Here is a 112,870-nt window from a genome sequence, read left to right on the forward strand (position 1 = left end):
TGACCACTGTCCCAATCTCCCTCCTCGCGGAGCGCTCACAGGGTTCCCAGGGACTAACGTCCCTGGGCGGGTGGGGTCCGGGGAGGGCAGGGCCCTTCCCGGAGCGCCCGGCCCGATCACTCGAAAGCCCCGCCACCGGCGGAGTAGGCGCGGCCTTTCCAGGCGGCGCGGTGGCCGAGGGCGGAGCGGACCAGGGCGGTCCACTGGATCGCCAGGGCCACCAGCACGGTGGCGGGGTGGAGGGGGATGGTCCAGGAGGGCTCGCGGGACAGCCAGGTGATCAGGCCGCGCAGGGCGTAGCCCAGCAGCAGGGCCAGCCCGGCCAAGGGGGCGGGCAGGAGCAGCCAGGGCAGGACATGGCCGCCGAACAGCACCACCGTCCAGACCGGCAGGCCGAGCGGCGTCGCCATGCCTTCGCGGGCATTCTTGAGGAAGCCGTTCCAGCTTTCGCGGAAGCCCCGGTACATGCGGCAGGTGGCGAGAGACGCACCCGCCACCACTTCCGTCCGGTGGCCGGCGGCGCGCAGGCGGCGGGCGAGGGCGAGGCCGTCATGCAGCACGCCGCGCAGCGCGGCATGGCCGCCGCTGGCGCGATAGGCGCCGGCCTCCACCAGGATGAGCTGCCCGCAGGCGGCGGCGAGCGCCGGGTGGCGGGTGAAGGCACGCCCGGCGCCGGGCAGGTAGCCCAGCATCAGCAGGTTGATCGCCGGAACGGTCAGCGCTTCGCCCAGCGTGCCGATCTCCTGCCGGGGCACGCCGCTCGCCAGGGCCAGCCGGTGCCGGCGCAGATGGGCGGCCAGGGCGGCGGCGGCCTGGGGAGCGAGGCGCACATCGGCGTCGATGAAGAGCAGGTGCCCGCCGCGCGCGGCCTCGGCGAGGCGGGCGCAGGCATGGACCTTGCCGGTCCAGCCCGGCGGCAGGGGCGGGGCGCGCAGCAGGCGCAGGCGCGGGTCGCGCGTTGCCAGCGTTTCCACGATGGCGGCGGTGCCGTCGCGGGAACCGTCGTCCATCACCAGCACCTCCACTGCCACGCCGGTGGAGGCCAGGGCGGCCTCGACGCAGGCGGCGATATGGGCGGCCTCGTCGCGGGCGGGGATCAGGATGGAGACCAGGTCGCCCGCCGGTTCCCTGCCCCGGTCCGGCGCCTCCGGGCGCGGCAGCAGGACGGCGTTGAGCAGGGCCATGCCCACCGGGAAAAGCACCAGCGCCAGGGCCGCGCCCTGCAGGAACAGCGACAGGCTCATCGGGCGTGCCGCGCGTCGAAATGGCGCCCGCCGGCCAGGGCGCGCAGGCGGCGCCAGAGGTCGTAGGCGCCGCCCATGCCTTCGCGCCCCTGCAACAGGGTGGTGAAGCGGTCGGCGTCGCGCGCGACGGCATCCCCGGCCAGCCGGTCCATGGTGGCGGTCAGCGCCGCGCGCAGCCGCTCCGCGCGTTCGTCGCGGGTCATCGCCGCCAGCTCGGCGCCGGGGATGGGGGGGCCGAAACCGGCGAGCATCTCGGGCTTACGCTCCGTCCAGAAAGGGTATTCCAGCGCCAGCGGCAGGAAGCGCGCGGCGGGGGCGAGTTCCGGCAGGCGCAGCAGGCCGGGCACGATGGTGACAGGCCGTTCCCGCACATCCTGGAAGCGGCCGGGCGCGTTGATCCACAGGGCATGGCCCGGCACGGACAGCACCCTCCGCGCCGTGCGCAGGAAGGCCGCCGCGCCGCGCGGCGTGCCGCTTTCCACGCCGAAGACGCCGAGCCGCCGCATGAAGCGGTAGCGGGAGAGGGCCTCCGCCTCCATCGGGATGAAGATGCGCTGGCCGGGGAAGAGGGCGGTGGAGAGCAGCATGAAGGCCACCCCGTCCCACCAGGAGGGGTGGTTGGCGAAGACCACCAGCACCGTGCCGGGCGGGCCGGGATCGGGCTGCCCCCAGCGGGCGAGGCGCAGCGCCCGCATGTGGCGGCGGCCGAAGCGGGTGAAGGCCCGGCGGAAGAAGCCGTGCCAGCGCGCGTCGTAGAGCGCGAGCGGGTCCTCCGCCATGGCGGCTACTCGGCCGCCTGGGGCATGTCGGCCTCCCGCAATCCCGCCCGTTCCGCCGCCTCGCCCATGCCGCGTCCGCCGAGGTCGCGGTCCAGCGCATCCGCCGCGATCCAGCCGGACATCATCACCATGGGCATGCCGGGTCCCGGATGCGCCGCGCCGCCGGCGAGGTAGAGGCCCTTCACGGCGCGCGAACGGTTGCCCGGCTTGAAGGCGCCGAGGAAGGTGCCGTGCGAGGCGAGGCCGTAGATGGCGCCGTTCAGCACCTTGTATCGGTCGTGGATGTCCTGCGGCGTCAGGGCGCGCTCCACCACGATGCGCTCCTCGATATCCTCCATCCCGGCGCTGCGCTTCAGCTTGCCGAGGATGGTTTGCCGGTAGGCGGGCAGCATCTTCGACCAGTCGTGATGCGGGCGCAGATAAGGCGTGTGGACGAGGACGTAGAGCGCCTCGCCGCCTTCCGGCGCCACGGAAGGGTCGCTGGCGGAGGGCGCGGCGAGATAGGCGGTCGGGTCCGGCGCCGGCTCGCCCTTGCGGTAGATGCTGTCGAACTCTTCCTCCGCGTCGCGGGAGAAGACGAAGTCGTGGTGGGCGAGGTGTTCGTAGCGCTTCCGCAGCCCGAGATAGAGCACCACGCCGGAGCAGGCGGGCTCGTAGCCCTTGCGCGCGTATTTCCGGCCGGTCTCGCCGCCGACGAGTTCCCGGTAGGTACGGATGGCATCCATGTTGGAGATGACGGCATCGCAGGCGATGCGCTTGCCGCCCGCGACGACGCCCTTCACACTTTTTCCCCCTGGACCGTCCTGGATGTCGAAGCCGGTGACCTCCACGCCCGGGCGCAGGTCGGCGCCGAGGCCGGCCGCCAGCTTCGCCAGCCCTTCCGCCACGGCGCGCGTGCCGCCGACGGGATACCAGACGCCTTCGCTCGCCTGCATGTCGCCGATCGAGCAGAGCACCGCCGGGGCCTTGTAGGGGTTGGAGCCGACATACTGGCAGTAGTGGTCCAGCATCTGCGCCAGGCGCTCGTCCGGCACGTGGTGGCGGATGACCTTCGCCACGTTCTGTCCCATGCGCAGGCTCAGCACGTCCTTCATCGTGCCGGGCTGCATGTTGCTCTTCCAGTCGATCGTGTCGAAGAGATCCTCGACCGGCTTCCAGAAGAAGAACTTCTCCGACACGCCATGCAGGTGCCGGGCCAGCTTCTGGAACTTCTCGTAGCCTGGGCCGAGATTCCGGCCCGGCGCGAAATCCTCCATGGCACGGGCCATGGCGGGCACGTCCTCCCGCAGGTCGATGCGCGTGCCATCCTCGAAGAAGCAGCGCCATTGCGGGTCGAGGCGGATCAGCGGCAGTTCCGCCTGCTGGTCACGCCCGGCCTCGGCGAAGATCCGCCGCAGCACGCGCGGCACGGTCAGGATGGTCGGCCCCATGTCGAAGCGGAAGCGGCCGGTGCCGTCCGGCGCCTCCAGTTCCAGCACCGCCGCCTTGCCGCCGAGCCAGGGGTTCTTGTCGAAGAGCGTCACCTGATGCCCGCGCGCCTGCGCCACCGCCGCCGCGGCGAGGCCGCCCAGGCCGGAGCCGATCACCACCACCCGTGCCATCGTCCCTCCCTCCTCAGGCTTCCGCCGGCGTGGCGGCCATCGCGCCGTGCAGCCGCGTGTCCACGCCGTGCAGGCCCAGGTCGCGCAGGCAGAGATCGGCGCTGATGCGCGCCCCTTCGTAGATCACCGGCAGGCCGGAGCCCGGATGCGTGCCGCCGCCGACGAGGTATACACCCTGCACGTCATGGAAGCGGTTGCCGGGTCGGAAGGCCAGCATCTGCCGCAGGTCGTGCGCGAGGTTGAAGGTCGCGCCGAAGCCCACCGAGAACTCGTCCCGCCAGTCCATGGGCGTCACCATGCGTTCGTAGCGGATGCGGGGCCGCAGGTCGCCGATGCCGAGCTTCCGCACGCGGTCCAGCGCCAGTTCCCGGTAGTGGCCGGCCGCCTGGTTCCAGTCCAGGCCACGGGCATCGCCCTCCCGCAGGTTGGGCACGGGGACGAGGAGGTAGAGCGCGCTGTGGCCGGGCGGGGCCATGCCGTCCTCCGTGGCGCCGGCATGTTGCAGATAGACCGAAGGAGTCTGCGGCAGCGTGCCCTCGCCGACCTCGCGCAGGTTCCGCTCGTAATCCTCGGCCAGCAGGATGCTGTGGTGCGCGAGCTGCGGGAAGGTCCCCTCCACACCGAGATAGAGCATGAAGGTGGAGCAGGAATAGCGCGCCGTCGCGATCTTGCGGTCCGGCCAGCGGCGGCGGAGATGGTCGGGGATCAGGCGCGGCGCGGCATGGGCGAAATCCGCGTTCATCACCACCGCGTCTGCGTCGAAGCGGCGCCCACCGCTCTCCACGCCGCGCGCGCGGCGGCCCTCGAAGCGGATGTGGTCCACCGGGCTGTCGAGGCGGATCTCCGCGCCCAGGCGCTCCGCCACGCGCGCCATCGCCAGCGCCACCGCGCCGCAGCCGCCGCGCGGGTGGAAGACGCCGTGCTCGTATTCCAGGAAGCTCAGGATGGTGAAGAGGCTCGGGCAGCGATAGGGGCTCATCCCGAGATACTTGGTCTGGAAGGAGAAGGCGAGGCGCGTGCGCGGGTCTCGGAAAAAGCGCCGCATGTCGCCATCCACGGATTTCGCCGGGCGCAGATGCGGCAGGGCGCGCAACAGCTCCGGCGCCATCATGTCGCTGGCGCGGGTGAAGGCCCGTTCCAGCACCGGGCGGAAGCTCTTCAGCTTGGCGCGGTTGTCGGCCAGGAAGCGGCGCAGGTTGCCCGCGTCGCGCGGGTCGAGCTTCGCGATCTCCGCCTCCATCCGCGGCAGGTCGGAGGTCGCGTCCAGCGTGACGCCGCCATCGCCCTGTTCGAACAGCAGCCGGTATTGCGGATCGAGGCGCAGGAGCTCCACCTCGTCGCGCAGTTCGGCGCCGCAGTCGCGGAAGATCTCCTCCAGGATGCGCGGATAGAGGAAGAAGGTCGGCCCCAGGTCGAAGCGGTAGCCGCCCGGCGTCTCCAGGCGCCGGTTGCGCCCGCCGATCACGCCGTCCTTCTCCAGCACGGTGACGCGGACCCCCCGCGCGGCCAGGAGCATCGCGGCGGCGAGGCCGCCCGGCCCGGCGCCGATGACCACGGCCTGTGGACGGTCGGCCCGGATCGAGGGAGTGTAGAGGGGAGCGTTCATCGTGTGGCGCTGGATCCGGACGGGCGAGGGGAACGGGTGGTGAACCGTCCATGTTCGTGCGAACCGGCGGCCCGCAAGACCCGCATCGCCTTGGGACGGGCCATGCTCCGGTTTTCGTGACCCGGTCCGGCGCTCAGCCGGTGGGGAGGAGGTGCGGCGGCAGCTCGGCCTGCCCGGCCACCCAGGCGGCGAGGGCGGGGAAGTGTTCCGGCCCGGCGGCCGCGGCGGCCAGGGCGTCGCCCAGCACCGGGCCGAACTTGAAGCCATGGCCGGAGGTACCGCAGAGGGCGAGGCAATGCTCCCCCGGGCGGGCCAGGGTGATGCGTTCCTCCGGCGAGACCTCATAGTAGCAGGCCCGGGCGCCCAGCACCCGGTAGCCCGCGGCATCGCGCAGGCGCGGGCGGGCGAGGGCGAGGATTTCCTCCGCCTCGGCCGCGCTGGCCTCGCGCGGGTCCTCCGGATCGCCGCGCATCGAGAAGCGGTGGTCGCCGATCTTCAGCGGCGTGCCGGCCACCGGCGGCACGGCATAGAAGCCGCCGCTGGGCGAGAGGTCCAGTAGCATCGGCGCGGCCTCCCAGGCGGCACGGTGTGCGGCGGGCGGCTCCAGGAAGACCACGATCTGGCGCGAGGGCGTGGCGCGCGGAGCGAGTTCCGGCAGCAGGGCGGCGGTCCAGGGGCCGGCCGCCAGGACCAGGAGGTCGGCGCCCGCCACCGTGCCGTTCGCGAGCCGTACCTGCCCCCGGGCGGGGTCCACCGCCTCCACCCGCGCCCGGCGCAGCGTGACGCCGGAGGCCCCCAGGTACCGCGCCAGCCCGGCCACGATGCGCTCCGCCAGCAGCACCCCGCCGCTGGGCAGGAAGGCCGCCTCGGCGAGCCCGGCCGGGTCGAGCATGGGGAAGCGGGCGGTGAGGCCGGCGGGCGGGATTTCCTCCAGCCGGTGCCCCGCCGGGGCCAGGGCGGCGCGGCTGGCGGCCAGCCAGCTGTCCTGCGCATCCGCCAGCATCAGCGTGCCAGTGGGGATGTAGGGCGCCTCCCCGATGGCGGCGAAGAGGCGGTCCCAGGCCCGGTGGGCGCGGTCCACCATGCGCATGTAGACGGCCTCCGCCCCATAGGCGTGGCGGATCAGCCGGTGATGGTCCACCGAGGAGCCGCGCGGGTTGGGGCAGCCATCCTGCTCCAGCAGTTCCACCGCCCAGCCCGCCCGGTGCAGTGTCCAGGCGGAGCAGAGCCCCATGATGCCGCCGCCGACCACCAGCGCCTTTCCGATCCCTGCCATGCCACGCTGCTCCCCCTGCCGGTGACGCCGTCCCGCCCGGTGCGAATCAGCGCCGGGCGCGGAAGGCTGGACCAGGACGGCGGCGTGCGGAAGCCGTGGGGTGCGTGCCCTCAGGGATGCAGCAGGCCGCGGAGCAGGAAGGCCACGGCACCCACCGTCAGCACGCCGCAGAGCCAGAGCAGCACGAACCAGCCGAGGCGCCGCCAGCGCCCGCCGGGCGGCGTTCCCCCGGGGCCGCGCCCGTCAGTGATAACCGGCACCGGCCCGGACCTTGCCACGGAACAGCCAGTACACATAGCCCGTGTAGCCCAGCACGATCGGCAGCATGACCAGGGCCCCGACCAGCAGGAAGATCTGCGAGGAGGCCGGCGCCGCCGCCTGCCAGATGGTGACCGAGGGCGGCACGATATGCGGGTACATGCTGATGCCGAAGCCGATATAGGTGACCAGGAAGATCACCAGCGCCAGCACGAAGGGCTTCGCATCCGCCCAGAGCCCATGCTGGTCCGCATCCCGCACCGCGCGGAAATACAGCCAGGCCAGGACCAGCACGATCACCGGCACCGGGGCGGCGAGGATGATGTTCGGGAAGCTCAGCCAGCGCGCCGCGAAGGCGGGTTGCAGGAAGGGCATGGTGACCGACACCACGAGGATGAAGAACAGCACCACCGCCATCATGCTGCCCGCCTGGTGCCGGGCGCGGTCATGCAGCGCGCCCTCCGTCTTCCACAGCAGCCAGCAGGCGCCGAGCGCGCCGTAGCCGGTGACGAGCGCCAGGCCGGTGAGCACGGAGAAGGGCGTCAGCCAGTCCCACCAGCCGCCGGCATAGGCGTTGTTCTCGACATGGATGCCCTGCACGAAGGCGCCGAGGGCGATGCCCTGGCAGAAGGTGGCGACGTAGGAGCCCCAGCAGAAGGCGCGGTCCCACCATCTCTGCTGCGTCTCGTTGGCGGCGCGGAAGCGCATCTCGAAGGAGACGCCGCGGAAGACCAGGGCCAGCAGCATCAGGATGACCGGCAGGTAGAGCGCCGGCAGGATGATGGAGAAGGCGAGCGGGAAGGCCGGCATCAGCCCGACACCGCCCAGCACCAGCCAGGTCTCGTTGCCGTCCCAGACCGGGGCGATGCTGTTCACCGCCACGTCCCGGTCCTCCTTGCGCGGCATGACCGGGAAGAGGATGCCGACGCCGAGGTCGAAGCCGTCGAGGCAGACATAGACGAAGACCGCGACGGCGATGAGGAAGGCCCAGATGAAGGCCAGGACATGGGGGTCGAGCATCTCGCCTCACTCCGCCGGCTGGATCTGGGGACGCGGATCGGCACCGTGCTGGGCCGAGGGGGCGGGGGTGGTACCCGCCGAGCGGATCGGCTTGTCGGTGGGCGGCCCTTCCTCCTGCGCCTGCGGCGTCTGCGAGAAGAGGCGGAAGAGGAACCAGATCCCGGCGCCGAAGACGACGAAATAGACGATGGCGAAGGCCACGAGCGATGTGGCCACGGCCGGCGCCCCGACCGGCGCGACGCTGTGGGCCGTCGTCAGGTGGCCATAGACGGTGAAGGGCTGCCGCCCGGCCTCCGTCACGATCCAGCCCGCCGTCACGGCGAGCAGCCCGGCGGGGCCCATGGCGATGGCAGCGCGCAGCAGCCAGGGCGTGTCGTAGAGCCGCCCGCGCAGGCGCAGCACGAGGCTGCTGAGCCCCAGCGCGATCATCAGCAGGCCGAGCGCCACCATGACGCGGAAGGCGAAGAAGACCAGCGGGATGTTGGTCGGCCAGTGGTCGCGCGGCAGGTCCTTCAGCCCGCGCACCTCGCCGGTCCAGCTATGGGTGAGGTAGAGGCTGGCGAGGTTCGGGATGCCGATCTGCAACCGCGTCCGCTCCTCCTCCGCCGAGGGAATGCCGAAGAGGATGGCGGGGGCGCCGCGCTCCGTCTCGAAATGCCCCTCCATGGCGGCGAGCTTGGCGGGCTGGTGGTGGAAGGTGTTGCCACCATGCAGGTCGCCCAGCACCGCCTGGATGGGCGCCACGATGGTGAGCATCCACATCGCCATGGAGAACATCACCCGGGCACGCGGATTGGCCTCCCGCGTGCCGAGCGTGTCGTTGCGCCGCTCCCGCAGCACATGGAAGGCGCCGACCGCGCCGACGATCAGCGCGGTGGTGAGATAGGCGCCCGTGACGGTGTGCAGGAAGCGGTAGGGGAAGGAAGGGTTGAAGATGATCGCCCACCAGTCCTCCGGATGGAAGCTGCCATCGGGCGCGAGGCTGAAGCCCTGCGGCGTCTGCATCCAGGAATTGGCGGAGAGGATCCAGAAGGCGGAGAAGCAGGTGCCGAGCGCCACGAGGCAGGTGGCGGTGAAGTGCAGCCCCTTGCCCACGCGCTCCAGCCCGAAGAGCATCACGCCGAGGAAGCCGGCCTCCAGGAAGAAGGCGGTCAGCACCTCATAGCCCAGCAGCGGCCCGAGGATCGGCCCCGCCAGGCGCGACAGCTCCGACCAGTTGGTGCCGAACTGGTAGGACATGACGATGCCCGAGACCACGCCCATGGCGAAGGCGACGGCGAAGATCTTCAGCCAGTAGCGGAAGGTGTCGAGATAGACGGCATTCCCCGTCCAGAGCCAGCGTGCCTCCAGCACCGCGAGGTAGGAGGCGAGGCCGATGGTGAAGGCGGGAAAGAGGAAGTGCCAGACCACGACGAAGGCGAACTGGAAGCGGGCGAGGTCCAGCGCGCTGGGCAGCAGGGACTCGATCATGGGCGGGGGCTCCACGGATTCGGGCATCGCGCGCCGGCAGTTGAGCGCGGTGGGCGGTGCGGGATGGGTCACAAACGCGAGGGCTGGCGCATCAGCCCTCTTTTCCGGGAATGGCTCCCCCGGCTTCCCCAGGGCCGGGCGCGATGGAGACCGCCCTGTCCTTCGCATCGGGCCGGCGGATGGCGAGCGCGTCGCGCAGCCTGTCATGCTCCGCCCCCGACTCCCTGAAAGAGGGCATCATGGAGAGAGAGATGGCCCAGAACATCTATGACGACCCGGAATTCTTCCGTGGCTACAGTCGCCTGGACCGTTCCGTCCACGGGCTGGACGGCGCGCCCGAACGGCCCGCCATCCAGGCGATGCTGCCGGATCTGCGCGGGCGGCGCGTCGTCGATCTCGGCTGCGGCTTCGGCTGGTTCGCCCGCTGGGCGGCGGAACAGGGAGCGGCGCAGCCCGCCCTGGCGGAGGAGATGGACCGGCCGATGATGGCCCTCCTCGCCGCGCAGCGGTGAGGGGGAAGCGGCCCCCCTCGCGTCAGCCCATCCAGCCCGCCGGTCCCCAGAGCAGGGCGGTCAGCACGAGGCCGGTCACGGAAACGATGGTCTGCAGCACCGACCAGGCCCAGACGGTCTGGCCGAGGCGCAGGCCGAAGAATTCCCGGATCATCCAGAAGCCCGCATCGTTGACGTGGCAGAAGAAGACCGAGCCCGAGCCGATCGCCAGCACCAGCAGGGAGGTCTGCGCCGGGGTCAGGCCGAAGCCGCCGACCAGCGGGGCCATCAGTCCGGCCACCGCCGTGGTCGCCACCGTGGCGGAGCCGGTTGCCTGGCGCAGGCAGACGGCGATCAGCCAGGCCAGCAGCACCAGCGGCATGCCGGTGTCCTGCGCGATCTTGCCGAGCGTGCCGGTGATGCCGGCCTCCACCAGCACCTGCTTGAAGCCGCCACCCGCGCCGATGGTCAGCAGCAGGATGGCGATGGGCGGCAGGGCGGCGCTCATCACCTTGCCCACCTCTGTGCGCGTGGTGCCGCGCGCCCAGCCCAGGGCGATGGCGGCGAAAACCACGCTGGTCGCCAGGGCCACGATCGGGGCGCCGACGGCCTCCAGCAGGGTCCGCGCCGCGCCGGGCGCCAGTGCCACCTGCGCCACGGTGCGACAAAGCATCAGAGCGACCGGTAGCAGCAGCACCACCAGCGACAGGGTGAAGGAGGGGCGGGAGCCCGGCGTGACCCAGCTCTCGCCATGCTGCTCCTCCTTCCGTTGCGTCGCGGCCTGCCCGGCCTCCCGCATCGAGGGGATGCGCACGATCACATGGCTGTAGAGCGGCCCGGCCAGGGCCACCGCCGGCAGCGCGACCAGCAGGCCGAAGCCCAGGGTCAGGCCGAGATCCGCATGGAGCTGCGCGATGCCGATCAGCGGCCCGGGATGAGGTGGCACTAGCGCGTGCAATGTCGTCATGCCGGCCAAAGCGGGGATGGCGACCTGCATCACCGGCAGCTTCGTCTTCTGCGCCATGGCGAAGATGATCGGGATCATGATCACCAGCCCGACCTCGAAGAAGAGCGGCAGGCCGATCAGCATGGCGACCAGGGCCAGCAGCCAGGGCAGGCTGCGCGCCGTGGCGTGCCGCAGCACGCCGTCCACGATGCGGTCGGCCGCGCCACCGGCGGTGAGCAGCCCGCCCAACATGGCCCCGAGCGCGATCACCACGCCGATATCGCCCAGCACGCCGCCCGCGCCGTGTTCGAAGGCGGGGGTGAGCCTCTCGATCGGCAGGCCGGTGATCGCGGCGAAGACGCCGGCGCCGAGCATGATGGCGAGGAAGGCAGCGATCCGGCCCCAGGCGATCAGCAGCACGATCGCGCCCAGCGCGACGGCGACGGCGATGAGAAGAAGCGTGTCGCCGCTGTTCCAGGCCGTTGTCATGGGCATCTCTCCACCAGTCCGGGTGGAAGCTCCCGCAGCCTGGAATCCGTGTCAAAGCAGGGCAGCCATGTGACCGCCCGCGAGACGATCCAGGGGCCGGGGCAGGGGGTGGTGCCCCGCCCCGGCGCGCGGCCCCTACTCCGCGGCGGGACGGTAGATCTGGCTGCCGCCGTCGCGGAAGCGTTCCGCCATCTCGGCCATGCCTTCCTCGGCGGCGGCGCGGATGGCCTCGTCGCGGATGTCCTGGCTGATCTTCATGGAGCAGAACTTGGGCCCGCACATGGAGCAGAAATGCGTGACCTTGTGCGCCTCCTTGGGCAGGGTCTCGTCGTGATAGGCGCGCGCCGTTTCCGGATCGAGGCCGAGGTTGAACTGGTCCTCCCAGCGGAACTCGAAGCGCGCGCGGCTCAGCGCGTCGTCCCAGGCCCGCGCCGTGGGGTGGCCCTTGGCGAGGTCGGCGGCATGGGCGGCGATCTTGTAGGCGATCACGCCGGCCTTCACGTCGTCGCGGTCCGGCAGGCCCAGATGCTCCTTCGGCGTGACGTAGCAGAGCATCGCCGTGCCGAACCAGCCGATCATCGCCGCGCCGATGGCGGAGGTGATGTGGTCGTAGCCCGGCGCCACATCGGTCGTGAGCGGGCCGAGAGTGTAGAAGGGCGCCTCGCCGCAGACCGCGAGCTGCTTGTCCATGTTGGCCTTGATCTTGTGCATCGGCACATGGCCGGGGCCCTCGATCATCACCTGGCAGTCGTGCTTCCACGCCACCTGGGTCAGCTCGCCCAGCGTTTCCAGCTCGGCGAACTGCGCCGCGTCGTTGGCATCGGCGATAGAGCCCGGGCGCAGCCCGTCGCCCAGCGAGAAGGCGACGTCATAGGCCCGCATGATCTCGCAGATCTCCTCGAAGCGGGTGTAGAGGAAGCTCTCCTTGTGATGCGCTAGGCACCACTTCGCCATGATCGAACCGCCGCGCGAAACGATGCCGGTGACACGCCGCGCGGTGAGCGGCACATGGGCGAGGCGCACGCCCGCATGGATGGTGAAATAGTCCACGCCCTGTTCCGCCTGCTCGATCAGCGTGTCGCGGAACACCTCCCAGGAAAGGTCCTCGGCCACGCCGCCGACCTTCTCCAGCGCCTGGTACAGCGGCACGGTGCCGACGGGCACGGGGGAGTTGCGCAGGATCCATTCGCGCGTGTCGTGGATGTTGCGGCCGGTGGAGAGGTCCATGATCGTGTCGGCGCCCCAGCGGATCGCCCAGACCATCTTGTCCACCTCCTCCGCCACCGAGGAGCTGATCGCCGAGTTGCCGATATTGGCGTTGATCTTCACCAGGAAGTTCCGGCCGATCGCCATCGGCTCGGATTCCGGATGGTTCACGTTGTTCGGGATGATGGCGCGGCCACGGGCGATCTCGTCGCGCACGAATTCCGCGGTCACCACGTCCGGGATGCTGGCGCCGAAATCCTCGCCGTCGCGGATGATCTGCCGCAGCATCTCGCGCCGCATGTTCTCGCGGATCGCGACGAACTCCATCTCCGGCGTGACGATGCCGCGGCGGGCATAGGCCATCTGCGTCACCGCCGCACCGGCCCTGGCCCGCAGCGGGCGGATGCGGCCCGGAAACTGCGGCACCCGGTGGCTGTCGGAGACATTGCCATTGTCCTCCGGCCGGATGGCGCGGCCCTCGGTCTCCTCCACATCGCCCCGGGCGCGGACCCAGGCGTCGCGGATGCGGGGGAGGCCGCCCGCGATGTCCACCTTCGCCTCGGGGTCGGTATAGGGGCCGGAGGCGTCGTAGAGCGTGACCGGAGGTTCGTTGGCGGAGGGGTGCACCGCGATCTCGCGGAAGGGCACGCGGAAGCCGCGCGCGGGGCATTCCACATAGACGCGGCGCGAACCCGGGATGGGGCCGGTCACGACCTCACCGATCGGGGCGGGGGATTTCGGGGGGAGGCTGTCTGGCATGGTCGGATCTCCTGAACCTGCGTGTGGTCGGAGACCCGGGTTCAAGAATCTGACGTCGGGTGGGGCGCCTACGGATGATTCCCGGCCGTGGCGGCCCGTTCCTGTCCCTTCGCCGGCATGACCCGGATCAGGTTCGAAGGGTCAGCGCGGCGGGCGGAAGCCCCAGCGCTATCTCAGCCCCTGAACCGGGACCCCCCTTGGAACATGCGCGCATCAGGGCCACGCGGCGCGATGGCTGTCAACGGGCGAGGCCGGTCTCGCGGCTTCGTGTGCCTTACCGCGACAGCGCCGTGTGGGGCGCGCTCAGGCGGCGACGGCGAGGACGGCCGGGCCGCGCTCCGCGTCGCCCTGCTCGACCTGGAGGTCCAGCACGCCGACGAGGCGGGCGAGGTCGCCGCGCACGAGGTTCACCATCTCCGCCGGCATGGCCTTCATGCCGAAGGAGAGGCGCAGCGTGCCGCCCTCGCGATGCGAGGCGAAATGGTCGGGCACGAGGTCGCGCTTGGCGAAGGGCTGCATGGCGCGTGGCAGCAGGCCGGGAGAGGGTTCGGCGAGCAGGCTGAAGCGGGCGGCGACGGCAAGGGAAAGGAACTCGGACATGGCTCTGAGGGCCTCCGGAAAAGCACGGCGAAGAGGGGTGACGGATCAGTGTCCCGGCCGCTCTTCGCCCGCCTCGGAGGGGAAAACCCTCGGGCGGCGCTCAGGCGACCGGGCGGATAATTCGCCGCGTGGAGGTCCAGACCGTCATGCCGGGAAGCCTAGGCCGGCCTCCGGGCCGCTGTACAGGCGGTGCGCGCAAATCCGGCGCGGAGCTGGCCTGCGCCGGGAGCATGGCCAGCTTCAGGCACTCGCGCCCGCCGCATGCATCTGGTCCTCCTCCTGGACCGTCTTGCGCCAGGGGGAGGGGATGACGATGCCCAGCTCCTCGAACCTCGCCTGGATGCGCCGGTTCAGTTCCCGCGCCACCGGGGCGCGTTGCGAGGGCTCGGTCTTCAGCCGGGCGCGCAGCACCACGCCGGTCTCCAGCAGCCGCTCCACGCCCATGACGTCCATGTCGTCGCGGATCGCCGTGCTCCAGCGCGCCTCGCCCCGCATCTCCTTCGCGATCTGGCGCAGCACCTCGGCCACGCGGTCCGTGTCCTCGCCGTAGGAGAGCGAGAATTCCAGCATGGCGAAGGCGAAGTCGCGGGTCATGTTGGTGACGGAGGTGACGGAGGAGAAGGGGATGATGTGCACCGATCCGTCCACCGCGCGCAGGCGGATGGAGCGGATCGAGAGCCGCTCCACCACCCCGGTCTGCGGCGGCGTGCCGAGGGTGACGCTGTCGCCCACCGCCACCGCATCCTCCAGCAGCAGGAAGAGGCCGGTCACCACGTCCTTCACCAGCGTCTGCGAGCCGAAGCCGATGGCGACGCCGACGACCGAGGCGCCGGCGATCAGCGGCGCCACGTTGACGCCGATCTCGCTCAGCACGTTCAGCACCAGGAAGATCAGGATCACGATCATCAGCGCCGTGCGCATCATCGGCAGCAGGGTGCGCACGCGGGCGGAGCGGGCCGCCTGGCCTTCGCGGGAGGCCCGGGTGAGCTGGCGCGCGATGGCGCTGTTCGCCACCTCCCAGACCAGGATGGCCACCGCCGTGCTGACGCCGATGGAGCCGAGCGCGGACAGGATGCGCGAGCCCAGCCGCCCCTGGGTGAACCAGGCGAAGGCGCTGATGCCCCAGGCCTCCATCAGCAGCAGCAGGGCCGCCACGGTCAGCACCGTGCTCACCAGCCGCCGCAGCAGGGGCGCGTAGCGGTTGGCGCGCAGCTCCAGCCCGGGATAGCGGGCGGCGAAGCCGGCCGGCAGCGCCATGGTGCGGTCGAGAAGCTGGCGCAGGCCGACATCGAGCCCCTTCGCCGCGCCGAGGATCAGCAGCGTCGCCCCGGTGCCGCGCAGCAGGCGCGAGAAGCCGTCCGGCACATCCAGCGCCCAGACGCCCCACAGGGCGATGAGCCAGAGGATCACCACGATGTGCCAGATCTCGGCCAGCCGGTCGCGCAGCGTGCGCAGCGCGGCGCGGGAGCCGGTGGGCTCCTCGCCGGGCGCCAGCTCCGGGGCGCGCAGCAGCCCGGCCACGACGTGGCGCTTCTGCACCACAACGACAATCAGCATCAACGAGACCAGCAGCATGATCAGCCGGATGATGCCGTCATGCACCGCCCAGGGAACGCCGAACTGCAGGCTGGCCTCGGCCAGGGCATAGCCGAAGACCGAGAGCCCCACGATGCGCCGCAGCCAGCGGGTGAAATAGGCCGCCGTCTCGTCCGGCATGCGGATCAGCCGCAGATGCGCCGAGGCGGGCGAGAGCAGCATGCGGGAGGCCATCATGACGGCCCGGCACAGCACATAGGCGTTGTTGACGGTGAGCAGCACCAGCTCCGTGGTGGGCAGGGGATGCACCGCATCCACCATCGGATAGGCGACCAGCGCGAAGCCCAGAACCGGCAGCAGGTCCAGCATCAGGCGCCCGGCCACGATGGGCACGCGGCGCAGCCAGTTCCAGCGGTCGCCCGGCGCCGGGGCCATGGCGTCCAGCCTCCGGCGTGGCACGCGCAGCAGGTGATAGACCACGATCTCCGCCAGCACGCCGAGGCCGAAGGTCAGCAGCATCTTCCAGGCGGCATCGGTGATGCGCACCCGCGCCACCGGGTCGCGCGCCACGCCGGAAGCCCAGGAGGCCACGGCCGGCAGGTCGGCGAGCACCCGGGCCCCTGCCACGACCTGCCCCAGCATGTGGCGCAGGCGCTCGGCCGCGCCGCTGGCGATCTGGCCGACCAGGTTGTTCGGCACCACCACGGAGCTGGCCGAGGAACTGGCAGGAGAACTGGCCGGGACCTCCGCGGCAGGGGCGGCCTCGGCCGGCGCGGGCACGGCCGTTCCTTCCGCGGGCGGGGCGGCGGAGGCGGGGGCGGCGCAACCTGGCCGGACGCCTCGGCTGGGGCGGGTGCGCCACCCTCGCGCCTGGCCCGCTCGGCGGCGCCCAGCGTTTCCAGGCTGCGGATCAGCTCGTTGCGGCGGGTTTCGTCGCGCAGCACACCGAGCATGCGCTCGGCCTCGCCTGGGGGCAGGCTGGCGGCGCGGCCCGGGCCGGCGGTCTGGCCGCTGCCATGGGCGGGTGCCGGGGCGGGTGCCGGGGCGGGGCGCGGTGCCGGGGGAGCCTCGGCGGGCCGGGCCTGAGAAGGAGCCGGGGCGGGTGCCGGGGCGGGGGGCACCGGCTGGGCCGGCGGCAGGGGCTCGGCCGGCACCATCTGGGCCAGTGCCTGCGATCCGGTCAGGGGCAGGGTCAGCGACAGGCTGGCCAGGAGCAGCAGGGCCAGAAGTCTGGCAAGGGGGCGGCGGGGCATGGTGGCGCCTTGGACCGCGCCGCGCCGCGCCGGTCAATCGGGTCTCGACCAATCGGGGTCTCGGCCGGATGCCGCCGGGGACACCCGCGCCGACTCTATGCGCATGGGGTCAGGGGGCGTTGCGCTCCGGCCGTTCCGGCACAACTCTGATCGCATGATCACGCTCCTCACCATCCTGACGGCGATCGCCATGCTGGCCACGCTCGGTGTCCTCTTCGCCGGCATGATCGGCATGGTGGGCGGGGGTGGGAATGGGGAACGGTCCAACCGGCTGATGCGCTGGCGCGTGGCGCTCCAGGCCCTGGCGCTGGGGCTCTTCGCCCTGCTCCTCCTGCTGACGCGCCACTAGGGGCGCGGGACCCCGGCGGGCCACCCCTGGCAGGCCACCGGGGCGGGCGCGGCGCCTTGCCAGCCTGTAACCCCCCGCCCTATGGTCCGCGGCACCTGGCCCGCCGATGCGCGGGCCGATCCTCCGGCGGGCACTGGCCCCGTCATCGTCTTCGGGAAACGGCTGGACACACGATGAAGCTGCTTGTGCCCGTGAAGCGGGTGGTGGACTACAACGTCAAGGTGCGGGTGAAGTCGGACGGGACGGGCGTCGAGACGGCGAACGTCAAGATGTCGATGAACCCGTTCGACGAGATCGCGGTCGAGGAGGCGGTGCGGCTGAAGGAACGGGGCATCGCGACGGAGATCGTGGCGATCTCGGTCGGCCCCGCCCAGGCGCAGGAGCAGATCCGCACGGCGCTGGCCATGGGGGCCGATCGCGGCATCCTGGTGGAGCAGGAGGGCGTGGTCGAGCCGCTGGCGGTGGCCAAGATCCTCAAGGCACTGGCGGAGCGCGAGCAGCCGGGGCTGATCGTGATGGGCAAGCAGGCCATCGACGACGACATGAACGCCACCGGGCAGATGCTGGCGGCGCTGCTGGGCTGGGGCCAGGGCACCTTCGCCTCGAAGGTCGAGGTCGCGGACGGCGTGGCCAGGGTGACGCGCGAGATCGATGGCGGGCTGGAGACGGTGTCGCTGAAGCTGCCGGCGGTGGTGACGACCGACCTGCGGCTGAACGAGCCGCGCTATGCCTCGCTGCCCAACATCATGAAGGCGCGCAAGAAGCCGATCGAGACGGTCAAGCCCGCCGATCTGGGCGTGGATGCGAGCCCGCGGCTGAGCGTGCTGAAGGTGGAGGAGCCGCCGAAGCGCAAGGCGGGGGTGAAGGTGGGCTCCGTGGCCGAACTGGTCGACAAGCTGCGCAACGAAGCAAAAGTCATTTGAGCGGGGGTGATCTGAGATGAGCGTCCTGGTTCTGGCCGATCACGACGGCACCCATGTCAACCAGCCGACCCGCTCCGCCATCGCCGCGGCCCAGAAGTTGGCCAAGGGGGGGAACGGCGAGGTGCACCTGCTGGTCTCCGGCCCCGCCGCCGTGGCGCAGGCCGCCGCTTCCATCCCGGGCATCGCCAGGGTGCTGCATGCCGAGGGCGACGGGCACATGCTGGCCGAGCCGCTGGCGGCGCTGCTGGTGGCGCTGGCGCCCGGCTATTCGCACCTGCTGGCGCCCGCGACGGCGGTGGGCAAGAACGTGATGCCGCGCGCCGCCGCGCTGCTGGACGTGCAGCCGGTGAGCGACATCTCCGGCGTGGTGGATGCCGACACCTTCGTGAGGCCGATCTATGCGGGCAATGCGCTGGCGACCGTGAAGTCGGCGGATGCGAAGAAGGTGCTGACGGTGCGCGCCGCCTCCTTCGACCCGGTGCCGGCCGAGGGCGGCTCGGCCCCGGTGGAGAGCGCGGCGGCGGTGGCCGATCCGGGCGTGTCCTCCTTCCTGGGGGCCGAGATCGCGAAGTCCGAGCGTCCGGAGCTGACGGCGGCGCGGGTGGTGATCTCGGGCGGCCGGGCCATGGGGTCGGCGGAGAACTTCGCGATCCTGGACAAGCTGGCCGACCGGCTGGGGGCCGCGGTCGGCGCCTCCCGCGCGGCGGTGGATGCGGGCTATGCCCCCAACGACCACCAGGTGGGCCAGACCGGCAAGATCGTGGCGCCGGAACTCTACATGGCCTTCGGCATCTCCGGTGCGATCCAGCATCTCGCCGGCATGAAGGACAGCAAGGTGATCGTGGCCGTCAACAAGGACGAGGAGGCGCCGATCTTCCAGGTCGCCGACTACGGCCTCGTCGGCGACCTCTTCACCGTCGTCCCCGAACTCACCGCCGCCCTCGACAAGGCCTGAGTGGGGGACCACGACTGCGGAACCCGGGGCGGGGATCGTCCCCCGCGCCCCGGGTTCGGCCACGACACCATCTGAGGGAGAATGAGGCTGTGGAGATCGCTTCCGTCGGCGTGATCGGTGCCGGGCAGATGGGCAACGGCATCGCGCAGGTCTGCGCCGTGTCCGGCCTCTCCGTGACCCTGGTGGATGTCAGCGAGGCGGCGCTGGAGAAGGCGCGCGCCACCATGGCGAAGAACCTGGACCGGCAGGTCGCCAAGGGCACGATCCAGGCCGCCGACAAGGAGGCGGCGCTGGGCCGCATCGCCGCAGGCACCGACATAGCGGCGCTGGGCGGCTGCGACATCGTGATCGAGGCTGCGACCGAGCGCGAGGAGCTGAAGCGGAAGATCTTCGAGGGCCTCTGCCCGAAGCTGAAGCCGGAGGCGATCCTCGCCAGCAACACCAGCAGCATCTCCATCACCCGGCTCGCCACCGCGACGGACCGGCCGGGGCGCTTCATCGGCATGCACTTCTTCAACCCGGTGCCGGTGATGAAGCTGGTGGAGGTGATCCGCGGCATCGCCACGGAGGAGGCCACCGCGCAGGCGGTGGAGGCCTTGGCGAAGCGCCTCGGAAAGACCACCGCCATGGCGGAGGATTATCCGGGCTTCATCGTCAACCGCATCCTGATGCCGATGATCAACGAGGCCATCACCGCGCTGCAGGAAGGGGTGGGCGACGTGGTCTCCATCGACACGGCCATGAAGCTCGGCACCAACCAGCCGATGGGGCCGCTGGAACTGGCCGATTTCATCGGTCTGGACACCTGCCTCTCGATCATGCGGGTGCTGCATGAGGGGCTGGGCGACAGCAAGTACCGGCCCGCGCCCCTGCTGGTGAAGTATGTCGATGCCGGCTGGCTGGGCCGGAAGACGGGCAAGGGCTTCTACGACCATTCGGGCGAAGCGCCGAAGCCTTCGCGGTGAGGCGCCCCGCGCCGCCTGTCAGGCGAAGCTGACCTTCGCGTTCTCGCCATCCTGGGGCGGCCTGCCCGTGGCCATGGCCTTCACATAGCCGAAGGCGTGCAGCATCTTCGAGGACGGCGCGTCCCAGTATTCGGCGCCCGCCACCTCCACCGCGATCAGCACCAGCGAGGGGTCCTCCGGCCCTTCCGGGAACCAGGCGCGCATCCCCTCGCTCCAGAGCGCCTTCTGCTTCGCGGGGTCGGTGAGGCTCCTCGCCTCCCCGGACAGGCTGGCATAGTCCTGCTTGTCCGGCGCGGCATAGGCGAGCAGCACCCGCGCATCCGCGGCGATCTCCCGCACCACGGGGGAATCCTTGCGGGCGAAGAACCACAGGGTGGTGTCGAAGCTCTCCTGCTGCGCCCACATCGGCCGCCCCCGGAAATGGCCCTGGGCATCCAGCGTCACCATGGTCGCCACCTTGATGGACCGGATCATCTCCCAGACCTTGTTCCGGGCATCCTGGTCACTGCGTGTCTCGGCCATGCGCGCTCTCCTTGGAAAACCGGATATGCGCGCTAACGCCAGCCCCGGGGCGCGGGTTCCCCCTCCGCTACGGGGTCGCGGTCACCAGGGCGAGGCGCACCCGCCGCCCGCGCGTGTAGTTATAGCCCTCCACGCTTCCGACCTCCTGTGCCCGCAGCCCGGCCGCGGCCATGGTGGCCTGGAAGGCCAGGGCTTCGCGCGATTCCACCGCCACGACCCGCGTTTCCCCCGCATTCCGCCCGGCCGCCAGGAAGGCCACCGCCGCCTGCCCGTTCTCCAGCAGCGCGACATGCGTGCCGAGCGAGAAGATGGCGGAGGGCTCGTGGAAGCCGAGCAGCCCCACGCGCTCCGGCGGCAGGCCGCCGGGGATGCCGCGCCCCGCCTCGGCCACCGCCCGGGCCAGATGCGGCGCCACCCAGGGGGCCTCCAGCCGGGGCAGGGTGGCCTGCATCACCACCCATTGCAGCGGGATCGACCAGAGCACGGCGGCCATGGCGGCGCGCGGCCAGCCTTGGGCCCAACCCTGGTTCCATCCCTGGGGCCGGGCCACGCCATCCGGTCGTGAGGCCGGCCGTTCGGGGCGCGGCGGCTGACCGTTCCCGCGCCCGGGCACCGGGGCGCCGGTGAAGGAGGGGGTGCCGGCGAAGGAGCCGGCGGCGGTCGCGAGGCTGGTGGCATTTCCGGCGGGCGCATGGTCCTCCGCGCCGGCCGTCCCGCCCCGTGCCCCTCCACGGGCATGGTGCAGCACGCGCCAGACCAGCACCGCCGCCGCCGGGATGGCGAGCAGGGCGAAGGGGTCCACGCGCCGGTCGGAAAGCCAGAACACCACCGAGGGCGCCACCGCCAGCCCGGCGGCCACCACCACCAGGGCGACCCAGCCCAGCCCGGCCAGCCAGCGCGGCGCAGGGCGGCGCAGGGGGTCCATCGCCCAGGCCCCGGCCAGCAGCATCAGCGCCGGAAAGGCCGGCAGGACGTAGTGCGGCAGCTTGGTCGAGACAGCCTCGAAGACGATCCAGGTCGGCGCTGCCCAGGCGAGCAGGAAGCGCGTGCCCGGTTGCAGCCGCGCGGCCCAGGCCCCCGCCAGGGCGCGCAGCACCAGGAAGGCGCCGGGGAAGGCGGTCAGGCCGAAGATCAGCAGATAGGTGCCGGGCGGCGCGCCATGCGCCTCCTCGCCCGAGCCGACCTTGGCCAGCATGTCGTTGCCCACGGCCTCGGAGAAGAAGCGGCCCTGGGTCGCCACGCCGATCGCCACCAGCCAGGGCAGGCAGAGCAGCAGCATCAGCGGCACGCCCCAGGCGGGGCGCAGCGCCCGCAGCCAGGGCGCACGGCGGTCGGCCACGGCCAGGGTGATGCCGGCCAGCAGCGGCACCATCGGCCCGATCGGCCCCTTGAGCAGGATGCCCGCCCCCAGCGCCAGCCAGAAGCCGGCGGCCTGCCGGGGCGTGAAGGTGCCGGGGGAGAGATAGGCCCGCCCCATCAGCCCCATCGAGGCCGCCACCGTGGCGAGCAGCGCCGCGTCGGTCTTGGCGATATGCACCTCGACGCAGAGCAGGATGCTGGAGGCCAGCAGCGCCGCGCCGAGGAAGGCCGCGCGCCGCCCGACCAGCGCCCGGCCGAACTGGAAGGTGGCCAGCACCGCCAGCCAGGCCCCCAGGGCGGAGGGGATGCGATAGGCCCAGATCTTCCCCTGGGCCGGGATGCCCACGGCCTCCAGCGCCGTGACCACGCCGGCCTGGGCCCAGTAGATGCCGACAGGCTTCTTGTTGCGCTCCTCGTCCTGTACGCGGATGCGCACCCAGTCGCCGCTTTCCACCATCTGGCGGGAGGCCTGGGCGAAGCGGCTTTCGTCCCGGTCGCCGGGCGGCAGGGTGAAGAAGCCGGGAAGCCAGAGGAGCAGGCAGAGGAGGCTCAGCAACAGCCGGGGCCTCCGCGTGTCCGGCAGCCTGTCGAGGAGATGCTGCACCAGTCGATCGATCCCTTGGGGCGGCGGGCTGCCGGAGGCCAGGGCCCGTCCAACGAGGCGAGGTTCTTCCGCGTTCCTGCCCGGGACCGTGCGCGGCGCCGGGACAGGGACGGGCGCGGGGAAAAACGTCCCGCGGCCCTGCCGCCTCTAGCATGCGCGGCACGGCGGGGACATACGGAGCGTGACATGCCTTCCAATCCGACCCGAAACACCGCAGCGACGCTGCTGACCGCCGTGCTGGAGCGCCACCGCCCGCTGGAGGAGGCGCTGGACGCGCTGCCACCGCTGGAGCCACGCGACCGGGCCGCCGCGCACCGCCTCGCCTCCCATGTGCTGCGCCGGCTGGGCACGATCGACGCGCTGCTGGAGCCCTGGCTGCGGCGGGAGCCGCCGGCCCCCGCCTGGCTGGCGCTGCGCATCGGCACGGCGGACCTGATCCTGCTCGGCACGCCGCCTCATGCCGCCGTCTCCGCCGCGGTGGGGCTGGCGCCGAAGCCGCTGGCGGGGCTGGTGAACGCGGTGCTGCGCCGCGTGGCCGAGGCCGGGCCGGCGGCGCTGGAAGGGCTGGATTCCGAGCGCCTGGACACGCCGGGCTGGCTCTGGACCTCCTGGCACGCCGCCTATGGTCCGGCGGTGCGTGCCATCGCCCGTGCGCATCGCGAGCCCGCGCCGCTGGATCTCAGCCTGATGCCCGGCGCCGCCCCGCCGGAGGGCGGCGAGCCGCTGCCCACCGGGACGCTGCGCTTTCCTGCCGGCACCCGCTTCTCGGACCTGCCCGGGGCGGGCGAGGCGCGATTCTGGGCGCAGGATGCCGCCGCCGCCCTGCCGGCGCGCCTGCTGGCGGCGCGGCCGGGCGAGCGCGTGGCCGATCTGGGGGCCGCGCCGGGGGGCAAGACGGCGCAGCTCGCCGCCGCCGGGGCGAGGGTCACGGCGGTGGAGAAGGACGCGAAGCGCGCCGGACGCCTGGGCGAGAACCTGCGCCGCCTGGGGCTGGAGGCCGAGCTGGCCGTCGCCGACGTGCTGGACTGGGCGCCGGCGGAGAAGTTCGATGCCATCCTGCTGGACGCGCCCTGCACCGCCACCGGCACCATGCGCCGGCATCCGGACGTGCCCTTCCTGAAGCGCGCCTCCGATGTCGCGCCGCTGGCCGACCTTCAGCGCCGGATGCTGGCGGCGGCGGCGCGGCAGTTGAAGCCCGGCGGACGGCTGGTCTTCGCCACCTGCTCGCTGCAGCCGGAGGAGGGCGAGGCGCATCTGGCTGCGGCCGCCGCACTGGGGCTGGAGCCTGATCCGGTGCGGCCGGAGGAGGTGCCCGGCCTCGCCGAGGCCGTCACGCGGGACGGCGCGCTGCGGACCCGGCCCGATCTGTGGGCGGAGCGCGGCGGGCTGGACGGGTTCTTCGCCGCCCGCTTCCGGGCGAGGGGCTGAGGCCGGAGCCGGGGTGGGGGCGGCCCGGTCAGCCCAAGGGGGCACCCAAAGTCTTGCGCAGGAAGTAGCGGGAATGGCCGGCCGGATAGTCCTCCAGCGTGCCGAAGACGGTGTAGCCGAGCTTCTCGTAGAAGCCGCGTGCCTGGAAGCTGAAGGTGTCGAGCCAGGCATAGCGGCAGCCGCGCCGCCCCGCCTCCTCCTCCGCCGCCCGCAGGATGCGCCGGCCGAAGCCCTGGCCGCGCGCTTCCTCCGGCAGGTGGAACATCTCCACGAAGAGCCAGTCCCGGGTGGTGCGGCCGATCAGTCCGCCCAGGGGCCGGCCCGTCCCCGGATCGCGCAGGATCACGCCCAGCAGGCGCATCTCCAGCGGCCCGGCCCGTTCCGTGTTGAAGGCGATCAGCCCTTGCAGGACGGTGTCGCGCTCGGCCTCGGCCGGCGAGTCGGTGACGGCGATCTCGGCATCCATGCGCCAGGGTGGCCGTCCCGGGGCCATGGGGCAAGGCTGGCCCCGCCTTCCGGCCATCCCGGGGGCGGAACCCCGGGAACTCCCTCCGGGAACGGCTTGTGGCATGCGGTGCCGATCCCGTACCTCTGCCAGCTGCGGAACAGCGGAACCATTCGCGCGATGACGGGCGAAGCTCAGGCAGGATCATGATTCGCTGGGCCATCCGGATCATGCTGTCGCTGGCGGGCCTGCTGCTCCTGGCGCTGGCCGGCGGCTGGTGGCTGCTGCCGCATCTCGATCTCGGCCCGGTGGCGGGCCGGATCGGCGGCGCGCTGCTGGGCCGGGAGCTGGCCTTCGCCGGGCTGAAGGTGGTGCCCGGCCACTGGACGAGCCTGGAGGTGCGGGGCCTGCGGCTGGCCGGGCCGCCCGGCCTGGACGGGGCGCCCATGCTGGAGATCGCCGACGCGAAGGGCGAGCTGGATCTCCTGTCGCTGTTCCAGGGGCCGCCCGTGCTGCGGCACCTGTCGGTGTCCGGCCTGCGGCTGCGGCTGGAGCGGGCACCGGATGGCACCGGCAACTGGCATTTCCATGGCACCCCAACCGGAGGAACCACGCCCGGACAGAAGCCCCATGGGACGGACCGGGTGCCGGACCAGGGTACGGAGGCCGCCCCCCGGCCGGGCCGGCGGCGAAGGAGGCGGAACCGGATTCCCTGCCGCCCGTCGATCCCTCCGGCCGGGCGGGCTTTCCGGCGCTGCTGGACCTCGTCCTGACCGATGGCGAAGTGGAGATCGCCACGTCGAGCGGCAACAGGCTGCATGTCCGGCTCGACCATGTGGCCCTCGGCGCGGAGGATCTGGACCAGCCGGTGCGCCTGAGTGCCGGGGGGGCCTATAATGGCCTGCCGCTGCGCCTGCAGGCCGATCTCGCCTCCTTCCTGGCGCTGCGCGATACCGGCACGCCCTGTCCGATCACGCTGCGCGTGAGTTCCGGGAACACCAGCCTGGGCTTCGGCGGCACCATGGCCGATCCGTTGAACCTGGACGGGGCGAAAGGGCAACTCGTGCTGGAGGCGGCGACACCCGATGTCCTCCTGACCGTCGCCGGCTCGCCCCCGCCGGAGGCGAAGGCCGGACAGGGCCCGCCGCTCCGCCTCGCGGGGCTGCTGGAACGGTCCGGCGACCACTGGCGGCTGAGCGATGCCAAGGGCGGCCTCGGCGGGGCGGCCATCACCGGGGGGCGGCTGCGGCTCGACGAAGGCGCCCGGGGCGAGCCGGACAGCCTGTCCCTCGACCTGCCCTTCGGCCGCCTGGACCTGAACCGGCTGCTCGGCGGCCCCTCCTCTGGCGCTTCGGGGAGACCGACCTGCCGCTGGCGGTGGACCCCTCGCCGGGCATGCTGGTCTCGGCCCGGCTCAGCGCGGACCAGCTCGACTATGGCGGGCTGCGCCTCACCGGGGCGCGGCTCGCCGCGAGGCTGGAGCCGGGGCGCATCGTCCTGGAGGACCTCTCGGGCGGCTATCTGGGCGGCACGATCAACGGCCAGGGGCAGGTGGAAGGCTCCGCGGACCCCGGCGGGCGGATCTCCGCCCGGCTGGCCGCCACCGGCCTGGATGTCCAGGCCCTGCGGCAGGAGCTCGGCATCGGCCGGATCGACCTCCAGGGCAGGGTGGACGGGCATTTCACGCTCAGCGCCAGCGGCGCGACGCTCAACGGCGCGGCGCGGGAGGCGCATGCCTCGGCCGTGGTGAGCATGGCGGGCGGCAGCATCGCGCGTGAGCTGATCGAACTCGCCTCGCAGGACCTGCGGGGGCTCTTCCGCACCGCCCGGGGGCAGAGCGCCCTGTCCTGCCTGCTGGGAGTGGTGGACCTGCGGAACGGCGTCGCCACGGTCGCGCCCTTCCGCCTGCGGGCCGAGCACGGGACCATCGCCGGCAATGGCCGCTTCGACCTCCGGCGCCGGCAGATGGATCTGACCGTGGGCAGCGCCCGATCGACCACCGGCACCCTGGCGCTGGACATTCCGGTGCGCGTCAGCGGCGCCTTCGCCGCCCCCACGATCCGCCCGGCCCGCTGGTCGCCCGAGGGGCGCGCCCTGCTGGCCGCCGGCAACGTGCTGGACCGCATCCCGCCGGAGCTCCGCGGCTTCGCCCGCCGCAACCCCTGCCTTTCGCCCGGCTGACGATACCCCGGCGAGGGGGGCTACTCGATCCGGGCGCCGGAGGCCCGCACCACCTCCGGCCAGCGCGTGGCCTCGGCGATCACCAGGGCGCGGAAGCGGTCCGGGTCCGTGCCGGTGATCTGGAAGGCCTGGGCCCGGAGCTGCCCCGACACCTCCGGATCGGCGAGGCCGGCGGCGATCTCCCCGGCCAGGCGGCGCAGGATCGGCTCCGGCGTGCCGGCGGGGGCGAGGATGCCCTGCCACGTCACCACCTCGAAGCCGGGGAAGCCGCTCTCGGCCAGGCTCGGCACCTCCGGCAGGTTGGGGTCGCGGCCGGCGGAGGTCACCGCCAGGGCGCGGATGCGTCCGGCCCGGATCTGCTCGATCGCGGCGGGCAGCGTCACCATCAGCGCGTCGATATGCCCGCCGGTGAGGTCGATGACCGCCGGGCCGCCGCCGCGATAGGGCACATGCGTCCAGCTCACGCCCGCCCGCTGTGCCAGCAGCGCGCCGGCGAGGTGGCCGAGGCTGCCATTCCCCTGGGAGGCCATGGAAAGATTCCCCCCGGCCTCCCGCGCCAGGGACAGGAAGGCGCCGATGTCCCGCGCCTCCAGCCCGTCCCGCACCACCAGCACCTGCGGCGCGCGCACGGCCTCGGCCACCGCCGCGAAGTCGCGCACCGGGTCGTAGCCGGAGCGGGGATAGAGCGCCGGGTTGATGGTCAGCACGTCGGAGCCGACCAGCAGCGTATGGCCGTCCGGCCGGGCATGGGCGACGTGCTCGAAGGCGATGTTGCTGCCGCCCCCGGCCATGTTCTCCGCCACCACGGGCTGGCCCAGCGTGGCGGTGAGGCGCTTGGCCAGGATGCGGCCGAGGATGTCCAGACTGCCGCCCGGGGCGACGGGAACGATCAGGCGGATGGGGCGGCCCGGCCAGCCCCCCGCGCCCCGGTCCGGCCCCTGGCCGGGGCCGTCGCCCTGGGCCAGGGCGGTGCGGCCGGAGAGGACCAGGGGCAGCAAGGCGGCGGAGGCGGAAAGCAGGTGGCGGCGCGCAGGGGAGGACATGGGGACCGAAAGGATGCCGGGATTTGGAAATCCTTTCTCCGGCTGTCCCTCCGTTCCGCAAGGGGAAAGGAAACTTTGCTGCAATGATCGTCAGGCGCGATGACTTTCTTCTCTTTCTGCGCCGCAGCACGGCATTGAGGTCCTGCCACCAGTCCGGTCCCCGTGGGAATCGGTGCGCTGCCGGCAGGAAGGCCATGGGCGGTTTCCCGGAATCGTGAGCCTGCATGGGACGGGACTCGTGGCGATCAGCCGCCGCAAACCCATCTCCGGCGGTTGCCCACCGCGGGACCGGCTGGCAAAACGGCCTCGTGTCCAGACCCGTCCGCATCGCCCCCTCCCTCCTGGCCGCCGACTTCGCCCGATTGGGCGAGGAGGTCAGCGCCATCGAAGCCGCCGGCGCCGACTGGCTGCATCTCGACATCATGGACGGCCATTTCGTGCCGAACATCTCCTTCGGCCCGGCCCTGGTGCGTGCCCTGCGCAAGCACTGCACGCTGCCCTTCGACGTGCACCTGATGATCGCGCCGGCCGATCCCTATCTGGCCGCCTTCGCCGAGGCCGGGGCGCATGTCATCTCGCTGCATCCGGAGGCCGGGCCGCACCTGCACCGCTCCCTGCAGACGATCCGCGGCCTGGGCTGCCAGGCCGGCGTCGTGCTCAATCCCGCCACGCCGGTCTCGGTGGTGGAGAATGTGCTGGACCTGCTCGACCTCGTGCTGGTCATGACGGTCAATCCGGGCTTCGGCGGCCAGTCCTTCCTGACCTCGCAACTGCCGAAGATCGAGGCGCTGCGCCGCATGATCGACGCCTCCGGCCGCGACATCGCACTGGAGATCGATGGCGGCGTCACTGACCAGACCGCGCCGCTCTGCCTCGCGGCGGGCGCCGACACGCTGGTGGCCGGCACCGCCGTCTTCGGCAAGCCGGACTATGCCGCGGCCATCGCCGCGCTGCGCCCGAAGGGCACGGAGGGCGGGGGCGGCGAGACGTTGCGGAGACCGGAATGAGCGGCTGGCTGCGCGGCGCCAAGCGCACCCTGGCCGGGCTCAAGCCCCTGCGCGTGCCCGAGGCGCCGGCCCGTGCCTTCCGCGACCTCTGGCCGGGTGATGCGGCGCGCGGCCAGCGGCTGCTGAAGGGCGAGTTCGAGGTGCTCGGCACCACCGGGCTGCTGCTGCCTGCCGAGGCCGCCCGCGCCACGCCCGGCGCGCTGGAGGCGATGAGCGGCGGCAGCCCCTGCTGGCGCGCCGCGCTGCATGGCTTCGCCTGGCTGCGCGACCTGCGGGCGCTGGGCACGGACAATGCCCGGCTGCGGGCACGGGCGCTGACCCAGGACTGGCTGTCCCGCACCGGCAACGAGGCCCTGGCCGATGCGCCGGAGGTGGTGGGGGCGCGGCTCTCCGCCTGGCTGGGGCACTGGGACTTCCTGGCCGCCACGGCGGAGGACGGCTTCCGCAGGGCGCTGATGCAGCGGCTGGCGCAGGATGCGCGCGGGCTGGTCGCCGCCCTGCCGGCGCATTGCGAGCACCGAGGCGCGCTGGTGGCGCTGAAGGGCGCCATGGCGGCCGCCGTGGCGCTGGAGGAGGAGGGCTGGCTCACCCGCTGCCTGAAGCTCCTCCCCGCCGAGCTGGAGCGTCAGTTCCTGCCGGATGGCTGTCATGTGGAACGCTCCCCGGCGGTTCACCTGACCGCGCTGCAGGACCTGATCGAGTTGCGCAACCTGCTGCACGGGGCCGAGCTGGAGGCGCCGCCGCACCTGTCCCTGGCGCTCGACCGCGCCGGGCCGGCGCTGCGCGTCTTCCGCCACGGCGATGGCGGGCTGGCCTGCTTCAACGGCACGCGGGGGGAGGCGGCGCCGCTGCTGGACCTCGTCCTCACCCAGGCCCAGGCGCGCGGCCGGGCGCCGCTGATCCTGCCCGACAGCGGCTTCCAGCGCCTGCTCGCCGGGCGGACGCTGGTGATCGTGGATTGCGGCCCGCCGCCGCCGCATCTGGCCGGCCCCGGGCCGCTGCCGCGCGGCGCCGACCGCTGGCATCATGCGGGCACGCTCAGCTTCGAGATGTCGGTCGGGCGGGACCGGCTGATCGTGAACTGCGGCGCCTCGCCCCTGGCCGAGCCCGCCTGGCGCGACGCGCTGCGCTCCACCGCCGCGCATTCCACCCTGGTCCTGGCCGACACCAACAGCGCCGAACTGCGCGAGGACGGGCTGGGCCGCCGGCCCGAGGTGGTGGAGGCCGAGCGGCAGGAGGCCGAGGGCGCGCAATGGCTGGATGCGACGCATGACGGGTGGAAGAAGCTGCTCGGCGCCGTCCATCGCCGCCGCCTCTGGCTGTCCGAATCCGGCGACGACCTGCGTGGCGAGGATGCGGTGGAGGCCGAGAGCCCGCCCGGCGGCTTCGCGGTGCGCTTTCACCTGCATCCCACGGTGAGGGCCTCGGTGCTGGAGGATGGGCGTGGCGTGCTGCTCCGCCTGCCGTCCGGCACGAGCTGGCGGATGCGGGCCGAGGGCGCCGCCCTGGCGCTGGAGGAAAGCCTCTATGCCGCCGGCGAGCCGCAGCCGACGCGGCAGGTGGTGCTGCAGGCGGAACCGGGAACCCTGAGCGTGCAATGGGCGATCCGCCGCGTGCCGGCCGCCGAGCTGCGCGGCGATGCGGGGGGCAAGGCCGAGGGGACCGCCCCGGCGGGCCAGAAGGGCATCCCGGGCGCGCCGCCCCGGCCGCCCCAAGGGGCGACATCCCAGGGGGGACATCCCAAGGGGCGACATCCCAGGGGGCGACATCCCGGGAGGGGCAGGGACCGGCGCCGGCCCCCGGGGCGAGCGGCCCGCGAGAGGACTGACACGACCACCATGCACCATCCGTCCGGTCCGACCGGCTGCCGGGCAGGGGGCTGCCCGGCGTGAAGGTCCTGTTCGTCGCCAATGTGGATTTCGCCCTGCGCCACTTCGTGCTGCCGCTGATGCGCGCGGCGCGGGAGCGGGGGCATGAAGTGGTAGGCGCCTGCGCCGAGGGGCCGCTCCTCGATATCCCCCGGGCCGAGGGCTTCCGCGTCATCGGCCTGCCCATGGCCCGCTCCCTGTCGCCGCGCGCCAACTGGCGGGCGCTGCGGGCGTTGCGGGCGCTGATCCGGGCGGAGAAGCCCGATCTGGTGCATGGGCATTTCCCGATCAGCGGCCTGCTGGCACGGCTGGCGGCGAAGATGGAGGGCGTGCCGCGCATCGCCTATACGGGGCACGGCTTCCTGTTCAACCAGCCGGGCCGCCCCTGGCGCCGGGCGCTGTCGCTGGGCATGGAATGGCTCGGCGGCCGCGTGACCGATGTCTTCATGACGGTCAGCACGGAGGAAGCGGGCGATGCCCGCCGCCTGGGGATTTCCCGCCATGCCGTGGCCTGCGGCAATGGGCGCGACCCGGCACTGTTCCATCCCGATGCCGCCACCCGGGCCGAGGTCCGGGCCGAGCTGGGCGCCGGACCGGAGGATTGCGTGGTGGCGGTGGTTTCCCGCCTCGTGCGGCACAAGGGCCATCCGGAACTGCTGGAGGCCATGGAATCCGTTCCCGGCGCCACGCTCTGGGTGGTGGGGGAGAGGCTGGCCTCCGACCATGGCGAGGATCTGGGGCCGGCCTTCGCCCGGGCGGAGCGGGAGCTGGGGCCCCGGCTGAAGCGCCTCGGCTACCGCCACGACGTGGCGCGCCTGCTGCGCGGGGCGGATGTCTTCTGCCTGCCCAGCCATTTCGAGGGCCTGCCGATGTCGGTGATCGAGGCCATGCTCACCGGCCTGCCGGTGGTGGCGACCGATATCAGCGGCCCGCGCGAGATGGTGCTGGAAGGCGAGACCGGCTTCCTCGTCCCGCCCATGCAGGCGGCGCCCCTGGCCGTGGCGCTGCGCCGCCTGGCCGAGGACCCCGCCCTGCGCCGGCGCATGGGCGAGGCGGGGCGGGCGCGGGCACTGGACCTCTATGCCGAGGACAAGGTGGTGGCGCGGACCCTGGACCTGCTGGGCCTCTGAGACGACCTCCGGGCCGTTCTCTTCGCGGCTGGCGCTATTCGCCGATGCTGACCAGCGCGCCACTGGCGCGGGCACGGCGGAACTGGTCGAGGAAGACCCAGCCCAGGACCAGGAGCCAGAGCGCGTCGAGTGCGAAGGCGGCGGCAAGGTGACCCCAGGCGATGTGCCCATCCAGCAGGGCGGCGCGCATCCCCTCGAAGACATGGGCGGCGGGCAGGGCCCAGGAGAGGGGCCGCACCCATTCCGGCAGCGCGGCCACCGGATAGAACACCGCCGCGAAGGGGGCGAGGCCGAAGAGCAGCGACCAGGCGAGGCTCTCCGCCCCGGCGCCGTGGCGCAGGATCATCGCCACCACGGCCAGCGAGATGGCCCAGCCCATCAGCATCAGCGCCGCGACGAACAGCACCAGCACCGGCCCCAGGGCGAGCACGTCGAAGCCGTAGAGCAGCCAAGCCAGCACCGAGGCGGGGACCAGGGCCACCAGCGTGCGCAGCAGCGACATGGCCATCAGCGCCGCCAGCATCTCCCGTGGCCGCAGCGGCGAGACGAAGAGATGCCCCAGGTTGCGGGACCAGATCTCCTCCAGGAAGGTCAGCGAGAAACCCATCTGTGCCCGCAGCGCGACCTCCCACAGCAGCACGCCGCCGATCAGCGCCCCGGCGACGAGGGCGCCGGCACCGGCATCCGGCCCCAGCGCGCCGCGTTCCGCCAGCCAGCGGCTGGTGAAGCCCCAGAGCAGGATCTGCAGGACCGGCCAATAGGCCAGTTCCAGCACGCGCGGCCAGGAATGGCGGTAAAGGGCGAGGTGCCGGTACATCAGCCCCCAGACGCGGCGGGCGGCGGGGCGCATCACGCCGCCTCCCGCGCCGTGCCGCGCGCGATGTCCAGGAAGACCTGCTCCAGATCCTCCCGCCCGTAGCGCTGCAGCAACTCCTCCGGCGAGCCCTGGTCCACCAGCCGCCCGCGCCGGAGCATCAGCACATGGGCGCAGAGGCGCTCCACCTCCGCCATGTTGTGGGAGGCCAGCAGGATGGCGCAGCCGCTTTCCGCCCGGTAGCTCTCCAGCCGCGTCCGTACCCAGTCCGCCGTATCGGGGTCCAGGCTCGCCGTCGGCTCGTCGAGCAGGAGCAGCTCGGGGCGGTTGATCAGCGACTTGGCCAGGGCGGCACGGGTCTTCTGCCCGGCCGAGAGCTGCCCCGCTGGCCGGTCCAGGAACTCGCCCAGCGCCAGCTCCTCCGCCAGTTCCGCGATGCGCCGGCCGGCGCGCGGCACGTCGTAGAGATGGGCATAGACCTGCAGGTTCTCCCGCACCGTCAGCCGGTGCGGCAGGGCGACATAGGGGGAGGAGAAATTCATCCGCGCCAGGGCCGCAAAGCGGTCCCCGGCCATGTCGCGGCCCAGCACCCGGACCCGCCCGGCGCTGGGCAGCAGCAGGCCCAGCAGCATGGCGATGGTGGTGCTCTTCCCGGCGCCATTGCCGCCGAGCAGGCCCCAGGTGGCACCGCGCGGCATGGCGAAGCTCAGCGCATCCACCGCCAGGGCCTCCCCATAGCGCTTGGTGAGCTGGTCGGCGGCGATGGCGTGTTCCATGCCCCTGGATATGCGCCTTCCGCCGCCGCCGTCAGCCCCGCCGGTGCTGGATGGCACGGCCCTGGAAGAGCCGGATGCCCATCTTCCAGCCCCAGGCGATGGCCGCGGCGCCGTCGCAGCCCGCCAGCACCAGTTCCGTCCGCCGGTCCTCCAGCACCGGCCGCAGCATCGAGGGGGCGGCGGGCAGTTCCGGCGAGAAGGGGATGCGCAGGGTGGCGATGCCGAGTCGCGCCGGGCGCAGGGCGGCGAGCAGGCCGGGCTCCGGCACCTCCAGCGCCAGGCGGTAGCCACGGGCCAGCAGGAAGCGGCGCAGCAGCGGCACCTCGCCCGGGGCGGCCAGCACCTCCAGCGCCGGGAGGCCGAGGGTCAGCAGGGGCTTCAGCGCCGGGGGGAGGGCCGCGTCCAGGCGCAGGAAGGCCGGGCCGGACAGGGTCGCGAGGGAAAGCGGCAGGTGCAGCGGCCGCGGACTGCCCTGCCAGTCGCGGCGCGACAACAGGGTCGCCAGCAGCCGGGCGGAAAGCAGGTCGTCCAGATGCGCCGCCAAGGCCGGGCTGGCCGAGGCGTCGCGGCCGCCCAGCAGGCGCTCGGAAACGCTGGCTGCGATCGGGCGCACATCCTCGCGCACCGGTTCCAGACGGCCTTCCTCCGGGATCAGGCGGCAGACGGATTGCCGGGCATGCAGCGGCCAGACATCCGCATGGCGCAGCGCCCGTTCCGCCTCCGCCAGCCCCGCCGGGTCCAGCGGCCGGGCCGCGGCGGGCGGGGCGTGGGGCTGGCGCAGGCCCAGGCTTTCCTCCAGCGCGGCGAGGACGCTCACCGCCTCCTGCGGCAGCCGCATGGTGCGCAGGACCTGCCCCAGCATCGCCTCGGGCAGGGCGCCTTCCAGCGCGGAACGGGTGGTCTCGGCGATGCCGGGTCCGGGGCCAGGCGGCGCCACCACCGCGAGGTCGCCGTTCGGCAGGTGGAAGCGGCGGCCGCGCGGGCCCACCGGAGGCGTCGCGGCCTCCCGCAGCAGGCGGCGGTGATGCGGGCGGTCCAGCCCCGGCGGCAGGGTGGACAGGCGCAGCCAGACCACGTCCCGCGCGGAATCGCTGGCCGTACAGTGATGCACCAGCGCGGCGAGGTCGCGGGCGGTGCCGGCCTTGCCACCCTGCGGTACGCCCCGGAGGCCGATGGGTGGGGCGGTTCCGGCGAGGGCGGCCGCCGGTGGAGCGGGGGTGCGCGGTTCCGGCGTGGCGAGGGACAGGCTCACGGCGCTTCCTCCTGCGGGATCAGGCGTTGCGGGGCGGCGCAGCCGGAACGCGCGCGGGGCGACAGGCCGGCGGCACTGGCGGCGCAGGTGGCGGTGCTGCACTCCTGCCGGAAGGCACAGTCCCGGCGCCGCACCACGGCCAGGAGGCGGGCGGGCTGGGCCCCGGTGAAGCGGCCGATGCCGCGGGACAGGCCCCAGGCCAGGGCGGCCTCGTCCTCCACCTCGTCCAGCACCAGCCGTCCGGGATCGAGGGCCGCGATGCTGTCCGCCGGCAGCGCGGCCAGGCCCGGCGTCCAGCGCAGGTGCAGCGCCGCGCCCGGCAGGCTGCCCGCGTCGCAGAGCGCCAGGGAGGCGGCCTCCAGCCCCGAAAGGGCGAAGGGCAGGCCGGGCGGCGGAGCGGCCAGCACGGCCAGGGGCAGGACCGGCAGGAGCGGCAGATCCCCGGCCCAGCCCGGGAGGGCGCCGAGATCGGCGGGCCGCATGTCCAGGTGCAGCGGCACCGTCAGCGGGGCGCCGAGCAGGGCGGCCTGCTGCCCGGGCTCCGACAGGGCCTGGAAGCCGCGCCGCATCGCATCCTCCGCCATATGGGCCAGCAGATGCGGGGGGAGGCCCTGCCCGAGGCGCAGCAACCCGGGGCGGGAGGGCCTGAGGCGCAGCCCGGCGAGTCGCGGCATGCCACCCGGGGCGAGGCCGACGATGGGCAGGCGCTCCAGCACATCCTCCAGAGGGGGCTGCGGCATCTGTTCCGGGGCGGGCATGGCCATGGTGGCGGCCAGCGGGACCGATCCGGGCGGGGCGACGGCCGGAGGCGGCTCGGGGAAGGAGGAGGGCGCCAGCGGGCGGGCCCCCGGCGGGCAGTCCGGCCGGCGGGACAGGCCTTCGGCGCCCAGCACGCGCCAGAGGCCGGGCATCAGCCGGTCGAGCGCGGCGGGCGCCGCGCCGAGGAGCAACTCGCCGCCGGGGAGCTCCCGCAACGATCCGCCTTCCGTGGCGGCCTCGGCCAGCAGCACCCGGCCCAGCCGCCGGTGCAGCGGAGTCCGGGGGTCAGGACAAGCCATTCCGGGGTGGCCGTCGCCCCGCCGGGGCGCATCGCGGAGGGGAGGGGAAAAGGCTGCATCGCCCCCGCAACTTGCGGCCGATGCGCTTAACGCAATCCTTACGCGGCGGGAGCAGCCTTGTGTCGGGCCGTAACCCTGCGCTACCGAGATGCCGCATGAACGGCCACCTGCCGGAATCTCCGGTTCCCCACGACCTCGCGGAGGCCGTGCGTAGTCTCAAGCGCGCTTCGGTCCTCGTGGTGGGCGACGCGATGCTGGACCGCTTCGTCTATGGGCGCGTGGCCCGGGTCTCGCCCGAGGCCCCGATCCCCGTGCTCACCGTCGATCGCGAGGTCGCCATGCCCGGCGGCGCCGGGAATGTGGTGCGCAACCTCACCGCGCTCGGCACGCCCACCGCCTTCCTGTCCGTGGTCGGGGACGATCAGGCCGGTTCCGACCTGACCGCGCTGATCGGCGGGCAGAGCGGGGTGGAGCCCTGGCTGCTGGTGCAGGGGGCGCGCCACCACCACCAAGACCCGCTTCGTGGCACAGGGGCAGCAGCTCCTGCGCGCCGACCACGAGAATCCCGAGCCGATCCAGCCCCGGCTGGCCGAACGGCTGCTGCGGATCGCCCAGGACACCATCGCCGCGACGCGGGTGATGGTGCTCTCCGACTACCGGAAGGGGGTGCTGTCCGGGGATATCCCGCAGCGCCTGATCGCCGCCTCCAAGGCCGCCGGCCGGAAGGTCGTGGTGGACCCCAAGGGGCTGGACTACGGCGTCTATGCCGGGGCGGACCTGGTGACGCCGAATCGCAACGAGCTCCGCCTCGCCACCGGCCGCTCGATCGAGAGCGAGGGCGCGCTGGTGGATGCCGCCCGGTCCCTGCGCCTGCAGCACGGCTTCGGCGCCGTGCTGGTGACCCGGGCCGAGGACGGCATGACGTTGGTGCAGGCGGACGGGGTGCAGCATTTCCCCGCCGAGGCGCCGGAGGTCTACGATGTCTCGGGCGCCGGGGACACGGTGGTGGCGGTGGTGGCCGCCGCCATGGCGGCGGGCCTGCCGCTGGAGGTCGGCGCCCGGCTGGCGAATGTCGCCGCCGGGATCGTGGTCGGCAAGGTCGGCACCGCCGTGGCGCGGGAGGATGACATCCTGGATGCGCTGAAGCCCGAGCGGGGCACGCTGCGCAAGGTGGTCTCGCGCGCCGCCGCGGCCGAGCAGGCGGAGCGCTGGCGCCAGAGGGGGTACCGGGTCGGCTTCACCAATGGCTGCTTCGACCTGCTGCACCCAGGCCATGTCCATCTGCTGGAACAGGCGCGGTCCTGGTGCGACCGGCTGGTGGTGGGGGTGAATTCCGACGCCTCGGTGAGCCGCCTCAAGGGGCCGACGCGCCCGATCCAGGGGGAGGCGGCGCGTGCCGCCGTGCTGGCCTCGCTGGCCACGGTGGACCTCGTCGCGGTCTTCGAGGAGGACACGCCCACCGAGCTGATCCGCCTGGTCCGCCCGGATGTGCTGGTGAAGGGCGCCGACTACACGGTCGATCAGGTGGTGGGCGGCGACCTGGTCCAGGAATGGGGCGGCGAGGTGAAGCTCGCGGAGCTGCTGCCCGGCAATTCCACCACCGCCACGGTGGCGCGCATCAAGGGATGATCCCGGGGCCGCGGAAGCCGGAGCTTTCGCGGCCCGCCCCGCCTCAGCCGATCGCCGGGTCCACGTTCACCCGGCTGCGCCGGCCCAGCATGGTGCGGGCCACGCGGCAGAGATGGGGGAAGTGCCAGTTGGCGCGTTCCTTGAGCTTCTTCATCCGCAGAGCCTTGCGGATGACGTTGCTGGGCGTGTGGTCCGCGGGGCGCCGCGCCCAGGGCGTGAGGCGCGCCGCCTCGTGGTACCAGCTCTTGTAATGGGGCTCCTGCATGTAGAACCAGGGCTTCGAGCTGCCGGTGTAATGGATGATCTTGGGGGCGCGGCGGAGCTCCCGGAACTCCTCCTCGGACAGCCCCATCTCATCCGCAGAGAAATCCGCGAAGTTGGGCTGGAAGTTCCAGCAGGCCGGGACGGATTTGATCCGGTCGCGGAAGACGTTGTTGATCACGTCCTGGTCATGCGCGCTCAGCCGCTCGGCATTCTCCACGGTGAAGTTCAGCAGGGTGGGGAGAACATTGTCCTCTCGCCACTTCCGCACGTTCACCACCAGCACGCCGGAATTGTAGTAGGTGTCGTCCTTGTCGAAGCCGGGGTGATAGGCCTTGTAAGGCTCGGGCACGGCGGCGAGGTAGAAACCGTCCAGAGGGGTTTCCCAGAGCGCCCGGATGTCATCGCGGACGATGATGTCGCTGTCGAGGTAGACGACCTTCTCGATCGCAGGATCAAGGAATTCCGTGACGAAGAGGCGCAGATAGGCGGAGACGGTGATGTGCTTGCTGACCGGCAGGTTGGTCCTCACCTGCTGCAGGTCGAAGCACACGAATTCCACGGTCGCGTTCCGGTAGCCTTCCACGAAGCGCGCGATCTGCTGTTCGCTCGCCGCGTTGCGCTCCGTCGAGCAGACGATCAGGCGGAAGTCATTGTTCGGATTGCTGGACAGCAGCGAGGCCATGGTGGCAGCCATGTAGGGGAAGTACCGCGCATCGGCACAGAACAGGACCGGGATCTTCTCCAAGACATGCGCTCCTATGAGCCAAGGATTTCCAGAAAACTGAACACAATCGGCTTTGTTCTCGTGTTGAAGCACGCTTGGGTAGAGGTCAAGTTCGATGCTGATCCGGAATTTATGCGGAGCTGGTTGCCAGTACCGAGTCCAGGCCCCTTCTAATGTTTGCACCGCACCAAAGCAAACCAAACCGGTGCGAATTCCATAATGATACCACAGCCGAATTCTATGAGGTTGTTAACGAAATTCTATGATCAACTGAGGGTTGTTTCCAGACCATTCGCGATGGGAACGCGCCGTTTCTTCCATCCTGGCCAGGATGCTGTGGCGGCTCGATTTTTCCGCCGATTCCGGCGCCGCCTCTGGCCATCGGCCGGACCGCGCTGCTACTCCCGTCCAGGCGACAAGGAGGTGCCCCTTGCACTGGATCACGCTGCTGGACACGCGACGCCTGGGGCCCGGCAGCACATCGCAGGAAGAACTTTTTCCCGGCGATGACGAGCCGGACGGCAATCCGTTCCAGACGGATGGCGACCGGATCGTCTTCTCCCGGCCCTTCCGGCGCCTCCAGCAGAAGACGCAGGCCCATCCGCTACCCTTCAACGCGCATGTGCGCAACCGCCTGGTCCATACGCTGGAGGTCGCCGCGGTCGGCCGCTCCCTGGGCTATGCGGTCGGCGTCCGGCTGGGGGAACTGCGGGCCGCCGGGCGCTCGGCGGACGACCTGGGCTATCTCGTCCATGCCATCTGCCTAGCCCATGACATCGGCAACCCGCCCTTCGGCCATGCCGGCGAGGAAGTGATCGCCGCCTGGATGAGCCGCTGGCTGCGGGAGGTGGGAGAGGGCAGCGGGTTGGAGCTCGATCCGGACCTTGCCTATTTCGACGGCAATGCCCAGGGCTTCCGGATCCTCACCCGCGCGGACGGGCATCGTGGCGGTGGCGGGCTGCGGCTGACCGTGGCGACGCTGGGCGGCTTCCTGAAATACCCTTGGGAGGCCGGGGACCACCGCGCCGCCCGCGACGGCGTGCCGGGGGTGAAGTTCAACGTCTTCGCCACGGAGCGCGGCATCTTCGAGGAGGTGCGCAACGCCTGCCACCTCTCCGGTCCGCTGCCGCGCCACCCCGCGGTCTGGCTGATGGAGGCGGCGGACGACATCGTCTATACCCTGGCGGACCTGGAGGACGCGCTGGAGCTCGGCATCCTGCGTTTCGCCGACTATGCCGCCATCGTCGCGCCGCTGGCCGAGATCTCCATGTCCCGGCTGGAGCGGGAGGCGGATGAGGGCGGCCGCGTGACCCTGCTGCGCACCCTGGCCACCCGGCGCCTGCTGCGCGCGGTGGCGGAGGTCTTCATGGCGCACCGGCAGACCATCCTGGCCGGGGCGCTGCGGCCCGGGGAGAGCCTGACCCGGCTGATGGGGCCGGTGGCGCCGTCGCTCTTCGACGCGCTGGGCGTCGCCGCGCAGCGGACCGAGGAGGTCATTTACTTCAACGCCCGCAAGGTGGAGTTCGAGATCGGCGCCCATGACGTGCTCGGCAAGGCGCTGAGCGTCTTCCTGCCCGCCTGCCTCGCCTTCGCCCGGGCCAATGGCGACGCGGCGAAGCTGAACCTGCGCGAACGCCAGGCCCTTTCGCTGCTGCTCGACTACCACCCCCGCCCGGGGATGAGCGCCAGCGAGGTGATGCGCTGCGCCGTCGATTTCGTGGCGGGCATGACCGACAGCTACGCCTCCTGGCTGGCGGCCAAGCTGCGGGGGCTCGACACGCGGGTCTGACGTGACGGATCGCGGGTGTGGCTGGGCGGCGACAGCGCCGCTCGTCCCGCCTGCGAAAACGTCGAAAGCCCGGCTGGCCTGCGCTAGGCTGCGCCGCAGGGGGACTTTTGGAGATGGATGGACAGACTGGCCGGCGTGGCTTCCTGCGCTTCGGCCTTTCCATGCTGGCGATGGGGCTCGGGGGGGCCACCATCGCCGGACCGGCGCTGGCGGAGGCCGTGGCCCTGCGCGCGGACGGAAACGGAGCACGGCTCACCCTGCCGCTGGGGCCCACCGAGCGATGGCGCCTGACCGCCACTGCGCGGCCGGCCCGGTTGCGCCTCTATCTGCCCGGTGGGTGGAAGGGCCCCAGCCGGATCGCCGGCGCCGGCCCGGTGCGGGGAGGGCGCTGGGACGCCCGCTCCGGCTCCCTGCTGCTGGACCTGGAGGGGCCGGTGGCGGCACCGGGGGTGGACCGGCGGGGCGGCAGCCTGGCGCTGACGATCCGCCCTGGCAGCAGCGCCGCCTTCGCCCGTCTGGCGCGGAGCCGCACGGTGGCGGAGGGCGGCCCGGCGGCCCCGCGGCGCAGCCTGCCGGTGGTGGTGCTGGACCCGGGCCATGGCGGCAAGGACCCGGGCACGATCGGCGTGTCCGGCACCTATGAGAAGCGGGTGGTGCTGGCGGCGGCGCATGAGCTGCGCAAGCGGCTGGAGGCGAAGGGGCTGTGCCGGGTGGTGATGACCCGCTCGAACGACACCTTCATCCCCCTGGCCGGGCGGGTGGACTTCGCCCGCAAGCGCAATGCCGTGCTTTTCATGTCCCTGCACGCGGACAGCGCGCCGGGGGCGAGGGGTGCCAGTGTCTACACCCTGTCGGACCGGGCCTCGGACGCGCTCTCGGCGGGGCTGGCGAAGCGGGAGAACGCGGCGGACGCGGCCGCCGGCCTGCACCTGCCGCCGGTCTCGCCGGAGGTGGCCCGCATCCTGATGAGCCTCGTTCGGCAGGAGACGCGGCAGGGTTCGGACCAGATGGCGCAGTTCGTGGTCGGCTCGCTGCGCGGCGACGTCCCGCTGCTGCCCAACACCCACCGGCAGGCAGCCTTCGCCGTGCTGAAGGCACCGGACGTGCCTTCGGTGCTGGTGGAGATGGGCTTCCTCAGCAATGCCGCCGACGAGGCGGCGCTGAACCGGCCGGCGCACCGCGCCAAGCTGGCCAGCGCCTTGTCCGACGCCGTGCACCGCTTCATCGCGGACCGGACGGCCTGAGAGATCTCCCCGTCTCGAGAATGGCCCCGGAGCGTATGGGAGGGACCGAGAACTCATAGCTGTGGGAATTATTATCCAACCCAAAGTCGATTTTTGAGATGTTGGTTACCCTTCTGGCACTGGTATCCACTGGCGGCGGGCTTTCCCCGCACCTATCTGCGGATCACTGCTGTGAGAGGTCTGGACATCCGACACCCTGTGGAGGGGATCGGTGCTGTGGCGGAACGTGGGTTCCGGTGCCGACCTTGCCTCGCTTATCAAACGCCCGCATGCGGGATGGGGGCATGAGAGGCCCAAGGAGGTGGCTTCCGGCGAGCCCTGCCCCAGGGGGATGTTTCCGGAAGGCTGTTCCGAGTGGCCGTCCTGCGGGGTGCGCCGCACAGCAATGCGTGATCGGGGGTGTCCCCGGCACAGGATGCGCAACACCGGCGGGGCGTGAGCATGTATTGGGGCGACGATGAGTGATGAGAGCCACCGGGAGCGCGCTCCCCTGAGCAGCGACGCTCCGCAGCAGGACAGCGGGGGCGGGCGCCCCCGATCCGGTCAGGATAGGCGTGCGCGCCGCGACGCGCGGCAGGCCCGGCCCCGCCACCGCTGGCTGCGCCGTATCCTGGGCGGCATCGTGGCGCTGGCCCTGGTCTGCGTCGTGGTGGGCGGCATCGCCGCCTTCGCGCTCTGGGAGACGGCCACCAAGGACTTGCCGGACTACAAGTGGCTGGCGGACTACCAGCCGCCGCAGATGAGCCGGATCTATGCCTCGGACAGCCAGTTGATGGCCGAGCTGGCGCTGGAGCGCCGGGTCTTCGTCCCGATCGAGGCGATCCCGCCGCTGTTGCAGCAGGCCTTCATCTCGGCCGAGGACCAGAATTTCCGCAGCCATGGCGGCGTCGATCTGCTCGCCATCGCCCGGGCCGCCGTCACCAACCTGGAGCAGATCGGCAGTGGCCGGCGGGCCGTGGGCGCCTCGACCATCACCCAGCAGGTCGCCAAGAACATGCTGGTCGGCAACGACCGCACCATGATGCGCAAGGTCCGCGAGGCCATTCTGGCCAACCGGATCGAATCCGCCATGTCCAAGGACCGCGTCCTGGAGATCTACCTGAACGAGATCTTCCTCGGGCAGCAGTCCTATGGCGTGGCCTCCGCCGCTTGGAACTATTTCAACAAGGGCCTGAGCGACCTCAGCATCGCTGAGATGGCCTTCCTGGGCGCGTTGCCCAAGGCGCCGAACAACTACAACCCGGTGCGCTATCCGGAGGCCGCCAAGGCCCGGCGTGACTGGGTGATCGACCGCATGGCCGAGGACGGCGCCATCACCCAGGCCCAGGCCGAGCAGGCCAAGCGGGAGCCGATCCGCCCGCCGAGCCGTGGCCGCCCCGAGGTCCTGGCCGTGGGCCGCTACTTCACCGAGGAGGTGCGGCGGGAGCTGCTGGCCCGCTTCGGCGAGGAGCAGACCACCATGGGCGGGCTCGTGGTCCGCACCTCGCTGGAGCCGAAGCTGCAGCAGGCGACCGAGGATGCGCTGCGCCGGGGACTGCTGGAGTATGACCGGCGCCGGGGCGGGTGGCGCGGCCCGGTCACCCAGATCTCCGCCGCGGCCTCGGAATGGATGCCGGCGCTGGAGGCGCTGCCCCGCCCCGCCGGGCTGCTGCCGGAATGGCGGCAGGCCGTGGTGCTGGACGTGAAGGACCGTGAGGCCCGGATCGCCTGGCTGGAGCGGCCGCCGGGCAGCCAGGCGGCGCAGCCGCGCCAGGCCACGCTGAACTTCTCCGATGTCAGCGGCTGGGCGAGGCCGGTGAACGCCCAGGGGCGCCTCGGCGGTGCGCCGCGCCGCATGGCGGATGTGGTGAAGGCGGGCGACGTGGTGATGGTCGAGCCCTCCGGGAATGGCCGGGCGCAGTTGCGGCAGGTGCCGCAGGTGGAAGGTGCGGCCGTGGCCCTCGACCCGGCGACGGGGCGTGTCCTGGCCATGACCGGCGGCTTCTCCTTCGACAAGTCGGTGTTCAACCGCGCCACCCAGGCGATGCGGCAGCCCGGCTCCTCCTTCAAGCCCTTCGTCTATCTGCCGGCGCTGGAGATGGGCATTCCGCCGAACCAGCAGCTGCTGGACGCGCCGCTGGAGATCATGACGCCGCAGGGCCCCTGGAGGCCGGGCAACTACACCGGCCGGGCCTCGGGCGGCTATGTCACGATGCGGGCGGCGCTGGAGAAATCGCTGAACCTGCCGACCGTGCGCATGGCGCAGGAGATCGGCATGGACAAGGTGGCCGATTCCGCCGCGCGCTTCGGGGTGATCCAGAACATGCCGCGCGTGCTGGCCATGTCGCTGGGTGCCGGCGAGACCACGGTGCTGCGCATGGCCGGCGGCTATGCCTCCTTCGTCAATGGCGGGCGGCAGGTGACGCCGACCCTGATCGACAGCGTGCAGGACCGGCTGGGCCGGGCGGTCTGGCGCAACAACATCCGCTCCTGCGCGGGCTGCGACGCCGACATCTCCGCCGGCCCGCCGGTGCTGAAGGACGAGCGCAAACAGATCACCGACCCGATCGCCGCCTATCAGATGGTGAACATCCTGACCGGTGTGGTCGAGCGCGGCACCGGCGTGGCCGCCGGCAAGGGGCTGGACCGGCCGGTGGGCGGCAAGTCGGGCACCACCAACGACTTCCGCGACAACTGGTTCGTGGGCTTCACCCCGGATATCGTCGTGGCGGTGTGGATGGGCTTCGACGACAGCCGCTCCCTGGGCAATGGCGAGGCCGGTGGCGGCAATGCCGCGCCGATCGTGCATGACATCCTGGCCGCGGCGCTGAAGGACAGCCCGCCGGTGCCCTTCCGCGCCCCCCCGGGCGTGGCGCTGGTGCGGATGACGGATTTCAACGGCGCGCCGATCACCGAGGCCTTCCGCCCCGGCACCGAGAACAGCGCCCGGGCGCCGCTGGGCGGCGGGGGCGGCGATGGCGACCCGCCCACCGCTTCCGCCGTGGACAGCAGCCTGGGCGGGCTCTACTAGACCCGCTTCCGCCCCGTTCCCTTTTCAGGGGGCGGGGCGTGCCTGGATGACCATTTCGTATGAGACGCGGCCCGGACCCCCTTGGGGGAGGAGGGCCGCGCCAGTCGGGGCCCCCCATGCGTGCCGATGCCGAAGCCCTGAAGGGCCAGATCGAAGAATCCGTTTCCCTGCTGCGCCGCCATCTCGACTGGGACGCGGCCAATGCCCGTCTGGCCGAGCTGAACGCCCGCGCCGAGGACCCGACTCTCTGGAACGATGCCGACGAGGCCGGCCGCGTGATGCGCGAGCGCGGGCGGCTGGCCGACCAGATCGAGGGTGTGGCGCGGTTGCAGCAGGATGTCCGTGACGCGCTGGACCTGATCGAGCTGGCCGAGGCCGAGGGCGATGCCGCCACGGCGGATGCGGCGGTGGCCGATCTCAAGGCGCTGGCCGCCGAGGCCAAGCGGCGGGAGATCGAGAGCCTGCTGTCCGGCGAGGCCGATGCCAACGACGCCTTCCTGGAGGTGAATGCGGGCGCGGGCGGCACGGAGGCGCAGGACTGGGCCGAGATGCTGCGGCGCATGTACACGCGCTGGGCGGAGAAGCGCGGCTACAAGGTGACCATCACCGAGGAGAGCGAGGGCGAGCAGGCGGGCATCAAGTCCGCCACGCTGCAGATCTCCGGCCCCAATGCCTATGGCTGGCTGAAGACGGAGAGCGGGGTGCACCGGCTGGTGCGCATCAGCCCCTTCGACGCGGCGGCGCGGCGGCAGACCTCCTTCGCCTCCGTCTATGTGTATCCGGTGATCGACGACCGGATCGAGATCGAGATCAACCCGGCCGACCTGAAGACGGACACATTCCGTGCCTCCGGCGCCGGCGGGCAGCACGTGAACAAGACGGAATCCGGCGTGCGCTTCACCCATATCCCCACCGGGATCGTGGTGGCCTCGACCCAGGACCGTTCGCAGCACCGCAACCGCGCCATCGCCATGGATATGCTGCGCGCCCGGCTCTACGAACTGGAGCTGAGCAAGCGCGAGGCGATCGCGGCGGGCGTCGAGGCGGGCAAGACCGATATCGGCTGGGGCCACCAGATCCGGTCCTACGTCCTCCAGCCCTATCAGATGGTGAAGGACCTGCGGACCAGCGTGGAGAAGGGCAACCCGGCCGCCGTGCTGGATGGCGACCTGGACGAGTTCATGGCCGCCGCCCTGGCCCAGCGCGTCGGCGGCACCCGTTCCGAGGCCAGCGCCTCCGCCATCTGAGGCTTACCCCTCCACGGGGAGGGGAGGCTTCAGCCGGTCCAGTCCGTCACATGCGCCGCCAGATCGGGGCGGCGGGGCGGGCGGGCCTCGCCATCCGGCGTGCCCACGAAGACATAGCCCAGCAGCCGCTCGCCCTCGTTGAGGCCCAGGCGGCGGGCCAGGGCGGGGTCGTAGCCGTTGGCGCCGGTCAGCCAGATCGCGCCGAAGCCCTCGGCATGGAAGGCGTTCAGCAGGTTCATCACCCCGGCCCCGACCGTGAGGATCTGCTCCACCTCCGGGATCTTGCCCTCCCGGAGGCGGGCGGCCACCGCGATGGTGAGCGGTGCGTTCAGGATGCGGCCGCACTGCTTGTCGATCATCGGCTGCGTCACGGAAGGGTCGCGGGCGCGCATCGCCTCCTCGACGGCCGCGGCCCAGCGGGCGCGTGCCTCACCCCGGATCAGCACGAAATGCCAGGGATGCAGCCCGCCATGGTCCGGCGCGCGCAGGGCGGTCTCCAGAATGCGGTGCAGCAGCTCTCCCTCCGGCCCCGGGGCGCGCAGCATCTGCGCCGGCACGGAGTGGCGGGACAACAGGGCCTCCAGCACCGGCGAGGCGGTTCCGGAGGAAAGCGGGGCAAGATCGTTCATCGCGAGGTTCCGGGACGGTGTCGGCGGGCAGGACCGGCCGGGAGTGTTCCGGACCTGTGCGGTCCCCTTTCTCGCGCCTTTCGCGCGGCAACGCAAACGCCGCCTGCAACGAAGCGGACCGGCGGGGCTTTTGCCCCGGGGATATGCCAGAGGGACCGCCATCCGGGGACCATGCCGGGATTTTTCCGCCAGCGCCGCCTGCCGGATTTCCAGCCGCCGGGCACGATCTTCCATCTGGACTGGAAAGCCCGGCAGATCCGGATCGCCTGGCTCTGCCTGCCGGCGGTGGCGCTGACCCTCCTGGCCGGGCTGCTGGGCGGGCACCCGGCGGGTGGGCTGGTGGCGGCCAGCGGCGCCATGTCGGTTGGCTTCGGCGCGCTGCAACGCTTCTCGCGCGGCTGGGCGATGCCGATGCTGGTGGCGATGCTGGGCATGGCGGCCTCGGCGGCGGCCGGTTCCCTGGCGGGGCACTGGCTGCCGCTGCTGCTCCTGCTCAGCGGCCTCTGGGCGGCGGGCTGTGGCCTGCTGACGGCGGTGGGAACCGGGGCCTGGTGGTTGGGGCTGCAATGGAACATCGCCCTGGCCGTGGCCAGCGCCTTTCCGTCCAGCCTGGAGCATGCGCTGGGCCGGGGTGGGCTGATCCTGGTGGGCGGCGCGCTGCAATGGGTGATCCTGGTGGCCTGCCGGCGTGCCCTGCCCGCGCCCCAGGGCTGGCCCTCCGACCTGCAGATCCCGGAACTCCTGGAATCCCTGCGCCTCCTCGTCAGCCGCCGGAACCCGGACCGGGCCTATGCGCTGCGGCTGGCCTGCGCCGCCATGGGGGCCGTGCTGGCCAGCCGGCTGCTGGACCTGCCGAACGGCTACTGGGCGCCGATGACGGCGGTGATGGTGCTGAAGCCGAGGCTGGACGAGACCTATTCCCGGGGCCTGCAAAGGGTGGCCGGCACCCTGCTGGGGGCGGGCGGCGCGACCCTGCTGGCGGCGATGCTCCGTCCCGGCCCCTGGGCCCTGGCCCTGCTGGTCCTGTCCATGGCCTGGGCGAGCTACGCCCTGCAACGGGTGAACTACGCCGCCCTGTCCACGGCCATCAGCGCCTATGTGGTCTTCCTGCTCGCCCTGGTGGCCATGCCGGAGCCCGAGGCCGCGAGCCACCGCATCCTGGCGACGCTGGCCGGCAGCGGCCTGGCCTTCGCGGTGGACCTGCTGGGATGGCTTTGGGCAGGCCGGGAAGGGGGCGGAGGCGAGGCGGGAGGGCCGCATCCTTGACCTTGCAGGTCCGGAATGTGTCGCGTTTCTGAAACAGGTCCGGCAGGCGATCGCGGGCCGCGCCGTTTTGGGGAAGGGCTCCGGCCCTTTTCGCGATTGACCCTGTCGCCATGCCGAACGAACATGGCAGGGTCCGAACCGGAGCGCCTTCGCCCACAAGGCTGGCGACGGCGGCCGACCGCTCCGGCAACCGCCATAGAAATACGGGCTGCAGACCCGAGAATCGAGGAAACAGAATGGCGATCCCGCTGGGAACCACACTGCCCGTCACCGACGCCGCCATGGCCGATGCGGGGGCGGGCGAGGTCAACCGAATCCTGCGCAACCCGACCTTCCAGGAACTGGTCAAGGCCCGTTCCGGCTTCGCCTGGACGCTCTCCATCGTGATGCTGGCGATCTATCTGGGCTTTATCCTGCTCGTGGCCTTCGCCCATGGGCTGATGGCCGCCCCGGTCGCCGGAGGCACGACCTCCATGGGCATCGTCCTGGGCCTTGTGGTCATCGTCTCGGCCTTCGTGCTGACCGGCATCTATGTCGCGCGCGCCAACACGCGCTTCGACGAGATGACGCAGCGCCTGCGCCAGGAGCTGAGCCGCTGATGCGCCTCCTCAAGCTCCTCACCGTCACCGCCGGGACGCTCGCCCTCGGCCTCGGCGGCATGGCCTATGCGGCGGATGCGATCTCCGGGCCGGTGCAGCGCCAGGCGCTGAACTGGGCGGCGATCATCATGTTTGTTGCCTTCGTGGCGATGACGCTGATCATCACCTACCGTGTCGCTTCGCAGAACCGTTCGGCCTCCGACTTCTACGCGGCGGGCGGCGGCATCACCGGTTTCCAGAACGGGCTGGCCATCGCCGGCGACTACATGTCGGCGGCCTCCTTCCTCGGCATCTCCGGCCTGGTCTTCGCCAGCGGTTTCGACGGGCTGATCTACTCGATCGGCTTCCTGGTCGGCTGGCCCATCGTGCTCTTCCTGATCGCGGAGCGGCTGAGGAACCTCGGCAAGTTCACCTTCGCCGATGTCGCCTCCTTCCGCCTCGACCAGACGGCGATCCGCATCCTCTCGGCCAGCGGCACGCTGGTGGTGGTGGCCTTCTACCTGATCGCGCAGATGGTGGGGGCAGGGAAGCTGATCCAGCTTCTCTTCGGGCTGCAATACCTCTACGCGGTGGTGATCGTCGGCCTGCTGATGATCGTCTATGTCGCTTTCGGCGGCATGAAGGCCACGACCTGGGTGCAGATCATCAAGGCCTGCCTGCTGCTGGTCGGCGCCACCTTCATGGCGCTCGCCGTGCTCTGGCATTTCGGCTTCAACCCGGAGCGCATGTTCGCCACCGCCGTGCAGGTGCACCCGGCGGGCGCCAGCATCATGGCGCCGGGCAACATGGTGGCGGACCCCGTCTCGGCGATCTCGCTGGGCCTCGCGCTGATGTTCGGCACGGCCGGCCTGCCACATATCCTGATGCGGTTCTTCACGGTGTCGAACGCCCAGGCGGCGCGCAAGTCGGTCTTCTACGCCACCGGGCTGATCGCCTATTTCTACATCCTCACCTTCATCATCGGCTTCGGCGCCATCACCTTCCTGATGAACGACCCGGCCTACTACACCAACGGCGCCTCGGGCGTTTACAACAAGATCAGCGGCCTTCTGGGCGGCACCAACATGGCGGCGGTGCACCTTGCCAATGCGGTGGGCGGCTCGCTCTTCCTGGGCTTCATCTCCGCCGTGGCCTTCGCCACCATCCTGGCCGTGGTCGCGGGCCTGACGCTCTCGGGCGCCTCGGCGGTCAGCCACGACCTCTATGCCAGCGTGATCGCCCGTGGCCGCGCCACGGAGAAGAAGGAGGTGCGGCTGTCGAAGATCTCCGCCGTGGTGATCGGCCTCGTCGCCATCTATCTCGGCTATATCTTCGAGAACCAGAACGTCGCCTTCATGGTGGGCCTCGCCTTCGCCGTGGCGGCGAGCTGCAACTTCCCCGTGCTGCTGATGTCCACCATGTGGCGCGGGACGACCACCACGGGTGCGCTCTGCGGCGGGCTGCTGGGCCTTGTCGCGGCGGTGGTCATGGTGGTGCTGAGCAAGGCGGTCTGGGTGGACACCTTCCACCATGCCGCGGCGCTCTTCCCCTATGACAATCCGGCGATCTTCTCGATGCCGCTGGCCTTCGTGGGGATCTGGGCTTTCTCGAAGATGGACAACAGCCTGCGGGCGCGGCGCGAGATCGCCTCCTTCGACGCGCAGTATGTGCGCTCGGAGACCGGGATCGGCGCCTCCGGGGCCCACGTCCACTGAGGCCCACCTCCCACTGAGGCGCGTGCCGGGGAGGGCGTCCTCTCCGGCCTTGTTTCCCGGGGTGCGAACGGAAAAGGGGGGATGGCCGCAAGGCCATCCCCCTTCCGCTTTCCCGGGTGGCCGGAGGCTATTTCTCGACGAAGGCCTTCTCGATCACGAACTCGCCGGGCTCGTGCTGGCTGCCCTCGTGGAAGCCGCGCTCCTCCAGGATCTTGCGGCAATCGGCCAGCATCTCCGGGCTGCCGCAGAGCATGACGCGGTCATGCTCGGGCGAGATCGGCGGCAGGCCGAGATCCCCGGTGAGCTTGTCGGAGGCGATCAGGTCGGTCACGCGGCCCTGGTTGCGGAAGGCCTCACGCGTCACGGTCGGATAGTAGAGCAGCTTGTCGCCGATGATCTCGCCGAGGAATTCGTGCTGCTTCAGCTCCTCCTCAATCAGCGCGCGATGGGCCAGCTCGTCCACCTGGCGCACGCCATGGACCACCACGACCCGCTCGTACTGGTCATAGGCCTCGGGCTCGCGGATCAGGCTCAGGAAGGGGGCGAGGCCGGTGCCGGTGGAGAGCAGCCAGAGCGTCTTGCCCGGGCGCAGGTTGCTGAGGATGAGCGTGCCGACCGGCTTGCGCCCGACCAGGATCTTGTCGCCCGGCTGGAGGTGCTGGAGCCGGGAGGTGAGGGGGCCGTCCGGCACCTTGATCGAGAGGAAGTCCAGCTCCTCGTCCCAGGGGGCGGAGGCGATGGAATAGGCGCGCAGCAGCGGCCGCCCCTCCACCATCAGGCCGATCATCACGAACTGCCCGGCCTGGAAGCGCAGGCCCTGGTCGCGCGTCGTGCGGAAGGAGAAGAGCCGGTCGGTCCAGTGATGCACGGACAGGACCGTCTCATGGAAGAAGGCGGCGTTGGGTGCGGGGGCGTTCATGACGGCGGAAGCTATGGGGTGCCGCGCCGCGGAAGGCAACGTGGAATGAACGTTCCTGCCCTGTGGTTTGCGAATATTCGCAATGCCGGCGCGGAGGGCCGGTGGCGGAGATGATGCCGGGCCCAAGGGGCAAGCCAGGGGATCTTAACGCTTTCTCAAGCCCGGCATGCTTGTTTGCACCATGCCGCCGCGCCGGCCAGGGTGGTTTCGGTTCCGGAGCGGGCTCGGGAGACCTTGGCCATGACCAGTATCACCTCCGCCACCGGCACGCAGGGCTACGCGCCATCCTCCGCGAGCAGCACGAGGAGCGGCAGCGCCCAGGCGGCCTCCCCGATAGCTTCCCCGATAGCTTCCCCGGCCGCTTCGTCCTCGGGGAGTGCAGGAGCCAGCCAGGGCGGCAGTGGCAGCACCGATACCTCGGAGCTCAAAGCCGCTCTGGAGGATGCGCAGGCGGAGGAGGTGAGGGCGCGGCAGCAATTGGCCGCCGACCAGCAGGCCCATGCGGATGCGAGCCGGATCGCCGAGGACCAGGCCACGCTGGCCCAGGCGCAGCAGGCCGTGATCCAGGCGCAGACCAAGCTCACCGCCGCTGCCTCGCAGGTCGATATCCTGGTCTGACGCTCGCCTGTCTGCCCCATCGGGCGCCGCGCCGCCCCACTCCAGGGGGCCGGACGGTATCGCGGCGCATTGCCGAAGTTCCGCTTCGGCGCCAGGATCGCGCCCCGATGATCACGCCATCCACCGTTTCACGTCAGGGGCCTCCGCTGGGGCCTGTCGTGGACGACACCCCACGCCCCCTGCCCGCCAGGATTCCGCATCACGGACAGAATGTGGACCTGGAGCCACTGCACCCCCGCCACGCCCCGGACCTGTTCCGGGCCGCGACGAATGCCGAGGATTCCTGGGCCTATCTGGGCTATGGCCCGTTCCGGGACGAGGAGGCGATGCGCCGCCATGTGGCCGGCCTCGCCAGCCAGCACGACCCCATGGCCTGGGCCATCCGGCAGCACCGCACCGGCACGGCGGATGGCTGGCTGACCCTGATGGAGATCTTTCCGGCTGATGCGCATATCGAGCTGGGCAACATCTGGTTCGGCCCCCGGCTGCAGCGGACCCGCGCGGCCACCGAGGCGATGTTCCTGCTGATGCGCCATGCCATGGATGATCTCGGCTATCGCCGGCTGACCTGGAAGTGCCATGCGCTGAACGCCCCCTCCCGCCGGGCGGCGGAGCGTCTGGGCTTCACCTATGAGGGCACGCTGCGCAGCGTGAAGATCGTGAAGGGCCGCTCGCGCGACACCGCCTGGTTCTCGATCCTGGAGGATGAGTGGCCGGCGCGGCGCGAGGTGATCGCCGCCTGGCTGGACGATGCCAACTGGGACCATGCGGGGCGCCCGCGCCAGTCGATGGGGGAGATCGCGGGCACGAATCCCGCGCCCTGATCCGGGCGTGCTTTTCGCCGCGGGATGACGCCTGCGTCATCCCTGTGTCATGAAGCCGTCATCGGGTTGCAGCCTGCGGAGGCTAAGCGCCGCTCCATGAGAACAGGGGCGATTCGCTTGCCGAACTTCCTTCGCGGGACCGTCCGCGCCTCCTTCCGTGCCTTGCTGCTGGGCGGGCTCGTGACCGCTGCCTCGACTGCCACCCTGGCCCTGCCGGGCCGGGCGCAGGCGGCGGAGCAGGGCTTCGAGGCCGTGCTGGCCGGCCATGCCGTCCTTCCGGCCAATACCCTGGCCCAGCCTCCCGGGGATGCACCCGTCGAGACGCGGGTGTCCGGGCGCTTCACCGGCCCGGGCAATCTGCGGACCGATCAGGTCGGCGGCATCCCCGGCACCACCGGCCCGGCGCCCGATGGCCGGCCCACCGGCCTGTCGCTGCCTTTCCAGGGGCAGCCGGTGCAGGGCTTCTCCGGCATCAAGCCGGTGGCCGGGGAGCCCGGCGCCTATTGGGTGCTGACCGACAACGGCTTCGGCACCAAGCGCAACAGCTCCGACGCGCTGCTGGCCTTCCGCAAGATCCGGCCGGATTTCGCGACCGGCGCGGTGCAGGTGGAGCAGACGGTCTTCCTGTCCGATCCCGAGCGGAAGGTACCCTTCCGCATCACCCACGAGGCGACGGAACGCCGTTACCTAACCGGGGCGGATTTCGACCCGGAGAGCATCCAGCCGGTCGCTGACGGCTTCTGGATCGGCGAGGAGTTCGGCCCCTTCCTGATCCATGTGGATCGCGAAGGCCGCGTGCGCCGCGTGGTGGAAACGAAGCTGGACGGGCAGGTGCTGATGTCGCCCGACCATCCCGCGCTGAGCACCGCCGCCACGCCCAACGCCGTGCTGCCCTTCCGCGCGCGCCGCTCGGGCGGCTTCGAAGGCATGGCTTTGACGCCGGATGGCAAGACGCTCTGGGCAATGCTGGAGAAGCCGCTGTTCAAGCCGGGCAGCGACCAAGCGGAGGGGAACTTCCTGCGGGTGTTCGAATTCTCACTCGAGAAGGGTGATTGGACCGGCCGCGTAAAGCGCTTCCGGCTAGCGGAGGGCGCCGTGTCGATCGGCGACTTCAACTTCATCGACGACCGCCGGGCGCTGGTGATCGAGCGTGACGATGGCGAGGGCGATCCCTCCCGCGCCTGCGCCAGTGGGGCGAAGCCGCCGGCCTGCTTCGCTACTCCGGCGCGGGTGAAGCGGGTCACGCTGATCGACATGGAGGCGGAGGAGGGCGAGGGCGAGATCCGGCGGATCGGCGGCATCGACCTGATGGCGATCCGCGACCCGAAGGGGCTGGCGCGGCAGCGCGGCGACACGGGGCTGGAGGCCGGGCGCTTCTCCTTCCCCTTCGTCACGATCGAGAACGTGGCGCGAGTGGACGACACGCACATCATCGTGGCCAACGACAACAACCTGCCTTTCAGTGCTGGCCGGTTCCTGACCCGGGCCGACGACAACGAGTTCATGCTCCTGTCGGTGCCGGAACTGCTCCAGGCACGCTGACCCGGACAGCGCGGCACCCAGGGCGGGGGGGACGCATCGTCCCGGGGCGCCGCGCCTCCCCCCGCCCGGTCCGGAAGGGCCGGGCGGGGGGGACTCTTCCGCGACTGTCCCGAAAGAAAGACACGGCCACGCGGCTGGTATGACTTGTTTCCCGCGCCGCACGCCGACAAGTTCGCCGCGAATATGGAGATCTTGATGCCTATTCGCGACGCGCGACCGACCGACCTGCCGGCGATCACTGCCATCTATGCCCATCACGTGGCCCATGGCACCGGGACCTTCGAGGAGGAGGCGCCGGACGAGATGGAGATGGGGCAACGCCTGGAGCACGTGCAGAAGGCGGGCTGGGCCTGGCTCGTGGCGGAGAACGAAGTGGGCGAGGTCGTCGGCTATGCCTATTACGCGCAGTTCCGCGACCGTTCCGCCTATCGTTTCGCGGCGGAGGATTCGATCTATATCCGTGACGACGTGCGTGGCCAGGGCGTCGGCAAGGCGCTGGTGGCGGAACTGCTGAGCCGCGCCGAGGCGGCGGGCTTCCGGCAGATCTTCGCGGTGATCGGCGATGCCGAGAATGTCGGCTCCATCGGCCTGCACCTGTCGCTGGGCTTCCGCCAGACCGGGGTGCTGCGGGCCGCCGGGCTCAAGTTCGGCCGCTGGCTGGATGTGGTGTTCATGCAGCGCCCACTCGGCGACGGCGACCGCAGCCTGCCAAGCGGGGTCTGAACGGCGGGCGCTCCTCTGTCCTCCGGGGGACAAGGCTCCGCCTTTTCCCCCGGAACCCTCTTATCCGCCAGGACCCTGCGGGCCCTGGACCCCATTCGTTGGCTCTCGCTGTCAGCCGGATCGCGCCGGAGAGCGATGCTCTCCGGCGACTGCGGCCGCCATCTGCGCGGACGCGGTGTTTGTTTTTCTTCGGGAGCCCCGCTGATCCACTCGCGCCCGGGGATCAGCCCATAGGCTGGCGCCCACCACCGGCGCCCACGAAAGCCCTGGGTCCGGGGACCGGCTTCGGTCCGCCATCATGGCCATGGGCGGAGTGGGGGCTCCGGGGGCGAGGCAGAGCCTTGCCCCCGGGGGTGGCCAGCCACGAAGCGCGGCGCTTCTAGCTTTCCTGCGGCCGGGCGCCGTCGCCCAGGCGGGGCTGGGCGGCCGGATGCGGGATGCGCAGGGCCAGCAGGAAGCTCAGCACCGCCAGGGCGAAGACGGTCCAGAAGGCCCAGTGCAGCCCGTGCAGGAGGGCGCTCCGCAACGCCGGTTCGATGGGACCGGCCATGCCGCCCTCGCCCAGGATGTTGCGGATCTTCCCGGCGGAATCGGCGTCACCGGCGGCCCGCAGGGCACTCTGCGCCCCCAGGTTCAGGATGCCGCCCAGCAGTGCCACGCCGAGCGTGCTGCCCAGCAGGCGGGAGAAGACGTTGGAGGCGGTGGCCGCCCCCCGGCGCGACCAGCCGGTGCTGTTCTGGACCAGCAGCACGCAGGTGGTGGTGAACAGGCCCATGCCAAGCCCGACCAGGAAGGAGGCAAGGGCCGCCAGCAGCAGCGACGACCCCGCATCCAGGAAGAGCAGCGGCACGGTGCCCAGCACGAAGAGGCCGGTGCCCAGCCGCGTGGTGTTGCGCATGCCGAGATGCCGGTTGATCCGCCCGGTCTGGCTGGCGGCCAGGGGCCAGCCGAGCGACATGGCGGTGAGGGTGAAGCCGGAGGCGAGCGGTGAGGCGCCGACCACCCCCTGCACATAGACGGGCAGCAGGGCGGACAGCCCGATCAGCCCCATCCCGGCCAGGAGCGTGGCGCCGTTGGCGGACTGGATGATGCGCTCGCGCCAGAGGTCCAGGGCGATCATCGGGGCCGCCACGCGGGATTCCTGCCACAACAGCAGCGGCACGCCCGCCAGAAGCACCATCCCGGCCAGGAGCATGCCGGGGCCGCGCCAGGAGGCATCGCCCCCGGCCAGGGTCAGCAGCATCAGCAGAGCCCCGACGCAGCCGGCGAAGATCAGCGCGCCCGGATAGTCCACGCTGGCGGTGCGGCGCTCCACCGTCTCACGCAAGGCATAGGTGAGGCCGGCGATGGTCAGGAAGCCGATGGGAAGGTTGATCCAGAAGACCCAGGACCAGGAGACCCGTTCCACCAGCACCGCCCCGGCCATGGGGCCGATCACCGCCGAGACCGCCCAGACGCTGGCCAGCAGCCCCTGCACCCGGGCACGTTCCTCGGGCGGGTAGAGGTCGCCGACCACGGTGGTGCCCACCGGCAGGATGGCGCCGGCGCCCAGGCCCTGGAGCAGCCGGAAGAAGATCAGCGAGGGCATCGACCAGGCGAGGCCGCAGAGCAGGGAGCCGGCCAGGAAGACCGCGATCCCGGCGAAGAGCACCGGGCGGCGGCCATGGATGTCGGCGAGGCGGCCATAGATGACCGTGGTGGCCGACTGCGCCATCAGGAAGGCGGAGAAGACCCAGGAATAGAGGGAGAAATCCCCGAGCTGCCGCACGATCCGCGGCATGGCGGTGGCGATGATGGTGGATTCGATCGCCACCATGAACATCGACACCATGATGCAGGCCATCACGAGCCGGCGCCGGGCGGGTATGGGCGGGGTGGTCATGGTGTTTCCTCGGCGTCCCTGGCGGGCCCGCGCTCATGCGTCGCGTGGGCTGTCGCCGGGGCAGATCTGGGCGGGTTTTCGCGAAAGGATAGTGCGTGGGGCCAATCCGGCATGGTCCATCGCCGTCCGGTCAGCCATGCCAGGAGGGCTTGGCCGGCGGTTCAGCCGCCATCGCGGTCCGCGCGGAAGCGGGCCGCGACCACGGCGTCCTGGCGCAGAGCCCCCTCCAGCATGGCGGCAACCTCCGGCGTATCCGCCAGGGCGAGGACCCGGTCGAACCAGGGGCAGACACCGCGCACCCGGTCCAGGAAAAGGCGATCCAGCGCCTGGGCCAGCGGGGAACGGCCGCCGCAGCAGGCACAGGCCACGGCATGGGTGGCGAAGGGCTGGAAGCGGGCCGTGGCCACCGGCCCGTCGAGGTCCGGGGCGGCCTCCGGCAGCAGCAGTGCGGCGGGCGGCCCCGCGCGCAGCGCCTGCCGCAGCCCGGCGGTGTCCGGCAGCGGCAACAGGGGGATGCGGGCGTCGAGGGTCCAGGCCATCTGCTGGACATAAGGATATCTTTATGTCATTGTCCAGCCGTGGATGAACTTCTCGCCCAACTCCGTGCCGCTGCCGAGCCGACGCGCCTGCGCCTCCTGGCGCTCTGCGCCCGGGGTGCCTGGTGCGTGTCCGATCTCTGCGCCCTGCTCGGGCAGTCCCAGCCCCGCCTGTCGCGCCATCTGCGCCTGCTGACCGAGGCCGGGCTGCTGGACCGGATGCCCGAGGGGGCGAATGTCTATTTCCAGGTGCCCGCCGAGGCTGGCCTCGCCCATATGATCGTGGCCCGCCTGCCGGAAGAGGATGCGCAGCTTGCCGCCGACCGGCGCGCCGCCGCGCGGCTGGCGGCGGAGCGGGCGCGCGAGGCCTCCGAGACCTTCCAACGCCAGGGTTCGGACTGGGATGAGATGCGCGCCCTCGGCCTACCAGCTGCGGCCATCGAGGCGGCGCTGCTGGATGCCCTGCCGGAGCATCCCGGGCGCCTGCTGGATATCGGCACCGGCACTGGCCGCCTGCTGGAACTGACCGCCGGCCGGGCCGGGACCGCCCCCGAGATCGCGCTGGGCGTCGATGCCTCCCGCGCCATGCTGGCCCTGGCCCGCGCCCGTCTGTCTGAGCGCGGCCTGGCGCAGCGCTGCGCGGTGCGGCAGGCGGACATGTACCGGCTGCCGATCGCCGATGCCTCCTTCGACACCGTGACGTTGCAGATGGTGCTGCATTATGCCGAGGACCCGGCCGCCGTGCTGGCCGAGGCGGCACGGGTGCTGGCGCCCGGCGGGCGGCTGCTGATCGCCGACCTCGCCCCGCATGAGCGGGGAGCTGATGGCGCGGCAGGCGCATCGTTGGCCCGGCTTCGACGATGCCCAGGTCGCCGGCTGGCTCGGCGCTGCCGGCTGCGCCCCGCTTCCCGCCCGGACCGCGGCCAGGGGGGGAAGGGGCACTGGAAGTGCGCCTCTGGCCCGCCACCCGCCTGCCCGCCGACCATTCCCTTTCCGTGCCCGCCGCAACCGAGGCTCCGTGATGTCCCGTCCCCACCTGCTCGAGGCCCTGCGCGACCGCGTTCTGCTCTGTGATGGCGGCATGGGCTCGCGCGTGCAGGCGCTCACCCTGGATGTCGAGAAGGACTACTGGGGCAAGGAGAACTGCACCGAGGTGCTGAACCTTTCCCGCCCCGATCTCGTGCGCGAGATCCATCGCGGCTACTACGAGGCCGGGTCGGACATGGTGCTGACCAACAGCTTCGGCGGATCGCCCATCACGCTGGAGGAGTTCGAGCTGGGCGCGCGGGCCTTCGAGATCAACAAGCTCTCGGTGGAACTGGCGCGCGAGGCGGCGGAGAGCTTCGCCGACGGGCGGCACCGCTGGGTGATCGGCGATATCGGCCCCGGCACCAAGCTGCCGAGCCTCGGCCATATCGACTACGACACGCTGGAGGCCGCGCTGCTGGAGCAGTGCCGCGGGCTGATCGCCGGCGGTGCAGACGCGCTGCTGACCGAGACCAACCAGGACACGCTGTTCATCAAGGCGGCCGTCAACGCCGCCAAGGCGGCGAAGCGCGAGGCGGGGAGCGACATCCCCATCTTCGTGCAGGTGACGGTGGAGACCACCGGCACGCTGCTGGTCGGCCCCGACATCGCCGCCGCCGCCACGGTGGTCGACGCGCTGGACGTGCCGCTGATCGGCCTCAACTGCGCCACCGGGCCGCAGGAGATGGCGGAGCATGTGCGCTATCTCGCCGGGTCCTGGCGCGGACTGATCTCGGTGCAGCCCAATGCCGGCCTGCCGGAGCTGGTGGACGGCAAGACGCATTACCCGCTGGGTGCGGCGGAGATGGCGAGCTGGATGGAGCGCTTCGTCACCGAGGACGGGGTGAACCTGATCGGCGGCTGCTGCGGCACCTCCACCCCGCATATCCAGGCGCTGGACGCGATGCTGCGCAAGCATGGCGGCGCCGCGCACCGGCCCGCGCCGGTGCCCCGCAGGCCCGTCTGGGTGCCCTCCGTCGCCAGCCTCTACGGCGCCACGGCGCTGCGGCAGGAGAACGCCTATTTCTCCATCGGCGAGCGCTGCAACGCCAATGGCTCCAAGGCCTGGCGCGAGCGGCAGGCGGCGCATGACTGGGACGGCTGCGTCGCCATGGGGCGGGAGCAGGTGGGGGAGGGCTCGAACTCCCTCGACATCTGCACCGCCTTCGTCGGCCGGGATGAGATGGCCGAGATGAACGAGGTCGTCCGCCGCTTCACCGGCAGCGTGAACGCGCCGCTGGTGATCGATTCCACCGAGACGCCGGTGATCGAGGCGGCGCTGAAGCTGCATGGCGGCAAGCCGATCATCAACTCGATCAACTTCGAGGATGGCGAGGGGCATGCGACGGACCGCATGATCCTGGCGAAGAGGTTCGGCACCGCCGTGATCGCGCTGACCATCGACGAGGTCGGCATGGCGAAGACGGCGGAGGACAAGCTCCGCATCGCCGAGCGGCTGGTGGATTTCGCCTGCAACCGGCACGGCTTGCCGCAGTCGGACCTGATGATCGATCCGCTGACCTTCACCATCGCCACGGGCAACGAGGACGACCGCAAGCTCGGCCTCTGGACGCTGGAAGGCATCCGCATGATCCGGGAGAAGTTCCCGGACATCCAGATCATCCTGGGCCTGAGCAACATCTCCTTCGGCCTGAACCCGGCGGCGCGGCATGTGCTGAACTCGGTCTTCCTGGACCATGCGGTGAAGGCGGGGATGACCGGCGCCATCGTGCATGTCAGCAAGATCAAGCCGCTGCACCTGATCCCGCCGGAGGAGGTGAAGGTCGCCGAGGACCTGATCTACGACCGGCGCGCCGAGGGCTACGACCCGCTGCAGAAGCTGCTGGAGATGTTCCAGGGCCGCAAGGCTGCGGAGGTGGGCGCGCGCAAGAAGGCCGAGACGGTCGAGGGGCGGCTGAAGGAGCGGATCGTCGATGGCGACCGCAAGGGGCTGGAGGAGGACCTCGCCGCCGCCATGGCCGCCGGGCACACGCCGCTCGCCATCATCAACGAGCTGCTGCTGGACGGCATGAAGACGGTGGGCGAGCTGTTCGGCGCCGGCAAGATGCAGCTCCCCTTCGTGCTGCAATCCGCCGAGACGATGAAATCCGCGGTCGCCTGGCTGGAGCCGCATATGGAGCGGACCGAGGGCCAGGAGAAAGGCACCATCGTCCTCGCGACCGTGAAGGGCGACGTGCATGACATCGGCAAGAACCTCGTCGACATCATCCTGACCAACAACGGCTACAAAGTCGTCAATCTCGGCATCAAGGTGCCGTTGCAGCAGATGGTGGAGGCGGTGCGGCAGCACCGCGCCAACGCCATCGGCATGTCCGGCCTGCTGGTGAAGTCCACCGTGGTGATGCGCGAGAACCTGGAGGAGATGGCGCGCCAGGGGCTGGAGGTCCCGGTGCTGCTCGGCGGGGCGGCGCTGACGCGGAACTATGTCGAGGATGATTGCGTCCGCGCCTATGCGAAGGACGGGACGACGGGCCGCGTCGCCTATGCCCGGGATGCCTTCGACGGGCTGCACCTGATGGACCGGGTGATGGGCAACGACTTCGACGGCTATCTCGCCGCCTTGCAGGCGCGCCGGGTGGGCAAGTCGAAGAACGAGAAGCGCACGCTCGGCGTCGCGGACCCGCGCGGCTTCGCGCCCGTGGACGTCAACGAGGCCCAGGCGCGCCGGAAGCGGGTGACGGAGGGCGAGGCGGTGCCGGTCCCGCCCTTCTGGGGCGCGCGGGTGGTGGAGGCCCCGCCCAAGGCGATCATCCCCTTCATCAACGAGCGCTCGCTCTACCAGTTCCAGTGGGGCTTCCGGAAGCAGGGCCGCTCGCTGGAGGATTTCCTCGGCTGGGCCAAGCAGGAGCTGCGCCCGGTGCTCAAGCGCATGCTGGCGCTGACGGAGCAGGAGAACATCCTCCATCCGCAGGCCATCTACGGCTACTGGAAATGCGCGGGGCAGGGGAACGACCTGATCCTGTTCGAGGAGGACGGCGTGACCGAGGCCTGGCGCGTCACCCTGCCGCGCCAGCCGAAGCAGGATGGCGAGTGCATCGCGGATTTCGTGCGCGACGTGGAGGAAGGGCCGGAGCACCGCGACGTCATCGGCCTGCAGGTCGTGACGGTGGGGCAGAGGGCCTCCGACGTGGCGCGGGAATGGTTCGAGGGCAACCGCTACCAGGACTATCTCTATCTGCACGGGTTGTCCGTGGAGATGGCCGAGGCGATGGCAGAGTATGTCCACAAGCGCATCCGCGCCGAATGGGGCTATGCCGGGGAGGATGACCGCGACATGGACCGGATGCTGCAACAGGGCTACCGGGGCGGCCGCTATTCCTTCGGCTATCCGGCCTGCCCGCGGCTGGAGGACCAGGAAGGGCTGCTGAAGCTGCTGGGCGCCGAACGGATCGGGGTGAGCCTGTCGGACGAGCATCAGCTTCATCCGGAGCAGTCAACCTCCGCGATCGTGTTGCACCACCCCCGCGCGAAATACTTCTCAGTTTGACCGGGGACGGGCTATGCCCGCCTCATGTCGATCTCGCTGACCGAACGCACCGCCTGGACCAGCCTGGCTGTGGGCCTCTTCGCGTGCTGTCCCTGAAGGGGACGGCCTGGTGGCTCACGGGCAGCACCGCCTTCTTCGCGGAGATGCTGGAGACGGTGGTGAACGTGGCCGCCGCCTCGGCGGCGCTGCTGGCCGTGCGCTATTCGGCCATGCCGGCGGATGACAACCACCCCTACGGCCATGCCAAGGTGGAATACTTCTCCGCCGTGCTGGAGGGGGCGCTGATCGTGGTCGCCGCGACCCTGATCCTGCAGGAGGTCTGGGCCGCCTGGCAGAATCCGCGCGCCCCGGACCAGCCGGTGATCGGCCTCGCCCTTTCCACCGCCGCGGCGGTGGTGAACGTGATCTGGGCGACGATCCTGCGCCGGCGGGGCAAGCAACTGAGCTCACCCGCCCTGGTGGCTGATTCGCACTACCTGATGGCAGATGTCGTCACCTCGGTCGGCGTGGTGATCGGCGTGGCGCTGGTGACGGTGACGGGGCTGCTCTGGCTCGATCCGCTGATGGCGGGGGTGACGGCGGTGATGATCCTCTTTTCCGGCCTGCGCCTGCTGCGGGAAAGCGTGGGCGGCCTGATGGACGAGGCGGCGCCGCCGGAACTGGTGGCGCAGATCCGCGAGCATGTCTCCACCAACGCGACCGGGGCACTGGAGGCGCATGACCTGCGCACCCGCCGGGCCGGGCGCTTCACCTTCATCGACTTCCACCTCGTGGTGCCCGGCGGCATGTCGGTGGACGAGGCGCATGGCATCTGCGACCGGATCGAGGGCACGCTGAAGCAGGAACTCGGCAATGTGGTGATCTCGATCCATGTCGAGCCGGATGGGAAGGCCAAGCACAGCGGCGTCGTGGTGCTGTGAGCCGGGTGTGCTGAGAGGCGCCGGTTCCGCGTTATGAGGGCGCTGCGCCCCCTGCCGGGACGGACCGCCTGGGCGTTGCGTCCGGGGGGACGGCCTCCACGCCGGGCTGCCGGCCGTTCCCCGGCCTGCCTCCCCGCGGACGTCCCCATTTGGGCGCCGCCGCTTTCGCTGCTGCTGCATGGCATCGCGCTGGCGGCGCTGCTGGGGCTGCTGACGCCGGAGGCGGTGCATGAGCCGGTGCGGATGACCGGCATCCCCCTGGTCTGGGTCGGGGAGGGGGAGGGCAGCAGCGCCCCGCGCCTCGCCGAACTGCCACCCCCGGTGGCGGCGGCCCCGCCCGAGGCGCCGGAGACCCCGCCCGTGCCGCCAACCCCAGACGCCGCGCCCGTGCCGCCCCTGGCCCAGGCCGCCCCGGCGCCCGGCATGGAGGCCCCGCCTGCCATGGAGACGGGGAACCTCCCCCTGCCGCCTCCTGATGCGCCGGTGCCCGTGACCTCGCCGGTCCCGGCGGTGGGGACCTCACCGAAGCCCCTGGACGACCTGCCCCTGCCGCCACCGCCGCCCAGCCCGCCGCAGCGCCGTCCCGCGCCGCCGCAACCGCCCGCCCAGGCCGCGCCGTCGCCCGATCCGGGGCAGGCGAAGCTGGCGCTCGATGCCTCTGTGGGCGGCCTGCGGCTCGGCGCCGGCAGCGGGGGCATTCCGGGGAAAGCCGTGGCCCGGCCATGCCCGCTGCGGGCTGCGCCGAAGCCATCGGCCTGCCGCCGGGCGGGGCCGGGCACCACAATGCGGGTTTCGTCGGGCTGCGGCTGCGCCTGTCCGACGATGGCCGGGTGGTGGAGGCCAGGGTAGCAGTGAGCAGCGGCTTCCCCGCGCTGGACGACTGGGCCCGGACGCGGATCAAGCGCTGCCGCTTCACCCCCGCCCTGCGCGATGGCCGCCCGGTCTGGTCGAGCTACAACACCTCCGTCTATTTCGATGAAGCCCACTGATTCTGGGCCCACTGACCCTGGAGAAGCCCTCATGGTGAAGCTCGACGTCATCACCACGCGCGGCGGCGATGGCGGGGAAACCTCGCTGGGCGATGGCACGCGGCTCCGCAAGGATGCGCTGCGGATCGCCGTGATCGGCACGGTGGATGAGCTGAATGCCTGCCTGGGCCTGGTCCGGCTGCACACGGGCAGGCTGCGGGAGGCGGATGCCATGCTGGCCCGCCTGCAGAACGACCTCTTCGATCTGGGCGCCGATCTTGCCGTGCCCGGCGCCGATCCCGGCCGGCTGCGGATCAGCGACCGGCAATGCGCCCGGCTGGAGGCGGAGGTGGCGGCCATGAACGCCGCGATCCCGCCGCTACGCTCCTTCATCCTGCCCGGCGGCACGCCGGGGGCGGCGCAGGCCCATCTGGCGCGCACCGTGGCACGGCGGGCGGAGCGCGAATTCGTGCAGCTCGCCAGCCAGGAGGTTCTGAATCCGGCGGCGCTGCGCTATCTGAACCGGATGTCTGATCACCTCTTCGTTATGGCGCGCCACCTGAATGAGGACGGGGCACGCGATGTCCTGTGGATTCCAGGGCAGAATCATTAACGGACAACGCTCTTTCGTGATGTGTCACGAATTCGCCCAACCCTTGCCAAAACCCCGCGATCTAAGCCGTTAGCAACCCATCCCGCCCCGCCTGTGCCGGGCGGGCCATCTGCCACCATTCGTTGCGGATGGTGGGCCGGGCCATCCCTCCCCTGCGAAGGGCGGGACCCGGCTGACGCGTTCCTGTTTTTTCGGAGGTGCCGGTGCTCCGCCGCGACCTGCTCGCCACGATTCCCGCCGCGTTCGCCCTTGCCGGGGCGGCGCATGACGCCTCGGCCCAGACCTCTTCCGGCGGGGGCCAGCCATCCGATGCCCCGGCGCCCTTCGACGGCAATTCCGTGCGGAGCATGGCGCGGGACCTCGCCGCCAAGCCCTTCCGCGCGCCGGACAGCGACCTGCCGCGCGAACTGGCCGCCCTGACCTACGACAAGTACCGCGACATCCGTTTCAACCCGCAGCGTGCCTGGTGGCGCGATGGCGGGCTGCCTTTCCAGATGCAGCTCTTCCACCGCGGCTTCCTCTACAAGCAGCGGGTGGAGATGTACGAGGTCGCGGAGGGCAGGGCGCAGCGCATCCTCTACAGCCCGGACCTGTTCAGCTTCCAGAACCTGGAGCCGCCCAGGCCCGCCGATCTCGGCTTCGCCGGCTTCCGCCTGCATGCGCCGATCAACCGGCCGGACTATTTCGACGAGGTCTGCGCCTTCCTCGGCGCCTCCTATTTCCGCGCCGTGGCCAAGGACCTGATCTACGGCCTTTCGGCGCGCGGCCTCGCCCTCAAGACGGCGGAGCCCTCGGGCGAGGAATTCCCCTTCTTCCGGGCCTTCTGGGTGGAACGGCCCCGGCCGGGGGTGAACTCGGTCACCGTCTGGGCCCTGCTCGACAGCCAGAGCGCCGCGGCCTCCTACCGCTTCACCATCCGCCCGGGCGCGGACACGGTCTTCGACACGGAGGCCACGATCTTCCCGCGCGTGGACATCGCCGCCGCCGGCATCGCGCCGCTGACCAGCATGTTCTGGTTCGCCGCCAATGACCGGGGCGGCGTCGATGACTACCGCCCCGCCGTGCATGATTCCGACGGGCTGATGATGCTGTCCGGCCGGGGCGAGCAGATCTGGCGGCCGCTGCACAATCCGCGTGACCTGCAGGTGAGCTATTTCGGCGATGTGAACCCGCGCGGCTTCGGGCTGATGCAGCGCAAGCGCGCCTTCACCAATTTCGACGACCTGGAGGCGCGCTACGAGCGCCGCCCGAGCGCCTGGGTGGAGCCGATCGGCGACTGGGGCGAGGGCGCGGTGCAGCTCGTCGAGATCCCGACCAGTTCCGAGATCCACGACAACATCGTCATGGCCTGGCGGCCGAAGGAGCCGCTGAAGGCCAAGGGGGAATACGGCTTCGTCTATCGCCTGCACTGGCTGCCGCAATGGACGGGCCGGCCGGAGCTGGGGCGGGTGACGGACACCCGCGTCGGCGCCGGGATCAACAACCGGAACGCGCGGCTCTTCGTCATCGGCATGGCGGGCGGCAAGCTGGATTCACTGCCCGCCGAGGCGAAGCCGGCGCTGGAGGTCACCTCCGACAAGGGGCAGATCCGCAACCCCGTGGCGCAGCCCAATGGCGAGACCGGGGGCTGGCGTGTCTCCTTCGAGCTGGAGCCGGGCGGCGAGACGCAGGTGGAACTGCGCGCCGTGCTGCGCCTGGGCGACGAGCCGCTGGCGGAAAGCTGGGTGTACCGATGGACGGCGTGACGGCGGACACGCCGCGCCAGCCCCATCCCGCCGACCCCGGCTGGCATGCCCTGCCGTCCGAGGCGCCGCTCGCCATGCCGGTGCAGGACCTGCGCGGCCCCGCGCCGCCGGGCGGGCCGTCCGGTCGTCCCTCCGCCCCCCGCCTCATGGCGCTGCGCCGGCTGCTGGTGATCGGGGGCGCCGTCGCGCTGACGGCGCTCGGTGGGCGGGAGATGTATCTCGTGCTCGACCTCAGCCGGCCGACCACGTTGCAGATCGTGCTTTTCCTGCTCTTCCTCGTGCTCTTCGCCTGGGTGGCGCTCAGCTTCACCTCCGCCCTGGCGGGATTCTTCCGCATGCTGGCCGGTCCGGACCGGCGGCTCGGCATCTCCGCGCGCGACCCGCTGCCGGAGCTGCGCGGCCGTACGGCGCTGCTGATGCCCGTCTATAACGAGGCGCCGGACCGGGTGATGGCGGCCTTGCAGGCGATGCACGAATCCCTGGCGGCGCTGGGGGCGGGCGGGCATTTCGACATCTTCATCCTGAGCGACACCACCGACGCCGATGCCTGGGTGGCGGAGGAAGCGGCCTTCCTGGCACTGCGCGACCGCACCGGGGACCACGAGCGCATCTTCTACCGCCGCCGCCCGAAGAACACCGAGCGCAAGTCGGGAAACATCGCCGAATGGGTAACGCGTTTCGGCGGCGCCTATCCCCAGATGCTGATCCTCGATGCCGACAGCGTCATGGAGGGGGAGACGCTGGTGCGTCTCGCCGCCGCGATGGAGCGGCACGAGGATGTCGGGCTGATCCAGACCCTGCCTGTGATCGTCAACGGCCGCTCGCTCTTCGCGCGGATGCAGCAGTTCGCGGGGCGGGTCTACGGGCCGCTGATCGCCGAGGGCATCGCCTGGTGGCATGGCACCGAGGGTAACTACTGGGGCCACAACGCCATGATCCGCACCCGCGCCTTCGCGGAACAGGCGGGCCTGCCGCAGCTGCGGGGGCGCAAGCCCTTCGGCGGCCATATCCTGAGCCATGACTTCGTCGAGGCGGCGCTGATGCGGCGCGGCGGCTGGGCGATCCACATGGTGCCCTCGCTCCGCGGGTCCTATGAGGAAAGCCCGCCCTCGCTGACCGACCTCGCCATCCGCGACCGGCGCTGGGCGCAGGGGAACCTGCAGCACATGGCGGTGCTGCCGGCGCGGGGCCTGCACTGGGTCAGCCGGCTGCACCTGCTGACGGGCATCGGCTCCTACATCACCGCGCCGCTCTGGTTCCTCTTCCTGGTGGTGGGCATCCTGACCTCACTCCAGGCGCGCTTCATCCGGCCGGAGTATTTCCCCTCCGGTCCCAGCCTTTTTCCCGACTGGCCGGTGGTGGACCCGGTGCGCGCCATGTGGGTCTTCATCGGCACGATGGGACTGCTGCTGGTGCCCAAGCTGCTCGCCTGGATCGCGCTGCTCTTCCGTCCGGCGGAACGGCGCGGCTGCGGCGGGGCCATCCGCGCCTTTGTCAGCATGCTGGTGGAAACAGTGATCGCAGGGCTGCTGGCGCCGGTCACCATGCTCACCCAGTCGGTGGACGTGGCCTCCATCCTGCTCGGCCGGGACAGCGGCTGGAACGCGCAGCAGCGCGAGGATGGCAGCCTGCCCTATCGCGAGGTGCTGCGGCTCTACTGGCGGCATACCGTGTTCGGCCTGCTCTTCGGCGCGGCCGCCTGGCTGGTCTCGCCCTATCTGGCGCTCTGGATGCTGCCGGTGGTCCTCGGCCTCGCCCTGGCGGTGCCGCTGGCGGGCTGGACGGCGCGGCGTGGGGCGGGGAGGCGCTGCGCCGCCTGGGGCTGCTGCTGATCCCCGAGGAGCGGCAGGCCCCCGCCGTGCTGGAGCGTGCCAACGCGCTGTTCCGCGAATGGCGGGACCGGCCCGCCGCGCCCGCCGAGGCTGTCCACCGCCTGGCCGGCGATCCGGTCCTGGCCGAGGCGCATCGCCGGATGCTGCCGCCGCCGCGCCGCCCGCGGCTCGATCCGCTCGATCCCGCGCTGCTGATGGGCATGGCGCGGGTGGAGGAGGCAGAAGGGCTGGAGGATGTGTTGCCGGCCCTGTCCCGGGCGGAGAAGGCTGCCGTGCTCGGCCATGCACGGGGCCTGGACCTGCTGCTGGCCATGGCGGGGCGGTGACGGCCCCGGTCAGCTTGCCGCCAGGACGGGCATCCAGCGCGCGAGCTGGGTCGGATCGCTGGGCTTGCCCAGCAGGAAGCCCTGGCCCTGGGTGCAGCCGGCCTCGCGGAGCTGCTGCAACTGGTCCGGGCGTTCGATCCCCTCCGCCGTGGTGGTCATGCCCAGCGTATGCGCCAGGGCGGCGATTGAGTTGACGATCGCCAGGGAGTCCGGCCGCACCGACATCTCCCGCACGAAGGACTGGTCGATCTTGATCTTGTCGAAGGCGAAGCTGCGCAGGTAGCTGAGCGAGGAATAGCCCGTCCCGAAATCGTCCAGCGCCGTGCTGATGCCGAGGTCGCGGAACTGGCGCAGGATCGCCGTGACGCGCTCGTTGTCCTGCAAAAGCGCGGATTCCGTGATCTCCAGCTCCAGCCGGCGCGGCGGCAGGCTGGAGGTTTCCAGCGCCGTGCGGACGGCCTGCACGATGTCCCCGCGCTGAAACTGGAGGGCCGACAGGTTCACCGCCACCCGGATCGGGTCCGGCCAGCGCATCGCCTCGGCACAGGCGCGGCGCAGCACCCATTCGCCGATGGGCACGATGAGGCCCATCTCCTCCGCCAGGGGGATGAACTGCGCCGGCGAGATCGGGCCGCGCTGCGGGTGGCGCCAGCGCAGCAGGGTTTCGAAGCCATTGAGCTGGCCACTCTCCAGGTCGAAGATCGGCTGGTAGAAGAGGGTCAGCTGCTCCTGCGCCAGGGCCGTGCGCAGGTCGGCCTCCAGCAGGGCGCGCTCATGGATCTCGGCCTCCATCGCATCCTCGAAGATGCGGTAGGTGCCGCGGCCGGATTCCTTGGCGCGATAGAGGGCGAGGTCGGCCTTGCTGAGAAGCTGGTCAGGCGTGATCTGGTTGTTCTGCGCCGCGGCGATGCCGATGCTCACGCCCACCACCACGACCCGCCCGGAAAGGCTATAGGGTGCGCCGATCACCTCGATGACGCGCTGGGCGAGGAGTTCCGCCTGATGCGGCTGGTCGGGCGAGCGGTGCAGCACGGCGAATTCGTCGCCGCTCAGCCGCGCCACGACCTCCGTGGAGCGCAGGCAGCCCTGCAGGCGCTGGCCCACCAGTTCCAGCAGGGCATCGCCGGCCGGATGGCCCAGCGTGTCGTTCACCAGCTTGAACTGGTCGAGGTCGAGGCAGAGCACGGCGATCTCGTCACGTCCGGGCCGCAGGTCCTGGAGCGCCTCCTTCACTTGGCTGCGGAAAAGGTGCCGGTTGGGCAGGCGCGTGAGCATGTCGTGATGCGCCATGAAGCGGATGCTGGCCTCGGTGCGCCGGCGCTCGGTGATGTCGTCATAGGTGGCGATCCAGCCGCCATCCGGCATCGGCTCCTGTGTCACCTCCAGGGCACGGCCCCCTGGAACCTCCACCACCAGCTCGGCGCGCTGCTGCTCTTTCGAGAGGCGGCGGTGCTCGTCCAGGCTGAGCTGTGCCAGATCACGCCCCGAACGCTGATGGCCGGCGAGGCGGAACAGCTCCTCCGCCCCCATGCCTTGCTGCACCGAGGCGGGTGGGATGTCGAAGAGATCAAGGAAGCGGACATTGCAGACGATCAGCCGCTGCGCCGAATCCACCATGCAGAGGCCCTGCGACATGTTGTTCAGCGCGGCATCGAAGCGCGTGTTCTGCATGTGGAGGTCGCGGTCGCGCTGCTGCAGGACCTCGTTCTGCGCCTGCGCCTCCAGCATTGCCTCCTGCACGTTCTCCTTGGCCTCGATCAGCTCCTGCTGGTTGTGGCTGAGGTCGGACACCAGCGCCTGCATCCGCGCATGGGTCTGCCGCAGCAGCCGGTTGTTGCCGAGCAGGAAGCCGACGAGGCCCAGGGAGCACAGGATCAGGCCGAGGAGGACACCCGAGAAGGTCCAGTGCAGCACCGTCAGGTCGCGCAGGTCCTGAGCGTTGCGCTCGGAACTGTCCCCATAGGCCGCCGCCGAGATCTGCAGCAGATCCTGGTTGAGCGGCCCCAGCAGGCGGAGCACCTCCTGCGGGATGCCGGCCTCGCCCAGCCGGGGCAGCAGGCCCTGGACCCGGGCGGTGACGTCATGCGCCTTCGCGATGTTCGCCGCCAGATCGGGGCGCCGGTCGAAGAACTCCCGCGCCTCGCCATTGCCGAAGAGCTGCAGCCGGTTCTTGAAGATGTCGAGCCAGAGCTGGACCTGTTCCTCGTCCCGGTCCCCGTCGGGCAGGGCGTAGAGGGCCACCATGGTCTGCAGCCGGTTCAGCTCCGGCACGGACTGGGTCACCAGCCAGGTGAGGTTGTAGCGCGACACGTTCTCCAGCGCCTGCTGGCGCTGGACGATCAGGATGGACAGGTAGAAGGCCGCGCCGATCAGCAGGATCGTGGCCGCCAGCAGCACGGATCGCGTACGGGAGGCCCAGGCCGGCAGGGTGATCGATGCCGGGAGCGCGGGAGGGTCGGCGGCAGGCGCCATCGGGAGGTTACTTGACGATCAGTCGCGTCACCTGCCAGGCGGAGCGCCCGTAGTAGCGCTGTGCACGGAGATCGGGATTGCTGTCATAGGGATAGACGATGAAGAAGGGGCCCTTGTCGCTGACCGGCATGTAGTTGCCGTCCCGCTTGAAGGCGAGCAGCGTGCCGAAGCGCGAGAAATCCTCCATCGGCAGCTCGGTCGTATACTCGTTGAGGGCCATGGCCTGCACCGCGGTGCCGAAGGCGCCCAGCTCCTCCATCAGCCGGGCCATCGGCACGCCCTCGAAGCGCACCGGCTGCTCGTACCAGGGGGTCTGGGTCACGATGCTGGCCATGCCCATGGCCTCCAGCATCGGGCGGTCGAGCCGGGCCAGATCGCCGTCGTTGAAGACCTTGATCTTGCCCGAGACCGTCAGCACAGGCTTGGAGGACGGCGACCCGAGCGGACCGGCGGCGCCGGTCAGCACGCCGCCCGTCAGGCCCGCCAGGAGCCTTGTCATGGACCGTCGCGTCAGCCGATCGTCCATCGTTGTCCTCTCCACAAGCGGGCGCCCAAGGCCATTTTAGCAAGCATACGTGATTTGGGTGGAATGATCACTCTCTCAGGTTGTATATTCCGCCCGATTTCCTCCCTCGATGCCGGGCCGGCCGGAATAGGTGCAGCCTTCCGCCAGGCCGTCGGGACCCCGCCGCACCGTGACGCGGTCCAGCCCCTCCAGATCGCTGGCGAGCTGGTTCCAGATCCAGCGCGCCACATTCTCCAGGCTGGGATGTTCCAGCCCCTCGATATCGTTCAGGTAGGTGTGGTCGACCTTCAGCCGCACCTTCTCCACCACCTGCTCCACCTCGTAGAGGTTATGCGACCAGCCATAGACCGGGTCCGGCTCACCCCGCAGGAAGACCTGTACCAGGAAGGAATGCCCATGCAGCCCCGAGAAGGGGGGAGCTGGTGCGCGGCCTCGAAGGTGAATTCCTTCAGGGTTTCAATCATGATCGTTCCCAAGCCGCAGGATGCGGCAAGCCTGAGAATTGTATCACAATGGAAACTTCAACCCCAGGATCTGAATGATTTATAAAATCAACCTTGGGTTGGAGTGTGGCATGCTTCCCGCTGTCCGGCGCCGATCGCTCCCGGGCCGCTTTGGAGGCGCCGGGCGGCGGTTGTCATCGGGCGCAGCTTGGCAGGTGGCTGGGATGATACCGAATAAAACGCGGAATGAAAGAAATTCTCATTCTCGTCTTTCGGTCTTGTTCTTGTGAAGGAAGCGACTGTTCTTCGGGATTGTTATTCCTTCATTGCGAGGAACAGGATGAGCCTGTCCTGGAACGCGTGGCGTGGGCCACGCCGCATCAATCGCAACCTGGAGGGCCTAAGGATGTCAGCAGCCTCGATGAACCACGCCGCTTGCGAGAAGTGCAGCTTCTTCGATCTGTACATGCCGCATCAGAGTGCGCCGAAGGAAGGCGAGAAACTGGGTCTCTGCCGCTACAACCCGCCGGTGACGCAGCCCAGCGCCGAAGCCCATGGACTCTGGCCCAAGGTTTCCAACGACGACTGGTGCGGGCACTACGAGCCCGAAACCAAGCACTGAGCTTTCTGGCTGGCATGGTCAGCCCCGCCCTCGCCCCATTCCGGGTGAGGGCGGGCTTCCGTCAGGCCAGAGGGATGCGGCGCCCAGGAATCAGGGCCAGGGATCAGGGAATGCCGATCAGCTTGTGGGTCTGCAGGGACAGCCGCCATTGTGGGTGTTCCAGGCAGTAGCGCACGGCCGCCTCGGTATGGGCCAGCCGGTCGGGGCCATCCATCGGCTGCAGGTAGAAGTACCGGAATTCCAGCGGCGGCAGGGAATCGGGCATCAGCGAGGGCTGCGGAAAGACGAGCTTCAGCTCGGAGCCGCGCCGGACCTTGAGTGGCGCGCCGGCCTTGGGGCTGATGCAGAGCCAGTCGATCCCCTCTGGAGGCTCCACCGTCCCATTGCTTTCCACCGCGATCTCGAAACCCCGCGCATGCATCGCCGCGATCAGAGGAGTGTCGAGTTGCAGCAGGGGCTCGCCCCCCGTGAAGACCACGTAGCGATGCGCGGCGCCGCCGGGCCAGGCGGCCTCGATCGCGGCGGCCAGGGCCTCGGCATCCGCGAAGCGCCCGCCGCCCTCGCCATCCATGCCGATGAAATCCGTGTCGCAGAACTGGCAGACCGCCGTGGCACGGTCCTCCTCCCGCCCGCTCCAGAGGTTGCAGCCGGCGAAGCGGCAGAAGACCGAGGGCCGGCCGGCCTGCGCGCCTTCGCCCTGGAGGGTCGCGAAGATCTCCTTGACGGTGTAGCTCATGCGCCCGCCACGGCCCGCAGGGGCATGGTGAGGTCGTTGATGCTGTCATCCGCCCGCTGCCACCAGCGCGGCGCTCCACCCAGGGCGGTGGCGGGCAGGAAGGCCAGCGGGTCGCCGTCGAAGGTGACGGTGTTGGTGGGCGTTTCCTCGATCCGGATGCCGGCGCAGCGCAGCCGGCCGCCATCCTCCGCCAGGAAGGCGTTCAGCTTGCTCAGGAAGAGGCAGGCCAGGATCTCGGTGGTCGGGTCGCCCGGCGTGACCAGGAGCCGGCCCAGGCGCTGGGGCTCGTTCTGACGGAACCAGGCCAGCAGCGGATCGCCCTCGGCGATCTGGAAGGCATGGTCCACCATCCCGTCGATCCAGCGGTGCCAGCGGGATTTCGCGCGCTCGAAGGGCTCGACCATGTTGGCATGGCCGTCCAGCGGCGCCGGGCGGGCTGCCTCCAGCCGCACCGTCACCGTCTCGTTGTGCCCGTGCGGCACGGCGCATTTCTCCGACCCGCCCGACAGCAGGCGGTGCCCCATGGCATAGCGGCGTGAGAAGACGAGACCGAACATGCGCGGTCCTCTAGACCAAGGCGTCCCCATGGAGAAGCGGGATGCGCCCGGCCCGGCTCCGCGTGCGCGGCAGGGCGGAGCGGGGTGGGGGCAGGCGGCCCGCCGCCTAGAATATCCAGGACAGGCCCTGGAAGCCGAGCCAGCAGATGGTGACGAGCACCGCCGCCGCGAAGAGGCAGCCCGCCGCGGTCAGAGCCACACCCCAGCCGACCAGCCGGTTGTCCCGCTCCACCACACCCAGGGCCATGACGATGTTGCCGAAGGCCGGGGGGCCGTTGGTGCCGGGGCCGGGCAGGATCAGCATCACGGCGCAGAGCACGGTGAGCCAGCCGACGAGCCGGTCGCCGGCGGGGAGGTGAACCAGCCGTCATGCGGATGCAGCCGGGCCTCGAAGCGCTTCAGCCAGCGGGAGGAGCCGCCGGACAGGCGGAAAAGGTCGGCCCGCCGGATCGAGCGCCGGGCCAGGAAGCCGGGCAGGGCCGGCACCTGGCGGCCCAGGCCCATCTGGAGGCCGAGCAGCAGCATGGGCAGGCCGAAGACGCTGGCCATGCCGGGCAGCAGCGCCGGCAGGCAGAGCAGCAGGATCAGCAGGCCGAAGGCGCGGTCGCCGAAGGCTTCCGCCATCTCGCCCAGGGTGATCCGCTCGCCCGGGCAGGCGGCTGCGACCTCCGCGATGATGCGGGAGATGGGGGCGCCTTCATGGGGATCGCCGCCGTGGGAGGCACCACCTGCGGGCGTGGAGGGGCCGGGCGTGGAAGGGGGCGCTGCGGCCGCAGGGCCGCCTCGTCGGAAACACCATCCATGCGGGAAAGCCTGCTCCTCCTCCCGGGGTCCTCGGGGCGGCCTTCACCGGCCCCCGGCCCGCAAGCTGGGGGTTAGGCGGCGGGAAAGCGAGGCCAAAAGTGGATTTTTCTCCATCCTATTACAATCGGTCACCTGTCGGCCCTCCCCGGGGGAGGCCGCCATGCTCCAAGAGGCACCATGCGGGATGTGGATCTGGCGCTCTGCCTGGCGGTCGATGTGTCCGCCTCGGTGGATTTCGACGAGTTCGGGCTGATGATGGGCGGCTTGGCCGCAGCCTGGCGGCAGGAGGCGCTGGTTGCCGCCGCGACCTCCGGGCCGCGTGGTGCGGTGGCGGTGACGCTGCTGCAATGGTCCGGCCCCGGGGCCCAGGCCCTGGCCGTGCCCTGGATGCCCGTGACCGATGCGGCCTCCGCCACCGCCCTGGCCGACGCGATCGACAACTCTCCCCGTTTGCCGCCGCCGGGGGCCACCGCGCTCGGCGAGGGCATGGCGGCCGGGCTGGTGCGGCTGGCGGGTTTCCCGGCCAAGGCGGAACGGCTGGTGCTCGATGTTTCGGGCGACGGGGCCGGCAATGCCGGGCGCCCTTCCGGCCCGGTGCGGGATCTCGCGGTCGAGGCGGGCGTGGTGGTGAACGGGCTGGCGGTGCTCAACGAGGAGCCGGACCTGCTGGCGCATTACGAGGCACAGGTGATCGGCGGCCCGGGCTGCTTCGCCATGACCTGCGCCGACTATGCCGATTTCGCCGGGGCCATGGCCCGCAAGCTGTTCCGCGAGATCCGCGGCAGCCTCTCCGTCTGATCTCCGGCCCCGCTCGGGACAGCCCCGCCGGGACAGCCCCATCCGGGACGTCATCTGGGACGTCCGCTCCGGAAGGTCTATCAGCGGAAGGCTGACCGGAGGGAAGAAAGCCATGGACAACCCGCTTCTGGCCCGGCTCCGGGTCCGGTATCCGATCATCCAGGCGCCGATGGCGGGCGTCTCCACCCCCGCTTTGGCGGCCGCCGTCTCGGAGGCGGGAGGACTGGGCTCCATCGGGGTCGGCGCCGTGGCGGCGCCGGCGGCGCGGGCGATGATCCGGGAGATCCGGGCCCGCACGGCGGCGCCCTTCAACGTCAACCTCTTCTGCCACCGCCCGACGCGGCGCGATCCGGAGCGGGAGGCCGCCTGGCTGGCGCGCCTGCGCCCCGCCTTCGCGGCCTTCGGCGCGGAACCTCCTGCGGCGCTGCGGGAGATCTATGCCAGCTTCCTCGCCGACGGGGCGATGCTGGCCATGCTGCTGGAGGAGAAGCCGCCGGTGGTGAGCTTCCATTTCGGCTTGCCCGATGCCGCCCGGCTGGCCGCGCTGCGCGAGGCCGGCATCACGCTCCTCGCCACCGCCACCAGCCCGCGCGAGGCCGCCCGGGCCGAGGAGGCGGGGGTGCATGCGGTGGTCGCCCAGGGCATCGAGGCCGGCGGGCATCGTGGGGTCTTCGATGGCCTGCCGGACGAGCGGATCGGCACCTTCGCCCTGGTGCGGCTGCTGTTGCGGCAAGGCCGGCTGCCGGTGGTCGCGGCCGGGGGGATCATGGACGGGGCCGGGATCGCGGCGGCGCTGCGGCTGGGCGCCTCGGCGGCGCAACTCGGCACCGCCTTCGTCGCCTGCCCGGAATCCTCGGCCAGCCCCGGCCACCGCGCGGCGCTGGTGGACGGGCGCGGCACGGTTGTCACCGCCGCCATTTCCGGGCGCCCGGCGCGCGGGCTGGAGAACCGCTTCACCGCGGAATTCGGCGCGGGCGAGGACGCGCCCGGCTACCCCTGGACCTATGACGCGGGCAAGGCGCTGCATCAGGCGGCCCAGGCGCGGGGCGAGGAAGGCTATGCCGCCTGGTGGGCCGGGCAGGGGGCGCCCCTGGCGCGCGCGATGCCGGCGGCGGCGCTGGTCGCCACCCTGGTGCGGGAGGCCGGGCTGGAGGGCTGATCCCGGTCATCGAGGGAAGCCGGAGGGAAAAGCCCGGCGCCGAGGCTTCCCTCGGCGTCGGGGCTGGCGCAGCCTGCCGCCTGTCCTGGCCATCCCGATCCAGAGGTGCTCCCCATGCTGCTGCTCACCCCCGGCCCCGTGCAGACCGACCCGCGGGTGCGCGCCGCCATGGCGGTGGACATCGCGCCCTGGGACCTCGACTTCCGCGCCGAATATGCCGAACTCCGCGAGAAGGTCGTGGAGGTGGCGGGCGGCACGCCCGGGCACCATGTCACCCTGCCGCTGCAGGGCTCCGGCCATTTCATCGTGGAGGCCGCGATCCGCACCTTCGTGCCGGTGGGCGGGGCCTTCCTGGTGCCGATGAACGGGCAGTATGCGGAGCGGATCTGGCGGCTGGCCAGCGAGGCGGGGCGCAGGCCCATCGCCATCCCCGTGCCCGACACCCGCCCGGTGACGGCGCGGGAGATCGCCGCCGGCTTCGCCGCGCATCCGGAGGCGAGCCATCTGATCGCCGTGGTCAGCGAGACCGGCAGCGGCATCGTCAACGACCCCGCCGTGATGGGGGAGGCGGTGCGCAGGGCCGGGCGGCGCATGATCCTGGACATGGTCAGCGCCTTCGGCGCCTGGCCCTTCCGCCTCGCCGAGCATGAGGAGATCGACGCCGTCACCTTCACCTCCAACAAGTGCCTGGAGGGCATGCCGGGGCTGGGCTTCGCCGTCTGCCCGGCCGACCGCACGCGTGAGCGCGCCGGCATGGCCGGGAGCTGGAGCCTCGACCTCGGCGACGTCATGGTCACCGCCGAGCGCGCGGGCTGGGGCTCCTTCCGCTTCACGCCGCCCGTGCAGGCGCTGCGTGCCTTCGGCGTGGCGCTGGAGCTCTACGAGGCCGAGGGCGGGCAGAGGGTCCGCCTCGCCCGCTACCGCGAGAACATGCGGGTGCTGATGGACGGGATGACGGCGCTGGGGCTGCGCCCCTATCTGTCGCCGGAACACCAGGGCCCGATCATCGCCACCTTCCAACAGCCGCCCGGGCCGGAGGCGGGCGGGCGCTTCGTGCTGCAGGATTTCGTCGATGCCCTGAAGCAGCGCGGCGTGCTGATCTCCAACTTCCACACGACCCAGGCCCCGACGCTGCGCATCGGCTGCATCGGCGCGATCACCCCGGACGACATGCGCCACGCCGTGGCGGTCATGGGCGAGGTGCTGGAGGAGATGGGCGTCCTCGCCTGAGACGGCGGCGGGTGCTACCGCCGGCCGGCCTCCCGCAGGGCGCGCATCCGGTCCTTCAGGCGGCGCAGGATACCGGGCCGGGTTTCCGGGCGGCGCTTCCAGTCGCGGCAATCGGCCCGGGAACGGCCGCAGCCCTTGCACCACCCGGTTCCGGAGTCGAAGCGGCACAGTCCGGTGCAGGGGCTTTTCACAGGGCGGGCTCCTCGGCTGGGCGGTCGATACTGATCGAATCCTGGTCAGGAGATGGGGGCCGTGGCGGCGGATTCATCGGCGCCCCGGCCGGGACCTGCCATTCGCCGCCCACGGGCCTCTCCGGCGTCTTGCCCCGCCTGGCGGCGCGTCGTAACCGCGAGGCGCCGCGAACGGGCTGGTTCGCCCGGATATGCCGGAACCGCCGGAGGGAGAACGCGCCCCGCATGACCACCGACCTCGCCATCGCCAGGGCTGCGACGCTGCGCCCCATCGCGGAGATCGCCGCCCGTGCCGGCATCCCGGAGGAGGCCGTCGAGCCTCATGGCCGCTTCAAGGCCAAGCTGGACCCGGCGCGCATCCCGGATTCCGGCCGGACCGGCGCGCTGGTGCTGGTGACGGGCATCAACCCGACCGCGGCGGGGGAGGGCAAGACCACCACCACCATCGGGCTGGGCGACGCGCTGAACGCGCTGGGCACGCGTGCCATGATCTGCCTGCGCGAGCCCTCGCTCGGCCCCTGCTTCGGGGTGAAGGGGGGCGCCACCGGCGGCGGGCGGGCGCAGGTGGCGCCGATGGAGGAGATCAACCTCCACTTCACCGGCGATTTCCACGCCATCACCAGCGCCAACAACCTGCTCTCCGCGATGGTGGACAACCACATCCACTGGGGCAACGCGCTGGGCCTGGACCAGCGGCGCATCACCTGGCGCCGGGCGATCGACATGAACGACCGCGCGCTGCGCGACGTGCTGGTCGGGCTGGGCGGCATGCCGAACGGGCTGCCGCGCGAGGACGGGTTCGACATCACCGTGGCGAGCGAGGTGATGGCGATCCTCTGCCTCGCCCGCGACCTGACGGACCTGCAGGATCGGCTGGGGCGGATCATCGTCGGCCAGCGCCGCGACGGTTCCAGCGTCACCGCCGCCGATCTCAAGGCGCATGGCGCCATGGCGGCGCTGCTGCGCGAGGCGATGTTCCCCAACCTGGTGCAGACGCTGGAAGGCAGCCCGGCCCTGGTGCATGGCGGGCCCTTCGCCAACATCGCCCATGGCTGCAACTCCGTGGCCGCGACCCGGCTCGCGATGCGGCTCGCCGATGTGGTGGTGACGGAGGCCGGCTTCGGCGCCGATCTCGGCGGTGAGAAGTTCTGCGACATCAAGTGCCGCCTCGCGGATCTCGCGCCTTCCGCCTGCGTGGTGGTGGCGACGGTGCGGGCGCTGAAGATGAACGGCGGCGTGGCGCGCGCCAACCTGGACCACGAGGATGTCGCGGCGGTGCGGCGCGGGGTGGTGAACCTGCATCGCCATGTCGAGAACATGCGCCTCTTCGGCCTGCCGGTGGTGGTGGCGCTGAACCGGTTCACCTCCGACACCGAGGCGGAGTTCGCCGCGGTGCGAGAGGCCATGGCGCCGTTAGGCGCCGAGGTCGTGCTCTGCAACCACTGGGCCGATGGCGCGGCGGGGGCGACGGAACTCGCCCGGGCGGTGACACGGTTGATCGAGGGCGGCACGGCGCGCTTCGCGCCGATCTATCCCGACGCCATGCCTCTGGAGGACAAGGTCCGCAGCGTGGCGCGCAAGATCTACCGCGCCAGCGAGGTTTCCTTCCAGCCCGCCGTGCATGCGCGGCTGAAGCGCTTCGAGGAGGCGGGCTATGGGCATTTCCCCGTCTGCATCGCCAAGACGCAATATTCCTTCTCCGCCGACCCCGCGCTGCTCGGCGCGCCCACGGGCCATGTCCTGCCGGTGCGGGAGGTGCGGCTTTCCGCCGGGGCCGGCTTCATCGTCGTGATCTGCGGGGAGGTGATGACCATGCCCGGCCTGCCGCGCTCCCCCGCCGCCGAGCGCATCCACTTGGATGCGGAAGGGCGGATCGAGGGGCTGTTCTGAAGCCGCCGCGCGACCCCGGGCGGCCTCGCAGGCTGCGCTGGCCGAGGCGCAGGCCCTGCTGCGCGAGGGCATGGCGCGGCACGGGGCCGGCGAGCTCGACCGGGCGGCGCGTTTCTATGCCCGTGCGCTCCGGCTCATGCCGGAGGAGCCGAATGCGCTGAACCTGTCCGGCGTGCTGGCGCGGCAGCAGGGGGATGCCCCGCGCGCCGCGGCGCTGACCGGGCGCGCCCTGGCGCTGCGGCCGGATTCGCCCGTCTTCCTGGCCTCGCACGGCGCCTCGCTGGCGGAGCTGGGCCGGGCGGAGGAGGCGGTGCCGCTGCTGCGCCGCGCCCTGGCCGCGCGGCCCGGCGATGCCGTGTCCCAGCGCAACCTGGGGCAGGCGCTGCTGGCGCTGGGGCATGTGGCGGAGGCGCTGCCGCCGTTGCGCGAGGCGCTGCGCCTCGCCCCGGATGCGGAGGCGCATCTGGCCCTGGCGCATGCGCTGCATCAGGCGGGCGACCGGGACGGGGCGGGGCGGGAGGCGAGGGCGGCCATCGCGGGGGCACCGCCGGAACTGGCGGAGCAGGCGCGTTTCCTCCTGGCCGCGCTGGGCGAGGACCCGGCCCCGGAGCGGGCGCCCGCCGCCTATGTGCGCGAGCTCTTCGACCGCTACGCGCCGCGCTTCGACGCGCATCTCGTGGAGGGGCTGGAATATCGCACGCCCGACGCGCTGGCGGCGCTGCTGCGAGAGGCCGGGGTGGTGGCGGATGGGCGCCATGCGGTGCTGGATCTGGGCTGCGGCACCGGCCTGTCCGGCCGCGCGCTGAAGCCCTTCGCGCGGCGCCTGGAGGGGGTGGACCTGTCGCCGCGCATGCTGGAGCAGGCCCGGCGGACCGGCCTCTATGACGTCCTGCACGAGGCCGACCTGCTGGGCTTCCTGCCTGGGCGGCCCGGGGCATTCGGCCTCGTGGCGGCGGCGGATGTGCTGAACTACCTGGGCGACCTCCGCCCCGCTTTGTCGGGGATCGCCGGGGCGCTGTCGGATGGCGGTGCCGCCGGTTTCAGCCTGGAAGCAGGGGCGGTGTCCCCCTATGCGCTGGGCGAGGGCATGCGCTACCGCCACCATCCGGAGCATGCGCTCGCCCTGCTCACCGGGGCCGGGCTGCGTCTCCTGGCGCGCCAGGAGACGGTGCTGCGGCGGGAAAAGGGGGAGCCGGTGGCCGGCCTCCTGCTGGTGGCCGGCCGCGCCTGAGGGCGATCAGGCGGCTTCGTGCTCCCGTTGCAGGGCGTTGACGTTCAGCCGGGTGGCGAGCCAGTCCGGCGTGATCGGCACCAGGTCGTTGGCGACGTTCGGGCCGATCCCGGCCTCGCTCAGGGCCAGCGGGCCCGCCTCCGCCGCCGCGAGCACCGAGCCCAGGCGGCGTGCCTGGTCCAGCCGCGTGGCGATCATGCAGCGGGCGCCCAGCGCGGCATAGGCCCGCGCGATCTCCGTGGCCTCCGCCACGTCCAGCCCGGCCGGCAACACCAGCACCGGATGCGCGTCGGCGGCGCGCAGCACCGCGAGAAGGTGCTCGGCCTGCGCCCGTTCGAAGGGATCGCAGCCGGCGGTGTCGAGCAGCACGGGCTGGCCGGCGGTGCGGCGGGCCACGGCGCGGGAGATCTGCCCCGGCGTGACGGCGGCGGAAAGGGTGAGGTCGAGGACGCGGGTGAAGGCGGCGAGCTGCTCGGTGGCGCCGGCGCGGGCGGCATCGGCTGTGATGACGGTGGGCGCCTGGCCGGACATCACCAGCCGCGTGGCGAGCTTGGCGCAGGTGAGCGTCTTGCCCGCGCCGGGCGGGCCGACCAGCGCCAGGGTGCGGGTGGCCGGGTCCGGCAGGCCGGCGAAGGGAAGGGCTTCCTCCAGCGCCCTGGCCATCGGGCCGCGCAGCCGCGCCGCGAGATCCGGTGGCAGGTTGTGCCGCAGCAGCTCGGGCGGGATGACATGCCGCGGCTTCAGCGCGGAATCGGGCGGGATCAGCAGCGGTTCGTCGCTGTCCAGCACCGCGGTGACTTCGACGCCGCCCTCCGTGTGGCGGGAGGAGAGGATCACGGCGTCATCGCCCATTTCGAGGCGCAGCACGCGCATCGCCTCGGTCATGCAGGAGCCGTTGAATACGCGGATCTTCATGGGTTCAACCTTGCAACGAATTCTGTTGATGAGAGGTGAAGGCGGCACGAAAATTCCTGCGCATCAGATGGCGCCCACCGTGCGGATGCGCGCGCGCGGATGGATCTCGGCCTGCGACAGAACCACGGTGGCGGGCCGGAAACGTTCGACGATGGCGCGCACATGCGCGCGCACGGCGCCGCTGCAGACCAGCACGGGCGTTTCGCCCGCCGCGCCGGCCTTGTCGAAACTGTCGCGCACGCGCTGCATGAAATCCTGCAGGCGCGAGGGCGGCATGGCGAGCTGGCGGTCCTCGCCGGGGCCGATCAGGGATTCGGCGAAGGCCTGTTCCCATTCGGCGGAGAGCGCGATCATCGGCACATAGCCGTTGGGGCCGCGCGCCGCCTCGCTGATCTGCCGCGCCAGCCGGGCGCGCACCACCGAGACCATGCCGGGGACGGAGCGCAGCCCGCTGGATACCGCCTCGCCGATGCCTTCCAGGATGGTGGGCAGGTCGCGGATCGAGACACGTTCCGCCAGCAGCGCCTGCAGCACGCGCTGCACCGTGCCGGTGGAGATCTGCGAGGGGATCAGGTCCGAGACCAGCCGGGCCTGCTCGCGCGGCAGCTCGTCCAGCAGCTTCTGCGTCTCCGCATGGCTCAGCAGCTCGGGCACGTGTTCGCGCACCACCTCCGTCAGATGCGTGGCGAGCACGCCGGCCGGATCGACCACGGTGCAGCCCAGGGCCAGCGCCATGTCGCGGTGCTGCTCCTCGATCCAGCGGGCGGGCAGGCCGAAGCTCGGCTCCTGGCAGGGCTCGCCGGGCAGGTCCGGCGCCTGCCCCGAGGGGTCGATCGCGAGATGCATGGGCAGGCGCAACTGGCCGCGCCCGGCCTCGATCTCCTTGACCCGGATGACATAGGTGTCGGCCGGCAGTTCCAGATTGTCCTGCAGCCGCACGGCGGGCAGCACGAAGCCCATCTCGGTCGCGACGCCACGGCGCAGGTTGCGGATCTGCTCCGTCAGGCGCGGCCCGTCCCCCGCCGCCAGCGGCAGCAGGCCATAGCCCAGCTCGACGCGGATCAGATCCATCCGCAGCGATTCGGAAACCGGTGCCTCCGGGGCGGGGCCGGCGGCGGGCAGGACATTCTCGGCCTCCGCCTGCGCCGCCGCGGCCTTGCGGCGCGACCAGGCCAGCGCGCCCGTGCCGCCGGCCAGCGCCAGGAAGGGCAGCATCGGCATGCCCGGCAGCAGCGCGAAGGCGACCGCCGCGCCGGAGACCAGCGCCAGCGGCTTGGTGCCCGAGGCGAGCTGCCCGATCAGCGCTTGGTCCGCCGTGCCCTCCGTATTGCCCTTGGTGACCACGATGCCGGCAGCGACCGAGACCAGCAGCGCCGGCACCTGCGACACCAGCCCATCGCCCACCGTGAGCACAGAGAAGGTGGTCACCGCCTCGCCGAAGGGCAGGCCCTGGCGCACCACGCCGATGGCGATGCCGCCCAGCAGGTTGATCGCAGTGATGATCAGCCCCGCGATGGCGTCGCCGCGCACGAATTTCGCGGCGCCGTCCATGGCGCCGTAGAAGCCACTCTCGGCCTCCAGGTCGCGGCGGCGGCGCTTGGCCTCGGCCTCGTCGATGATGCCGGCGGAAAGATCCGCGTCGATCGCCATCTGCTTGCCCGGCATGGCGTCGAGCGAGAAGCGCGCCGCGACCTCGGCGATGCGGCCGGAACCCTTGGTCACCACCATGAAGTTCACGACCAGCAGGATCGCGAAGACGATCAGCCCCACCAGCACGTCGCCGCCCATCAGGAAGGAGCCGAAGGCGGAAACCACCGCGCCCGCCGCGCCATGCCCCTCATGCCCATGGGTCAGGATGATGCGCGTGGTCGCGACGTTGAGCGCGAGGCGCAGCAGCGTGGTGAGCAGCAGGAGCGTGGGGAAAGAGGTGAAGTCCAGCGGCCGCTGCAGGAACAGCGCCGTCATCAGCACCAGCACGCTGAGGGTCAGCGACACCGCCAGCGCCGCGTCGAGCAGCAGCGGCGGCAGCGGCACCACCAGCACCGCGATCAGCGCCGCCACGCCCAGGGCGAGGCCCGTGTCGCTGCCTGGGCTGAAGGTCTTCAGGCGTTGCGCGAGGGCCTGCATCGGCTCAGCCCGGCTCCGGCCCGGCCCCGATGGGCATGGCGGCGGACATGATGGCGGGCAGGGCCGGCAGCGGCACCTGCCCCGGCGCGGCGGGGACGCTGGCGCCGGCGGCGCGGTATTCGTGCAGCTTGTTGCGCAGGGTGCGGATGGAGATGCCGAGGATCTCGGCGGCGCGCGTGCGGTTGCCGAGGCAATGGCCCAGCGTTTCCAGGATGAGGTCGCGCTCCACATCCTCCACCCGCCGCCCGACCAGGGCGACGATTCCGGGGGCCACGATCCCGGCGGGCGTGGGCGCGCGCGGCACCTGGGCCGCCTCTGCCTCCGGCGCGGATGGCAACGGCAGGTCCAGCTCGATCGCCGCGGGGCCGATCTCGTCGCCCTCCGCCAGCAGCACCGCGCGGTGCACGGCGTTCTCAAGCTCCCGCACATTGCCGGGCCAGGGATGGGACAGCAGCATCGCCCGTGCCTGAGGCGCGAAGGGGCGGTGCGGCAGCCCGTTGGCCTCGGCATAGCGGGCGGCGTAGTGCTCGGCGATCGGCAGGATGTCGCCGGGACGGTCGCGCAGGGCGGGCAGGCGCAGGCTCACCACCCGCAGGCGGAAGAGCAGGTCCTCGCGGAAGCGCCCAGCCCGCACCTCGGCGCCGAGATCGCGGTTGGTGGCGGCGAGGATGCGGACATCGACCTTCACCGGCGCCGTGCCGCCCAGCCGGTCCACCTCCCGTTCCTGCAGCACGCGCAGGATCTTGGCCTGCAGGCGGACGTCCATCTCGCCGATCTCGTCCAGCAGCAGCGTGCCGCCATCGGCCTGCTCGAACTTGCCGCGGCGCGCGGCGACGGCGCCGGAGAAGGCGCCCTTCTCATGGCCGAAGAGCTCGGATTCCAGCAGCGTCTCGGGCAGCGCGGCGCAGTTCAGCGCGACGAAGGGGCCGTTGGCACGGCGGGAATGGCGATGGATGTGGCGTGCCAGGACCTCCTTGCCCGTGCCGCTCTCCCCGGTGATCAGCACGCTGGCCTCGGCCCGCGCCACGGTCTCGGCGCGGGACAGCACGGCGGCCATGGCGGGGTCGCGATGCACCGGCGCGTGCTCCTCCCCGGCGGCGGCCCGCAGCATGGCGGCGATCAGGTCGGGCTCGGCCGGCAGCGGCAGGAACTCCCGCGCCCCGGCGCGGATCGCCCGCACCGCCGCGGCGGCGTCCGAGGAGCGGCCGCAGGCCACCACGGGGCAGGCGATGCGCTCGGCCTCCAGCGCCTGCACCAGCCAGGCGACGTCGTGCAGCACGTCGCAGAGCACGAGGTCGCAGCCCTCCGCCCGGGCATGGGCGATGGCGGTGGAGACGCCGTCGGCCTGGGCCAGCCGCGCTCCGCCGGCCCGGGCGATACGCGCCGCCTGGCCGAGCTCGCCCTCCAGGCTGCCGACGATGAGGAGGCGTGTCATCCTCAGCTCCGGTCCGTCTTGACGATCTCGGTCATGGTGACGCCGAGGCGGTTGTCGTCCACCATCACCACCTCGCCCCGCGCGACGAGGCGGTTGTTGACATAGATGTCCACCGCTTCGCCGAGCTTGCGGTCGAGTTCCACCACGGCGCCGCGCCCGAGCTTGAGGAGCTGGCTCACCTGCATCGTGGCATGGCCCAGCACGGCGCTGACCTGGACCGGGATGTCATAGACCGCACCCAGGCCCGGTGTGCCCGGACCAGGGGCCGCTGCACTGCGCTCCTGCGCCAGCGTGCCGGAAGGGGCACCCTGTGGGGCGAGGGGCTCGAACTGTCCGCTCATGACGGGATTTCCTCATCGGTGAAGCCGAGCGAGGCCATCGCCTCGCGAATGGCGGCGCGACGCTCCGCCAGAACCAAAGCGAGGCCGCCGCCGCGCCAGGCGATCCGCGCATCGCCGGGCGGCAGGGCAGGATCGGCCTCGACCGGCAGGCCGGTGCCGTCCAGCCGCGCCTGGGCCTGTTCCAGCAGGCCCGGAGGCACCCGCAGCACCGCGCCGGCCGGCGCCTCGGCGACCGGACCCAGGAGTTGCAGCAGGCGCTCCAGCATGGCGGGTGCCTCCCGCGCCGCGGCCAGGGGCAGGGCGAGGTCGAGGCTCCGCAGCAGCAGCAGGGCGAAGGCTTCCGCCTGTTCCGTCGCCTCGTCCCGCATCCGCGCCAGAGCCTTGTCGATCCGTGACAGGGTGGCGGCCAGCAGCCCGTCCAGACCGGCCTCGCGCCGTGCCGCCTCCGCTTCCCGCCCGCGCCGCTCGCCTTCCGCCAGGCCCTCGGCGAAGCCCGCCTCGCGAGCGATCTCGATCAGCGCGGCGGTTTCCGCCTCGCGGTCCGGCACGGGATCGGGCGCCGGCACGGGGGCGCCGGAGAAGGAGGAGGTTCGGGCGGCGCATCCAGGTCGGGGAAGGACAGCGCCGGCTGGCCGGGGGCGTGGGCCGCGCCGGGCCGGGCGCGTGGCGGCCGAGCAGGAGGGGGAGGAACGTGTCGTCCCGCATCAGGCCACCATCGCGTCCTGGGTCTTGTTGATCTGGATCTGCCCTTGCGCGGCCAGATCCTTGGCGAGCGCGACCATCAGGGCCTGGGCCTCGTCCACATCGCGCAGCCGCACGGGGCCGAGTGCCGCCAGATCGTCCTTCAACATCTTGCCGGCGCGTTCGGACAGGTTGCTGAAGAAGAGGTTCTTCATCTCCTCGCTCGCCCCCTTGAGCGCGAGCGCGAGCTTGTCCTTCTCCACCGTGCGCAGCAGCACCTGCACCGCCGGGCCGTCCAGGCGTTGCAGATCCTCGAAGGTGAACATCAGCGTGCGGATGCGCTCGGCACTCTCGCGGTTGCGCTCCTCCAGCGCCGCCATGATCCGCCCCTCCGCGGAACGGTCGAGGTTGTTGAAGATCTCCGCCATCGATTCATGCGCGTCGCGATGCGTGGAACGGGCGAGGTTGCTCATGAACTCCGCCTTCAGCGTCCGCTCCACGCCTTCCAGCGCTTCCTTCTGGATGGTCTCCATGCGCAGCATCCGCATGACGACCTCCATGGCGAAGCCTTCCGGCAGCAGCGACAGGACCCGTGCCGCGTGGTCGGGGCGGATCTTGCTCAGCACCACCGCCACGGTCTGCGGGTATTCGTTCTTGAGGAAGTTCGCGAGCAGGGCCTCGTTCACATTGCCCAGCTTCTCCCACATCGTGCGCCCCGCCGGGCCGCGGATCTCCTCCATGATCTGGGAGACGCGGTCGGGCGGCAGGGTGCGCAGCAGCATGCGCTCCGTCGCCTCGTAGCTGCCGGTCAGCGTGCCGGTGGAGCCCATGCTCTCGGCGAATTCGCGGCAGACCTCCTCGACGGACTCGGCCTTCACCGTGCCGAGCCGCGCCATGGCCAGGGAAAGATCCCGGATCTCGTCCTTGTCGAGCCGGGCGAGCAACATGCCCGCCTTCTCCTCGCCCATCGCCAGCATCAGCGTGGCCGCCTTCTGCGGACCTGTCATGCTCATCGGTCCTGCTCAGCCTTCCGCCTCGGCGGGCGCCAGCCAGCGCCGCACCAGGGCCATCGTTTCATCCGGATAGGCGTCCACCAGCTCCCCCAGTCGGCTGATGCTGGAGGCCCGGATCTGCCCATCCACCTGCGTCATGCTGATCATCGCCTCGCCATCCCCGCCCGCCGCGCCGGGCAAGGCGGGCCTGCCCTCCGGCGCATCCAGCGCCGCCGCCGCGGCACCCGTGGCGGACGCGGGGAGCGCGCCCCCGGCCGGGGGCAGGACGGTGATGCGGCGGACCAGGGGGCGTGCCACCAGCAGCAGCGCCAGCAGCACGATCAGGGCATAGACGCCGCTCTCGATCAGGCGCGCGGTGAGGGCCGGGGACAGGCTCAGGAAGCCGCTGCTGGTCTGCGCCATCTCGGCCTCTGGGGCGGCGAAGCGCATGGAGACCAGTTCCACCCGGTCGCCACGCCGCTCGTCAGCGCCGACCGCGCCGCGCACCAGGGCTGTCAGGCGCTGCAACTCCTCCGCCGTACGCTCGCGGAACTTCGGCGCCCCTTCGGGCTGCGGCTCGTACACGCCGTCCACCAGCACGGCGACGGACAGGCGCTTCAGCACGGGGCCTTCGCGCAGCGCGGAGCGGACCGTCTTGCCGATCTCGTAGTTGGTGGTCTCCTCGGAGCGGCTTTCCTGCGAGCGGTCGCCATTGCCGGCCGCGGCATCGGCGCCGGGGAGCTGGTTGGCGACGGAGACGCTGTTGTTCCCGCCCTCGCTGTTGCGGGACTGTTCCTGCGTGCTCTGGGTGGAGCGCGCCACCTGGTTGTCGGGGTCGTAGCGTTCCTCGGTGGTCTGCACGCGCTCGGAGTCGAGCTCCACCGTGGCCTCGGCGCGGACCTTGCCGGCGCCCAGCGTGCGCTCCAGCAGTTCCTCGACGCCCCGGGCGATGCGCAGCTCCTGCGCATGCCGCATCTCCTCCTGCGTGCTGGCGGCGCTGGGGCCGGTCAGGGCCTCCCCGCCCCGGGCCAGCAGTTCGCCACGGCTGTCGATGATGGAGATGGCGGAAAGCTTCAGCCCCGGCACGGCGGTGGCCACGAGGTGCAGCACCGCCTGCACCCCTTCCTTGTCCAGGCGCTGGGAGCCCAGCATGCTCAGCACCACGCTGGCCTGGGCCTCGTTGGTGCGGCGGGAGAAGGCCTCGCGCTGCGGCAGGACAAGGTGGACGCGGGCGTTGCGCACGCCGGACAGGCCGCGGATGGTCCGCGCCAGCTCGCCTTCCAGCGCGCGGACCCGGTTCATGTCCTGCTGGAAGGGGGTGGTGGTCAGGCTCTCGCCACGGTCGAAGATTTCCCAACCCACATTGCCGCCGACGGGCAGCCCTTCCCGCGCCAGGGCGAGGCGCAGCTTCGGCACCATCTCCTCCGGCACCATCACGCTGCTGCCCCCGGTGCCGAGCTGGTAGGGGATGCGCTGCTTGTCCAGCGACTGCACCACCGCCCCGGCATCGCGTGGGTCGAGATCAGCATAGAGCAGCGCCATCGGCGGGCTGCCGGCGCGCAGGGCCAGGAAGGCGATGCTTCCCAGCAGCAGCAGCGCGACACCTGCCAGGGCAGCCAGCCGCCGGGGGCCGAGGGCGCGGAACTGCGCCAGAGCCTGGCTCAGCACCCCGGCCTGTCCTTCCATCCGTCCCGCAACCCGTGCATCGCCTGTCTCCGCTCCAGCCCTGGGCCAGCGGGGGCAAGTTTTGCCGGGCGCAGGTTAATGGGCGGTTTCCTGTGCGGCGCTGCGGGAGGAAATCGTGGCCACCGCCCGTGGCGGCGCGCTAGTTGGCGATGGAGCGGATGTCGTTGAAGTCGTAGGAGGCCTTTCCGGCCAGCAGGGTCATCGAGGTGCCGTCGCGCTCGACCGAGGTCGCGCGGGCGAGGACCGTGAAGCCGAGATCACTGGCGTTCCCGGCGGAGTCGGTGCCGGTGACCTTCAGCGTATAGGCACCGTCGGCGAGCTGGGCGCCGCCGCTGGTCTTGCCATTCCAGCTCCAGACCGTGCTGCCGCTGCCGAGCTTCACATCCTCCGCGTAGAGGGTGACGCCGCTGCTGTTCTGCACCGCCACATGCGCCGTCGTCACGGAACCCGCGGCGGGCAGCTTCGCCTGCGCCGTGCCGTCCTGCAACGCGATCTGGCTGCTTGCCACCTCGATCGTGCGGCCCAGCACCTGGGTCGCCGCGAGCTGCGAGGTCTGCTGCAGCGAGATCAGCGTCTCCAGGTTCTTGTTCATGGCGATCTGCTGCTCGACCGAGGAGAACTGCACGAGCTGCGAGGTCATCTCGTTGGTGTCCATCGGGTCGTCGGGCGACTGGTTCTTCAGCTGCGTCGTGAGCAGGGTGAGGAAGTTGGTGTAGTTCTCCGACAGCGCGGTGCTGGCGGAGGAGGAGACCGAACTGCTGGCCGAGCTGGTGCCGCTGACCGTCGTCATGGGGCTGTTCCTTATCAGATGGCGATGTCGAGGAGGCCATGGGCGGCGAGCCGTGCCGTGGCCGGCGTGTCGGTGCCGGTGGGTGTGGAGGCGAAGGCAGGCGCGGGCGGGCCGTCGCGGCGCGCGCTGCCGGAATCACCGCCGGACAGCGAGAAGCTCATGCTCAGACCCCCTTCCGGGGCGAGGCCCGCCTGCGACAGGGCGCGGTTCAGCTCCGCGCCGTCGCGTTGCAGGAGGGCCAGGGTTTCCGGCCGTTCCGCCTGCACATGGAGGCTGGCCTTCGCGCCGTCGCGTTCGAGGCGGATCTCCACGCGGCCGAGTTCCGCCGGCTCCAGCACCACCTCCACCCACCCCTGTGCCTCCGTGCCCAGGCCGAGGCCGACCACGACCGGCGCGACCTGGGCGGCGGGAGGCGGCGGGAGGCGGGGGGCGATGGCCTGGCTGGCAGGCTGCGGTGCCGATGAAGGTGGGGGAGTGGGCAGGGAAGAGATACCGGCCGTTTCCGGGCTGGGCGCTCCGCCGGGTATGGGCGATCCCGCATCCGTGCCGGTCTGAGGGATGGACAGGACCGTCGCGGCGGTCCGCACCGGGGGGCCGGAAAGGGATGGGGCCTTCTCGGTGCCGGGCGCGACGGGGTCGTCCCCTGGCTTTCCCCTGCCTTCCGGAACGGCTTCATCCCCGTTCGCGATACCCTCCACTTCCGCCCTGTCCCGACCTGCAAGGGCGGCCTCGCCCACCTGTGCCGGGCGCGCGGGGCTGGTGGCGGCGCACGATGCCGTGCCGGGACTCGTCCTGGCCGACCGGGATGGCACGGCCTCCGGTCCCGTCCCCGTGGCCCCCGTCCTGGCGGACATGGCGGAAGGGCCGATCCCGGCTGGGGCTGGCGAGATTCCGGCGGCGGATGGGGCGGTGGCAATGGGCGCCGCATCCTGGGCTTCGGCCCGGGGGCTCCCATCATGGGATGGGGCGGGTTTCTCCCCGGCCTCGGTGCTGGTGAGTGCGGCCTCCCGTCCGGGCCGGAAGATGGAAGGGAAATCGCCGGATGGCGGCGCGGATGCCTGTTCGGAAGCGGGCGCGAGAGCGTCATTCCCGTCCATCGGCATCGCATGGCGGTCACGGCCTCCGGCAGGGCCGGTCCTGGCGCTGGTCGTGGCATTGCCGGGGGAGCCGCCGGCCGGCCCGGACGGGATGATGGCAGGTGTTGCTTCCGGCCGATCCGTGGTGGGCAAAAGGGCTTGGGACCCCTGTTCCGTCACGGGAGCAGCGATGTCCGGGCGGCCGACCGGCCCTGTGGCGGCGCCGGAAAGGGCTTGCGCCGCCTGGTCCGGAAGTGTCGGCGCCGGGAAGGCCGGCACCGGAGTGTCGCCCAGGATCGCGACCGGCGCCGTGACCGGAGCCGCCGGCGCCGTTGCCGCGCTGGCGGGTGTCCAGTCTCCCACGGGCACGTCGCCTGTTTCCTGGCCCGCGAGCCGGTCCAGGAGTGCCGCGAAGCCCGTCATGTCCGTCGTACCGGCCTGGGCACGGGCCTCGCCACGATCGCCGGCGGCGGGATCTCTGGTCGTGACGGCAGGCAGGGCGCTGAGCACGGCGATACGGTCCTTCGGGTCCCGGCCACCTGAGGCAAGCGGCTTGCCAGGTCTCCGGCGCGTGGAGGCGGCAGGAGATGCCGCGTGGCGGCCAGGAGCCCGGCAGGCTTTGCCGGGCAGGGGCAGGGATCGCCACGATCCGGGGCGGCCGCGCCTGGCACGCCCGTTGCGGTGGGCGGCACGCAGTTCACCGCCAGGGGAAAGCGCCCGATGTCGCTCTACGGATCCATGTTCACCGCCATCAGCGGGCTGAGCGCGCAATCCAGCGCGCTGAGCAACGTCGCCAACAACATCGCGAACAGCCAGACCACCGGCTACAAGCGGGTGGATACGAGCTTCTCGGACTATGTGACGGCGACGAACGCATCGACCTCGTCGGGCGTGCCGATCACCTCCAGCACCGTGATCGCGAGCGGCAGCGCCACCAACGCCGTGCAGGGCTCGATCCAGCAGACGGGCAATGCGCTGGACCTCGCCGTCTCGGGGCAGGGCTTCTTCTCGGTCTCCTCCCCGGTCGGCGACAGCGCGGTCGGCAACATGAGCTTCGATCCGCGTTCCTTCTACACGCGGGCGGGCGATTTCAGCCTGAACCAGCAGGGCTATCTGGTGAACAGCCAGGGCTATTACCTGAATGGCTGGAGCGTGGACGACAGCGGTGCGGTGAACCGCACCGAGATCGCGCCGATCCGCGTGGATCAGGGCATCTTCGACCCGGTGGCGACCAGCGGCATCTCCCTCTCCGCGAACCTGCCCAACGATGCCGCGACAGGCACGGCGGTGAGCTCCCAGCTCCCGGTCTATGACAAGCTCGGCACGCAGCACATGCTGGGCGTCACCTTCACCAAGGCCGGCGACAACAGCTGGAGCATGGCGGTCAGCAACCCGGACAGCACGACCGGCAGCACCAACCTCGGCAGCGTCACCCTGAACTTCGCGGATGGCAAGCTCGCCAGCTTCAGCGATGCGACCGGCAACCTGTCGGGCAACAGCGGCGCGGCGGGGGAGGCGGCCAGCGTGTCACTGGGCGGCATCGATTTCGGCCAGGGCGCGCAGGCGATCCAGCTTGGCATGGGCAGTTTCCAGCGCTCGGACGGGATGACCCAGTTCACCGGCACGGAATACACGGTGCGGGATCTGTCGCAGAACGGCATGCCGCCCGGGGCCTTCTCCTCCGTCTCGATCAACGAAGCCGGTGATGTCTCGCTGAATTACGACAATGGCGAATCCAAGGTGATCGCACGCGTGCCGGTCGTGACCTTCTCCGACCCGGACAAGCTGCAGGCCGTCAACGGGCAGGCCTATCTGCGCACCCCGGCCAGCGGTGATGCCCGGGCCTCCGACCCCAACAGCAGCGGCGCCGGCAGCCTCGTCACCGGGGCGCTGGAGCAGTCCAACGTCGATATCGCCTCGGAGTTCTCGAAGATGATCCTCGCCCAAAGGGCCTACAGCGCCAACACGAAGATCGTCACCAAGACGGACGAGATGTTGCAGGACACGCTGAACATGGCCCGCTGAGCGCGGGCCCTCCCTCCGAAACCCCATCCGGAACGGCGCCGAACCCATGAGCCTGAGTCTCGCCCTGTCGATCGCCCAGAGTGGCCTGGCGCTGGTGCAGCGGCAGGTTTCCCAGACCGCATCGAATGTCAGCAACGCCGCAACGGAGGGCTATACCCGCAAGACGGTGGGCGGCAGCGCGCTGGTGGTAGGTGGCCTCGCCTCCGGTGCGCGGAGCCAGGAGGCGCAGCGCAGCGTCGATGCCGCGCTGAGCGCCAGCATGAACGACGCCGTTTCCAGCCAGGCCGCCGCCAAGGTCCGGGAGGCCCTCCTCCAGCCGATCGAGCAGGTGCAGGGCGATCCGGAAAGCGGCCAGTCGGTCGCGGACCTGACCGCGCAACTGCGCAGCGCCTTCGTCTCCCTGCGTGCCTCGCCCGGCGAGGCCTCCTTGCAGGATGCCGTGGTGAGCGCGGCGGGCGCGCTGGCGCAGCGCTACAACGAGACCTCCGCTGCCATCCAGACCGCGCGCCAGACGGCGCAGGACAATGCGGTGACGGATGTGGCGACCCTGAACGCCAGCCTGCGCCAGGTGGCCGGACTGAACACCCGCATCGCGAGCCTTCAGGCACAGGGCCTCAGCACGGCGGATCTGCAGGACCAGCGCGACAGCGCCATCGCCCGGATCGCTGGCGTGGTCTCGGTGAAGTCGATCCCGCAGGACAACGGCACGGTGGTGCTGGTGGCCGGCAACGGGCTGGTGCTGCCGCTCGACCAGAATTCCGACGCGTTCAGCATGTCTTCCGCCACGGTCGGGCTGGAGGACTGGTACGGCGCCAATGCGAGCGGCGCGAGCGGCAGCCTGCCGGGCATCATGATGGGTGGAATGGATGTCACGGGGCAGCTCACCGGCGGCAGCCTCGGCGCCAATGTCAGCATGCGCGACGAGGTCCTGCCCTTGCAGCAGGCGGAGCTGGACAGCGCGGCGGCCGGGCTGGCGGCGCGCCTCTCCGGGCAGGGGCTGTCGCTGTTCACCGATGCGGGCGGGACCGTGCCCGATCCGGGCCAGGGCTATGTCGGCGGCATCATGGGATTCGCCGCGACCATGACGGTATCCGCCGCCGTCTCGGCGGATGCCTCCACGGTCCGCGACGGGACCGATGCGTCCATGCCCGCGGATGGGACGGCCAGCTACACGGATGGCATTGACCGCGTGCTCGACTATGCCTTCGGCAGCCGCTTGGCCAATGGGTCCGCGCCGGCGGCCTTCCTGACGACGGGCCTCGGGCCTTCGGGGACGCAGACCTCCGGCCTGAGCGGCACGGGCACGGCCGAGGACTACGCGGCACGGCTGGTGGCGCGCCACACCGGCGCGCGCGCGGCGGCGAGCGCGGATGCCGAATCCGCCACGACGCTGCTCACCGGCCTGCAACAGCGCCACGACGATGCTTCGGGCGTGGATATCGATACGGAGACCGGGGTGATGGTCAGCCTGCAAACCGCCTATGCGGCCAATGCGAGGATGCTGAGCGCCGTGCAGTCCATGTACGATGACCTCTTCGCGGCGGTGCAGTGATGGCATCGGTGACGAACACCGGGGCCTCCGGCACGCTGTCGCGCATCCTGCTGCAATCCCTGGCGCAGCGGGACCGCGTGAACCTGCTGTCGCAGCAGTCGAGCAGCGGCCGCGTCGCCAGCCTCTATGGCGACGAGGCCCCGCAGGCGCGGCAGGCCATCAGCCTGAGGGGGGAGATCGGCCGGCGCGCGGCCTATACCGAGGCGCTGAACCAGGCATCCGGCCGGGCCGATGCGTCGCAGCAGGCACTGACGCAGCTCAGCGACATCGCGTCGGAGTTCCGTGCCACGGTGCTGTCGCTGAACAGCAGCAGCGCGACCCGGGCCTCGGATGTCGCCGTCGCGGCCCGGGCGGCGATGCAGCAGGTGGCGACCCTGCTCAACGCCCAGTATGCCGGCGAGTACCTGTTCAGCGGCGCGGATTCCGCCAACCCCGCCGTCACGGATGCCTCGGGGATCGCCGGTTCCGGCATGATGTCCGGCGTGGCCACCGCCGTGGCCGGTTTGGACAGCGATGGCGCGGCTTCCGTGCTGTCCCAGGCCATGCAGGCGATGGCGGCGGATTCGCCCTTCTCGGCCTATCTGCAATCGGCCTCCCCCAATGCCGCGCGCAGCGTGGCGGGGGCCGATGGCCGCACCATCGCCTATGGCGTTCCCGCCGGCAGCCTGGGCGCCACGGGCTGGGCGGGAGCGCTGATGGGAAACCTCGCGGTCCTGGCCTCGCTCACGGACGATCAGCAATCCTCCGCGAATTTCGATGCCCTGGTGCAGCAGATTGCCAATGGGTTCGATTCCGTGGGGATGGAGATCAACCGCGATGCCTCCCGTATCGGCCTGGCGCAGAACGCGATCACCACGGCACTGAGCAGCCACAGCGAGGCCACGGACGCGCTGAAGACCCAGCTCTCCGGGCTGGAGGAGGTGGATTTCGAAGCCACGATCGCCACCTTGCAAAACGCGCAGACGCAGTTGGAAGCATCCTGGAAGGTGCTTTCCATGCTCTCCGGGCTGAGCCTGACCAACTTCCTGAGCTGACCCCGCTTCCGGGTCGTTCCGAAGGGGTTTCTTAAGCGCTTTCCTGTTTGATGGGCCCCAAGACGCCAGAAGGCTTCGGGCCGGGCGCGACAGATTCGGGTGCAAGAATTGCAGTTGGGCTGGCAGCGTATCGAAAAGCGGGACCGGGCGTGGCGCCCGGCCGCTGCTTCCCGCCAGCTTCCTCCTGTTGGGAGAAGCCAGATGTCGACATTGGTCCTCGAACTCCGTCAGGGCGATCTGATGGTGGTGAACGGGGCATCCATCCGTTTCCGCAACCGCACGCGCATCGAATTGCCCGTGCGGGCGCGTTTCCTGTTCGGCAAGCAGGTGATGGCGCCGGAACTGGCGAACACGCCGGCCCGCCGCATCTATTTCGCGCTCCAGACCGCCTATGTCGGGCTGGAGGAGATGCGCGAGGCCGCCTTCGCCGAGGCACATGAGCTGGTGCACCAGTTCCAGGAGGCGACGACCTCCGAGACCGCCCGCGCGATGCTGGACCGCGCCATGGTGCTGGCCGCGGCGGATGACTGGTATACGGCGCTGAAGATCGTGAGGCGCGTCATGTCGCATGAGGCCAGCGTGCTGGGCCTGGACATGGCGACCGGCCTGCCGGTGGCGGAGACGGGCCAGGGCCTCGGCGGCGCCGTGGCCGGCTGAGCGGAAGAATCGCGCGGCGGGGCGGGAATCGGCGCGCTGTTTACGGTGTCTTCAATCTTCCCGGGCAATATGCCCTTCGTCACGGAGCGCGATGCGACGCCGACGACGTGACCGGGGGACGGCAGGAGCGCCGGCCCTCCGGCGGATGCAGGCAAAAGGCCCATGCCATCCGCCGATATGAGTGACGCAGGAGAAGCACTATGGCTTCGATCAACACCAACTCCTCCGCGATGGCCGCCGTCCGGGCGCTGAACACGATCAGCAAGGACCTTTCCAGCACGCAGTCGCGGGTGGAAAGCGGCCTGAAGGTGGGGCAGGCCAGCGACAACTCGGCGATCTTCTCCATCGCCCAGAAAATGCGCGGCGACCTGAGCTCCATGAGCAAGGTGAGCGACAACCTCTCCTTCGGCTCGGCAGCGCTGGGCGTGGCGCAGAGCGCGGCCACCAAGATCAGCGACCAGCTCAACACGCTGCGTTCCAGCGTGTCGCAGGTCGGCCAGTCGGGCATCGATCAGGCGACCCTGGCCCAGCAGGCCAAGGCGATCATGGACAACATCGACAACTTCGCCGCCTCGGCCAGCTACAATGGCGTGAACCTGCTCGACAATTCGGGCAGCCTGAAGGTCGTCAGCGACACCTCCGGCACCATCCTGAACACGGCGGGCGGCGACCTGCGCACCTCCACCGGCACCGGCCTCGGCCTCGGCTCTCTGCTGCAGACGACAGGTGGTGTGGTGACCGGCTTCACGGCGCAGAACGGCAGCACGCTGTCCTTCAGCGGCGACTACACCGCGAGCGACGCCGATGTCTTCTCGGTGGCGGTGACGCAGGCGGACGGCTCGACGAAGAACTATGTGTTCGAGCTGAACGACTCCGCGGTCGATGGTACCCTGACCTCCACCACGGATGCCAATACCGAGCTGAACTCCGTCAATGTCACCGAAGGCGACTCCAGCACCTCTGTCGTGTCGAAGCTGGCCACCGCCATGCAGTCCGCCGGCCTGTCCGCCTCGATCGACAGCAGCGGCAATCTCGTGGTCAACAACGGCACGGTGACCGCGACGGCCGCCACCGGCACTGTCAACGCCACCAACTCGCCCGCCAACTCCCAGGCGCTGGAACTGGTGGATGCCGCGATCACCAAGGTGACGAGCTTCCTCTCCAAGATCGGCTCCGCGATCAACCAGGTCGATGGGCTGAAGGACTTCACCTCCTCGCTGAACGACTCCCTTACCGAGGGCCTCGGCGCGCTGGTGGATGCCGACCTGACCGAGGAAAGCGCCCGGCTGAGCAGCCTGCAGACCAAGCAGCAGTTGGCGACGCAGAGCCTGTCCATCGCCAACCAGGGCAGCCAGAACCTGCTCAGCCTCTTCCGCGGCTGATGCCGGAGGGGGCGGCGGTGCCGCCCCTTTCCCCCATTCGCTTCCTGAAGGATTCGGGTTCCGCGCATGAGCATTGCCCGCTACGCCGCCGCCAGCGCCATGGTCTCCCCCCGGGACATGGAGATCGCCGCCTTCCGGCACGTGAACACCCTGCTCGCCGCCGGCACGGAACGGGGGGTCGAACGGATCAAGGCACTGCACAAGGCGCATCGCCTCTGGTCGATTCTGCTGTCGGACCTGCTGAGCGAGGGCAACGCCCTGCCGCCGCCGCTCAAGGCCCGGCTGGTCTCCCTCGGCCTCTGGGCACAGCGCGAAAGCATCTCCCGCATGCATGACGCCGGCAGCCTGGAGCCGCTGATGAACCTGAACCGCGACATGATCGAGGGTTTGCAGGCCCAGAAGCCCGCCAGACCCGCGCCGCGCGCCGAGGCTTTCGCGGCCGAGAGCGTCTGACGCCATGCTTGACGGCATCGGCAGCCTTTCCGCCTGGGCGGTGATCCAGAAGAACGGAGATACCTTGCGCGCCCGCTTCGAGGCCCGGAAGGACATGACTGCCGATGCCGACCGCCTGCGCGCGGCGGCGAAGAAGTTCACCTCGGTCGATGACCTGATGAAGGACCGGCGCAGCCTGAAGATGGTGCTGGAAGCCTATCAGCTGGAGGATCTGATCGACCAGAAGGCGGTGGTGAAGAAGCTGCTGACCGAAGACCCGGACAGCACGAAGAGCTATGCCAACCGGATGGTCGATCAGCGCCTGCGGGCGATCAGCAAGCAGTTCGGCGGCAAGGACGGCAATCCTCTGGCCGACGGCAAGCTGGTCGGGAGCATCATCGACAAGGCCATGGAGAACCGCTTCGAGAAGGATGCGGGCGACGGCAATACCGGGCTGCGCGAGGCCCTGTACTTCCAGCGCCAGGCCTCCTCCGTCACCAGCCTCGCCGGGCTGATGGCCGATACGGCGCTGACCGCCGTGGTGAAGGGGGCCTATGCCCTGCCGTCGCAATTCGCCCTGCTGGACTATGACAAGCAGAAGGCGATCCTGGCCAAGCGCGTGGACCTCGACGACCTGCGAGACCCCAGGCAGGTCGCGAAGCTGATCCAGCGCTATCTGGCGAAGGAGGGCGACCAGTCCAGCAGCAGCGAAAGCACGCTGCTCAGCCTCTTCGACAGCGGCAACAACGCCACCTCGTCCCTGATCTCGCTGATCGGGCAGAAGATCTCGCTTCTCGCCTGACCGGCGGCGCCCTCAGTTGGGGCGCCAGGACAGGCGCCGGGCCAGCCAGTCGCGCCAGGCGAGGATGGCCTCCGCCGATGGCGTCAGCCCCGACATCACCTGCGCGGCTTCCGCCCCGCTGAGCGGAACACCCGGCGCATCCGGCTGGCTCTGTTCCGCATCGAGCCAGCGCTGGGCCGCCTGCCGCCAGGCCGCGACCATGTCGGCGGAGGTGAGGGCGGGGAGGACCAGCGCGGCACTCAGCCGGCCGGCGCCGATGGCGGCCTGGGTCGCCTGTTGCAAGGCGGGCTGCGGGACCGGCAGGGTGGCGTAATCCGGCACGGTCCGGGCGGGCAGACCGAAGCCCAGCCATGGCGTGGCACCGATCCGCGCGGCGCGCGCGGCGCTGTCCGGCCCGGTCAGCAGCAGGGCATCGACCTGCCCACGGGCGAAGGCTTGTTCGGCGGCGCCCGGCAGGCTGGCGGCCAGCGGCATGGGCGTGGTCGGCAGGCCGAGGGATTCCAGGGCCAGGACGGCGCCCCCTTCCGGCGTGTCGGGCGCCGGCAGGGCGAAGCGCAGCGGCCTTCGTGCCGGGTCCGTGGGCATCGGGCCACGCCCCGCGATCAGGGCCTCGGACCAGGACAGGCAGAGGGGCGTCCAGTTCCGGGGATCGTAGCCGACGCGCTCGGAGCCGGAGAGATGTGCCAGCACGACCGCCCCAGGCAGGGTCAGCAGCAGCCGGCCGTCGCCCGGGTCCATGGTGACGAAGCGATTCGCGGCGGTGACGCCATCGGGCCCCCCACCACGGCGAGGCGCGGCGGCGCGGCCAGGGGGCCGACCCGCCCCGTCTTCTGCGAGAGGCGCTGGGTCCAGAGCGCCAGCGTTCCACCTTCCGGGCCAGGCACGAGGATCGTCGCGGCGCCGGGCAGCGCCGGGCGGGCGGGGCGCGGCAGCAGCAGGCACGCCATCGGCAGCAGTGCGCGCCGTGCCAGGGGAAAGCCCCCGGCCCGCCCCGCAGCCTTCCCTCCTGGCGCCTTCATGCCTCGTCCATCATGGCCGTGCGTCAGACGTCGTAGCTGACGAGCACCTCGCAGGGCACGCCCAGCCGGTCGCGCCCCCCGAGGAAGGTCAGCTCGACCATAGCCGCGGCCGCCGGAACCTCGGCCCCGACCTTGCGCAGGAGCTGGATGCCGGCGGACATGGTGCCACCGGTGGCGAGCAGGTCGTCCAGGATCACCACCCGGTCCCCGGGCCGCACGGCATCCGCCTGGATCTCGATCCGGTCGGTGCCGTATTCCAGCGCGTAGTCGAGACCGACCGTCTCGCCCGGCAGCTTGCCCCGCTTGCGCAGCATCACGAAGCCCAGCCCCAGCTCCATGGCCAGCGGGGCGGCGAGCAGGAAGCCGCGGCTTTCGATGCCGGCCAGCATGGTGGGCGCATAGGGCTGGATGGCCCCGCCCATCCGGTGGATCGCGGTGCGGAAGGCCAGGCCGTTCCGCAGCAGGGTGGAGATATCGTAGAACAGGATGCCTGGCTTCGGAAAATCCGGGATGCCGCGGATATGCTGCTTCAGGTCCAGGCTGTCGGACGTGTCTTGATCCATGGCGGCGATCCTGTCCTGCGCACGAGGTGAGGGAGGCTATCCTCCGGCTGTGGGCGGTTGCTAGACCGGATTTCGCGTCCCGTCACCGGCTCTTGCGCGGGGGGCCACCGTGCCGGAGAGGGGCCTGCCCGCCGGTCTGCCCTTGAGATCGGGCCACGCCTGGGGCATTGGCCATGGCATCATGACGCTGCGCGCGGCCTTCGCCACGATCACCGGTCTTCTCGGCCTCGCCCTCTATATCGGCGTCGTGGTGGCGCTGGGTGACCATGTCCTGGGCCTGCACTGGCTGCTGCAGGCGCTCTACTATCTGGTGGCGGGCCTGGCCTGGGCCTTTCCGGCCGCCTGGCTGATGCGCTGGGCCGCGCGCCGGTCCTAGAGGCACCCGGACGGGGCCGCCGTGACCGGGCTCCCAGCCACGGCGATCGCCTGTTTCAGAACGTGTAGCTGATGCTCAGCATGGCCCGGGCATCGCAGATCTTCTGCCCGCCGCCGCATTCACGCTTCTTCACATCCGTGTCGTAGTACCCGACCGTGACCAGCGCGCCGTAGAAGGAGCGGGACAGGGCGACGGACCAGTTCCCGAAATCGGGCAGGCCGTAATTCACGTTCCTGTCGATCCACTGATAGCCGTAGCGGCCCGCCAGGGTGACATCCAACGGCATCTTCACCTCGACACCGCCTTCCACGTAATAGGCGTTGCGGGCATCGAGCTGGAAATCCGGCGAGTAGTAGAAGGAGCCCAGCACCTTCACCGGCGCGATCTCATAGGACGCCTTGGCGGCGAACTCGAAGAAGCTCATGTCGAGCCCGCCGCCGGTGCGGCTGCTGTAGCCGGGGTAGTTGTACCAGACGAAGCCGCCATCCAGCGCCAGGCCGCCGCTGGTGAAGCGGTAGCCGCCCAGCATGTCCACCTCCTGCCGCGCATCCAGCCCCTTGAACGAGACGTTCGAGGTGAAGGCCCCGACATAGAAGCCGCTCGTGTGCTGGATATCGATCAGGCCCTGGATGGCCGGCCGGTTGCGGGTCTGGCTGACGCCGCGGAAGGTGTAGTCGGTCGAGACCGTCGGGGTGAGGGTCAGGGTGAGGCCCGTCTGGCCCAGCTCGATCTGGGCACTGGCCGGATGGTGCACCATCATGCCCGTGGCCAGGGCAAATACTGCCAGAAAATGACGCAGGCGTAATCGCATCAGGTCCGTTTCCCTTTCGCAACGCGTGTTGCGGAAGGGGGTAAGCAAGACTTGTGCAAATATCCAGGCCGGGCGCCGAAATCGGCGCGGGTGTCCGGTATGCTTTCCGAACCCCGCGCGCCAGATTTTGGTGATGACAGCGAAATCAGGGAGTGAAATGGTCGGAGCGAGAGGATTCGAACCTCCGGCCCCTGCGTCCCGAACACAGTGCTCTACCAGGCTGAGCTACGCTCCGACGGCCACTTCCCTGCGGCGAGGGGGCTCATAGCGCTGCTTCGCCGGGTGGGCAAGAGAGGTGGCGAAACTTTATGCGCGCCGCCGCATTCGGCTTCCCCCATCCCGCGATAGGCTCCCTCCGGGATTTCCGAGTCGGAGAACAGAAGAGATGCGCATCGCACCGTTGCTGCTGGGCGCGGTCCTGGCGGGAGGGGGTGGGGCCATGGCTCTTGCCCAGGCCGGCCCCCAGGCTGGAGGGCCGGTCGCCGAACGCAAGAACGACATGAAGGCGATGCAGCGGGAGCTGGAGGCCGTGAAGGCCGCGCTCGATTCCGGGGACATCGCCGCCATCGCGCCCCGGGCGAAGACCGTGCATGGCCTGCTGGAGGTGATCCCCACGCTCTTCCCGCCGGATTCGGCATCCGGCGACACGAAGGCCCTGCCGGCGGTCTGGTCCGACCGTGCCGGATTCGAGACCGCGGCGCGGAACGCCCTCGCTGCGGCCGGCAAGCTGGAGCAGGCCGCGGCCTCGGGCGACAGGGCCGCCACCGTCCAGGCTTTCCGCGAGATGGGCGCGGCTTGCGGCGGCTGCCACCGCAATTTCCGCGGCCGCTGAGGGGGGGGTGCCGGCGCCCCGGTCTCAGCCGAGGCGCCCGATCCACCAGGCAACCACGGCGGCGGCGGCCAGGAGGACGGCGCCCAGGGCGGGGTTGCCGAGCCGCGGCGCCCTTCCGGCCAGGGATGACGGCAGGCGCTTCACCCCGGTGACCATGGGCCGGACGAGGTCCTGCCCTTTCAGCAGGGCATAGGCCAGCACCGCCAGCACATGCAGGCCGGCCGCCGCGAGGATGAGCCAGAAATTCGTGGCGTGGATCGCGGTGGCGAGGTCGCTGGTCCCGGGATCGACATGCGGCGCCAGCGGCCCATGCGTCAGGACCTGGTCATCGGCCATCAGCCCCGTGCCCACCTGCACCGCCAGCAGCAGGAGCATCACCAGCACCATCCAGCCGCCGGCGGCATTATGGCCGATCTCCGTATCGGCCTCCCGGCGGCGCAGATGCAACAGGTGGCGCAGCGCCGCGAGCGGCGAACGCAGGAAGCGCGTGAAGCGCGCGGTCTCCGAGCCCAGGAGGCCCCAGGCGAGGCGGAAAAGCAGCAGCGCGAGCATGGCGAGGCCGGAGCGCAGGTGCCAGTCCATGCGATAGGTCCAGGCGGACCACCACGAGAAGGCGAAGAGCGCCACGATCCCCCAGTGAACGAGGCGTATCCAGCCATCCCAGACCTTCACCGCCACCCGGCCACCCGCCATGCGCCCATCCCTCCGTCCCGCTGCCGCCCATCCCGCTGCCGCACAGATGACCCGGCTGTGGTGGGGGAAGGCAAGGCCATCCGTGCCGGAACTGGCCAGAGCCCAGGGTTGGGATGGCCGGACGGAAACGCCCTGCCTCCGGGAGGGGTGTTCCCGGCCCGCCGCCTTTTGCCCCGGTTAGGGTACATGCCTGTGGTGCCGCATGTCCGAAGCCTGGCCCTGTTCCGTGCGGATGGGGGCGGGGATGTCCAGCCCCGCCAGCCTCTCGTCGAGCGTCAGGGCGAAATCCACCATCGCGGTCAGCGCGGTGAGCATGCCGGCCGGGGCGGGGGTGGCCGAGGCGCGCAGCCAGAGCCGGTGCGCTGGGTCGAGGCCCAGGCCCCAGCCGGGCGGCAATTCGCCGGGCAGGCGTTCCAGCCTTTCGAAGACGGCCTGGCGGCGGAGGCGCCCCTCGGCCGAAGACGGGATGCCGCCCACCTCCACCAGGAATTCGAGGCCGAATCCGGTCAGGTGCAGATGGACGGGCCGACCGTGCCACAGGAAATGGAAGCGGGGCGGTGACCGCCCGGCGGCGGGCCGCAGCCGCCCGTCGCGGGAGATCGCGTAGCGGCCGAGATCGAGCAGATCAACGGAGGGAGAGGGGGGCGGGGGCTGCATGTCGTCCAGGGTTGTCCGGACGTGATGAACAGATCATAAGCGCGCCATCATGTCCCTCATCCAAAGCGTGAAGATGGTGCTGGCGCCGCCGCACCCGGCGGGCAGGCCCTTCATCTATATCGGCCTCGGCGTGGCGGTGATCGGGGGCATGGCCCTCGGCAACTGGCTGTTCTGGCTCGGCCTGCTGTTCACGGCCTTCTGCCTGTACTTCTTTCGCGATCCGGAGCGATTCCCGCCGCCCCGGCCGGGGCTGCTGATCGCGCCCGCCGACGGCACGGTGGTCTCGGTCGCCCCCGCCGTGCCACCCGTGGAACTCGGCCTGGGTGACACGCCGCGCTGGCGCGTGGCGATCTTCCTGTCCGTGCTGAACGTGCATGTGAACCGTTCCCCCGCCGAGGGCGTTGTCACCCGGATCGCCTACCGGCCCGGCAAGTTCCTCAATGCCAGCCTGGACAAGGCGAGCGAGGACAATGAACGGAACGCCATCGCCATGCGGCTGGAGGATGGGCGGCAGATCGCCGTGGTGCAGATCGCGGGCCTCATCGCCCGGCGCATCCTTTGCAACGTGCGGGAGGGCTCCAGCCTGATGGCGGGCGAGCGCTTCGGCATCATCCGCTTCGGCAGCCGCACCGACCTGTACCTGCCGGAAGGCGTCCGCCCCCTCGTGGCGGTGGGCCAGACCATGGTGGGCGGGGAAACCGTGATCGCCGACCTGTCCCTGCCGCGCCCGCGCGACGTGGCCGCCGGCTCCGATCCCGACGCCGTCTCGGGGGTGGGATGAACACGGCGCGGCGCTTCCGCCTGGCCGCGCGGCGGCGCCCGCGCTTCCAGGGGCTGAGCTTCAACCGGCTGCTGCCGAACATCCTGACGATGATCGGCCTCTGCGTCGGGCTGAACGCCATCCGCCTCGCCTTCGAGGGGCGCTGGCCGGCCGCGGTGGCGCTGATCGTGGTCGCCGCCTTCATCGACGGCATCGACGGGCGCCTCGCCCGCCTGCTGAAGGCCACCAGCCGCTTCGGCGCGGAGTTCGACAGCCTGTCGGATTTCGTCTGCTTCGGCGTGGCCCCGGGGCTGATCCTGTATCTCTGGTCGCTCGACGGCGCGCGCGGGGTCGGGTTCATCCCCTGCGTGCTGTTCGCTGTCTGCATGGCACTGCGGCTGGCGCGCTTCAACGCCGCCATCGATATCGGCCCGGTGGTCACGGCCAAGGGGGTGATGCCGCCGCCGCCGAAGCCCGCCTATGCGCAGTCCTTCTTCACCGGCGTGCCTGCCCCCGCCGGAGCGGGGCTGGCGCTTTTCCCGGTCTTCGCCTCGCTCTCCTTCCATGAGTGGGGCATGACCGGCATGGCCGCCTTCCTGCGCCATCCGCTCTTCGTGGCGATCGTGCTGGTGCTGGTGGCCGGGCTGCTGGTCAGCACCTTGCCGACCTGGAGCTTCAAGAACTTCAAGATCCCGCGCGAGGCGGTCCTGCCGCTGCTGCTGGGGGCGGCCGCCTATGCGGCCCTGCTGGTGACCGAGCCCTGGGCGGCGATCGCGGCGGCCGGGTTGATCTATGTCTCGCTCCTGCCCTTCTCGATCCGCTCCTATCAGCGCCTGAAGCGCGAGGCGGAGGAAATGCGGCAGCCGGACCCCGCGCCCGGCATGGCGGCGGACGAGGGCTGACGCGGTGAGGGAAGGGCCGCCGTTCTCCGCAAGGTGAAACAGCCTGTCCTTTCCTTCATGAAACGTGATCTTCCAAGGGCGTTCACCCCAATGACAGAAGCCTCTGTCGGACAGGAACCGGACCCCAACCCATGGTCACCCGAAAGAATATCCTCGCCACCACGGCGGCCACGCTGGCGCTCGGCGCCATGCTGTCCCTCTCTCCGATCACCGCCCATGCGGCCACCGGCGGCAGCGACCAGACGCAGATGCAGGGCCATGGGGCCACGCCGCATCACCGCATGCCCCGGTCCCGGACGCATGGCCAGCAGTCTGCCTCGTCCGATGATTCGGCGGCGGATCGCCTGAACGCCGAAAGCCTGCAACGCGCCCGGGGCGGACAGAACTCGCCCTCCGGCGCGCCGGACACGACCTCCAGCCTGAACACCATGAGCGGGCGGGACGCACAGCGCGGCATGGACACCGGCTCCCAGCCCATGGTGCCCTTCCGCTGACGCCCGGAACCTCCTGGCTTTCCGCCGGGGGGATACGCGGGCACCGGCACCGGTCCGATAGGGCAGGTGCCGTTTCGCTGCCCAGGCATCGGCCGCTGTGCGAGGGGCTCAGGCCGGGGGAGCGTCGAAGGGGCTGGCATCCAGCGCGGCGAGCACCGCCCAGCCATTCGCCGCCAGATGCCCGCGCCGCGGATACAGGAAAGGGATCTCCCCGTTGTAGAAACCGGTGGTGAGCCAGGGAATGCTGGATGCCCTGACCCAGCCCGCCGCATCCCGCTCCCGCAGCATGGTGCGCAGGAAGCGTTCCGCCAGCGCCACGCGCCCCTGGCGGCGCAGCAGAAGGGCGGCCTGGGCCGTCCCCTCCAGCCAGATCCCGTCGCGGTCGGTGTTGAAGTCCAGCCCCTTCAGCTCCTGGACGGGGGCGCCGGCCGGCAGGCCATGCCGCGTCAGGACCCAGTCCAGCGCCGGGGCGAAACCCGCTTCCCGGAAGGCCAGGAGCGGCCAGAGATTGGCATCCACCGCCGAATCGTCGTTCACCACGCCCTGTGGCGTCAGCCCGGCGGCGAAGCGCCCCTCCGCCGGGCGCCAGAGGCTGCGCACGAAGCCACCCGCCTTCGCGGCGGCGGCCCGCCGGTCCAGGCGCGCGAAGGCCACCGCGAGGTCCAGGTTCTGTTCGGTGGAACACCAGGCCTGCCGGTCCGGCTGCGGCTCATGCCCCAGCGTACCGCCGGTGAAGCCCTGCGGTGCCACGCAGTCCCGTTCCACCCAGCCGGCGGCCCGCTCCGCCGCGTCGCGGAAGGCGACGGAGCCGGGAAAGGCGGTCCAGAGCAGCATGGCGAAGGCGACGGGACCGCTGGCGGAGCCGGCGGCATAGCCATCCTCGATCCAGCGGCTGGAGGCAGCGTCCCACCAGCCGGGTGGGCGGGCGCTGGCCGGGGCATCGGGCACCTGCCGGCCGGCGGCATAGGCGTTGCGCAGCCGCCCATCCGTCCAGAACCTGTCCTGTGACTGAGCGAGGCGCAGCCCTTCCGCCAGGCGCGAGGCCAGTTCCGTCTCGCCTGCCGCCAGCAGAGCGAGGCCCGCGACGGCATTGTCATAGGTATAGGCGACCTCGGCATGGCTGCGGTCGAAAGCCTCGCTGCCATCGGTGACATAGGATTTGAGCAGGCCCGGCCCGCCTAGCGCCTGTGCCGCCGCGCGGATCGGGGCGAGCAACGCCGGCGCGGCCTCCCGGAAGAACGCATCCCCTTCCGACCCGGCGGGCGGGGATGCGCCGACGGTGCCGGTGCCGAGGGCGGCCCCCGCCAGGGACAGGGCGAAGCGCCGCCGGTTCAGGGGCATGGCCTCAGGCGAGGCAGCGCTGCAGCAACTCGGCGCTGCGGCCATTGGCGATGGTGGCGGCCAGCCCGTCCCAGGAATGGCCGCCCATGCGGGCGAAGGCATGGTCCACGCCGGGATAGGTATAGGCGGTGGCGGTCGGATGTCCGTCCAGCATGGCGCGGATCTTCGCCTGGGCGTCCGGCGGCACGAAGCGGTCCTTCTCGGCGATATGCAGGATCAGCGGCCTGTCGATCTTCTGCGCCGCGCCCAGCAGCCCGTCGAGGCCCACGCCGTAATAGCAGATGTTGCAGTCGGCGTCGGATTCCAGCGCCATCATCGTGGCCAGCCGCCCGCCGAGGCAGAAGCCCATCGTGCCCGCCTTGCCGTTGCTGCCCTCCATCTTCCGCGCCACGGCCAGGGTGGCCTTGAGGTCCTCGATCCCCTTCGCCTGGTCGAAGGCGTTCATCAGTTCGAAGGCGCGCTGCCATTCCTTCTCCGAGCCGTCGGTCAGTTCCACGCCTGGCTCCAGGCGCCAGAACAGGTCGGGCGAGATGGCCAGGAAGCCCATATCCGCCACCCACTCGCAGAGCGCGCGCATGGCATGGTTCACCCCGAAGATCTCCTGGATCATGACCACCGCGCCCACCGGACCCTCCCGCCCCGTGGGACGGGCGACATAGGCGCTGAAGCCGCCGCTGCCGTCCGTGGCCTGGATGGTGGTGGTGCCGGTGGCGATTCCCCTGGTGTTTTCGGCCATCTGTGGCTTCCCCTTCCGTGAATCTCCCGCCAGGGTAGCCGTTATTGCGCCGCGATGCAGGACGCCTCTCGTTCACGCCGTCGCGGCCACCCATCTGTCCCTGGACAGGGCCCCCGTGCCTCGACCGGGACCATGCGACCCTGCAGTCACGGGAGACCGCGCCATGGATGCCCTCCGCACACAGTTCCGCGATGCCATGTCGCGGCTGGGCGCCGCGGTGAACATCATCACCACCGCCGGCCCGGCGGGCCGGGCGGGCTTCACCGCCAGTGCGGTCTGCAGCGTGACGGACGACCCGGCCATGCTCCTGGTCTGCATCAACCGCAGCAGCCGCGCCTATCCCTATGTCATCCAGAACGGCGTGATGTGCGTGAACGTGCTAGGCGGGCCGCATAGGCCAGTCTCGGACAGCTTCGCCGGCTTCACCACCACCACGATGGACGAACGCTTCGGCACCGGGAGCTGGACGGTGCTGTCCACCGGCGCGCCGGTGCTGGAGGGGGCCTCGGCCTCGGTGGATTGCGTGATCGAGGACGTGGTCGAGAAGGGTACCCACAGCGTGCTCTTCGGCGCGGTGAAGGCCATCGCCCTCGGGCATTCGGAATCTGCACTGATCTGGTGGGGACGGGACTACCGCATCGTCGGCACCGAACTGGCCTGAGCCGAATTGGCCTGAGCGCGCTTGCGGGCTTGTCCTGCCGGGCCAGCGCATCGAAGAGAGCCCGCGCGGCACCGGGGCCGCCGCGCGGGCTCCTCAGGGTCAGGCGTAGCGGCGATCCGCCACCCCTACGATCTCCCGCACGCCCATCCGGGCGCCAAGGATTGCGGCGAAGGCGCCCAGGATCAGCGTGGCGAAGATCCAGAAGGCGCCCACGGCGGTGCCGGTCGCCGCGGCATCAGCGGCCTCGCGGGCCTTCTGCTCGGCCTCGGCGGCCGTCTGCCGGGCCTGCTGCTCGTATTGCTGCACGCGCTGCGCGGCTTCCTGCTCGGGGATGCCGGCCTGGGCGGCGACAAGCTGGTTCAGCCGTGTCCGCTGAGCGTCGTTCAGGTTGCCCTGGGTGATGCTCTGCCCGACGATCGAGGCGATCTCGGCGGCACGCTGATCGCTGTTCATGGCGCCCACATCGTCCGGCCGGGTCAGCGCCTGGCTGGCCCGGTTGACCAGAGCCTGCTGGTCCGCTTCCGGCGTGGCCTGGGCCACGGTCTCCGCCGCGGAGGAGACCGCATGGCCCGCGCCGCCGAGAAGGGAGCCGACGGCATTGCCGGCGGTATGGGCGATGCCGGAGACGGCGCTGCCGAGCAGCACGGCGGAGACCAGGAAGGCAGCGGCCCAGGTGGCCAGCCCGTGCAGGGCGGCGTCGCGCCTGTCGGCCGTGCCCGAAAGCCGCGCCGCGACATAGCCGCCGGCGATCAGGCCCAGCAGGTTGGCGACCACCAGCCAGATGCTGGCGACGAGGCCGAAGGTCGATGCATCGGGGGTGCTGCGGTCCACCGCGTCGATGGTGGTCGCACCCACGGCGATGCCCAGGATGTTCAGCGTCGCGCCCACGGCGATGGCCACAAGGGCTCCGGCCAGGATGGCGCCCCAGGCAGTGCGGGGAGGCAGGGCGGGTGCGCCCTCAGGGACAGCGGCGCCAGGCATGGTGGCTGGGTAGGACATGGTGTGTTCCGGCGTTCGGTGGATATCCACTGGAACGTCCGGCTCGTCCGTCCGGTTTGCCATGGGCCGCACGCAGGGCGTTTCTGTGACAGGTTGACCACACCATGGCGGGTCGCCCCACCCATCTGGCGGCACGCAGGGGGGCCAGACAGCAGAAAGGCCCCGGAGCTTCCGCCCCGGGGCCTCGCATTGCGCATGCCGTCATCCGGCAGGCGAAAAACTCAGAATCCCGCCCCGATCATGGCGTGAGCAGTGATCCCGGTCGCGCAGCGGAACTCCGGCTGGGTGCAATGAGACACTGGATCACCTCCTTTCGTTTGTTGAAGACAGGAGCCGATGTGGGGAGGGGGTGCGGGCGCCACAAGCCCCATCCCGCACCGGATCTCACATCTGGGCGTAGTTGCCGTCCTTCCAGACATAGAAAACGTAGTCGGCCACGGTCGGGTCGCCCTTGCTGTCGAAGCTCGTCTCGCCCAGCACCGACTTCCACGGGCCACCGGACTTCAGCGTCTGGGCCACCTTCTGCGGGTCGGCCGTCTTCGCCTTCTCCGCCGCGTCAGCCCAGATCTGCACCGCCGCATAGGTGTAGAGCGTGTAGCCCTCCGGATCGACGTTGCGGGCCTTGAAGCGGGCCACCACGGGCGCGGCGCTGGGGCGGGTGCGGATATCGGGGGCGAAGGTCATCAGCGTGCCTTCGCCCGCCGGGCCGGTGATCTGCCAGAACTCGTTGGTCACCAGGGCGTCGCCGCCGATCAGCGTGACCTGCATGCCCTGCTCCTTCGCCTGGCGCAGGATCTTCCCGGACTCGGTGTGGTAGCCGCCGATATAGATCACCGCGATATTGGCCGCTTTCAGGCGCGAGACGATGGCACTGTAATCGGGCTCGCCCGGCGTATAGGCGGCATAGAGCGCCTCGTTCACCCCGGCGGCGTTCAGCGCCTTCTTGGTCTCGTCCGCCAGCCCCTTCCCATAGGCGGAGTTGTCGTGGAGGATCGCGACCGGCTTGTCCTTGAAGTTCGCGGCGATGTACTTGCCGGCCACGGCGCCCTGCTGATCGTCCCGCCCGCAGACGCGGAAGGTGTTCCAGCTCCCCTTGTCCGTATAGACCGGGTTGGTCGAGCCGGGGCTGATCTGCAGCACGCCCTCCTCGGCATAGACCTTGCTCGCCGGAATGGAGGAGCCGGAGCAGAAATGCCCGGCCACCAGCTTCACCTGCCGTCCGGCCATCTGGTTGGCCACGGAGACCGCCTGGCGCGGGTCGCAGGCATCGTCGCCCAGTTCCAGCGCCAGCTTCTGGCCGAGCACGCCACCGGCGGCGTTGATGTCGGTCACCGCCTGCTCCGCGCCGTTGCGCATCTGCGCGCCGAAGGCGGCGTACTGGCCGGTCAGCGGCCCGACCGTGGCGACGCGCAGCGGCGCGCCCTGGGCCAGTCCGGCACGGCTGCCGAGGATGGCGGGCGCGGCGAGGGCTGCCCCGAGGATGACGCGGCGATTGACGGTGAGCATGCTTGGACTCCGCTTGCCACGAGCCCGGGAGCCGGGCCGTTGTTATGGAAGCCTAGAGCGTGAGTCGCATGGCCGCCAAGCGGCTGTTTGCCTGCCGGATCGCCTCTCCGTCGGGGGGCGCGGGATGGCATGGCGGCTGATCAGGACCGGCGCCCGTCCGCTGGAACGCAAGTTCCCGTGACGTCGCCTTTTGCCACCCATCGCTTCGCACAGGCGCATCGTTACAGCGGGGGAGAAGGGTGCGCCCGCGGGCGGCAGCGCCCCGGCCGATGTCGAGTGTGGAGCAGAAGCATGACTGCAGATCCCCGGAACGGGTACGAGCCTGTACGGCTGGCTGACCAGGAGATCCTGCGGGGGCAGGGGGGCGAGACCCATCAGGTCGCGGGCAAGGGCGTCGAGACCCTGACGACGCAGCAGGGCATCCCGGTCTCCGACGACCAGAACACGCTGAAGATCGGGGCGCGCGGCCCCGCGCTGCTGGAGGATTTCCACTTTCGCGAGAAGATCTTCCACTTCGATCATGAGCGTATCCCGGAGCGGGTGGTGCATGCGCGCGGCTTCGGCGTCCATGGCTATTTCGAGCCAACGGAATCCCTGGCCGGCATCACCGCGGCGGACCTGTTTCAGCGACCGGGCGAGAAGGTGCCGGTCTTCGTGCGCTTCTCCACGGTGGCCGGTAACAAGGGCTCCTTCGACTTGGCCCGCGACGTGCGCGGCTTCGCGGTGAAGTTCTACACGAAGGAAGGCAACTGGGACCTCGTCGGCAACAACATCCCGGTCTTCTTCATCCAGGACGCGATCAAGTTCCCGGACCTGATCCACGCCGCGAAGCAAGAGCCCGACCGGGGCTTCCCCCAGGCACAGACGGCGCATGACAACTTCTGGGACTTCGCCTCGCTGAGCCCGGAATCCACCCATATGCTGATGTGGATCATGTCCGACCGGGCGATCCCACGCTCCTTCCGCTTCATGGAGGGATTCGGGGTCCATACCTTCCGCTTCGTCAATGCGGAGGGGAAGTCCACCTATGTGAAGTTCCACTGGAAACCGAAGCTCGGCCTGCAATCGGTGGTGTGGAACGAGGCGGTGAAGATCAACGGTGCCGACCCGGATTTCCACCGCCGCGACCTGTGGAACGCGATCCAGGCCGGCGATTTCCCGGAATGGGAGCTGGGCGTGCAGCTTTTCGACGACGACTTCGCCGAGACGTTCGAGTTCGACATCCTGGACGCCACCAAGATCATCCCGGAGGAGCAGGTGCCCGTGCGCATCGTCGGGCGCATGGTGCTGGACCGCACGGTGGACAACTTCTTCGCCGAGACGGAGCAGGTGGCCTTCTGCACGCAGAACGTCGTGCCGGGCATCGACTTCACCAACGACCCGCTGCTGCAGGGGCGCAACTTCTCCTATCTCGACACGCAGCTGAAGCGGCTCGGCGGCCCGAACTTCACCCATATCCCGGTCAATGCGCCGAAGACCCAGGTCTGCAATTTCCAGCAGGACGGGCACATGGCGATGCGCAACCCCAAGGGGCGCGCCAATTACGAGCCCAATTCCTGGGGCGCCCAGGGCGGCCCGCGCGAGGACCCGGAACGTGGCTTCCGCAGCTTCCCGGCGCAGGAGCAGGGCGAGAAGCGGCGCATCCGGGCCGAGCTCTTCGCCGACCATTTCAGCCAGGCGGGCCAGTTCTACCGCAGCCAGACGCCCACGGAGCAGACGCACATCAAGGATGCCTTCGTCTTCGAGCTGAGCAAGGTCGAGACGCCCGCCATCCGCGCCCGCATCGTCGCCAACCTGCGGAACGTGGACGAGGAACTGGCCATGAAGGTGGCCGAGGGGCTGCGGCTGGAGCCGATGCCCGAAGCGGCGCCGCCCGCGCGGCCGGTGATCAGGGACCTACCGCCTTCGCCGCCGCTCAGCATCATCCAGAACGGCCCCAAGAGCTTCAAGGGCCGCAAGCTGGGCATCCTCGCGAGTGATGGTGCCGATGCGGCGCTGCTCAAGGCGCTGATGGCCGCCGCCCAGGCGGAGGGCGCCATGGTGGAGCTGGTCGCGCCGCAGGTCAGCGGCATCGTGGACAGCGCCGGCACCCGGCACGAGGCGCAGCAGAAGGTCAATGGCGGTCCTTCCGTGCTCTATGACGCGGTGGCGGTGGTGCTGTCCGAGGAAGGGGCGAAGCTGCTTTCCAAGGAAGCCACGGCGAAGGACTTCGTCAGTGATGCCTTCGCCCACGCCAAGTTCATCGCGCACAGCGCCGAGGCGAAGCCGCTGCTGGAGAAGGCCGGCATCGACAAGCCCGATGGCGGTGTGATCGCGCTTGGCGGGAAGGCGGATGCGGCGGCCTTCCTCAAGGCCTGCGGCGAACTCCGCTTCTGGCAGCGCGAGCCGGAGGTCCACGCGGTCTGACCAGGCTGGTTCCAGGGCGGACGACACCCCCCTGGAGCCGTACCGCGGGGGCCTTCAGCCGCCCAGATAGGCCTCCCGCACCTCCGGCCGTGCCAGCAGGGCGCGTCCGGTATCCTCCATGGTGATCCGCCCGTTCACCAGCACATAGCCGCGATGGGCAAGGCGCAGCGCCTGATTGGCGTTCTGCTCCACCAGCAGCACCGTCAGTCCCTCCGTCTCGTTCAGCATGCGGATGGCA

Annotated in this window: 99 protein-coding genes, 1 tRNA gene, 3 pseudogenes and 1 riboswitch (1 of these 104 only partly in view); of the genes and pseudogenes, 50 read left to right on the forward strand and 53 right to left on the reverse strand. The window is 71.0% G+C overall.

What is annotated here, in order from left to right; genetic code table 11:
• Nucleotides 1–116: 116 nt before the first annotated feature.
• The 8 genes from MVG78_RS08620 to MVG78_RS08655 all read right to left on the reverse strand — a co-directional run bounded on the left by MVG78_RS08620 (nt 117) and on the right by MVG78_RS08655 (nt 9,254).
• Nucleotides 117–1,244, reverse strand: a complete 1,128-nt coding sequence (locus tag MVG78_RS08620) for a glycosyltransferase family 2 protein (protein ID WP_247559998.1) — start codon at nt 1,242–1,244, stop codon at nt 117–119.
• Nucleotides 1,241–2,023, reverse strand: a complete 783-nt coding sequence (locus MVG78_RS08625) for a lysophospholipid acyltransferase family protein (RefSeq protein ID WP_247560000.1) — start codon at nt 2,021–2,023, stop codon at nt 1,241–1,243. The genes MVG78_RS08620 and MVG78_RS08625 overlap by 4 nt, the downstream gene beginning before the upstream one ends.
• Before the next feature lie 5 nt (nt 2,024–2,028).
• The gene (locus MVG78_RS08630) at nt 2,029–3,624 is read right to left on the reverse strand and encodes a phytoene desaturase family protein (RefSeq protein ID WP_247560002.1); all 1,596 of its coding nucleotides are present in this window, start codon (nt 3,622–3,624) and stop codon (nt 2,029–2,031) included.
• Nucleotides 3,625–3,637: 13 nt separating this feature from the next.
• Nucleotides 3,638–5,230: a phytoene desaturase family protein gene (gene crtI, locus MVG78_RS08635; RefSeq protein ID WP_247560004.1), complete on the reverse strand. Its 1,593-nt coding sequence runs from the start codon at nt 5,228–5,230 to the stop codon at nt 3,638–3,640.
• 133 nt (nt 5,231–5,363) lie between these two features.
• Nucleotides 5,364–6,506, reverse strand: a complete 1,143-nt coding sequence (locus tag MVG78_RS08640) for an FAD-dependent oxidoreductase (RefSeq protein WP_247560006.1) — start codon at nt 6,504–6,506, stop codon at nt 5,364–5,366.
• Nucleotides 6,507–6,616: 110 nt separating this feature from the next.
• Complete coding sequence (locus MVG78_RS08645) at nt 6,617–6,766, reverse strand: DUF2474 family protein (protein ID WP_247560008.1); 150 nt, start codon at nt 6,764–6,766, stop codon at nt 6,617–6,619.
• Nucleotides 6,750–7,784, reverse strand: a complete 1,035-nt coding sequence (gene cydB / locus MVG78_RS08650; RefSeq protein WP_247560010.1) for a cytochrome d ubiquinol oxidase subunit II — start codon at nt 7,782–7,784, stop codon at nt 6,750–6,752. Before cydB ends, MVG78_RS08645 begins: the two co-directional genes overlap by 17 nt.
• A gap of 6 nt (nt 7,785–7,790) precedes the next feature.
• Nucleotides 7,791–9,254 (reverse strand): cytochrome ubiquinol oxidase subunit I, encoded by a 1,464-nt coding sequence (locus MVG78_RS08655; protein WP_247560012.1) that lies wholly within the window; start codon nt 9,252–9,254, stop codon nt 7,791–7,793.
• Nucleotides 9,255–9,505: 251 nt separating this feature from the next.
• On the opposite strand from MVG78_RS08655, the gene MVG78_RS08660 reads away from it, so the two are divergent.
• On the forward strand, nt 9,506–9,766 hold the full coding sequence (locus tag MVG78_RS08660) for a hypothetical protein (RefSeq protein ID WP_247560014.1): 261 nt from the start codon (nt 9,506–9,508) through the stop codon (nt 9,764–9,766).
• Between the two features lie 22 nt (nt 9,767–9,788).
• On the opposite strand, the gene MVG78_RS08665 is transcribed toward MVG78_RS08660, so the two are convergent.
• The 4 genes from MVG78_RS08665 to MVG78_RS08680 form a co-directional block, all read right to left on the reverse strand.
• Nucleotides 9,789–11,180 (reverse strand): GntP family permease, encoded by a 1,392-nt coding sequence (locus MVG78_RS08665; RefSeq protein ID WP_247560016.1) that lies wholly within the window; start codon nt 11,178–11,180, stop codon nt 9,789–9,791.
• A 135-nt stretch (nt 11,181–11,315) separates the two neighbouring features.
• The gene (gene thiC / locus MVG78_RS08670; protein ID WP_247560018.1) at nt 11,316–13,145 is read right to left on the reverse strand and encodes a phosphomethylpyrimidine synthase ThiC; all 1,830 of its coding nucleotides are present in this window, start codon (nt 13,143–13,145) and stop codon (nt 11,316–11,318) included.
• Nucleotides 13,146–13,231: 86 nt separating this feature from the next.
• A riboswitch (TPP riboswitch) is annotated at nt 13,232–13,353 on the reverse strand.
• Between the two features lie 95 nt (nt 13,354–13,448).
• The gene (locus MVG78_RS08675) at nt 13,449–13,745 is read right to left on the reverse strand and encodes an ACT-like domain-containing protein (protein ID WP_247560020.1); all 297 of its coding nucleotides are present in this window, start codon (nt 13,743–13,745) and stop codon (nt 13,449–13,451) included.
• A gap of 240 nt (nt 13,746–13,985) precedes the next feature.
• Nucleotides 13,986–16,061, reverse strand: a complete 2,076-nt coding sequence (locus MVG78_RS08680; protein WP_247560022.1) for a mechanosensitive ion channel family protein — start codon at nt 16,059–16,061, stop codon at nt 13,986–13,988.
• 627 nt (nt 16,062–16,688) lie between these two features.
• Here MVG78_RS08680 and MVG78_RS08685 point away from each other — a divergent pair.
• The 4 genes from MVG78_RS08685 to MVG78_RS08700 all read left to right on the forward strand — a co-directional run bounded on the left by MVG78_RS08685 (nt 16,689) and on the right by MVG78_RS08700 (nt 19,726).
• Nucleotides 16,689–16,883, forward strand: coding sequence for a twin transmembrane helix small protein (locus MVG78_RS08685; protein WP_247560024.1), 195 nt, complete (start codon nt 16,689–16,691; stop codon nt 16,881–16,883).
• Nucleotides 16,884–17,056: 173 nt separating this feature from the next.
• Complete coding sequence (locus MVG78_RS08690; protein WP_247560026.1) at nt 17,057–17,806, forward strand: electron transfer flavoprotein subunit beta/FixA family protein; 750 nt, start codon at nt 17,057–17,059, stop codon at nt 17,804–17,806.
• 16 nt (nt 17,807–17,822) lie between these two features.
• The gene (locus MVG78_RS08695; RefSeq protein ID WP_247560027.1) at nt 17,823–18,761 is read left to right on the forward strand and encodes an electron transfer flavoprotein subunit alpha/FixB family protein; all 939 of its coding nucleotides are present in this window, start codon (nt 17,823–17,825) and stop codon (nt 18,759–18,761) included.
• Between the two features lie 89 nt (nt 18,762–18,850).
• Nucleotides 18,851–19,726, forward strand: coding sequence for a 3-hydroxybutyryl-CoA dehydrogenase (locus tag MVG78_RS08700; RefSeq protein WP_428480782.1), 876 nt, complete (start codon nt 18,851–18,853; stop codon nt 19,724–19,726).
• An 18-nt stretch (nt 19,727–19,744) separates the two neighbouring features.
• On the opposite strand, the gene MVG78_RS08705 is transcribed toward MVG78_RS08700, so the two are convergent.
• Complete coding sequence (locus MVG78_RS08705) at nt 19,745–20,248, reverse strand: pyridoxamine 5'-phosphate oxidase family protein (protein ID WP_247560029.1); 504 nt, start codon at nt 20,246–20,248, stop codon at nt 19,745–19,747.
• A 67-nt stretch (nt 20,249–20,315) separates the two neighbouring features.
• Nucleotides 20,316–22,211, reverse strand: a complete 1,896-nt coding sequence (locus tag MVG78_RS08710) for a glycosyltransferase family 39 protein (protein ID WP_247560031.1) — start codon at nt 22,209–22,211, stop codon at nt 20,316–20,318.
• Nucleotides 22,212–22,397: 186 nt separating this feature from the next.
• On the opposite strand from MVG78_RS08710, the gene MVG78_RS08715 reads away from it, so the two are divergent.
• Nucleotides 22,398–23,639: a transcription antitermination factor NusB gene (locus MVG78_RS08715; protein ID WP_247560033.1), complete on the forward strand. Its 1,242-nt coding sequence runs from the start codon at nt 22,398–22,400 to the stop codon at nt 23,637–23,639.
• A 28-nt stretch (nt 23,640–23,667) separates the two neighbouring features.
• Here MVG78_RS08715 and MVG78_RS08720 read toward each other — a convergent pair whose 3' ends face one another.
• Nucleotides 23,668–24,105 (reverse strand): GNAT family N-acetyltransferase, encoded by a 438-nt coding sequence (locus MVG78_RS08720; RefSeq protein ID WP_247560035.1) that lies wholly within the window; start codon nt 24,103–24,105, stop codon nt 23,668–23,670.
• A gap of 185 nt (nt 24,106–24,290) precedes the next feature.
• Between MVG78_RS08720 and MVG78_RS08725 the strand changes: the two genes are divergently transcribed.
• Both MVG78_RS08725 and MVG78_RS08730 read left to right on the forward strand, forming a co-directional pair.
• Nucleotides 24,291–24,857: an AsmA family protein gene (locus MVG78_RS08725; RefSeq protein ID WP_247560037.1), complete on the forward strand. Its 567-nt coding sequence runs from the start codon at nt 24,291–24,293 to the stop codon at nt 24,855–24,857.
• Between the two features lie 622 nt (nt 24,858–25,479).
• Nucleotides 25,480–26,265 carry an AsmA-like C-terminal region-containing protein gene (locus tag MVG78_RS08730; RefSeq protein ID WP_247560039.1) on the forward strand — a complete coding sequence of 262 codons (786 nt, stop codon included), beginning with the start codon at nt 25,480–25,482 and terminating at the stop codon, nt 26,263–26,265.
• Between the two features lie 20 nt (nt 26,266–26,285).
• Here MVG78_RS08730 and MVG78_RS08735 read toward each other — a convergent pair whose 3' ends face one another.
• Entirely contained in the window at nt 26,286–27,308 is a 1,023-nt protein-coding gene (locus MVG78_RS08735) for a Bug family tripartite tricarboxylate transporter substrate binding protein (protein ID WP_247560041.1), read from the reverse strand.
• Nucleotides 27,309–27,616: 308 nt separating this feature from the next.
• On the opposite strand from MVG78_RS08735, the gene rpe reads away from it, so the two are divergent.
• The 3 genes from rpe to MVG78_RS08750 are packed head-to-tail and all read left to right on the forward strand — an operon-like array spanning nt 27,617 to nt 31,313.
• Entirely contained in the window at nt 27,617–28,315 is a 699-nt protein-coding gene (gene rpe / locus MVG78_RS08740) for a ribulose-phosphate 3-epimerase (protein ID WP_247560043.1), read from the forward strand.
• Nucleotides 28,312–30,207 carry a heparinase II/III family protein gene (locus tag MVG78_RS08745; protein ID WP_247560045.1) on the forward strand — a complete coding sequence of 632 codons (1,896 nt, stop codon included), beginning with the start codon at nt 28,312–28,314 and terminating at the stop codon, nt 30,205–30,207. Before rpe ends, MVG78_RS08745 begins: the two co-directional genes overlap by 4 nt.
• Nucleotides 30,204–31,313: a glycosyltransferase family 4 protein gene (locus MVG78_RS08750; RefSeq protein WP_247560047.1), complete on the forward strand. Its 1,110-nt coding sequence runs from the start codon at nt 30,204–30,206 to the stop codon at nt 31,311–31,313. Before MVG78_RS08745 ends, MVG78_RS08750 begins: the two co-directional genes overlap by 4 nt.
• A gap of 34 nt (nt 31,314–31,347) precedes the next feature.
• Here MVG78_RS08750 and MVG78_RS08755 read toward each other — a convergent pair whose 3' ends face one another.
• Genes MVG78_RS08755 through MVG78_RS08770 form a run of 4 tightly spaced genes read right to left on the reverse strand, consistent with a single transcriptional unit; the run spans nt 31,348 to nt 35,213 of the window.
• Nucleotides 31,348–32,163 (reverse strand): ABC transporter permease, encoded by an 816-nt coding sequence (locus MVG78_RS08755; RefSeq protein ID WP_247560049.1) that lies wholly within the window; start codon nt 32,161–32,163, stop codon nt 31,348–31,350.
• Nucleotides 32,163–32,903, reverse strand: a complete 741-nt coding sequence (locus tag MVG78_RS08760) for an ABC transporter ATP-binding protein (protein ID WP_247560051.1) — start codon at nt 32,901–32,903, stop codon at nt 32,163–32,165. Before MVG78_RS08760 ends, MVG78_RS08755 begins: the two co-directional genes overlap by 1 nt.
• Nucleotides 32,904–32,934: 31 nt before the next feature.
• Nucleotides 32,935–34,155, reverse strand: coding sequence for a hypothetical protein (locus MVG78_RS08765; protein WP_247560053.1), 1,221 nt, complete (start codon nt 34,153–34,155; stop codon nt 32,935–32,937).
• On the reverse strand, nt 34,152–35,213 hold the full coding sequence (locus MVG78_RS08770) for a hypothetical protein (protein ID WP_247560054.1): 1,062 nt from the start codon (nt 35,211–35,213) through the stop codon (nt 34,152–34,154). Before MVG78_RS08770 ends, MVG78_RS08765 begins: the two co-directional genes overlap by 4 nt.
• A gap of 155 nt (nt 35,214–35,368) precedes the next feature.
• Between MVG78_RS08770 and rfaE1 the strand changes: the two are divergent.
• Nucleotides 35,369–36,842 (forward strand): annotated as a pseudogene (gene rfaE1, locus MVG78_RS08775) (D-glycero-beta-D-manno-heptose-7-phosphate kinase).
• A 43-nt stretch (nt 36,843–36,885) separates the two neighbouring features.
• Here the strand turns inward: rfaE1 and MVG78_RS08780 are convergent.
• A complete protein-coding gene (locus MVG78_RS08780; protein WP_247560055.1) occupies nt 36,886–37,851 on the reverse strand; it encodes a glycosyltransferase family 8 protein in 966 nt (321 codons plus the stop codon).
• 409 nt (nt 37,852–38,260) lie between these two features.
• Here MVG78_RS08780 and dgt point away from each other — a divergent pair, with 409 nt between their 5' ends.
• From dgt to prfB, 4 genes are all read left to right on the forward strand, one after another.
• Nucleotides 38,261–39,619: a dGTP triphosphohydrolase gene (gene dgt, locus MVG78_RS08785; RefSeq protein ID WP_247560057.1), complete on the forward strand. Its 1,359-nt coding sequence runs from the start codon at nt 38,261–38,263 to the stop codon at nt 39,617–39,619.
• A 113-nt stretch (nt 39,620–39,732) separates the two neighbouring features.
• Nucleotides 39,733–40,863 carry an N-acetylmuramoyl-L-alanine amidase family protein gene (locus MVG78_RS08790; RefSeq protein ID WP_247560059.1) on the forward strand — a complete coding sequence of 377 codons (1,131 nt, stop codon included), beginning with the start codon at nt 39,733–39,735 and terminating at the stop codon, nt 40,861–40,863.
• 457 nt (nt 40,864–41,320) lie between these two features.
• Nucleotides 41,321–43,873 (forward strand): penicillin-binding protein 1A, encoded by a 2,553-nt coding sequence (locus tag MVG78_RS08795; protein ID WP_247560061.1) that lies wholly within the window; start codon nt 41,321–41,323, stop codon nt 43,871–43,873.
• 116 nt (nt 43,874–43,989) lie between these two features.
• On the forward strand, nt 43,990–45,120 hold the full coding sequence (gene prfB, locus MVG78_RS08800; RefSeq protein ID WP_247560063.1) for a peptide chain release factor 2: 1,131 nt from the start codon (nt 43,990–43,992) through the stop codon (nt 45,118–45,120).
• A 29-nt stretch (nt 45,121–45,149) separates the two neighbouring features.
• Here prfB and MVG78_RS08805 read toward each other — a convergent pair whose 3' ends face one another.
• A complete protein-coding gene (locus MVG78_RS08805; protein WP_247560065.1) occupies nt 45,150–45,749 on the reverse strand; it encodes a nitroreductase family protein in 600 nt (199 codons plus the stop codon).
• A gap of 171 nt (nt 45,750–45,920) precedes the next feature.
• Between MVG78_RS08805 and MVG78_RS08810 the strand changes: the two genes are divergently transcribed.
• The 3 genes from MVG78_RS08810 (at nt 45,921) to MVG78_RS08820 (ending at nt 49,308) form a co-directional block, all read left to right on the forward strand.
• Nucleotides 45,921–47,015 carry an FUSC family protein gene (locus MVG78_RS08810; RefSeq protein WP_247560067.1) on the forward strand — a complete coding sequence of 365 codons (1,095 nt, stop codon included), beginning with the start codon at nt 45,921–45,923 and terminating at the stop codon, nt 47,013–47,015.
• A gap of 236 nt (nt 47,016–47,251) precedes the next feature.
• Nucleotides 47,252–47,614 carry a DUF485 domain-containing protein gene (locus tag MVG78_RS08815; protein ID WP_345892866.1) on the forward strand — a complete coding sequence of 121 codons (363 nt, stop codon included), beginning with the start codon at nt 47,252–47,254 and terminating at the stop codon, nt 47,612–47,614.
• Nucleotides 47,614–49,308 (forward strand): cation acetate symporter, encoded by a 1,695-nt coding sequence (locus MVG78_RS08820; protein ID WP_345892867.1) that lies wholly within the window; start codon nt 47,614–47,616, stop codon nt 49,306–49,308. Before MVG78_RS08815 ends, MVG78_RS08820 begins: the two co-directional genes overlap by 1 nt.
• A 127-nt stretch (nt 49,309–49,435) precedes the next feature.
• Here MVG78_RS08820 and MVG78_RS08825 read toward each other — a convergent pair whose 3' ends face one another.
• Nucleotides 49,436–50,227 (reverse strand): ferredoxin--NADP reductase, encoded by a 792-nt coding sequence (locus MVG78_RS08825; RefSeq protein ID WP_247560068.1) that lies wholly within the window; start codon nt 50,225–50,227, stop codon nt 49,436–49,438.
• Nucleotides 50,228–50,467: 240 nt separating this feature from the next.
• On the opposite strand from MVG78_RS08825, the gene MVG78_RS08830 reads away from it, so the two are divergent.
• The 4 genes from MVG78_RS08830 (at nt 50,468) to MVG78_RS08845 (ending at nt 53,934) form a co-directional block, all read left to right on the forward strand.
• Nucleotides 50,468–50,845, forward strand: a complete 378-nt coding sequence (locus MVG78_RS08830; RefSeq protein ID WP_247560070.1) for a hypothetical protein — start codon at nt 50,468–50,470, stop codon at nt 50,843–50,845.
• A gap of 158 nt (nt 50,846–51,003) precedes the next feature.
• On the forward strand, nt 51,004–51,669 hold the full coding sequence (locus MVG78_RS08835) for a GNAT family N-acetyltransferase (protein ID WP_247560072.1): 666 nt from the start codon (nt 51,004–51,006) through the stop codon (nt 51,667–51,669).
• A gap of 117 nt (nt 51,670–51,786) precedes the next feature.
• On the forward strand, nt 51,787–53,211 hold the full coding sequence (locus MVG78_RS08840; RefSeq protein ID WP_247560074.1) for an esterase-like activity of phytase family protein: 1,425 nt from the start codon (nt 51,787–51,789) through the stop codon (nt 53,209–53,211).
• 195 nt (nt 53,212–53,406) lie between these two features.
• A complete protein-coding gene (locus MVG78_RS08845; protein WP_247560076.1) occupies nt 53,407–53,934 on the forward strand; it encodes a GNAT family N-acetyltransferase in 528 nt (175 codons plus the stop codon).
• A 379-nt stretch (nt 53,935–54,313) separates the two neighbouring features.
• Here MVG78_RS08845 and MVG78_RS08850 read toward each other — a convergent pair whose 3' ends face one another.
• Both MVG78_RS08850 and MVG78_RS08855 read right to left on the reverse strand, forming a co-directional pair.
• Complete coding sequence (locus MVG78_RS08850) at nt 54,314–55,816, reverse strand: MDR family MFS transporter (protein WP_247560078.1); 1,503 nt, start codon at nt 55,814–55,816, stop codon at nt 54,314–54,316.
• A gap of 161 nt (nt 55,817–55,977) precedes the next feature.
• Nucleotides 55,978–56,355 carry a hypothetical protein gene (locus MVG78_RS08855; protein ID WP_247560080.1) on the reverse strand — a complete coding sequence of 126 codons (378 nt, stop codon included), beginning with the start codon at nt 56,353–56,355 and terminating at the stop codon, nt 55,978–55,980.
• A gap of 39 nt (nt 56,356–56,394) precedes the next feature.
• Here MVG78_RS08855 and MVG78_RS08860 point away from each other — a divergent pair, with 39 nt between their 5' ends.
• The 7 genes and pseudogenes from MVG78_RS08860 (at nt 56,395) to mdoH (ending at nt 67,290) form a co-directional block, all read left to right on the forward strand.
• Nucleotides 56,395–57,426, forward strand: a complete 1,032-nt coding sequence (locus MVG78_RS08860) for an ArsR/SmtB family transcription factor (protein ID WP_247560082.1) — start codon at nt 56,395–56,397, stop codon at nt 57,424–57,426.
• Nucleotides 57,374–60,886, forward strand: coding sequence for a methionine synthase (metH, locus tag MVG78_RS08865; RefSeq protein ID WP_247560084.1), 3,513 nt, complete (start codon nt 57,374–57,376; stop codon nt 60,884–60,886). The genes MVG78_RS08860 and metH overlap by 53 nt, the downstream gene beginning before the upstream one ends.
• A gap of 83 nt (nt 60,887–60,969) precedes the next feature.
• Entirely contained in the window at nt 60,970–61,806 is an 837-nt protein-coding gene (locus MVG78_RS08870) for a cation diffusion facilitator family transporter (protein WP_247560086.1), read from the forward strand.
• Nucleotides 61,807–62,528: 722 nt separating this feature from the next.
• A complete protein-coding gene (locus tag MVG78_RS08875; RefSeq protein WP_247560088.1) occupies nt 62,529–62,795 on the forward strand; it encodes an energy transducer TonB in 267 nt (88 codons plus the stop codon).
• 31 nt (nt 62,796–62,826) lie between these two features.
• Entirely contained in the window at nt 62,827–63,387 is a 561-nt protein-coding gene (locus MVG78_RS08880; protein ID WP_247560090.1) for a cob(I)yrinic acid a,c-diamide adenosyltransferase, read from the forward strand.
• A gap of 203 nt (nt 63,388–63,590) precedes the next feature.
• Entirely contained in the window at nt 63,591–65,132 is a 1,542-nt protein-coding gene (locus MVG78_RS08885) for an OpgD/OpgG family glucan biosynthesis protein (RefSeq protein WP_247560091.1), read from the forward strand.
• Nucleotides 65,120–67,290 (forward strand): annotated as a pseudogene (gene mdoH, locus MVG78_RS08890) (glucans biosynthesis glucosyltransferase MdoH). Before MVG78_RS08885 ends, mdoH begins: the two are co-directional and overlap by 13 nt.
• 9 nt (nt 67,291–67,299) lie before the next feature.
• Here mdoH and MVG78_RS08895 read toward each other — a convergent pair.
• The 3 genes from MVG78_RS08895 to MVG78_RS08905 all read right to left on the reverse strand — a co-directional run bounded on the left by MVG78_RS08895 (nt 67,300) and on the right by MVG78_RS08905 (nt 70,732).
• On the reverse strand, nt 67,300–69,762 hold the full coding sequence (locus MVG78_RS08895) for a putative bifunctional diguanylate cyclase/phosphodiesterase (RefSeq protein ID WP_247560093.1): 2,463 nt from the start codon (nt 69,760–69,762) through the stop codon (nt 67,300–67,302).
• Between the two features lie 7 nt (nt 69,763–69,769).
• A complete protein-coding gene (locus tag MVG78_RS08900) occupies nt 69,770–70,288 on the reverse strand; it encodes a putative pterin-binding protein (RefSeq protein ID WP_247560095.1) in 519 nt (172 codons plus the stop codon).
• 75 nt (nt 70,289–70,363) lie between these two features.
• The gene (locus MVG78_RS08905) at nt 70,364–70,732 is read right to left on the reverse strand and encodes a 6-pyruvoyl trahydropterin synthase family protein (protein WP_345892881.1); all 369 of its coding nucleotides are present in this window, start codon (nt 70,730–70,732) and stop codon (nt 70,364–70,366) included.
• A 465-nt stretch (nt 70,733–71,197) separates the two neighbouring features.
• Between MVG78_RS08905 and MVG78_RS08910 the strand changes: the two genes are divergently transcribed.
• A complete protein-coding gene (locus tag MVG78_RS08910) occupies nt 71,198–71,353 on the forward strand; it encodes a hypothetical protein (protein WP_247560097.1) in 156 nt (51 codons plus the stop codon).
• A 103-nt stretch (nt 71,354–71,456) separates the two neighbouring features.
• Here MVG78_RS08910 and queE read toward each other — a convergent pair whose 3' ends face one another.
• From queE to MVG78_RS22030, 3 genes and pseudogenes are all read right to left on the reverse strand, one after another.
• On the reverse strand, nt 71,457–72,089 hold the full coding sequence (queE, locus tag MVG78_RS08915) for a 7-carboxy-7-deazaguanine synthase (RefSeq protein WP_247560099.1): 633 nt from the start codon (nt 72,087–72,089) through the stop codon (nt 71,457–71,459).
• Nucleotides 72,086–72,646, reverse strand: a complete 561-nt coding sequence (locus MVG78_RS08920) for a 6-pyruvoyl trahydropterin synthase family protein (protein WP_247560101.1) — start codon at nt 72,644–72,646, stop codon at nt 72,086–72,088. Before MVG78_RS08920 ends, queE begins: the two co-directional genes overlap by 4 nt.
• 106 nt (nt 72,647–72,752) lie before the next feature.
• Nucleotides 72,753–73,333 (reverse strand): annotated as a pseudogene (locus MVG78_RS22030) (exopolysaccharide biosynthesis protein).
• Nucleotides 73,334–73,627: 294 nt separating this feature from the next.
• Here MVG78_RS22030 and MVG78_RS08935 point away from each other — a divergent pair.
• From MVG78_RS08935 to MVG78_RS08945, 3 genes are all read left to right on the forward strand, one after another.
• Nucleotides 73,628–74,248, forward strand: coding sequence for a DUF1194 domain-containing protein (locus MVG78_RS08935; RefSeq protein ID WP_247560106.1), 621 nt, complete (start codon nt 73,628–73,630; stop codon nt 74,246–74,248).
• Between the two features lie 112 nt (nt 74,249–74,360).
• Nucleotides 74,361–75,407, forward strand: coding sequence for an NAD(P)H-dependent flavin oxidoreductase (locus MVG78_RS08940; protein WP_247560108.1), 1,047 nt, complete (start codon nt 74,361–74,363; stop codon nt 75,405–75,407).
• 114 nt (nt 75,408–75,521) lie between these two features.
• A complete protein-coding gene (locus MVG78_RS08945) occupies nt 75,522–76,637 on the forward strand; it encodes a 2-aminoethylphosphonate--pyruvate transaminase (protein WP_247560110.1) in 1,116 nt (371 codons plus the stop codon).
• A gap of 14 nt (nt 76,638–76,651) precedes the next feature.
• On the opposite strand, the gene MVG78_RS22035 is transcribed toward MVG78_RS08945, so the two are convergent.
• A complete protein-coding gene (locus tag MVG78_RS22035; RefSeq protein WP_428480785.1) occupies nt 76,652–76,828 on the reverse strand; it encodes a DUF1289 domain-containing protein in 177 nt (58 codons plus the stop codon).
• A gap of 225 nt (nt 76,829–77,053) precedes the next feature.
• Here MVG78_RS22035 and MVG78_RS08950 point away from each other — a divergent pair, with 225 nt between their 5' ends.
• On the forward strand, nt 77,054–78,718 hold the full coding sequence (locus tag MVG78_RS08950) for a formate--tetrahydrofolate ligase (RefSeq protein ID WP_247560112.1): 1,665 nt from the start codon (nt 77,054–77,056) through the stop codon (nt 78,716–78,718).
• Nucleotides 78,687–79,949 (forward strand): tetratricopeptide repeat protein, encoded by a 1,263-nt coding sequence (locus tag MVG78_RS08955; protein ID WP_247560114.1) that lies wholly within the window; start codon nt 78,687–78,689, stop codon nt 79,947–79,949. The genes MVG78_RS08950 and MVG78_RS08955 overlap by 32 nt, the downstream gene beginning before the upstream one ends.
• A 6-nt stretch (nt 79,950–79,955) precedes the next feature.
• On the opposite strand, the gene MVG78_RS08960 is transcribed toward MVG78_RS08955, so the two are convergent.
• From MVG78_RS08960 to MVG78_RS09000, 9 genes are all read right to left on the reverse strand, one after another.
• Nucleotides 79,956–80,864, reverse strand: a complete 909-nt coding sequence (locus MVG78_RS08960) for a flagellar biosynthesis protein FlhF (protein ID WP_247560116.1) — start codon at nt 80,862–80,864, stop codon at nt 79,956–79,958.
• A 63-nt stretch (nt 80,865–80,927) separates the two neighbouring features.
• Nucleotides 80,928–82,991, reverse strand: coding sequence for a flagellar biosynthesis protein FlhA (gene flhA / locus MVG78_RS08965; RefSeq protein ID WP_247560117.1), 2,064 nt, complete (start codon nt 82,989–82,991; stop codon nt 80,928–80,930).
• Nucleotides 82,992–82,995: 4 nt separating this feature from the next.
• Nucleotides 82,996–84,426 carry a sigma-54 interaction domain-containing protein gene (locus MVG78_RS08970; RefSeq protein ID WP_247560119.1) on the reverse strand — a complete coding sequence of 477 codons (1,431 nt, stop codon included), beginning with the start codon at nt 84,424–84,426 and terminating at the stop codon, nt 82,996–82,998.
• Between the two features lie 2 nt (nt 84,427–84,428).
• Nucleotides 84,429–84,767, reverse strand: a complete 339-nt coding sequence (fliN, locus tag MVG78_RS08975) for a flagellar motor switch protein FliN (RefSeq protein WP_247560121.1) — start codon at nt 84,765–84,767, stop codon at nt 84,429–84,431.
• A complete protein-coding gene (locus MVG78_RS08980; protein WP_247560122.1) occupies nt 84,764–85,333 on the reverse strand; it encodes a FliH/SctL family protein in 570 nt (189 codons plus the stop codon). Before MVG78_RS08980 ends, fliN begins: the two co-directional genes overlap by 4 nt.
• Before the next feature lie 138 nt (nt 85,334–85,471).
• Entirely contained in the window at nt 85,472–86,455 is a 984-nt protein-coding gene (fliG, locus tag MVG78_RS08985) for a flagellar motor switch protein FliG (protein WP_247560124.1), read from the reverse strand.
• A gap of 15 nt (nt 86,456–86,470) precedes the next feature.
• Nucleotides 86,471–88,108 carry a flagellar basal-body MS-ring/collar protein FliF gene (gene fliF, locus MVG78_RS08990; RefSeq protein ID WP_247560126.1) on the reverse strand — a complete coding sequence of 546 codons (1,638 nt, stop codon included), beginning with the start codon at nt 88,106–88,108 and terminating at the stop codon, nt 86,471–86,473.
• A gap of 157 nt (nt 88,109–88,265) precedes the next feature.
• Nucleotides 88,266–88,916, reverse strand: a complete 651-nt coding sequence (locus MVG78_RS08995; RefSeq protein WP_247560128.1) for a flagellar hook assembly protein FlgD — start codon at nt 88,914–88,916, stop codon at nt 88,266–88,268.
• A 14-nt stretch (nt 88,917–88,930) separates the two neighbouring features.
• Nucleotides 88,931–89,302, reverse strand: a complete 372-nt coding sequence (locus tag MVG78_RS09000) for a flagellar hook-length control protein FliK (RefSeq protein ID WP_247560130.1) — start codon at nt 89,300–89,302, stop codon at nt 88,931–88,933.
• A 1,410-nt stretch (nt 89,303–90,712) separates the two neighbouring features.
• Here MVG78_RS09000 and flgE point away from each other — a divergent pair.
• The 7 genes from flgE (at nt 90,713) to MVG78_RS09035 (ending at nt 97,876) form a co-directional block, all read left to right on the forward strand.
• Complete coding sequence (flgE, locus tag MVG78_RS09005; RefSeq protein ID WP_247560131.1) at nt 90,713–92,017, forward strand: flagellar hook protein FlgE; 1,305 nt, start codon at nt 90,713–90,715, stop codon at nt 92,015–92,017.
• A gap of 46 nt (nt 92,018–92,063) precedes the next feature.
• Nucleotides 92,064–93,569 carry a flagellar hook-associated protein FlgK gene (flgK, locus tag MVG78_RS09010; protein WP_247560133.1) on the forward strand — a complete coding sequence of 502 codons (1,506 nt, stop codon included), beginning with the start codon at nt 92,064–92,066 and terminating at the stop codon, nt 93,567–93,569.
• Nucleotides 93,569–94,603: a flagellin N-terminal helical domain-containing protein gene (locus MVG78_RS09015; protein WP_247560135.1), complete on the forward strand. Its 1,035-nt coding sequence runs from the start codon at nt 93,569–93,571 to the stop codon at nt 94,601–94,603. Before flgK ends, MVG78_RS09015 begins: the two co-directional genes overlap by 1 nt.
• A gap of 201 nt (nt 94,604–94,804) precedes the next feature.
• On the forward strand, nt 94,805–95,260 hold the full coding sequence (locus MVG78_RS09020; protein ID WP_247560137.1) for a flagellar biosynthesis repressor FlbT: 456 nt from the start codon (nt 94,805–94,807) through the stop codon (nt 95,258–95,260).
• Nucleotides 95,261–95,460: 200 nt separating this feature from the next.
• Nucleotides 95,461–96,642, forward strand: a complete 1,182-nt coding sequence (locus tag MVG78_RS09025; RefSeq protein ID WP_247560139.1) for a flagellin N-terminal helical domain-containing protein — start codon at nt 95,461–95,463, stop codon at nt 96,640–96,642.
• A gap of 66 nt (nt 96,643–96,708) precedes the next feature.
• Nucleotides 96,709–97,095: a flagellar biosynthesis regulator FlaF gene (locus MVG78_RS09030; RefSeq protein WP_247560140.1), complete on the forward strand. Its 387-nt coding sequence runs from the start codon at nt 96,709–96,711 to the stop codon at nt 97,093–97,095.
• A gap of 4 nt (nt 97,096–97,099) precedes the next feature.
• A complete protein-coding gene (locus tag MVG78_RS09035) occupies nt 97,100–97,876 on the forward strand; it encodes a DUF1217 domain-containing protein (RefSeq protein WP_247560142.1) in 777 nt (258 codons plus the stop codon).
• A 12-nt stretch (nt 97,877–97,888) separates the two neighbouring features.
• On the opposite strand, the gene MVG78_RS09040 is transcribed toward MVG78_RS09035, so the two are convergent.
• The 3 genes from MVG78_RS09040 to MVG78_RS09050 are packed head-to-tail and all read right to left on the reverse strand — an operon-like array spanning nt 97,889 to nt 99,434.
• Nucleotides 97,889–98,614 (reverse strand): hypothetical protein, encoded by a 726-nt coding sequence (locus tag MVG78_RS09040; protein WP_247560144.1) that lies wholly within the window; start codon nt 98,612–98,614, stop codon nt 97,889–97,891.
• Nucleotides 98,584–98,895 (reverse strand): hypothetical protein, encoded by a 312-nt coding sequence (locus MVG78_RS09045; protein ID WP_247560146.1) that lies wholly within the window; start codon nt 98,893–98,895, stop codon nt 98,584–98,586. The genes MVG78_RS09040 and MVG78_RS09045 overlap by 31 nt, the downstream gene beginning before the upstream one ends.
• Before the next feature lie 23 nt (nt 98,896–98,918).
• The gene (locus MVG78_RS09050) at nt 98,919–99,434 is read right to left on the reverse strand and encodes an adenine phosphoribosyltransferase (RefSeq protein ID WP_247560362.1); all 516 of its coding nucleotides are present in this window, start codon (nt 99,432–99,434) and stop codon (nt 98,919–98,921) included.
• A 205-nt stretch (nt 99,435–99,639) separates the two neighbouring features.
• Between MVG78_RS09050 and MVG78_RS09055 the strand changes: the two genes are divergently transcribed.
• On the forward strand, nt 99,640–99,834 hold the full coding sequence (locus MVG78_RS09055) for a DUF2842 domain-containing protein (protein ID WP_247560148.1): 195 nt from the start codon (nt 99,640–99,642) through the stop codon (nt 99,832–99,834).
• A gap of 55 nt (nt 99,835–99,889) precedes the next feature.
• On the opposite strand, the gene MVG78_RS09060 is transcribed toward MVG78_RS09055, so the two are convergent.
• Complete coding sequence (locus MVG78_RS09060; protein ID WP_247560150.1) at nt 99,890–100,645, reverse strand: TorF family putative porin; 756 nt, start codon at nt 100,643–100,645, stop codon at nt 99,890–99,892.
• Nucleotides 100,646–100,803: 158 nt separating this feature from the next.
• Nucleotides 100,804–100,880 (reverse strand) — tRNA-Pro (locus MVG78_RS09065).
• 150 nt (nt 100,881–101,030) lie between these two features.
• Here MVG78_RS09065 and MVG78_RS09070 point away from each other — a divergent pair.
• Nucleotides 101,031–101,477, forward strand: coding sequence for a c-type cytochrome (locus MVG78_RS09070; RefSeq protein WP_247560152.1), 447 nt, complete (start codon nt 101,031–101,033; stop codon nt 101,475–101,477).
• A 24-nt stretch (nt 101,478–101,501) separates the two neighbouring features.
• Here MVG78_RS09070 and MVG78_RS09075 read toward each other — a convergent pair whose 3' ends face one another.
• Nucleotides 101,502–102,170, reverse strand: coding sequence for a cytochrome b/b6 domain-containing protein (locus tag MVG78_RS09075; protein ID WP_247560154.1), 669 nt, complete (start codon nt 102,168–102,170; stop codon nt 101,502–101,504).
• Nucleotides 102,171–102,347: 177 nt separating this feature from the next.
• Nucleotides 102,348–102,827 carry a hypothetical protein gene (locus MVG78_RS09080; protein ID WP_247560156.1) on the reverse strand — a complete coding sequence of 160 codons (480 nt, stop codon included), beginning with the start codon at nt 102,825–102,827 and terminating at the stop codon, nt 102,348–102,350.
• A gap of 49 nt (nt 102,828–102,876) precedes the next feature.
• Here MVG78_RS09080 and MVG78_RS09085 point away from each other — a divergent pair, with 49 nt between their 5' ends.
• The 3 genes from MVG78_RS09085 (at nt 102,877) to MVG78_RS09095 (ending at nt 104,983) form a co-directional block, all read left to right on the forward strand.
• On the forward strand, nt 102,877–103,608 hold the full coding sequence (locus MVG78_RS09085; protein WP_247560158.1) for a phosphatidylserine decarboxylase: 732 nt from the start codon (nt 102,877–102,879) through the stop codon (nt 103,606–103,608).
• A complete protein-coding gene (locus tag MVG78_RS09090; RefSeq protein WP_247560160.1) occupies nt 103,605–104,489 on the forward strand; it encodes a CDP-alcohol phosphatidyltransferase family protein in 885 nt (294 codons plus the stop codon). The genes MVG78_RS09085 and MVG78_RS09090 overlap by 4 nt, the downstream gene beginning before the upstream one ends.
• A gap of 131 nt (nt 104,490–104,620) precedes the next feature.
• Nucleotides 104,621–104,983, forward strand: a complete 363-nt coding sequence (locus MVG78_RS09095) for a hypothetical protein (RefSeq protein WP_247560162.1) — start codon at nt 104,621–104,623, stop codon at nt 104,981–104,983.
• 108 nt (nt 104,984–105,091) lie between these two features.
• Here the strand turns inward: MVG78_RS09095 and MVG78_RS09100 are convergent, their stop codons facing one another.
• The gene (locus MVG78_RS09100; RefSeq protein WP_247560164.1) at nt 105,092–106,324 is read right to left on the reverse strand and encodes a hypothetical protein; all 1,233 of its coding nucleotides are present in this window, start codon (nt 106,322–106,324) and stop codon (nt 105,092–105,094) included.
• 4 nt (nt 106,325–106,328) lie between these two features.
• On the reverse strand, nt 106,329–107,060 hold the full coding sequence (locus MVG78_RS09105) for a dienelactone hydrolase family protein (RefSeq protein ID WP_247560166.1): 732 nt from the start codon (nt 107,058–107,060) through the stop codon (nt 106,329–106,331).
• Between the two features lie 163 nt (nt 107,061–107,223).
• Between MVG78_RS09105 and MVG78_RS09110 the strand changes: the two genes are divergently transcribed.
• A complete protein-coding gene (locus tag MVG78_RS09110) occupies nt 107,224–107,721 on the forward strand; it encodes a flavin reductase (RefSeq protein ID WP_247560168.1) in 498 nt (165 codons plus the stop codon).
• Between the two features lie 99 nt (nt 107,722–107,820).
• On the opposite strand, the gene MVG78_RS09115 is transcribed toward MVG78_RS09110, so the two are convergent.
• Both MVG78_RS09115 and MVG78_RS09120 read right to left on the reverse strand, forming a co-directional pair.
• Complete coding sequence (locus tag MVG78_RS09115; RefSeq protein ID WP_247560169.1) at nt 107,821–108,720, reverse strand: hypothetical protein; 900 nt, start codon at nt 108,718–108,720, stop codon at nt 107,821–107,823.
• Between the two features lie 384 nt (nt 108,721–109,104).
• Complete coding sequence (locus MVG78_RS09120) at nt 109,105–110,226, reverse strand: branched-chain amino acid ABC transporter substrate-binding protein (protein WP_247560171.1); 1,122 nt, start codon at nt 110,224–110,226, stop codon at nt 109,105–109,107.
• A 291-nt stretch (nt 110,227–110,517) separates the two neighbouring features.
• Here MVG78_RS09120 and MVG78_RS09125 point away from each other — a divergent pair, with 291 nt between their 5' ends.
• Nucleotides 110,518–112,632, forward strand: a complete 2,115-nt coding sequence (locus MVG78_RS09125; RefSeq protein ID WP_247560173.1) for a catalase — start codon at nt 110,518–110,520, stop codon at nt 112,630–112,632.
• Between the two features lie 54 nt (nt 112,633–112,686).
• Here MVG78_RS09125 and MVG78_RS09130 read toward each other — a convergent pair whose 3' ends face one another.
• Nucleotides 112,687–112,870, reverse strand: the 3' portion of a protein-coding gene (locus MVG78_RS09130) for an ABC transporter ATP-binding protein (RefSeq protein ID WP_428480786.1). Its footprint extends 524 nt past the window's final position; 184 of the gene's 708 nt are visible here — the last part of the coding sequence; its start codon lies off the right edge, out of view; it ends in the stop codon at nt 112,687–112,689.

This window comes from Roseomonas gilardii subsp. gilardii (assembly GCF_023078375.1).
Taxonomy (GTDB): Bacteria; Pseudomonadota; Alphaproteobacteria; order Acetobacterales; family Acetobacteraceae; genus Roseomonas; species Roseomonas gilardii.

Bases quoted from the DNA above. Each gene is read 5' to 3' on its own strand.
- MVG78_RS08895 (WP_247560093.1), bottom strand. From the start codon at position 69,762: ATGGCGCCTGCCGCCGACCCTCCCGCGCTCCCGGCATCGATCACCCTG.
- MVG78_RS08950 (WP_247560112.1), top strand. From the start codon at position 77,054: ATGACCACCGACCTCGCCATCGCCAGGGCTGCGACGCTGCGCCCCATC.
- MVG78_RS09105 (WP_247560166.1), bottom strand. From the start codon at position 107,060: ATGGCCGAAAACACCAGGGGAATCGCCACCGGCACCACCACCATCCAG.
- MVG78_RS08790 (WP_247560059.1), top strand. From the start codon at position 39,733: ATGGATGGACAGACTGGCCGGCGTGGCTTCCTGCGCTTCGGCCTTTCC.
- MVG78_RS08685 (WP_247560024.1), top strand. From the start codon at position 16,689: ATGATCACGCTCCTCACCATCCTGACGGCGATCGCCATGCTGGCCACG.
- prfB (WP_247560063.1), top strand. From the start codon at position 43,990: ATGCGTGCCGATGCCGAAGCCCTGAAGGGCCAGATCGAAGAATCCGTT.
- MVG78_RS08665 (WP_247560016.1), bottom strand. From the start codon at position 11,180: ATGACAACGGCCTGGAACAGCGGCGACACGCTTCTTCTCATCGCCGTC.
- MVG78_RS08695 (WP_247560027.1), top strand. From the start codon at position 17,823: ATGAGCGTCCTGGTTCTGGCCGATCACGACGGCACCCATGTCAACCAG.
- MVG78_RS08935 (WP_247560106.1), top strand. From the start codon at position 73,628: ATGCGGGATGTGGATCTGGCGCTCTGCCTGGCGGTCGATGTGTCCGCC.
- MVG78_RS09060 (WP_247560150.1), bottom strand. From the start codon at position 100,645: ATGCGATTACGCCTGCGTCATTTTCTGGCAGTATTTGCCCTGGCCACG.
- MVG78_RS08625 (WP_247560000.1), bottom strand. From the start codon at position 2,023: ATGGCGGAGGACCCGCTCGCGCTCTACGACGCGCGCTGGCACGGCTTC.
- MVG78_RS08995 (WP_247560128.1), bottom strand. From the start codon at position 88,916: ATGACGACGGTCAGCGGCACCAGCTCGGCCAGCAGTTCGGTCTCCTCC.
- MVG78_RS09075 (WP_247560154.1), bottom strand. From the start codon at position 102,170: ATGGCGGGTGGCCGGGTGGCGGTGAAGGTCTGGGATGGCTGGATACGC.
- MVG78_RS08705 (WP_247560029.1), bottom strand. From the start codon at position 20,248: ATGGCCGAGACACGCAGTGACCAGGATGCCCGGAACAAGGTCTGGGAG.
- MVG78_RS08760 (WP_247560051.1), bottom strand. From the start codon at position 32,903: ATGGAACACGCCATCGCCGCCGACCAGCTCACCAAGCGCTATGGGGAG.
- MVG78_RS08940 (WP_247560108.1), top strand. From the start codon at position 74,361: ATGGACAACCCGCTTCTGGCCCGGCTCCGGGTCCGGTATCCGATCATC.
- MVG78_RS09035 (WP_247560142.1), top strand. From the start codon at position 97,100: ATGCTTGACGGCATCGGCAGCCTTTCCGCCTGGGCGGTGATCCAGAAG.
- MVG78_RS08640 (WP_247560006.1), bottom strand. From the start codon at position 6,506: ATGGCAGGGATCGGAAAGGCGCTGGTGGTCGGCGGCGGCATCATGGGG.
- MVG78_RS08920 (WP_247560101.1), bottom strand. From the start codon at position 72,646: ATGTTCGGTCTCGTCTTCTCACGCCGCTATGCCATGGGGCACCGCCTG.
- MVG78_RS08810 (WP_247560067.1), top strand. From the start codon at position 45,921: ATGCCGGGATTTTTCCGCCAGCGCCGCCTGCCGGATTTCCAGCCGCCG.
- MVG78_RS08815 (WP_345892866.1), top strand. From the start codon at position 47,252: ATGGCGATCCCGCTGGGAACCACACTGCCCGTCACCGACGCCGCCATG.
- MVG78_RS09125 (WP_247560173.1), top strand. From the start codon at position 110,518: ATGACTGCAGATCCCCGGAACGGGTACGAGCCTGTACGGCTGGCTGAC.
- MVG78_RS09100 (WP_247560164.1), bottom strand. From the start codon at position 106,324: ATGCCCCTGAACCGGCGGCGCTTCGCCCTGTCCCTGGCGGGGGCCGCC.
- MVG78_RS08855 (WP_247560080.1), bottom strand. From the start codon at position 56,355: ATGGCCTGGACCCTCGACGCCCGCATCCCCCTGTTGCCGCTGCCGGAC.
- MVG78_RS09040 (WP_247560144.1), bottom strand. From the start codon at position 98,614: ATGGACCCGGGCGACGGCCGGCTGCTGCTGACCCTGCCTGGGGCGGTC.
- flgE (WP_247560131.1), top strand. From the start codon at position 90,713: ATGTCGCTCTACGGATCCATGTTCACCGCCATCAGCGGGCTGAGCGCG.
- flhA (WP_247560117.1), bottom strand. From the start codon at position 82,991: ATGCAGGCCCTCGCGCAACGCCTGAAGACCTTCAGCCCAGGCAGCGAC.
- fliN (WP_247560121.1), bottom strand. From the start codon at position 84,767: ATGAGCGGACAGTTCGAGCCCCTCGCCCCACAGGGTGCCCCTTCCGGC.
- MVG78_RS08795 (WP_247560061.1), top strand. From the start codon at position 41,321: ATGAGTGATGAGAGCCACCGGGAGCGCGCTCCCCTGAGCAGCGACGCT.
- MVG78_RS09095 (WP_247560162.1), top strand. From the start codon at position 104,621: ATGGTCACCCGAAAGAATATCCTCGCCACCACGGCGGCCACGCTGGCG.
- MVG78_RS08755 (WP_247560049.1), bottom strand. From the start codon at position 32,163: ATGCGCCCCGCCGCCCGCCGCGTCTGGGGGCTGATGTACCGGCACCTC.
- MVG78_RS08730 (WP_247560039.1), top strand. From the start codon at position 25,480: ATGCTGGTCTCGGCCCGGCTCAGCGCGGACCAGCTCGACTATGGCGGG.
- MVG78_RS09110 (WP_247560168.1), top strand. From the start codon at position 107,224: ATGGATGCCCTCCGCACACAGTTCCGCGATGCCATGTCGCGGCTGGGC.
- MVG78_RS08630 (WP_247560002.1), bottom strand. From the start codon at position 3,624: ATGGCACGGGTGGTGGTGATCGGCTCCGGCCTGGGCGGCCTCGCCGCG.
- queE (WP_247560099.1), bottom strand. From the start codon at position 72,089: ATGAGCTACACCGTCAAGGAGATCTTCGCGACCCTCCAGGGCGAAGGC.
- MVG78_RS08675 (WP_247560020.1), bottom strand. From the start codon at position 13,745: ATGTCCGAGTTCCTTTCCCTTGCCGTCGCCGCCCGCTTCAGCCTGCTC.
- MVG78_RS09080 (WP_247560156.1), bottom strand. From the start codon at position 102,827: ATGCAGCCCCCGCCCCCCTCTCCCTCCGTTGATCTGCTCGATCTCGGC.
- thiC (WP_247560018.1), bottom strand. From the start codon at position 13,145: ATGCCAGACAGCCTCCCCCCGAAATCCCCCGCCCCGATCGGTGAGGTC.
- MVG78_RS09085 (WP_247560158.1), top strand. From the start codon at position 102,877: ATGTCCCTCATCCAAAGCGTGAAGATGGTGCTGGCGCCGCCGCACCCG.
- MVG78_RS08620 (WP_247559998.1), bottom strand. From the start codon at position 1,244: ATGAGCCTGTCGCTGTTCCTGCAGGGCGCGGCCCTGGCGCTGGTGCTT.
- cydB (WP_247560010.1), bottom strand. From the start codon at position 7,784: ATGCTCGACCCCCATGTCCTGGCCTTCATCTGGGCCTTCCTCATCGCC.
- MVG78_RS08970 (WP_247560119.1), bottom strand. From the start codon at position 84,426: ATGACACGCCTCCTCATCGTCGGCAGCCTGGAGGGCGAGCTCGGCCAG.
- MVG78_RS08690 (WP_247560026.1), top strand. From the start codon at position 17,057: ATGAAGCTGCTTGTGCCCGTGAAGCGGGTGGTGGACTACAACGTCAAG.
- MVG78_RS08720 (WP_247560035.1), bottom strand. From the start codon at position 24,105: ATGGATGCCGAGATCGCCGTCACCGACTCGCCGGCCGAGGCCGAGCGC.
- MVG78_RS09015 (WP_247560135.1), top strand. From the start codon at position 93,569: ATGGCATCGGTGACGAACACCGGGGCCTCCGGCACGCTGTCGCGCATC.
- MVG78_RS08955 (WP_247560114.1), top strand. From the start codon at position 78,687: ATGCGGAAGGGCGGATCGAGGGGCTGTTCTGAAGCCGCCGCGCGACCC.
- MVG78_RS09020 (WP_247560137.1), top strand. From the start codon at position 94,805: ATGTCGACATTGGTCCTCGAACTCCGTCAGGGCGATCTGATGGTGGTG.
- MVG78_RS08655 (WP_247560012.1), bottom strand. From the start codon at position 9,254: ATGATCGAGTCCCTGCTGCCCAGCGCGCTGGACCTCGCCCGCTTCCAG.
- MVG78_RS08660 (WP_247560014.1), top strand. From the start codon at position 9,506: ATGGCCCAGAACATCTATGACGACCCGGAATTCTTCCGTGGCTACAGT.
- MVG78_RS08945 (WP_247560110.1), top strand. From the start codon at position 75,522: ATGCTGCTGCTCACCCCCGGCCCCGTGCAGACCGACCCGCGGGTGCGC.
- metH (WP_247560084.1), top strand. From the start codon at position 57,374: ATGTCCCGTCCCCACCTGCTCGAGGCCCTGCGCGACCGCGTTCTGCTC.
- MVG78_RS09045 (WP_247560146.1), bottom strand. From the start codon at position 98,895: ATGAAGGCGCCAGGAGGGAAGGCTGCGGGGCGGGCCGGGGGCTTTCCC.
- MVG78_RS09055 (WP_247560148.1), top strand. From the start codon at position 99,640: ATGACGCTGCGCGCGGCCTTCGCCACGATCACCGGTCTTCTCGGCCTC.
- MVG78_RS08960 (WP_247560116.1), bottom strand. From the start codon at position 80,864: ATGAAGATCCGCGTATTCAACGGCTCCTGCATGACCGAGGCGATGCGC.
- MVG78_RS08910 (WP_247560097.1), top strand. From the start codon at position 71,198: ATGCCGCATCAGAGTGCGCCGAAGGAAGGCGAGAAACTGGGTCTCTGC.
- MVG78_RS08825 (WP_247560068.1), bottom strand. From the start codon at position 50,227: ATGAACGCCCCCGCACCCAACGCCGCCTTCTTCCATGAGACGGTCCTG.
- crtI (WP_247560004.1), bottom strand. From the start codon at position 5,230: ATGAACGCTCCCCTCTACACTCCCTCGATCCGGGCCGACCGTCCACAG.
- MVG78_RS09120 (WP_247560171.1), bottom strand. From the start codon at position 110,226: ATGCTCACCGTCAATCGCCGCGTCATCCTCGGGGCAGCCCTCGCCGCG.
- fliG (WP_247560124.1), bottom strand. From the start codon at position 86,455: ATGACAGGTCCGCAGAAGGCGGCCACGCTGATGCTGGCGATGGGCGAG.
- MVG78_RS08880 (WP_247560090.1), top strand. From the start codon at position 62,827: ATGGTGAAGCTCGACGTCATCACCACGCGCGGCGGCGATGGCGGGGAA.
- MVG78_RS08745 (WP_247560045.1), top strand. From the start codon at position 28,312: ATGAGCGGCTGGCTGCGCGGCGCCAAGCGCACCCTGGCCGGGCTCAAG.
- MVG78_RS09115 (WP_247560169.1), bottom strand. From the start codon at position 108,720: ATGTCCTACCCAGCCACCATGCCTGGCGCCGCTGTCCCTGAGGGCGCA.
- flgK (WP_247560133.1), top strand. From the start codon at position 92,064: ATGAGCCTGAGTCTCGCCCTGTCGATCGCCCAGAGTGGCCTGGCGCTG.
- MVG78_RS08900 (WP_247560095.1), bottom strand. From the start codon at position 70,288: ATGGACGATCGGCTGACGCGACGGTCCATGACAAGGCTCCTGGCGGGC.
- MVG78_RS08735 (WP_247560041.1), bottom strand. From the start codon at position 27,308: ATGTCCTCCCCTGCGCGCCGCCACCTGCTTTCCGCCTCCGCCGCCTTG.
- MVG78_RS08770 (WP_247560054.1), bottom strand. From the start codon at position 35,213: ATGGCTTGTCCTGACCCCCGGACTCCGCTGCACCGGCGGCTGGGCCGG.
- MVG78_RS08725 (WP_247560037.1), top strand. From the start codon at position 24,291: ATGATTCGCTGGGCCATCCGGATCATGCTGTCGCTGGCGGGCCTGCTG.
- MVG78_RS08805 (WP_247560065.1), bottom strand. From the start codon at position 45,749: ATGAACGATCTTGCCCCGCTTTCCTCCGGAACCGCCTCGCCGGTGCTG.
- MVG78_RS08845 (WP_247560076.1), top strand. From the start codon at position 53,407: ATGCCTATTCGCGACGCGCGACCGACCGACCTGCCGGCGATCACTGCC.
- MVG78_RS08850 (WP_247560078.1), bottom strand. From the start codon at position 55,816: ATGACCACCCCGCCCATACCCGCCCGGCGCCGGCTCGTGATGGCCTGC.
- MVG78_RS09030 (WP_247560140.1), top strand. From the start codon at position 96,709: ATGAGCATTGCCCGCTACGCCGCCGCCAGCGCCATGGTCTCCCCCCGG.
- MVG78_RS08875 (WP_247560088.1), top strand. From the start codon at position 62,529: ATGCCCGCTGCGGGCTGCGCCGAAGCCATCGGCCTGCCGCCGGGCGGG.
- MVG78_RS09090 (WP_247560160.1), top strand. From the start codon at position 103,605: ATGAACACGGCGCGGCGCTTCCGCCTGGCCGCGCGGCGGCGCCCGCGC.
- MVG78_RS09025 (WP_247560139.1), top strand. From the start codon at position 95,461: ATGGCTTCGATCAACACCAACTCCTCCGCGATGGCCGCCGTCCGGGCG.
- MVG78_RS08820 (WP_345892867.1), top strand. From the start codon at position 47,614: ATGCGCCTCCTCAAGCTCCTCACCGTCACCGCCGGGACGCTCGCCCTC.
- MVG78_RS08715 (WP_247560033.1), top strand. From the start codon at position 22,398: ATGCCTTCCAATCCGACCCGAAACACCGCAGCGACGCTGCTGACCGCC.
- MVG78_RS09070 (WP_247560152.1), top strand. From the start codon at position 101,031: ATGCGCATCGCACCGTTGCTGCTGGGCGCGGTCCTGGCGGGAGGGGGT.
- MVG78_RS08830 (WP_247560070.1), top strand. From the start codon at position 50,468: ATGACCAGTATCACCTCCGCCACCGGCACGCAGGGCTACGCGCCATCC.